Source organism: Rhodococcus sp. 05-339-2, from assembly GCF_002258965.1.
Taxonomy (GTDB): Bacteria; Actinomycetota; Actinomycetes; order Mycobacteriales; family Mycobacteriaceae; genus Rhodococcoides.
In genome coordinates this window covers 115,343-196,545 of the sequence record NZ_NOYW01000019.1, presented here as the reverse complement: position 1 = coordinate 196,545, position 81,203 = coordinate 115,343, and the positions used below count along the sequence as shown (strand labels likewise).

Below are 81,203 nucleotides of genomic sequence, written 5' to 3'. Positions count from 1 at the left end.
GGCTCCGGTGAGCGCTGCGCGCCCACCGCCAGAAGCCGGCCGCCAAGGCGGCCTAGTGCGGACTTTCCTTGCCGGGCGCTGCGCGCCAACGGCCAACGAATCACCTATCTTGATTGTCTGACAATATCTTTCGTATCGGTACAACCTTCGGACCGCTGCGCGCCCCGGCCGATCAACCGCTACCGCAGTGGGGCACGCTGCGCGCACCCCACTGTGGTACGGCTACTACTCCCCCACAGTGAAATTCACATCGAGATACGAGAAATTGTCCCGTAGATGCTGCCGTACATCGTCCAGATCTACGGACTCGTCCGCATCTTCTTGGCTACGCGCCGATCGCGTCATTGTTAATGAAACTGTGACATCCACTTCTACATCGAAATCACGTTCTCGGCCTTCGAACCCCCACTGTTCGCAGAACCTCTCGAACTCGCTGCACAGACTGTTCTCGTCCGCCCATTCGCATGCAGACTCATTCAGCCGCCTGATCCACTCGTGATGGTTCGCACGCTCGGTATTGGCGCTCTCGCGTACGGCCTGCAAGGTCCGTTCGACGGCGGCCCGTTCGTGGATCGGCCGCACGTACTCACCGAACCATGCGGGAGCGACCCCAGGTGACACAGTGACCGGTGAGATGTCACGTGGACGCACCAACCCCGTCCAGCTCTTGTAGGTGTGCTCCACGGCCATCAACGGCTCACGCCACACGACAGCAACGCTTGCATGGGTCTCGGTGGCATTGCGCTCATCGACCGAGAACCATCCTGACGCGGCGATACCGCCGCGTCCATCGCTTATCTGCACATAGGTCCCCTCTGCGGGGTATCCCGCAACCAGGGGCTTTGGCAAGGCCTCGAGCACGACGGCCCGGTTCGACCAGTCGGCACCCCCTAGAGACCCATTGTCGAAGGCCACCTCGAGCACGGACGCAACTGGTAACACTGAATCGACGATCGATGTCATGGCAGATTTCAGCCTCTCAATTCGGGTGACGGATGGTCAGTCCGCCGATCAACAGAACGCCTCTGAATCTACCATCGAAACACTTGCACTGGAAGACGTAAGAGTCATCGAAACATGTTGATAAACAGAGCGTTTGGGATCACAACTATCAGCAGGACGCAACCCGGCAGCAGCCGCAATTGTCCCCGACGCACTCGGTGCCGGGGACCGAGTGCGCAGGCGATTTTACCGAGCCTGACAGAATAGGACTGCTCAACTTTCCCTACAGGAGATCGACTGACATGGCACCGAAAAGGCCCGATGAAACGCTGCACCGACTCCGCGACTGGACGCACGGACAACTGTCGGAGCGCCTCGCTGCCCAGATCCTTCTCGCAGACGACTTCAAAAACCTCGACCCCTCTCAGCCGATGGGCGGTCCCGACAATGCCCACGACGCAATAGCCCACCGCGACGGCAAGAAATGGGTCATGGCGGCCTATTTTCCGAACACCAGAAAAACTTTCAGCGCAGTCAAGAAGAAATTTCTGGGAGACGTTGCCGGCGTGGCCACCAACGGTGCCAACGGCATTGTCTTTGTAACCAACCAAGCTCTGACGGTCGGAGAGCGAACCAAACTTTCCAACCTTGCGTCTTGCGATGTCGAGCTCTACCACCTCGAACGGTGCGTAGCGATCCTTGACATGCCCCGCATGGGCCCTGTACGCCGCCAGTTCTATCTCGAAGACGAGAACTCAGACGATCGAGTTAACGGCAACCAGACCGGCGGCGACACCACCGCCCGTTTCATGCTTTCTACCTATGACATGAAGGCAGGCACCGCTCAACACGCCGCAGTTCTCAAGGACGGTCAGTATCCCCTCTACGACCTATCGCTGAGAATCGTCGACATGAATGTCAGTCCCGGCACCGATCTACACCGCCTCGACTGGGGGAACCTCGTCGCGCCGGCCGAGTACTACAACGTGAATATCAGCCTCCCGGACTCGGCGTACTGGAGGATCTTTTTCACCGCACGCAATGGCCAGTGGCATCAAGATCTGATTCTCAAGCGATCGGACCCGGACAGCTGTTGGCTTGCAGCCACCCGCGTCATCGGCCTCCAACAAGCACCCCATCTGCAGCAGCTGGACCTGGAATTCATTCATCGCTTCGGAGCTCCAGAATGGCTCCCTTAATGGCCAACTCGCGCGGTCTGCACCCGCCCGGCCAGCTGTTGAACCGCCAGGGATCGACATTCTGTCGGTCGGTAAAGGACAGGCCGGGGGCCGCCCGATCGCTTCGCACGCCCGTTTTCGTCGGGCTGCACCAGATTCTGCCTTGGGTGCGCCTCCACTCAAATACACAGGGCCGGACAAGCCATAGAGGGCATGATTGATCCTGTGCCGGACTACGACATCAATCAGCTGGGAAGCCGGCCCTTCGAGCAGCTCGTCGTTGCGCTGTGCGTCCGAGCAATCGGGGCCGGGATAGAAGCCTTCGGCGACGGCCCCGACGGAGGCCGCGAAGCGACCTACGCCGGCACGATTGACTGGTCCGCCGGCACAGACGATCACGTGCACGAACACTGGACCGGGTACACCGTATTCCAAGCAAAGTTCCACTACGACCAGGGTGACCCGGCATCGAACCTCGTCTGGTTCAAGAAGCAAATTGACGCCGAATTGCTCCGGTGGGTCGAAGCCATGGACAAAGGGTCGCGTATGCGTCCACCTGACTACATGGTGTTCGCCTCAAATGTCAGATTGTCGAGCAATGGAGTCTCCGGTGGCATCGATCAACTGAACAACTACCTGCTCGGCAGGCTCCACGATGACAAGGACCCCATTCACGGCCTCGGGATTCGCGCCATCCGCATCTGGCACCATGCGCAGATCACCGCGCTAATCGACGGGCACCCGAGTGTCCGCTATGCATTCCCTGCCCTTCTAACGATCGGGGATGTTCTCGCCTGTATCGGTGCCAACACTGCACCAGGAAGCAGTTCTTCCGATCTCGGACCCGCTATGAGACTTCATGCGGCACAATGCCTCCGAAACGAGCACTGGGTTCGATTCTCGGAATCTGGAGCAACAGCAGGCCAACGAGCAAAGCTAGAAGAAGCGGGACGCGACCTGCCAGGACGCTACGAGAGTCCGGACGGACACCCCCACGATGTGCAGACAATTGCGCACATCATCGAGCACGCCGATCAAGTCCTCCGCAGCGGCCTCCAAGACCGCGTACGACGACCGCACTGGGTCATCATCGGCGGACCCGGACAGGGCAAAACAACACTCAGCGCACTGATCGCACAGATCTACCGCAGCGGCCTTCTGTCCCGCGGTGACATGACACCCGAAGTTGCCACAATCACCTCGGCCACGCAGAGCGCGATGGAACGCTCAGGAATCACAAAGCCACGAAACCTCCGTTGGCCCATCCGCATCGACCTCGCACTGTACGCAGACGAACTGTCGTCGGTCCCGGATTTGAGTGTCCTCGGATACCTCTCAAAAGTCATCGGCAACCGCGCCGGTCGCACTCTCAGTCCCGGCGATCTTGAAGGGTGGTTACGCATATGGCCGTGGATCGTCGTACTCGACGGTCTCGACGAGGTGAGCGCAGCTTCCATGCGTCGACTCCTGATCGAACGGATCACCGATTTCATGGAAGCTGCGGACCAGCTCGACGCAGACCTACTGCTGGTCTCCACAACTCGGCCTTTGGGCTACGACGAACGCTTCGATAGCGACTTGTTCACCGAGCTCACGTTGAGTCGCCTCAATTCCACGCAATCGCAACGATTCGGAACCGACCTCGTTCGGTTGAGGCTGGCTGACGACGCCGAAAGACGCGACACCGTCCTACGCAGGCTACGAACCGCGGCCAAAGACCCGAACACAGCACGGCTGATGGAAACCCCACTGCAAGTGACGATCATGTCGTTCATTGTCGAAAGCTTCGGGACCCTACCGCTCGACCGCTACAGCCTCTTCGAGCTGTATTACCGAACCGTCTATCAACGGGAAATTGACAAGCCTGGGGTCCATGGCCTGTCCGCACTGCTCAACGAACATCGACCCGATGTCTTCCATTTGCACTGCCAAGTCGCGCTCGAACTGCACGTGGCCGCCGAAAGCAGCAGCCGCTCGGAAGCAACAATGCCTGCGTCGAGACTCGACGAGATAGTGCGGACCCGACTCATCACCCAGGAGTTCGGTCCCCGAGACGTGAGCTCTATAGCGAGCAGACTGGTCAGGGCTGCCACGCACCGACTGGTTCTACTCGTCCCTACTGACGACCGAGTAGGATTCGAAGTTCGCAGTATGCAAGAACTGATGGGAGCAAACGCGCTGACGATGGGACAAGACACGAAAGTCCTCGCCCTGCTTCAACTCACCGCCCACCACCCCCATTGGCGAAACACATGGCTTTTGGCCGCCGGCCGAATCTTCAAAGAACGCGAACATCTACAAAATGATCTGGTGCAGCTAGTCACCGCCTGCGATCGCCGAAGTGGCGGCCTCCACGAGACGGTCCCAACAGCCCCTATGCTGGCCTGCAACGTCCTCGATGACGGCTTCGCTTCCAGAGCACCCAGTTCCCGAAGGGCCTACATAAGCGCAGCGATAAGTTGCCTCGACAGCTACCCCGGACAGGACTTCAATGGTCTTGCAATAGCACTGTCACACGCGTGCAACAGCGATGACCTGACTCCTGTGTTCACCGAACTGACTGCCGCACTTCGCGGACGGGGCATCCGACAGATCAATGCCTACTTTCTCCTCAGAGCACTTCGGAATAGCAAACAGACTTTTCACAAAGCTGACTTCATCCTTAGAAACAACGAATTACCACCCCAAACGATGCAAGCGGTCACTAAGTGGGCCACCCCCGTCTCGGATAAACGCGCGGCGCACCGAGCTGATGGACCACCCCTAAACGGAATAGCGATCTATGATATCTTGACCGCGGAGCTGGAGACCCAAGATCGATTCGGGCTCAACGACGCTCAGTACCAAAAATTCGACACATTCCTCGTCTCTTTTTCCACTGTAGAAACGTTCGTGGACCACGAGTTCGGAACACTGACCATTTTGATCGACCGAACTACGCCCATAATCCTCAACGGGCTATCCGCCGTCATGGACGACCCAGACACAGAAACCGCCGTGACCCTACTGCTCGACTCGCTACCAGTCGAGCACTGGCCGATCACGGCCACCATTCAACAATTGCTGCGTCCCCTTGTCGCTCGCAGACCTGTCGGTCCTGCCGTTATCGACGAGTTCGGGGCCGATTTCCCAGCAGCCACACAGATATGAACATCGACAGCACGTGCGACATACACTTCGACTCGTATCCACGAGGTACTCTCTCGATCATGACACTCATCCAGTCACTGGATCAGGCCAACTCCAAAACTGAGGTCGATAGCGGACTCACTGCAGGAGAACGCCGTCGAGCTCATGCATAAGGATCGGTGAAGCGCGTGGGCATAGAGGACAATATCCATGGTCTCGATGACGCCGAGCGGGCCCGCTTGAAGATGGTTCGCGAGCGGGAGTCTCGAGAAGAAGCCGAGGGCTGGCTGGCTGTCACTGAGTTCGTGAGATTGGCACAGGAGTACGGGGTTTCGCCTCGCCCGGTGCCGGCCCTAGGCCCCTATATCGATGCTGATTTCTTGAATCGGACGTGCTGGAACGGTCGCCAGATCTTCGAGTCATCGGTCATCGGTTGGTCGTTCATGCAGATGCGCGATCCGCACGCAGTCGGTGTCGACGGCACCCTCTACCGGGTTCGTCAGGACGTTCGACGCAGGCGGATGGCCCTATTCGGCGTGGGGTCGATTCGACCCGCTGAGATCGCACCGATTGCGGTCGAGTCGTATCCGCTCGGACATCTGTCCAGCAGCAACTCATATGACGAGTCCGGGGGTTGGACGTTGATCGAGTACATGACAGGTTTCCTGCGCACCAGTCGCAACCTCTCGACTTAGTCTTGAAACCCGTACGCGCAGCCACCCGGCTCGCCCAGTTTCCTTCTCTGGGCGGGCCGGGTGGGTGTCCGTGTTCACGATGCGCGTTGCGGCGACCTCCGATGCAGGACAATGCATGTGATAGCAGTGACGGCCATGACCGTGGCTCCGATCCACGCCGCGACGGTATACGCGCCGTCGTTGGGGAACTCACCGGTCGTGCCGGCCGCGAGCATGAGTCCGCCGGTAGCGCTGCCGAGGGAGAATCCGACGCTGCGAACGACTTGGTTGACGCTCATTGCACTCGATGTCTCGTCTTTAGGGGTGACAGCGAGGATGACGCCGGGCATCGCCGAGGAGAAGCTACCCACGCCGAAGCCCAGGATGGCCATTGCAACCAATAGCTCGACGATGTTCGTGCGTGCCGTCGCAAAGATCACGAACGATATGAGAACAATCACCGCGCTGGCCGCGAGAACCAAAGGGGCACCGATGCGTTCACGTGCCCGCGGTGTCACTTTGCCCGCGACGAATCCGAGCGCGGAAAATGGCACGAGGACGAGTCCGGCGACGAAAGTGGTCAGGCCGAATCCGTATCCAGTGCTGCTGGGGGTTTGTGCGTAGCGAGTGATCAGGGTGAGCAAGAGGTACATGCCGATGCCGCCGATGAACATTGCGACGTTCGCTCCCGCGACTGCCGGGTGCCGTAGCAATCGAATGTCGACCAGGGGTTCTCTGGTGCGACGTTCGATCAGTGTCCATCCGGCGAGGAGCACGATTGCCATCACTGCGAGTACCAGGGCACCGGTGAGGTGACTTTCCCACAGGCTGGTCTCGCTGGCGAGAAACAGCACCAGAAACAGCGCTGCGGCCAGCAGTGCTGCGCCGGGCAGGTCCACGTGAGCCGACCGGCCAGCGGGTGAGGCCGGGATGCTGCGATAGGCAGCCAGGAACGCGATCACGGTCACGACCACCCCGAGTCCGTATGCAGCTCGAAGGCCGCCGACCTCGACGAGAAGGCCGGCCAGTGGATAACCGATGCCGATGCCGATGGTCGACGCGACGGAGACCAAGGCGATGGTGGAGGCCGATTTTTCTTTGGGGAGGTGATCGCGGGCGACGCCCATCATGAGGGCGGTCAGGCCGAGACCGACTCCCTGTGCGGTGCGTCCGACGAGCAGCCATGCGAACGGCAGTGGGATCACGGTGAGGACACTGCCGGTCACCACGACGGCGAGGGTCGCGAGGATGGTTGCTCGTCTGTGGGGGCCTGCACCGAGTCGTCCGAGGACAGGGGTCGCGATGGCTCCGGCCAGCAACGTGATGGTCAGAGTCCACTGGGCGCTGGCAAGTGATACGTGCAGTGTGGTGGCGACACTGGTGATCAGTGGTGCCCCGAGGCTTCCTACCGCGGCGACCACGAGCGCTATGAACACCAACGATGGAACCAGCAGCTTCGGCGGTTGGGACTCGTGAGTGACCGCGTCGGCGCTCATCGGTTGGTCTCGCTGGTGATGTGATCGAACAGACCGGACTGAATGCGTGTTCGCACGCCTTCGGACCATGGCTCCTCCAATTCGGATACCTGCAGGGCAGCGGCATTGTTCAGGAGCATCCCGAAGGCCAGGAAGGCCTTGATGGTGACGGCGTCGAGCCCGGTGATGTCGGCGACGGTCTTCCACATGCGCCCGAAACTGTTCCGGACCGCGTCGCGGACTTCGGGGTCGCCGCACGCGGCGAACCCCTGTAGCTGGAGCAGCAGCGCGCTGCGATCGGTCAGCATGTCGTTGTATCGGGCACCCATCAGGGCCAGTGCGTCCTGCCCGGTCGCGTCGCCGGCGGCTTCGCGCATGCCCTCGGTGAGCCGTTCGAACGACGCGGTCATGACCTCGAGGAACAGTGCTTTCTTGGTGCCGAATATTCGGAAGATGTAGGCCTGGGTGATTCCGGCCCGCCGGGCGATCGACTCTGTCGATGCTCCGTGTAGTCCACCGTTTGCGAATTCGTCTGCGGCCATCTGCAGAACCTGCTGTCTCCGGTCCGCGCCGCTCATTTTCCGCTGTTGGTCCATGCCACCGATCCTAACTTTTACAAATTAGTAATGACTAACTACTTACACTTAGCCGGAGTAACTTGTACAGTGCCATTGATCACACAGCCTCGCTTCCCGAATCGCTCGACATCCACGCCCTGGAGCTGGTACTCGGCTTCAGGCCTGATTTGGTCGGAGACACACCTTGAGCAGTAGCGACTCATCGATGCAGCCTGGATCGCAATGCCCGTACACCGGAACTGAGCAAACGCACGACGGCCCGCCCACCCGAGCGGTACCGGTCGCACCCGGTAAGTGGCCCATGCTCGGCCACATATTTCCGCTGATGCGCAACCCCTTCGACTTCTTCGCCGACCTGCGCGCGCAAAGCGACATGGTTCAGATTTTCATCGGCAAGCGTCCGATCTACTTCTTCACCACCGCACGGCTGGCCCACCACGTCCTCGTGAAAGACGCCCGCTCGTTCGGCAAAGGAATGGTGTGGGAAGCCGTACATCCATTGAGCGGCAACGGTTTACTGGCCTCTGACCGCGCGCTACACCGGCGGCAGCGTCGCTTGATCCAGCCCCTGTTCCACAAGCAGATGATTGCCTCGTACGCCAAGATCATGACCGCCGAATCCCATGCCCTCGCCGAATCCTGGGTTCCCGGACAGCGAGTCATCGTGCAAAAAGCAATGGTAGAGCTCACGCTGACCACCATCGCGCGATCGATGTTCACCGGAAGCCTACCCAAAGACGTTGTGCAAGAGATTATTCGATCGTTACCGATCTTCACCTACGGCATGGTCGCCCGCACAGTCCTGCCGTCCTGGTTGTGCAAGGCGTCGGGATTCGACAGGCGATTCATGGGCGCAGCCGACCGCCTGCGCGGAGCAGTCGATCACGTCGTGCGCACCGACCAGAGCGGAGACGGCGCAGATCTGCTCTCCCACCTTCGCGCTGCCCGAGATCCCGACACCGGCGAGGCGATGAGCGAAGACCTCATCCGAGACGAACTGGTGTCGATCATGATGGCGGGCACGGAAACAACCGCAGCGACGCTGACGTGGGCATTCCATGAGATTGCCCAACACCCGGACGTCGAACGCACACTCCGTACCGAGTTGCGCACAGTGCTCGACGGCCGGCCGGCCGAGTTCACCGACATCGACGACCTCACCTACACCCGCGCCGTGGTGAACGAAGTGCTTCGTCGATATTCACTGCTGATGCTCTTCCGCCGCGCCGAGACCGATGTCGTCATCGACGGGGTCGAGCTCCCCGCAGGCGCGGACATCATGTTCAGCCAGATCGACCTGCACCGCGACGGATCCGCCTTCACCGACCCGGATTCCTTTCGTCCGGAGCGGTGGCTCGTCGACCGCGACCAGCTACCCGACCGCACCGCCTTCCTCCCGTTCGGCGAGGGCAATCGCCGGTGCATAGGCGAGTCCTACGCCCAGGCCAAAGCGGTCATTGCACTGGCAACGATCCTCGGACGGTGGCGACTGATTCCGGCTCCCCGCCACACCGTGCGCCGCGTCGCGGCGGCGATGCCACGCCCGAACAGCCTCCCCATGATCGTCACCCCCGTCACCTCGGACAGAAGCGAGCTCAACCATGTCTGATCTCACCGTGCAGCACGCTACCAACAGCCCCGACCGACACGCAGCCACCGTAGACCCCATCGCCATTGTCGGAATCGGCTGCCGGTTCCCCGGCGGTGTCGATTCCCCCGACGCACTGTGGAATCTTCTGGCCAGTGGCGGCGATGCCGTGAGCGAGGTCCCGCCCGAACGCTGGGCCGCCGACGACGTCTACGACGCGCAGCCCGGCGTCCTCGGTCGCACCGTCTCTCGATGGGGCGGCTTTCTCGACAACATCGGTGGCTTCGATACCACGGCCTTCGGCATCACCGAATACGAAGCCGAAGCGATGGACCCGCAGCACCGTCTACTGACCCAAATGTCCTGGGAAGCACTCGAACACGCAGGCATCGCTCCGGGCTCACTCAAAGACTCGCAGACCGGTGTCTTTTTCGGTCTCGCCCACCACGACTATCTATTGCGCACCTTCGACGATTCGTTGGTCGACAACCCGTACGTCATGACCGGCAATGCCCATTCTGTGGGAGCAGGTCGCGTGTCCTACCTCCTCGGGCTTCACGGCCCCTCGGTTGCGGTGGACACCGCATGCTCATCGGGGCTGCTGTCGGTGCACCTGGGATGCCAGAGCCTGCGTTCTGGAGAAACCGATCTCGTCCTGGCCGGCGCGGCCATGCTGCAGCTCGGTCCCGAGGTCGGCGTGCTGTTTTCGCAGTGGTCGATGCTCTCACCCAACGGACGATGCGCGGCATTCGACGCTGCGGCAGACGGATTCGTACGCAGCGAAGGGTGCGCGGTGATCGCCCTCAAACGCCTCGACGACGCCGAGCGCGACGGTGACCGTGTCCTGGCGGTCATACGTGGGTCGGCGGCGAACTCCGATGGCCGATCCGACAACATCGTCGTCCCATCCGCCTCAGCTCAAGAAGCCGTGCAGCGCAGTGCACTCCGTGTGGCGGGCGTAGACCCGTCAGATGTCGAGTTCGTCGAAGCGCACGGCCCGGGAACCCCCACGGGCGATCCGGTCGAATTCCAAGCCTTGTCTGCCGTCTACGGAAACGGCGACACACCATGCGCTCTCGGGTCGGTGAAGACCAATATCGGGCACACCGAGTCGGTATCGGGTCTCGCAGGGCTGATCAAGACCGTGATGTCGTTGCGCAACAAGCAGATTCCAGGAAATCTGCACTTCACGTCATGGAATCCCGACATATCCTCCGAAGACACCCGCTTGTACGTTCCGACCGAGCTGACAGAATGGGACAACCCGGGATCACCTCGGCTGGCCGCAGTCTCGTCATACGGGTTCAGCGGAACCAACGTTCACGTCGTTGTCGGAGAAGCTGCAGCGACGGCACCCAGCGCAGACGAACCCGCAGACAGTACGACAGCCCAGCCGATCTTGCTCTCGGCCAGCACACCCCAGGCCCTGGCACAGACAGCCGGCCGCGTGGCGCAGTGGTTGACGGGCCCCGGCGCTCACGCTTCGCTCACCGACATCGGCACCACGCTCGCACGCCACCGCGAACATCGCACCGAACGTCTTGTCGCACTTGCGGCCTCACATGAGGAACTGACCGACCAACTGCGCAGCATTGCAGCCTTGCAACCCGCGACGGGTGTGGTCAGTGCTGCCATCGGCAGCCACGGCGGCGCACCGGTGTGGGTGTTCTCCGGGCAAGGGTCTCAATGGGCGGGAATGGGGCGCGAACTGCTCTCCACCGAACCGGCGTTCGCAGCCATGATCGATGAACTCGAGCCGCTCATCGCGCGCGAAGCAGGGTTTTCGGTACGTGGTGAACTCGTGGCCGACGAGACCGTGACCGGGATCGAGAAGATCCAGCCGACCATCTTCGCCGTGCAAGTTGCTCTCGCGGCGGCGTGGCGCTCACGTGGCGTGGAGCCAGCCGCGGTCATCGGCCACTCGCTCGGCGAAGCCGCGGCTTCCGTTGTCGCCGGCGCGCTCACCCTCGACGACGGCGTCAAGGTGATCTGCCGGCGTTCCCAATTGGTCACCCGGATCGCCGGCGGCGGCGCGATGGCCACAATCGAGCTACCCCACCTGCAGGTCGCCGCTGAGCTCGAGGCCGCCGGAATCGACGACGTCACCGTCGCGGTCATCGTGTCCCCCACTTCCACCGTGGTTGCGGGAGACCCCGCCCGGGTCAAGCAATTGGTCACCGAGTGGGACGCGCGCGATCTTCATGCGCGAACCATTGCCGTCGACTATGCATCCCACTCACCGCACGTGGACTCGATTCTCGACGATGTCGCGCTACAGCTCGAATGCCTCGCCCCCGACGCCGCGAAGATTCCGGTCTACAGCACTGTGCTCGAAGATCCGAGAAAACCCGCGGCCTTCGATGCCGGGTACTGGGTCGACAACCTCAGGCGGCCGGTGCGTTTCGCAGATGCCGTGACTGCCGCGGTGCTGGACGGGCACCGAATTTTCGTCGAGCTCTCACCACATCCACTCCTGACCTACGCCATCACCGAGACCGCGACATCGATCGGTCGAGATGCCACCGCTATCGGAACGCTGCGCCGCGACGGAGACCAGTCACTGGGCCTGCTCCCCCAGTTGTCGGACCTGCACTGCAGCGGCGTCACCGTCGACTGGGAGCGCGTATACCCCTCTGGTCAGCTGGTCGACGTTCCACTTCCCACCTGGGCAGGAGAAGATCTCGGCGTCCTGGCCCTGCACGTGAAAAAGCCCGGAGCCAGCGTCGACGCTCATCCGCTGCTCGGCGTCCACATGACACCGATAGACGCCGATGACGAGCACCGATGGCAGGCCACCATGAGTGGCCGCGATCTGCAGTACCTCGACGATCATCAGGTCCATGATCAGCCAGCACTGCCCGGTGCGAGCTACTGCGAGATGGGGCTTGTCGCCGCACAGTCGGTCTTCGCAGCCGACCTGGGCAGCGTCGAGATAACCGATCTCGTCATCCACGAGATGCTTCACCTCCACGAGAACACTGTGGTGTCCTCTCGCACCCGGCCCGAGGGACACGAATCGGTTCGGTTCGAGTCACTGACCCGCCACGACGGCGATGCATCGACCCTCCTTGCCAGCGGCACACTCCGAATCAGGCCACCCGTCGAACCCGAGCGTCTCGACGTTGCCGAGTTGTTGGCCTCCCATCCGACGCCTCTGGACACCAAAGACGCCTACGCCAAGTTCCACGGGGCTGGCGTACACCACGGAGCCGCGTTCGCAGCGATGACCGCGCTGCACCTGTCCGACGACACCGGTACAGCGCAGACCGTCTTCGCTGAAGTGTCGCTTCCCGCCACCGCGCGAAGCCAAGTCGACGCGTACTCCCTACACCCCGTTCTGATGGATGGCTGCCTTCAGACCTTGGCGTCTCACCCGGCCCTCATCCGCGACGCCTTCCCCACCGGAGTTGGTTCGCTGCGGGTACACCGCAACCCCCACCACGCTCGCTACTGCCTTGCTCAACTGCACCATCTCGACGAACAGCTCGCGATCGGCGGCATAACACTGCTCGACGAGGACGGCACCGTCGTCGCCGAAGCCACCGGCGTGCGGCTGGCCACCGCAGACCGGCGACTGGCCGAACGACTCCTCACCGTCGAGTGGGAACGCGCCGACCTCCCCGCGCCCCAAACACAGGCCGGGCGATGGCTCGTCCTCACCGAAGCAAGCACCACTGACCCACTGACCGTCGACCTCGCAGCCGCGCTGGGCAACGACATCGATATTCGCGCCTTTCACACCGACTCCGACGCACTCGACGCCGACCTAGCGGCGCATCCTCCGCATCAGGTGGTGGTGCTCTGCGCCCCACCGACCAACACCGCAGACCACGACACTGCGCAGCGCGCCCAAGACCGCATCCGACAGCTCATCGAGCTCGTTCGCGTCCTCGTCGAACGTACCGACACACACCGGCCGCGATTGTGGGTGGTGACCCATGATGCTCAGAGGGTCGGCTCCGGCGACGGCCGCAACCTCGAGCAGACTGCGGTACGCGGCCTGTGCCGAGTGATCGGTCACGAACACCCCGAGCTCGGTATCCGTCACCTCGATGTGTCATCCCCTGCCGAGCCCACACTGGTGGCCCAGATCCTCCTCGCCGACGACGACGCAGACGAGATCGCATTACGCGACGGCGAACTCTTCCTGGCGCGGCTGAAAGTGGCCCCGCTGCGCGATAACGAGCGCCGACACCGCCCCATTCGTTTCGGGCGTGATCGCTACGCGCTCGCTCCCCAACACGCCGGCGACCTCGGCAGCCTCGAACTGGTCGCAACCACCGCCCGTCCGCCCGCGGCCGACGAGATCGAGATCGCAGTCGAGGCACTCGGCGTGAACTACGCCGACGTCCTCAACGCGATGGGTCTGTACAAGACCGTCGACGGCGCACCGATGCCCTTCGGATTCGACTGCGCCGGAACAGTTGTCTCCACCGGATCATCGGTCACCACATTCCGACCCGGCGATCGCGTGGCCGCAATGCATCCAGGCGTCTTCGAGTCTTTCGCAGTGGTCCCCGCATGCAAAGTCAACCGACTTCCCGACGACGTCACGTTCGCTGCTGCAGCTGCGCGGCCCAGCGTGTTCGCCACTGCGTGGTACGGGCTTCATCGGCTGAGCAGGATTCGTCCCGGTGAGCGGGTATTGATCCACTCGGCGACCGGCGGAGTGGGGCTCGCAGCGATCGCGGTTGCTCGACACCTCGGCGCAACCATCTATGCCACCGCAGGTACCGCCGCCAAGCGGCAGTACCTGCGCGACATGGGCATCGAACGTGTCTTCAATTCTCGATCGACCGCGTTCGCCGAGCAGATCCGAGACGTCACCGGCGGCGAGGGCGTCGACGTTGTACTCAACTCGCTCACCGGCGCCGCGCAACGAGCTGGTTTGGACCTGCTGCGCATCGGCGGCCGATTCGTCGAGCTCGGCAAGAAGGACATCTACGCCGACTCCAAGATCGGGCTGTTCCCGTTCCGTCGCAACATCTCTCTGCACAGTGTCGACTTGGGCGTTCTGCCCTACGACGAACTCGGCGATGTCCTCCGCGAAGTACACGAACTGCTCGCCTCGGGCGCTCTCACCCCGACCCCGCACACCACCTATCCGCTCAGCGATGCCAGCACCGCGTTCCGCACCCTGGCTGCGGGAGATCACATCGGCAAGCTCGTTCTGACCGTTCCACAGGACGGTGAGGGGCACGCAGCGATCCGCCCCGACGACGTACCGGTGATCCGCGCCGACGGCTCCTACGTGGTCACCGGCGGTTTGGGCGGTCTCGGCCTCATCCTTGCGCGGTGGTTCGCCGAACACGGTGCCGGACGGGTCGTCTTGAACGGCCGATCCGCGCCCTCGGTCGAGGCGATGGCACTCATCGACGAGTTGCGTTCGGGTGGAACCGATATCGAGATCGTTCGCGGAGACATCGCGATCGGGGACACGGCCACGGACCTGGTCCGTGCTGCCACCGCCACCGGACTGCCGCTGCGAGGGGTCATTCATGCAGCAGCAGTTGTCGACGACGCCGCGATCACCACGGTCGACGATGCGTTGATGGAGCGCGTGTGGGCACCGAAGGTGCACGGCGCGTTGAAGATGCACGAGGCGTGTGCGCACAGTGAACTCGACTGGTGGTTCGGATTCTCCTCGGCCTCGGCACTCGTGGGTTTCGCGGGTCAGGCATGCTATGCCTCGGCGAACGCACTGCTCGACGGCCTCACGATGTGGCGGCGGGACCACGGCTTGCCAGCTCTGAGTGTCAACTGGGGAGCGTGGGCCGAGTACGGGCGCGGCACGATGTTCGCCGACCGCGGGAACGCCATGATCGACCCCGACGAGGGCCTCCACGCGTGCGATGCGCTCCTACGCTACGACCGGCCGCGCGCGGGTTACCTCCCGATCCTCGACCCCGGGTGGCAGTCGATGCTCGCAGACAAACTTCGCACCTCGTCGTTCTTCGCGGCCATCCCTGCCGATCGAGGCGCAGAACGCGGGATCGACCTGACCGCATCTACCTCGTTGGCAGAACTGCAGAATCTCGAACCCCCAGCGCAGCAACGATTTTTGGAGAGCATCCTCACCGCACACGCCGCGGAGATTCTGCGCGTCGACGCTGCTGCACTCGACCCGGACCGATCTCTGGGCGACCACGGCCTCGACTCTCTGATGGCGCTCGAACTCAGCACCCGGATCAACCGGGAATTCGACATTCGGGTCACACCCAAACAGATGCGCCAAGACTCCAGCCCCGCGGCGCTCGCCCTGCACATCGCAGCACAACTCAACCTCGAGGCGGTGCAGTAATGGACACTCCACAATCCCAACGCGACACCGATCGCACCCGCCCCCACATCGTGCACGCCGCAAGTGGGATCATCAGCCTGCTGGTGTTGGCGTCGACGATCTTCGTGTTGGCACCGATCCCGCCTTTCGGCTCACCGGAGGACGAGGTGGTGACTTTCTACGCCACCCACACCACCAGCGGATACATCTACCAGTTCGTCGCAGGCATCGCGTTGATGGCCGCCCTGTGGTTCCTGTGCTATCTGTACGTGCGGTTTCGGCGGGAAGTACCGCACAGTCCGCTGCCGATGCTGATGATGGCGGCCGGCACGGCGTGGGTGGGGTTCGCCACGGTCTATCTCGGTCTGTTCCAAATCTTCTCGGGCTGGGCCGCCGACCCGGACTCCCACGCACTACTGCACGCATTTTCCGATGCCTACGTACTGGGCTTCATGTTCAGTGCCGTCCCGGCCGCTGTCATCGTCGTGTCCGCAGCCCTGTGCACCACCGCCGCCGCAGGATGGCCCGGATTTCTCAAACCACTCTCGGCGATCGTCGTCGTGGTGCAGATTTTGGGCTGCGTTCCGCTCCTGGCACCCGAGAGCCCCATCAAGGCGGGAGGTTTCATCACCTATGCCAGTGTGTTCGCTGTCATTGTCTGGATTGCTGCGGCGAGCGTCGCGGCAGTTCGCAGCGAACGCGCGCCGTCATCGGAGATGCCATATCAGCAGACCGTGAACACGAGCACGGAGCGATGACATGGACGAGCATGTCGATGTTCTGATCGTGGGTGCGGGGCTCGCAGGACTGCAGATGTTGCACGAAGTACGCACGATCGGCCTGACCGTCCGCGTGTACGAGGCAGGAGGTGATGCCGGCGGCACCTGGTATTGGAACCGATATCCCGGTGCGCGCTGCGATGTGGAGAGCCTGGAGTACTCGTATCAATTCTCCGATGAGCTGCAACAAGATTGGGAATGGACACGGCGATACGCCGACCAAGCTGAAATCATGCGCTACATCGAGCACGTGATGGATCGCTTCGACCTCGAACGCGACATCGAGTTCCACACGCGCGTACAACAAATGGTCTACTCCGACGCCACCGCCTCCTGGACCGTCCGGACCGATACCGGACACGAAATCATCGCCCGGTACGTCATCACCGCGACAGGTTGCCTGTCCGAACCCAACGTGCCCGAGATCCCCGGCCTGGACTCATTCGCAGGCGACATCCTGCACACCGGACGGTGGCCCCACCATCACGTGGCACTCGGAGGCAAACGAGTCGGTGTGATCGGGACCGGTTCGTCTGGGGTACAAGCCATCCCCCTGATCGCCCGAGACGCTCGTCAGCTCACCGTCTTTCAACGCACCCCTGCTTACACCTTGCCCGCAGGCGACGAACCGCTCGACCCTCAGCTCCAAGCCGCAATCAAGGCCGACTACGCGGGATTTCGTGCACGCAACAACACAGTTCCCACAGCCGGATTGTCCCGGTTTCCTACCAACCCGAACTCGGTGTTCCATTTCTCGAAGACAGAGCGTGAAGCACAGTTCGAGCACCTGTGGAACAGGGGTGGGCCGCTGCTCCTACGCTCCTTCGGAGATCTCCTCGTCGACCCTGCGGCAAACGAGGTCGTCGCCGACTTCGTCCGCACCAAGATCCGCTCGACCGTGGCCGATCCTGCAGTCTCTGCAACCCTCACCCCTCGCCACGTCATGGGATGCAAACGAATCTGCCTCGGCGACGGCTACTACGAAACGTTCAACCGTCCCAATGTCGACCTCGTCGACATTGCATCCCACCCGATCACCGAGATCACACCGACCGCCTTACGGACGACACACAGTTCGCACGACTTGGACATCCTCGTGTTCGCCACCGGCTACGACGCCATCACCGGCGCTCTCACACGCATAGACATCCGCGGCCGCGGCGGTCGAACGCTGCGCCAGGCGTGGTCGGAGGGCCCCCGCAGCTACCTGGGCCTGGCCACCTCCGGCTTTCCCAACCTGTTCACCATGACCGGCCCCGGTAGCCCGTCCGTCCTGGCCAACGTGCTGGTGGCAATTCATCAACACGCAACCTGGATCAGAACCTGTCTGCAACACCTCACCGACCATCACATCCACAGCATCGAAGCCACACCACAGGCCGAACACGACTGGGGTCGACACGTCACCGACGTCGCCGCCGGAACTCTCCTCTCCTCGTGTGGCTCGTGGTACCTCGGGGCGAACATCCCCGGCAAGAAAAGGGTCTTCATGCCCCTCATCGGGTTCCCCGATTACGCCGCCCGCTGCGAGCAAGTAACCGCAGACGGTTACCCCGGCTTTCAACTTCTCCCACAACCGGTCTCGGCCGCCACACGCCCCTAGGAGCCCCCGTCATGCCGAACAGCACCGTCCCAAACATCGACTTCGACCACCACTCACCCGAATACTCAGCAGACCCGTGGGCAGTCAACACCGCCATGACCCAAAAGTGCCCGGTAGCCCACAGCTCCCACTACGGTGGCTTCTACGTGGTCAGCGGCTACGAGCAGGTCGCCTCAGTCGCACGTCGACCGGAAGTGTTCTCCTCGGCCCACGAGCTACCCAACACGCCAGGGCGACCGCAAGGAACGATCATCCCCGCGTCGACGTTTCGTGCCCTACCACTGGAAATGGACCCACCCGAGTATCTGGACTGGCGAAAAGCACTGAACACCTACTTTTCTCCCACCTCTGCAAAACGGCTCCGCCCACGGATCGAGGCCTACACGACGTGGTGCATCGACCAAGCCATCGAATCAGGCGAGATCGACCTCGTGATGGATCTCGCCAATGCCGTGCCGGCTCTGCTCACCCTCGACATCGTGGGCCTGTCGATGGACAACTGGCGCATCTACGCCGAGGCCGTGCATGCCCTGGCCTACACCCCATCCGACACCCCGGAATACAAGACGGTCGAAACCGGCTTCGCGATGCTCATCGGCGAAGTAATCAAGACCATTCCCCTCCGCCGTGCCCATCCCCGCAACGACCTCATCAGCTTCCTGACCCAGATGGAGATCGGCGGTGAGAACATCAGCGACGCAGACATCATCGCCGTCTGCAACGCCATGATCGCCGGCGGTATGGACACCACCACCGCCCTGCTCTCGTCGACGTTCGAGTACCTGGACCGCAACACCGATGATCGAGCACGACTGATCGATCACCCGGACGACCTACCGAAAGCATGCGGAGAGCTCCTGCGCTATTTCACCCCTGTTGTCTGTGTCGGACGAACAGCCACCGAAGAGGCACAGATCGACGGAGCCACCGTCGAACCCGGCGAACGAGTCCTGATCTCCTGGGCAGCAGCCAACCTCGACGAAAAGGTCTTCCCCGACCCCCTCACCATCGACTTCGACCGTGACACACGCAAACATGCAGCGTTCGGACTCGGACTGCACCGATGCATCGGCCGCCACATCGCGCAAATCGACTTCGAGGTCGTCGTCGGCCAAGTTCTCGACCGACTCCCCGGCTACCGCCTTGTCGACAATGCCGCCGTTCGATACCCCACGGTCGGTCAGATCAACGGTTTCGTGACAATGCCCGCACAGTTTGCCCCAGGGCCGCGAAAAGGCCCGCGATTCGACACCGCGAACGAACTGTTCGACAGCTTCGGAGACCAGTGATGCGCGCCCCGCACCGCCCAGAAGGGGACGCGACCGACAACGCACCGCACGACGCGAAGCGCACAGACACCCTGCCCACCTACCCCGCCCCCCGAAACCCCAAGTGCCCCTTCGACCCGTCACCGGAACTGCGTGCAGTACAGAATGACTCACCGATCACACGCGCGCAGATCTGGGACGGCAGCACCCCCTGGCTGATCAGCGGGTACGACGAAGCACGGACACTGCTGCGCGACCCACGCCTCAGCGCCGTACCCGAGCACCCCAACTATCCCCACTCCACCCCCAGTAAATTCATGCACCGCTTGGGATTTCTGACCATGGACGCCCCCGAGCACACCCGTCAACGCCACTTCGTGGCCAAACCGTTCTCCGCCAAACGCATCGAGGCGATGCGCACTCCGATCGAAGATCTCGTCAACGACCTCATCGACCGAATGCTTGCCGGGCCGCGACCTGTCGACCTCCTCGAAGCTTTCGCGCTACCCGCGCCGTGCACCGTGATCTGCCATCTGCTGGGCGTGCCCTACGCGGACCACCAGTTCTTCACAACGAGCGCCAAATCCCTGATCGATCCCCACGCCACCGCAGAGGACGCCGAAACCGCCCGCCAAGGCCTGATCGACTACATCTACCAGCTACTGACCGTCAAACGCACAGACCCCGGCGATGACATGCTCTCCGAACTCGCCCACGAACACGTCGCCACCGGTGACATCTCCCAACACGACGCAGCCATGACCGGGATGCTGATGCTCCTCGGAGGATTCGACACCACTTCCAACACCATTTCCCTCAGTGCGCTGGCCCTGACAGAAAACCCCGAACAGCGCGACACCCTCCTGTCGATGCGCACACACGACGAAATCGCCGGAGCCATCGAAGAACTCCTCCGCTACACCGCCGTCCCCCAAGGCGGACGACGCCGAGTCGCAACAGAAGACATCGACATCAACGGGATCACCATCCCCGCCGGCGACGGCCTCATCATCGCCGGCGACCTCGCCAACCGCGACGCATCAGCGATCACCGACCCGGATCGCCTCGACCTACGCCGGCCAGTGCACCGACATCTGACCTTCGGATACGGCCCGCACCAATGCCTGGGCATGCCCCTCGCACGACTCGAACTCCAAATCGCCATCCCCACCCTGCTCCGGCGCATCCCAACCCTCCACCGTGCTGTACCCCTGCAAGACATCAAGTTCCGAGAACACGCCATCGGCATCTATGGGGTGGACGAACTCCCCATGACCTGGTCATGACACCAGAACCATCAGGGCAATCAGCCCTGCGCAACACCATCTCCACGATCCTGACCACAGCGGTGCACGACCGAGTGGTCACCGGCCTCTACGTCATGACAGCCGACCGCGATGGCATCACGTACTCCGGCGGAGCGGGAACACGTGATGGCACAAACCCATGGACCGACGACACCATCGCTTGGCTGGCATCGATGACCAAACCGATCGTCGCCGTCGCCGCACTGCAACTCGTCGAGCGCGGTCTCATCGAACTCGACACTCCCACTACCGATCTGTTGCCCGAACTCGCCGCGGCGTACGTCCTCGAGGGATACGACGAGGATCAGCCCCGGCTCGTCCGCGCACGAGGACCCATCACACTACGAATGCTGCTCTCGCACACAGCCGGAACCGGCTACTCGTTCCTACACGCCGATCTCGCGCGCTATCTTCACGACAAGAAGGTGCCATCGAGCCTCGAACTCAAACTCGCCTCGATCGTCGACGCCCCGCTCGTCTACCACCCAGGCACCAACGCCATGTACGGCACCGGCCTGGAATGGGTGGGACTTGCCATCACCCGCCTGACCGGACACGACCTGGCAACCCACCTCCACGAGACGATCTTCTCCCCATTGGGTATGCGCGACACAACGTTCGGAATCACCGATCGCACTCGCTTGGCGGATGTACACACGAAAACACCTCACGGCCTGGTACCCACACCATTCGAGCTGCCCACCGATCCAGAATTCCACTCAGGCGGCGGCGGGCTGTACGGAACACCCCAGGACTACCTGACGTTCCTTCGCATGCTCAGTGCCGGCGGAGCCTGGAACGGTGTGCAGTACCTACAGCCGGATACCCTCGTCGACGCACAACGAAGCCACTCAGCATCTTTCGGGACCATCGAATCCGCTGATTACGCAACGTCGCACGACATCGACCTGATCCCAGGAATCAACACATCGTGGTCGTTGCTCGGCATGCGAAACGAGCAAGTCACACCCGCAGGCCGCCCAGTCGGAACCATGGCATGGGCCGGGGGCGCGAACACCTACTACTGGGCCGACACCGACAACGATAGATCGTCAGCAGGAGTGTTGTTCACCCAGCTCATACCATTCGCCGATCCACAGGTAATACGAGCATTCAATAACGTCGAAGGAGCAGTTCGTACCCGGACCGTACGTCGGCATACGAACTGATCAGCTGTTGCCGAAACCGTTCTCTGTCCGGTTTCGGCAACAGGGGCGGTACGATCCGGTCACAACCGTCCACTTGCTACATTTCAGACGGTACGTGCTGAACTAATCGAACGGCCCGGACGGACGCACGTCCGCCAACGTATATCGCGCAGGCTGTCAAGTGGGTCAACACCAACTAGCTATAACAGTTACTCATTCGGTGCGATGCAGGAATGAATATTGTTACTGGTTTCCTCGTTCGTCCTGGACTAGACCGTGATGTGACCGTTTTCGACATAGCCACAACCGACGGTCATCAGACACCAGAGGAAGTACTCCACGCACTCCGCGCTACCGCTGCCCGCAGCCGGATCGTGCGTACCGACGTCGCCGCCGCCACGGTGTGGACCAGCGACGACTGCCGAGCCGACCACAGCCCCAACCCATGGTCGGCGATGGTACTTGCCCGGGCACTGAACCTGATGCCCGATCTTTCACCCGACGACGTCATAGCTCACCCTGCGTTGACCTTTCGAGGGCTCGTTGTCGTCACCGGCCGCTGCCCTCTGACGGGCGCGCTGAGCGCGCTACGTCCGGCCCCTGACCCACTGGCTGACGCATCGTGAAACCTGGGGGTACCCACTTGAGATGTGACGAATTCCAGACTTCACTTGACCCCGGGCTCTGTCGAGGTTCTAGTCCACGACTTTCGCTCCTTGTCAACCCCATTCAGGGTTGGACTTGACCAACCTTCCGGACTCTGTTCATCCACCTCTGTGCGCCTTAAGTTCTCCCCTAGGAGAGTCCCCACCTGTCACAGCGAATGGAGTACCCGGAGATGACCGATCTGATCCGCGTAGCCTCCGATGAGCTGCGCGCCACGTCCGTCGCAGTCCTGCAATGGATCCGCGCATGGACACCCCACTCTCGAGCGGTAACCACCGTGTTCGGCATAGCGTGGCTGATCTTCGTGATTGTGTGCGGTTTCACCGGCGGAACCGTGTTGTTCGTGATGACCGCCGTCGTCGCTATCGCCGCTGTGCATCTCGTGCGCGGGGAATGGCGACGACCAGGTCGCAGCAATCCAGTTGCATTGTGCGACAACGCCCGCGAACACATTTGCACCCTCGTCTTCCGTCACTCCGACGGGCGCTGGTATCTACCCGACTGCATTACCGTCGGTCTGAATCCCGCCGACTTCACCGACCTCAGCGATCACTTCGATATCAACGACGTCATCACCCATCTCACCGCCGAAGCCGTCGATGTCACGCGCCGCTACTCCGCGGACACTCCGAGCGGAATGCTGCCCCTGGTCGAGATCGTCTCCAACCCGAAGGTCCGCGCTCGCCACTACGCCCTGCGTGGCTCCACGCATCCGATGTCCGACCACCCAGTGGAACCCACACGCGCCTACGGCGACCAAACCGACCTCCACCCCAGCGACAGTCAGGTGGCAACAACTCTCATCCCGGACTCACCCGGGCGTGGACCGACCTTGGTCGGTCCCGATAGTCGAGCGCACCGCGTCGTCGGTACCGAGATAACCGTCGGGCGGGGCACCTACTGCGACATCACCATCAGCGCCGACACCAGCATCTCGCGACATCACCTCACCCTGCGTTCCAACGATGGCGTGTGGTGGTGTGCCGACAACAGCAAGACCGGTACCTGGATCAACGGAGTGCGTGTAACCCCCGGCAGATGGACCGAACTCGCCGACGGCGACCGCATCGCGTTCGGCACCACATCAGGCACGAACACCGCCACGTTCTACCGAACGGGTGCCCATGCTGCCCGCTGACCGGAACCTGCTGTTCTCGCCACGCCGAACCGCCGACCCTGTGCGACACTTCTTAGCCCAATACACTCGGAGGAGAACCGCCTTGAGCAGTGACGTCCCCGCTCACGCGTCGACTCCGCCGACCCCGATGATCCGATGAGCGGCGGCGCGCCTCCACCCGACAATTCGGCCAAGGAAGACGACGGCATGGACCCCCCTGGGCCCGATGGTCGTCAGAAGCCGAAGTTCGACGTCGACAACAACTGCGGTTGGCTCACCAGAATGTTGCTGCGGATCGGCGGCTTCCACCGCCCGTGGATCGACAACAATTCCGACGCCTCCAAACTTGCCGCCCAAGCCGGGATCCTGATTCTGGTGCCTACCATCGCCTTCGGCGGCGTTCTGGCCAGTGCCTGGGCAGTCAACGTCGGGCACCGCTTCAACTACTGGTTCATCTGGGTCCTTGCCGCCGTGTGGGCACTGTTCGTATTCTGCGTCGACCGATGGATCATGACCTCGATCGACTACGGCGACCTATTGGTCGGACCCCAAAACTGGCTTCGGCGAGCATGGCGTTCGGCATGGTTCTACCTCGCACGCATCGGGATGGCGGTCGTCGTCGGTTACGTCATCTCCGAATCGGTCGCTCTCGGCATGTTCAACACCGCAATCGAACGGGAGCTGCCGAGCATCCAGTCCGACAACCTCACCGACTACAAAGCATCCATAGGCGCAGAGTACGACACAGCAATCGCCGATGCGAAAGATGCGCGCACAGCCGCCGAAAACGCTCGAGATATAGCCAATAGCACCCGGGAGACTGCCCAGGCTGATTGGCAGGATGAACGTCGGGGGACTGGAGGCACGCTTGACGCCGGCGACAGTCCCCCCAGCGCGAACTGTCTACTTCCGAGCGACCCGCGGGAGATCTGCGCGGAAAGCAACAGAAGATACGTGTACAACCAAGCCGACACGACTGCAATTACCAGCCAGCAGAAGGCCCTAGAGGCGCAGGACCTCGTTCGTACGCTGGAGAGCACCCGCCAGACTCGAATCGACGAGAAGGCCGCCAAATACGAAGCGGTCAACGCCGCCGACACCAATGCTGTGACTCGCCACAGAGCCCTTGTCCGACTCATCGGCGACGACCTCGGATACAGATGGTTCTACATCGTCATCATCGTCACGCTACTTGTCGTCGACCTCACCCCACTGCTGCTCAAACTATTCGGCCCTCACACTCCCTACCTGGAAAATGCGCGACGGGACGCAGCTCGTCTGCGCGCCCGCACCACTGTCCAAGTAATCGAAGGCGCGAAGGGCGAAGCGGACGCCCAATACGACTTGGACGACCGCAAGCACCGCAACCGGGCGAACACTGTGGCCCATGCCGGTGACCTCGACGAACGCGAGCACCGCAACCGGATGGACTCGCTGACCCGAGAACACGAGCACACCCTGGCCGACGCTGCCGCGAAGCACGCCGTCGCACAGACCCGTGAAGCGCTGCACAAACTGTCGGACGACTCCGCCGCCGCAAAGGATCTGGCCGACCACTATCTCAAGACCGCGTTTGCACACCTGAAAGAGCGCCGCCACCGTCCGCGCGCAACCCCCACCCAGCCATACACACAACAACACCCGCGCAACGCACAGCAAGGTGAACAACAACCCGACGACCTCAGCGGCGAGACCCCAACTCCGACACCGCAACCCCCACAGACACCGCAACCGCAACCCCCACCGGCGCCGGCACCGGCACCGCGCGCAAGCAACCACAGACCTCCTGCTGCTTCGCCGCGCGATGAGTACGGACTCGAGATCGGCAATGTGTTTCCCGACGACACAGTCGACAACCCGCTCGACAGGCACTGGCGAATCACAAAGTTCTGGCGACACGTCAACGGCGGTTCTCTTCTACTCGCCGTCGACGAGGACAGTCCCGACAACGGAATCGAATACGTGATCAAGGTCTACCTCCCCGACCGCTCCTGGAAGCTCCGAAAGCGTGATCGGGCCCAAGGCCTCGCCGAACTCGATGCTGTTCCCGCACTGGGCGTGTCGATAAACGACGCCGTCGCAGACGTCTACTTTTCGGACATCTACCAAGACCAGATGGTGATCGTCACCCGACGATATCCCCACACCCTGAATACATTTCAAGACGCCCGAATCAACGGCAACGAGCCCGGGGGCTTCGACCTTGCCCTGGTACTGCAGATCGCCGAACGACTACTCAGCGCACTGGCCTGGTCGTGGACGAAAAGAGAGAAGGGGGCTCGCGCGTACCTGGATATGAAGCCCCCCAACATCTGCATCGACAACGACGGCACCCCGAAGATCATCGACTGGGCACTTTCTCGCAGTCTCGATGAGGCCGCACACACCAGCTCACGGCTGCGGTTGCAAAGCCTCTTCTACTCGCCACCAGAGCAAGGCTCAGCAGGGCAGCTGTGGCCGACCCACCTCGTTGCCGCCGACATCTACGCCTGGGCCGCAACTCTGTACGAGATGATCACCGGGAAGCCGCCGTATCTGTACGAGGCCGAACAGCAAGGAATCACCCTCAACGACTTCCAAAACGGCAACCCTCGTGCCGAAAGGGCCTTGGACTCATATCGCAGACTGCGCAGTGGGCCTCTCACCCCGGTTTCGAAGTTCGCACCGTTTGTACCCGAAGGTCTCGACAACTTGCTGCGTCGATGCCTCGACCCTGCACCCGAAAGACGCCACGTAGTGCCGACGGACAACAGTTTCGACGCACGTGTGAAAGCAGCTGAACGTAGCGCGGACCAGCTCATTCGATGGCTACGACTCGTCAAACAAGATGCTCTGCACGTAGACGCAGGCGGCGCGATACCGGCAGCCCAACAGGTCGGTAACTTCACGCGTTTCAAGAAACCTCCCAAGCAACAACAGCAACAGGACGTCATCGGCAATGCTGGCCATCTGGTTCAACAGCAGCACCAGCCGCGAACACCGCACCCCGACAGTGTGCCGACCGACGACCCCCCTTACCTGCCACCGGACAACGATCCGGACGCGCCGCGCTCACCCGCCATCAATCGCTAACGGAGTTCCGATGCCCATCAAGTCAACAGGCCGGCGGTTTCCACGGCCACGCGTGTCGAAGCGTTCGCTGCGGCGACGTCTCGACCGACTTCGGCACTGCCCACTGATCGGACGAGTCGGGACCATCGCGGTGGGTGCTCTCATCGCGGCCGGATTGTGGATGATCGATTGGCGGATGGGCATGGCGATCATTACCGCGCTGTTGGCCGGCTGCGGACTGTGGTGGTTGGCGTCTCGACGCGGCACACGAAACGGTGCTGCCCGAACCGTCGAACTGAGACCCGTCTCGCACACGCCCACCACCGACCGCCTCGGCAAGGCGTCGCTCGACAACACGCAGCGCGTCTTTCTACATGATCTGCGCGGCACGAGCGATATTCCACCCATCGAGTTGCGAGGCGAAACAGTGACGTTGGGGCGCGCACGAGGTAAAACAGCGGTCGTCACCGATAGAAAAACAAGACGCCAGCGTGCGCACTTCGTCCGTCACCCACAGACGCGTCGGTGGTGGGTGACAGCGTTGTCCGGCGCGCCCATCACCGTCGATGGGCATCGCCTGTACGCAGGCCAACCGCCGTTCGAGATACACGACGGCGCGGTCCTGATTGTGGGGGCTTCGGTGTATCGCGTCACGTACGTCGGCGAGCAACATTTCCCGCCGACCATCCCCGTCGGACAGGTACACACCGAGCGTGCTGCGCCCGCCGTGCGACAAAGCCTGCCCCACACACTCGGACGACCTATTCCCCAACCAGCCGGTGACGAGTCACCCACGCAGGCAATGGCACCCGCAGCAGCAGCGCCTCTCAAACTCCAAGCAGCCGGGGAGACCTCGGCGGGCGACCGCCGTCACAACAACGACGTTTTCCTGATTCGAGGACACACATCAGCGATTGCCGATGCCGCGGGCGGCGGCGAAGACGGCGTCCTCACAGCCCGAACCGTACGCGCGACACTACGAACCCTTCTGCCCACCTCGCCTATCGACGACGTCTTCGCCGCCACTGATCAAGCACTTCGAGGACTCCGCGGACGCTCGGTTCTCGCCGCGCCTTCCACGCTCGACGTCCTGACACTCGACACCTCCACTTTCACTGTCTCCGGCGGGCACGTGGGAGACAGTCAGGTGTTTCGTGCCCACACCGACACAGCCGACGACACCGTTCACGTCACAGCGATGACACCAGCCCTGCATCAGCACGCTGCCCTGGACAACGCAATCGGGTTCTTCTCCGACGCCCCAGCGGGCTACACCTACAAGTTGTCTCGATGGCACCAGCCAGCAGTAGCCAATGACCGCTACATCATGGTCACAGACGGCTTCCTCAACGCCTGGTCCGGCCCGCACACTCAAATGGACACCACACCTGATCGAGACCCTGAAGACGCCATACGTGAGGTTCTCGGATCCCAGCCACCGGATGCCAGTCCCGCTCGACTAGCAGAAGCACTCGTTCGTGCGGCCCTTTCTGAGCACAAACGCCACGGCACAATCGCCGACAACATCACCGTGGTCGTGGCGCATCTGTCACCCAGTGCTGAACCGGAACAAGGAGGATCCCGTTGAAAGCGCCCTATGTCCTTCCACCTCTCGAGACTGGACAGCACGGATTCCACGTCGAATCGATCTACACGCCATTCACAAGATACATACTCAACAATTTCGAGGGCGACCCAAGACTGAGCAACAACTGGTGCCCCGCAGTTGTCCGGGACACGGAGACGGGCGCATATCACGTGGTCAACCACAGCGAGTACCCCGTATACGTCGCGATGAGCGTACCGCTTAAGTCATCCAGTTTGTCATACAGGCAGGTGAAACTTGATGCAGCAGAACCTGAACACAGACTGGGTAGCCACACCTACGGCGCAGTACTCGAACAATTACCCAGAGAAGCACGCGAATCAGGAGACGCCCGCGATGAGCGCAAAGGCAATCGCTTTGCACTGTCAGAACCTGGTGCCCGTTACCGCATAGCGGTTGGACCACCTCCAGCGTTTGCAGTCCACGCCATCCGCCGCCAGCGCGAGTACGTTGTACTGGTCGACACGCCCGAAGCAGGCCCCGACACATCGAATTCGGATCTTATCCCGACTTTCGTACCGAACGAGCATATCGAACAGCTTTCATCCAACGAACACATTGCTCGGGCGCTGCGCGAATGGCTACACGACGACAAGCACAAAAGCACTCTTTTCTGGTTGACCTTTCGTGAATATGAATTCATTATCGGCGGGTTCTCGAATCCCAAAATCGTCAGAAAAGGCAAGATAGAAGAGTGGCTTGGAAGCTACTCGATCAGCGAGACAGGCGTATTCAAGAATCTCCACAGAGTCATGGATAAGCATTTCGACGATATCAACAAGCTGTCATGGGCAAGCGAAGATGGCCTCAATCCAGGGATGAGTCGTTGGCTGGTTGACCACCACGTACTCACTGTCTCGGACGTCACCGACTTCGACAACGAGATGAAGAAGGTACACGGTTCGGGATGGACGTCGCTGTTCGGTTGACACAAAGAAGCTGCTGAAGCAGAAAGTGAGCGGTGTTCACGAACAGTCGGCCTCTAGACTCCGAATACCAATTCCCACTAGGTCTCGCGAGGTCGGCGGTGTCACAGCGTTACCGCACATCCGGACGTCTCGTTGCTTGGTTCCCCCGCGTAGAACGTACGAGGACGGAAATCCCATTGCGCCTTTGAGTTCCGGTACGTCGAGCATTCTGAAGGACAGGTCTTCGACGGCGATCGGTCGGCGTGTGGACTTTCGATGGTGAGCGGCAGCGGGCACGACCAAGCCATGGTGGTTACCCGATGCCGTCACGGTGCAGAGAGCGTCGCTGACCGATCGCGCAGTCGAACCTCCACCTCGCAGCTCTGCGATGAACGGGGTGATCACCGCATGATGGCGGCCGCCCGCGGATACGGTCGACAGCGCCTCCGAGGTTCGATGATTCTTCGACTGGCCCCGCAGCACCGACACGAACGGCTCGAACACCGGGGCCCGCCCCTCAGACGGCCGTGATCTTGCCTGCCGATACTCGAACAGCGTGCCCGCGGCTTCTCTCGCGTCCTCGGCATGCGGAGCTGCCCAATACCGGTCGATGCCGGCCTGGATTCGTGCGATCGTTTTCGGCTTCAACGGACGAGTGCGGTCCCCTATCCGCTGGCCGGTCTTGGTCCAGTCGATGATGGTCGAGGCAGGGAGCCAGTCGGGCTCGAGCACGGTGTCCGCACACGCACGTGCGGGGCACCGGTAGGAGTACTGGCTACGGTACTTACCCACAGCCACCCCTGGGTTCTTCCAGGCCTGCAACGCACGCACGGGCCCGCAGCGAGAGCAGGTTGCCGGCGGACGGACCACGGTCTCGAAGTCAGGTGCCCGGTTGCCGGCCTTCCAGAAGCACACATAGAGGCGATCGCGGGACTGCGGCGCTGGTGTCCCAAAAGTCCATGAGTGCATCGAATTCAGGCAGATAAGGCGATGTTCGTAAACGAGGGCGTGCATCGCCGCGATCCATGGCCTGTAGAGAGGCCATGAGTAGATCTCGACGACGTTCTCGACGAAAACCAATTCGTATCGGTGATACTCGGTGAACCGAACGACGTCCCACATCGTCGCCCTCGATCGCTCGGCGGCCTCGGACGGTAGGTCGTCGGACAGTAACGAGATCTGCGCGGCGAGGCGCTTGGCCCCGCGAGCATTCGAGTGCCAGGTGCATTCGGGGCTGAACCATCCGATTGTCGTGCGAGGAAACAGCTTCGGAGTGATCTGAGAGAGGTCCGCGAGGATGTGCTCGGTGTGCTGGTGGTTGTACTGGTGCGTCTCGATTGCCTTGTCCCAGTGGTTCGACGCTGCCGATACCCTCACCCCGGGGATGGCGATCATTCCGGTCGTGGATCCGCCGGCACCGCAGAAGAAGTCCGATGCCGTGATGTCGAGCGATCCACTCATCGTCCGGCTCCGTCGGGCACGCTGTCCCACACCCGTCGGTCGAGGATCCGGCCGGCGGCCTTACGGCCGACTCGTCGAACTTCGGTGCCGTCGTCGAAGTGGTGGTAGTCACGGAATCTGGCGATCACCTCCGCTGGTGCCCACTCGCCCCACTGCTTGAACAGAAAGGGCACATCGGCAGCGGTGCACTGGTCCCGGATCTCTCGTACCCATCGCGGATGCATAGGCCGTGCCCCGCGGCCGGACTCACCGCCGACGATCACCCAGTCAAGCGCTGGTTCGCGCTCGCCGCCGCATTTCGAGTCTTCGACCGAACGGAGCCCGTCGCGAGTCAGCGCTCCTCCGATTCTGCTGGGTCGTAGGCGCGTGAAGTCGATCGGTCCGAGGAGCGGTTCGGCAGAGACGAACCGAAGAGCTGCAGGCGTGTCCAGCAGCGCCCATACTCGCAAGGTCTGCAGTCTTCTGGTCTTCGGCCGAGACGCCGATCCACAGGTTCGGCAGCGGCCAGCTCTGGTACCAGACATCGGCGGGGCGGAAGGCTGCGACGACGCCAGCGATGGCGTCGTCGACGGCGCGGCGGAAGGCATCGGACTGGAGCAGTGCCCGCATCCGAGCGGGTCTCTTGGTAAGCAATTGAAAGGTGTGCTGGCGGGCGAGCGCGATCACCGCGAACACCCGGGCGATGTAGTCGTCCGGGATTGCTGGATGGAAGAGGTCGCTCATCGAATTCACGAAAATCCGGCGTGGCCGGCTCCATCGCAGCGGCTGGTCGAGCTTGCCGGGGCGCATCTCGACGTCGAATCCGTGCTCGAAGTAGTGCCCCGGTGTGCCGCGGAACCGCTCAGCGAGGGTTTGGGCGTAGCAATGATCGCAGCCCGACGAGACTGCGGTGCAGCCGGTGACCGGGTTCCAGGTTGCGTCGGTCCATTCGATGGCCGTGGCGTCGCCCATCATCGCTCTTCCGGGTCGTGGAGGGCATCGAGGAGCTGGAATCGTAGATCGGCGTCAATCGCGAACGAGATCCCCCTGCTGGGCAATTCGATCGTGTAGCTGTTTCGATCAGGTGCGGTCGTGATGATCCATGGGTTGGGGTGGAGCGGGACAGCGTTTGTGTCGGTGGTGGGGTCGGTTTCGGTCATGGCGTCCTCCGAACGTTGGGTCATTGGCTGCAGACGCTCGACGCTGTTTGCGCATCGGCGCTGGTGATGTCGAGGTCGTATTTCGCGGCCACGGTGAGATACGAAGTGACGTAACGGCATTGGTATGGCGCGTTGGGTGGCAGCCAGGTGTCGATTCCCTTGTCCGACTTCTGCTGATTCGTACGTCCGTCCACCGCGAGCAAGTTGATGTCGACGGCGTTGGCGAAGGCGGTTCGCTGGTCGATCGACCAGGCCCACGCCCCTGCGTCCCACGCCCTCGCCAACGGGTACACGTGATCGATCTGAATCTTCCCGAGGTCGTCGATCGTCGATCCTGTGTAGGGGTCGTGGAGTATCCCTGCTGCGACTTTGCAGTCGCGGGTTCCGGGCTTGAACTCGACGTCGATCAGTTGGGTTGCCAGGACGTCGTTTCGAGTGTCACAGCCGTTGTGCGATCCAGGGGCGGACGAGTCATCGGTCCACGCCGGGCCGAACACGCACCCTGAGCCCTTCTTGCAGGATCGGTCGTATCCATCGACGTCTGCGAGCGAGTCCACCGTTTCGAGCTGAGCGAGGAGCTGCGCGATGGGTACAGGCGTGCTCGCCGCGGCTGGGTCTGGGGTGTCGACCACCGCTGGTCGTGAGAGCGGATCGGCGTGCGTTCCGAACGTGTACGTCCCGACCGCGAGTACGGCCATCACGATGGGCACCGCGATGCGGAGTCGTCCGCGCGCGCTCATCGAACCGCCTCCGCCGGCAAGTCGGCATGCCCGCAGCTTCCGCGCCGCCTACGGTCCGAACGGTCTGACCAACGATGCAGTAGTGCCAGAGTCAGAGCCGAGAAGGCAGCGAGCAACGTGCCGGCCAAGGAGATGACCAAACTGACGGTGACCAGATCCTTCACGATCGGCAGAGCCCCGTTGAAGATCGCGAGCATGCCGACGACGTAGCCGACACATGCAAGCGCAACAGTGCGAGCCTCGCGGCGGCCATCTTCGGCCGCGAGGTGGCGCTCTACGTCGTGGATGAGGCCGTCTCGGCCGGATTGTGGGTCCATCAGGGAGTCCTTTCGTAGTGAGCGCGATAGCAAACGCAGTCCTGCACGGGGTAGATAGCGTCGCGGTGAGGTCTGTGACAGCCGGCCACTGAATCGCACCCCAGGAGCGTTCTCCTGTGGCCGCACCGGGCGGGCAATATGCGCCCGGGTGTCACAAGCGTTGCGAGTTCGGGGCCGTCGGGTACTGGTCTAGTGGCCGGTCGCCGGGATGGACCGGGCCGACGTTGCGACGCCACGGCCCGGTCAGGTAGTCGTAGTGCTCTTGAGTGAAATCGGAACCGATCAGATCTCGTACGACCAAGCCTCGGCCGACATCGCGGGCAGCGACTCTGGCAGCCCCGCATCCGAGGACGCCGAGCAGGTTCATGGTCGCTGTGAGTTCGTGACGCCGATTGTCGCCGCAGGCCGCCGTGTGGGCAGCGTGTGTCGCTTTCCGCCAGCCGGGTGCGCACCACCACGCGGCGCTGACCGTCTCCGGTGCGGTTTCCAGCAGATCGGACTCGACGTCGAGGGTGCGCGCCAAGTCGAACACCTGCCGCCACCGCAATCCGAAAACCACCTCGAAAACGTGGTCCGTCAGCTCATGGTCAGGAACGGTTGGTCGGAAGCGGTCGGCGGCGTTCGGAGTAGCAGCAAAGTACCTCTCAGACAGGCCGTGTTGCATCCGGCGATGGACTTCGCTGGCGATGGCGCTGTGCGCCTTACTGTTCGAGCTGCAGCCGGTACTGCCGGCAGCTCGTGCGTGCGGTGAGAGGTCGACCGAGGGCGGCCGCGTTGTCGAGATCGAGGATTGCATGGGTACTCCCGTTTCTGTGGGACAGATGGTCGGTCTGTCGATCAATTTCTGACTGGTCTCTGTGCCGCTATGCGACCAACAACGCGGCGCGATATCACTCTGCTGCTTAATTTTCCGATCTTTCAGCGCCGTCCAGCCAGTCACCGATCCTGCCGCGGACGGCGTCACCACCGGGGGGATCGTCGTAGGCGTCTTCGAGCGCTCCCCGCGCTCCGGATGAGATGACCGCGAGATCGCAGTCTCGTGTGTCGGCCCAGTCGCCCCACGTCCATCCCCTTCCTGCGTCGATGTGAAATTGTGTTGCTGCAGCCGGAACACCGTCGACGAAGACTTGGATGTGGGTAGGACCATCTGGATCGCGGACGACGATCACCTCGATCCGAAGTGCGGGGGCGAATTTTCTCGTCACGATGTCGCACCGGCCAGACGCTCCGGTCTGTCGAACTCCCCTGCCGCCCGACTGTTCGAGTTCACAGTCCGGTGGCGCTGCGACGAAGCCTCTCTCGGTGGTCGCACACCCTGGACGGGATCGGTATCCATTGCGCCACTGCGGCGTCGAAGCAGCCACTCGATCCCAGTTGCTACAGCACACGCCGAGCAAGAAGCGGCGAACACCATCGCTACACGGCGCGGATCTCCGTCGATGGCGGCATGGTCGGTCCGGCGTAGCAGTGCAGCCCAGGCCAATCCGGCAAATGCAGCAAAAACCGCCAACACTGCCGCCACACCACGCGCTACGGCCAGCGCGCAGTCTCGCGGCGAACCCGAACTGCTCGCAGGTCCATGATTCCTACCGTCGATCCGGACGAGGACTCTCATATTCGACACACCTCTGCTCTTCTCGGAAGTCGGATGGTCAGTCCGCTCATCTGGTGAAAACGGCGACAACAACGAAATGGTCGACGCCGCGGCTTCGTGGAACCACCCACCAAGCCGATACGCCAGGACACTACCCACCGGACCCGGAGTTCGCTAGGGCTCAGCAGCGAAAACGTCCCCGGCGCACCCAGTGCCGGGGACGGGCCTGGGGCGAGCAGCGACCCGGCGCACCGAACCGCCGCTCACTCCTCTCCCCAAGGCGTCCCCTACTCGGTCCCGTACAGCTCGCAGCGGTAGTGGTCTTGACCGCGTTCGTCCACGGCGTCCCAATCGACGCCGACGGCGTCGGCAAGGTGCCGCAGGTCGCCCAGAAAGTCTCCGAACACCGTTGTCAGCTCCTCGGTTTCGAGGCCGATCGGCCTGGCGTATGCGATCAGCCCTTCGGCAGCGTTGGCCGCTCGAACACCGTTGTCCCGGCTTCGGGTATCGAGGGTGTAGCCGATGCGCGGACGCTCGCGTCCCTCGACCGATGCGCGGAGTTCTTTCGACGTCTCGATGCCAGGTAGTCGCTCGGCCTTGTACTCGATAGATGCGTCGGACATGTTGTGTGCCTTTCTTTTTGTGGGAATCGCTACACGATGGGCGTGCAGTGCAGTGCGGCCATCAGGCCGGTATGGATGGCGTGAGCCGGGGATGGTTCGGCGTGTTGGAGGACGTGGGCGGTGGCGTCATCGATGACCACGGTCATGTGGGCTCGGTGGCGGGTGAGCATCACGCACGCTCTGCCGGAGTCGAGATTGAACGGCTCGGCTGTCCGGTACCCGGCAAGCGGGTGCAACACGACAACGGCGGCGCGTTCGAGGCCTTGCAGAGAGTTTGCGGTGCCGACAAGTACGTCGGGGTGATCCGAGAGCAAGGCCCGGACAGCGGCAGCCTGCGTGACATGAGGGACGACGACAGCCAGGTCCGCCGCTGTCATGGCCCGCTGCCCGTCCGGTGTGGTCACATCGGCGTCCAGCAGTTCTCGCGCGCGCAGGGCGCACTGTGTGGCCAGGACGGGGTCGGTTGGGCCTCCGATGACCCGCACTGGCCGATGCGCGAGTTCAGGCAGGTCGGGGCCGCTGGAATCGGTCAGATGCTCCGGTGGGCGACGGGAAGTAAAAGGCAGGCCGGGGTAGAACAGCGGTTGAATGAGGGCCGTTGTCCTCGCGCCGAGACGCCAGGTGTGTTGCAGACGGACCACGCCGACCGAATCGCCGTGAGCTGCTTGCAGAGCGAGGGGGGCAGGCAGGTTCGGTGCGGTCTCGCTGCCCTCCCACCGCGATACGTCTCCTGTGACCACCGGATCGATCTGTCCGGGGTCTCCGACGCAGACGACCTGTCGAGCCATCGCGCCGAGCGCCCCCAGATCGGCGTAGGTGCATTGCCATGCTTCGTCCACGATCAACACATCGGCACCGATTCGGTCCGGGTCCGAGAAGAGCCACCGCGCCGTGGTACCGATGAGAATTGCGCCAGTCTCATTCGACCACCGCACTTTTCGTCCTGCCACTACGGGAGTGTTTCCACTGTCGGGGAGGGGCGCTTTCGCTTTCCAGATCAACGCTGCTCGATCTGTCAGCGCGCCGAGCCGACGTGCGATTTCCACGGCTTGTTCTCGGGTTTGCGCCGCGATACCCACCCGTAGGTCTGCGCGATGGGCCAAGGCGGCGGCGAGCAACGCGACCAGTCGAGTTTTTCCTGCGCCCGGTGGTGACGGGACGACGACGGCGGGGTCTCCGGACCACACAGAGAACAGCACGCGTGCAGTGATCGGGTCGGCCATGATCTGTGATCCGGGCCAGTGGGCGGGCGATGACGGTTCGGTTCCCGTGAAAGGTGTTGCGGCGGTTTTCGGGGTGTCCGTTCGGGGTGCGACGATACGCATTGTTGTGCCGTTCTTCTTCTAATGTGTTGTCAGTGAACATTTTTGATCCCCTAGTGATCCTGGACATCCTCTGCACCCGCTATCAGGACATCGAGCGGGACTTCGCGGCGCACGGCGCTCGGGGCTTGTCCGGTCGAAAGCCAGGAACGGCGAGCGCGGTACAGATTCCAGTACCTCGCCCGTCCTGCTCGCATCGTCGCCGGTGAAGGCGGTTGGGGCATCAAGGTCACCTGGTCTCCGTCGTTCGGTGCGTGCGCTCCGACCGAGCCGAGACCGAGCGTCAGTTTGCCGTTGACCACCTGTGCGGACGTGACGTCGGCAGAGAAGCGCTCGAAGAATTGATCGAGTGCTGATCCGACCCATCCCGTAACTGCCGAATCAACCCGCATCCTCGAGTCCAGCCGGTCGCAGGTCACCGACACCGAAACGTTGCGGCGGCGTGAACCTGTCGGCGGTGCCGCCACCGATGCGATGCCCTGGGCCACGTGTCCCGTGTGCAGCGCTCGTACTCGCCACAGTGGATCACTCAGCAACGCAGCGGCTTTGAGGTCGGCGGCATCGCATCGGGTCCGTAGTCCCATGGCTGCACTAGCTGAGTTGTCCGGCCGTGACCAGTCGTGGCCCGCAGTCGTGGCCGACAATGTCCGATCCCAGGAGTATCGGTCATCGTCGTGTATCGGATCGAGAAGCGGCAACAGCGGTCCCGTTGCGATGCACGCTGCCCACTCATGCAGGCCTGCGACGCTCTCGTCGGTAATGCCGAGCCAGGAACGCCATGTTCGGGCCGCTCGCTCGGCGTCGGGCGCAGTGCCGAGGACCAGACGCGAGGACGACGCAGCAACCAGATCGATCACCGCCGACGTTCCGGGATGGTCGGCCCGATCGGCCCACCATCCGATCATGGCGGCAGCCCCCGCTATGTCCGGATCAGGGTGGTGGGCGTGCGCACGCGCCAGGGCCAGCAGGCTCGGTATCGTCGCGGCGTCATCAGTGAGCAGCATGGCCGGTTCAGCCGTACCCACCGTCGTTGCCCCGTTGCGAGCGAGCAGGGCCAGAGCCTCGGTGTCGTGCGCGGACTCTTCGGTGCATCCATCTCGAGCGACGGACACGGCCAGCGTTGTTCCTCGCGTGACCGCACGCACGGCCACTGCGGTCGTGGACGGCTTGAAGGTTGCATGTGCCAGCCGAGGGACCGGTTGCATCTTCTCGGCGGCGTAGAGGCGTTGCGCGAGGTCGAACCACTCCACGCTCATCGCTCGTCACCGTCGACGAGGATCAGGGCGTTGCTCGCGCACTCCCACCCTGCGCGCAACGCCATTGTGGCGGCGTCGGCCGCTGCGCTGGCGACGACGATGCGGATATCGGCGGCGGCGATTCCAGTGCCGGTGAGCACCCTGTCTGCGTACTTGAGCAGTTCCACGGGTCCGCTTTCGTTCATCGCGTGGCCCCCGATCCGACTGGCACGTGCACCGTCGATGCCCATGCCGGTGTGACGCCCCTACCCTGGACGCCGCCGATGATTGCGCACACCAGGTGCGACCTCGTGGGCCGGTCGGGCCAGGGTGTATCGCCATCGGTCAGCACCACGACGACGTGGGGTGCAGGGCGCGCAGCGTTGGCTGCGGCGATTCCCACCCTCATATCGGTTCCGCCACCACCAACCAACGTCACATCAGCGACCGATCGTACGTGTTGTGCCGTAGTGGATTTGGCGTCACACGCCAGAATCCGAACCCGGTCGCGTGCGATGCCACCAGCTTTGAGAACTCCCGCCACTTCGCCCATCGCGGCATCGAGGTCTGCGCTCGTCATCGACCCGGACGTGTCGATGACGAGCGAAACCGTGATCGACGGCCCCCGCATAGCCGGGGCGACGATTCCAGGAATGCGACGACGGGAGGGACGGGAGTACGAATAGTTCGTCCTACCCGCCTGCTCTGCCAACGCACGCCGAATTACGGCCCGTAGCAGACGATCCCACGCCACAGTCGGCGGGGCGAGAACATCAGCTGCCCACCGGACCAGTCCCGCCGGGGCACTACCTCGACCGGTACCAGCTGCTTCGCGAACTGCCTGCGCGACAGATCGGCGCACCAGGTCCGCTTCCGCATTGTCCAGTCCCTCCGTGATCACTTCTCCCGAGCCGATGAGTTCGCCGGGGACCGCAGGGCACCCCGATCCTGATCCGCATCCCGGATCGCCTTCAGCGCCAGCGAGTTCGACGGCAATCGGTTGCACAACCGGGTCACGTAGGTAGTCGTAGTACTGCTCGGCTGTGTCTCCGGGAAGGCAGCCGAACGATTGAGGGGTGATCACCCCTTCGGGCAGGCCGACTCCCGCAGCCAACAGGTCGTCGTTGATTTCGGCGTCGGCCGCGAAGTTCCACACCAGGTGATCGATGGGCTTCCCCAGAGCGGCGGCGCGGTCAGCATGTGCCCGCAACAGATGCCCGACCTCGTGCAGTAGCACTGCACCGACCATCGGCACCGGCCATGCGCAAGGCCCGATCAACAGATCCGGGTCCAAGTACAGCCGCCACCGAGCATCCACCGCGAAGGTACCCAGGCCCGGTGCCGCCACGGGTTGGGCTGCGAACAGGGCGCGCATGAAGTAGGGCATGTGTTCGGCCGACACCAGCCGTGCGAGTCGGAACGCTCGCATTTCAGCCGGTTCGAGCGCGCGCACACCGCTCATGCCGCTGCCTCGACCAAGCCCGCTGCCACCAGCATCGGTGCAAATCGGCGCGCGCTGGCCGGAACGGAGGCCTTCGCCGGTCGCGCTTTCGCCAGGGTTCGTGCCGCAGCCCCGGCTACGTCGGGCGCTCCTGCCTCGGCGGCGGCAATCAGCGGACCCCAGGCGTTGCGCCACGCTTCGACAGTGCCGCGCGAGGCCGCCCACGCCGTCACACCGGACAGCACGGCCCACACCAGATCAGGACGCGAGCGCCAATCGAACGCTGTCTCGGGGTTTTCGACAACGGCTACGGGGTCGGGGAGGTCGGCGTTGCGACGCCATTCGAGGAACTCGACACCGGTGCCTTCCCCGATCAGGCCGAACACCACCGCGTTGGTCGCGGCGTTGTCATCGTCGCGAAGATGTGGCAACACCTTCGCGAGCATCGACCAGGTGCGCCGAGACGGCCATGCGCCACCTGTCTGCACTCCGACCTTCGGGAACGCATCGAGCGCCTCGGGTGCACGCTGGATGTACCCGATGATGGAACTGCGCACCAACGCCTCCCGCTGCTCGTCGCTGGTCACCGCACGCGAATAGGCTGTGCTTGCCCAACCCGTGGCCATGCCGTCGAGCCATTCATCGACAGACGGCGTGAACTCGATGTGGCAGAAGCGGTTTGCCAAGGGGGCCTCCAACTCGTACCCCCCTGCTGCGCAATCGGGCGGATTTGCACCTGCGATGACCCGAGTCTCCTTCGGCAGTTGCAGATCACCCACCTTCAAATCCAGTGCGACTGCCAGCATCGCAGCCTGAACGGCCGGTGGACTCGTGGTCAGCTCGTCCAGAAAGAGGTAGCCCCCGCCCTCTGCATGTAGCCGTCGCGCCCAATCCGGGGCCTCCAATCTCACTCCACTCTCACGGACTACCGGCAGGCCTGCGAAGTCGGCAGGCTCCCGCAAGGACCCCAAGACCGTTTCGCACAACACCCCTTCGGATGCAGCAAGTGCTCGAACCAGGCTCGACTTCCCCATACCCGGCCCCGAAATCAACAACGACGGGACACCAGCCCTTCCGCACGCATCCACAACAGTTACCGCAGTCGCCAAATCCGGCATTTGAAACTCCTCGAAAGATGGGCAAGATGGTCAGTCTCGCCAACAACAGAACGCCTCAATCATACCGCGCCAGAACGCTTTTCACCCAGTCACACCAACCGCCACTGTCCCCGGCGCACTCAGTGCCGGGGACAGTGGCGGTCCGGGCTCAAAAAGCACCGGACCGCCACGTGTGCTGGGTGAAGTGTCCGGGTCCCTCGATATCGTCGAACCCACTCGAAAAAGGCCGGGTCGCCCGAAAGAAAGGACCCAACACGTGACACCGCTCGAAACAGCCATCGCCGCGCCACTGCCCCCGCCCGCGGCGGCGGACATTTCGTCATGGCGCTCGGACGCATTGTGCGCACAGACAGACCCCGAGGAGTTCTTCCCGCCCCCGGGTGGAGCAACCAGCAGAGCAAAGCGGGTCTGCGCAGAATGCCCCGCCAGAGCTGCTTGCCTCGCCCATGCACTGACGTACAACGAACAGCACGGCATTTGGGGCGGAAAGACACCACGAGAGCGCCAAGAGCTTCAGCACACCACAGCCACAGAGAGCCGGCCTACCCGGCATCAACAACAGGCGCTCACGATAGCCACGCTTTCGGCCCAGAACGTCCCAGTCGAGTCCATCGCAAGCCAGCTCGGAATCACCACCCGGCAGGTGTACCGAATACGCTCCCGCACAGCGTGAATCAACGCGCGAGTCGCCGGTCAAACCTGCCCGGTGATGCCGACCCCGTTATAGTCGGCGCGGTCAACCGCGGTTGATTGTTGAAGCGTCTCGACTTGCGTCGCTCCTCGCTGAAAGCTTCTCGCCGCAGGAGATGTCTTGGCCGGCGAGAAGGTCCGCAAGAACGACCGCGCGCGCCGCATGGGCCAAGATTTCGGCAGGTAGCGGTGGACCATCGAGGGTTCGGATTCGCATAGTTGTCAGTATGGCGTTCGACTCCGACAAGTTGCTGTCCCGCAACGTTTCCGGTGCCGATTCACGGGTCACTGGGGTGTCCATGGCATGCATACCTCGCGCATTCTCGACCAGTGCATGTGCGGTGGCCGTATCGCGCCTCGGCCCAAACCGCCTGTTTCGACTGTTGGTTTGCCCTGCAGACAGATCCGTGGGCTCAGGCGACCGAGGTGGCCGTTCGGATGGAGGTGGCCGGCCGACCAGGCATCGATGTCGACGGGATGCACTTCCCATCTCAGCACCTGCCCCTCACCCTGGCTGCGCTTCTTCCCGATTGCATCGATCGATGCCAGGGTTGCGCTCACCCGGTCGATGTCGCCGACACCTCGCCAGAGCACAGTCCGCGTGGAGGTCAGTAGGAGCGGCATCTGGCGTGCGCGATATCGGCCCTGCCGGTCGGAGATGACCGATGGTCGGTACCTCGAGAGTTGCTCGAGCGCACGGTGGTCGGGGCGTCCGCTCCAGTGATGGATTTCCGGGGCGTCGACCGGGTCTTCGGGATAGGCGTATGTAGCGCACCAATGCCAGTCGTCGCCTCCCCCCAGAGTGCACCGAGCGAGTGGCAGATCCAGATCGGCGGGCACTTCGTCGGGGCCGGCGGCTTCGAGGTACTGTCCGCGGCCCCGAGCAGCGGCTTTCTCGTCTTCCCACATCTCGGATGCGAGCAAGCCATCGAGGCTCGTCGCCCATGGAGCTGCATGCGCAAGTCCGACCGCCAGGTGTGCTTTCACCTCAAACGGCCTCATCACGTCAGCGCCTCCATGACTTCCAGCGCCTCCTCACGGCGCTCTCGAAGATGGGTTCGCCAGTCGAGCTCCTTCGGGTCGTCGCCGGCGAGAAGGGTCCGCTCGAAGCTGGTGCGGACGAGACCGTGTCCGATAGCTGTACGCCCGCCGATGGTTCCGGACTCGACGAACCTGCCGACGACGTCGGAGAAGAAGGCCACGTCCAGATCGGTTGCGCGATCGAGACGCAAGAAGGACTCGAATCGTGTACCGGCAGGCAGTGTTTCGATCTCGTAACGCATCAGAGAGCTACCGTCGACGGTGGCTGCGTCGGTTCGGGCGACTGTGGGGAAGTCATGATCGGTGGAATCGTCGAACCGGCTGTATCGTTCGAGCGCCATGGTGTCGAATTGGCTCAAGACAGCACGGTCAGGTGCGGGACGGCTCATGAGGTGGTCGGTTTCGAGGACGTGCGGAATCACTTTGCCCACGCGGAGACAGCCGTCGATCATTCGACCGCCGCCGCTGCCGCCAAAGACGCTGACCTGTGGGTTCAATGTACGGAGCCGGTGGAGCCGTTCGCCGGACAGTGGCTCTCCGGTGACCTTGGTCAGGCTGCCCCCGTTCCGAAGTGTGTGAGCTGCAGACAAGCTGAGAAGCCCTTCGTATGCAAGGGCGTCCCGTAATAGCTCCTCTCCGATCCGCCGGAGCGCCCCTCGGAAGGAGTTGCCGGACACAATCGGAACCAAGGCTGCGGAACCGTTGGGCTGCAGTATTTTTTCGCGCCGGAACAAGGTCGTTGTGGTGGCGCTGTGTTCACCGCGGTGCGAGATCGCCGAGACCGCTGTGATGTCGAGCTGCCAGCGCAGGGTCGAGGTCACTTCTGCCTCCTGGGCGATGTAGCAGTCGCTGTGGTGGCCCGGCGCGCTTGAACAGCTTCGGCCACGATCCGTGTTCGGAGTACGAGGGCGGTGGTGTTTTCCCGTAAGAGGGTCAGGACCGGTATCGATTCCTCGCGTAGAAGGACCGATAGTTCGAGGCGTTGTTCTTTCGTCGACGGCGCTGACTCGAGATCGGTTGCCACGGTGCTCCACCATCGATCGAGGTCGGCTCCGCCGGTGTATGTCGCGACCCGGACTCGGTCTGGCAGGTGGTGGTCCCAGTACAGCTCTCTCCGGCGTCCCACCCACCCGGTGTCCCAGTTGATTCCGTAGTGCAGCAGCAGCAACAGTCGTTCGGCTATTGCTGCTGCACCGGTGACGGGCGGCAGGAAGCTGGCTGCGTCCAGCCAGGTTTGGGTCGGTGTCGTAGCTCTGATCGGGGTCATGCCGTGCCTCTGGTTGACGTTGAAGCCGTCGCTGCGAGGTCGAGGTACACAGGCCGCTCTCGCCACGGATCGAGGCTGTCCCAATCCGCGAACACAGACGTCCACGTTCGATGCGGAATGTTCTTGAGCGTGCTGAATGCCGGCGCTGCGCGCGCAAGGGCGGCCAGGGAGAACCCTCGCCGTCGCAATCGCACGACTGCGCTCAGGCGTTCCGCGTCGTGCTCTGTCCATGGAAGCGCGATGTCGTCGACGGCGACCCGACCCCACCGGGCATGAGGAAGAATGTGCTTGCGCCCAGGACGTAACGGAACGACGACGGCGGACGTCGGAGAGATCGCTTGTCCCAGAACGCGACGTAAGCGGGTCTTCGACAATTTCGTGGCACGCCGTGGATCGCTGGTGACCAGCAGGAGGTCCGAGCGAAGTGCCGTTGTCGTGTACACCCAAACGCAGACGCGACACATCGTAGGAGCCGCAACGTCTACCCACCCGTCGAACCCGGTGAACGTTCTCGACACAGTCTCACGCACTCGCCGTCCGGAACCTTCTGTCGCGCCACCGCACCGCGCGCACGCGGAGTCACCTGAAACTCCGGTTGGTGGCCACGAAACCGCAAATCCTGTCGCGGCCTCGTAGGCGGTCGTCACAACGTCGAGCGCTGCTCTGCCCCTTGATAGTTCGGCCATATCTGTACTCTAACGGCGCGCCCGGACACTACGGACAGGCCAACTTTCACCGGCACAGTCCAACTCACCAAGGACTCGGGCCGGGCGCTGGTGCGTGCCGGCCGACGTTGGCAGGAAAGTCGTCGGCGAGCAGAGCAGCCAGCTCAACGAACGCGCGTTGTGCAGGCTTGCCCAGTAACTCGAGATCGATGGTGTCGCCTTCGGCAAGGTGGTCGTCGTACGGGACGACCTGGACGGCGCGAGTGCGTTCTGCGAAGTAGGACTTGAGTTGCTCGACATCGAGGGCGGTCGAGCCCTTCCGTGATTCGTTGATGACGACGACGGTGCGTTTGACCAGGTCGTCGAAGCCGTGTCGCGACAGCCATTCGAGGGTCGCCCCAGCGCTGCGTGCTCCGTCCTTGGCTGCGGAGGAGACCAGGACCAGTGCGTCGGCTTCTTTGAGGACGCCTGCCATGGCCGAGTTCATGAGACCGGTGCCGCAATCGGTCAAGATGATGTTGTAGAACTGTTCGAGGATGCGCAGTGCGGCGGTGTAGTCGTGCTCGTTGAATGCTTCGGAAACGGACGGATCACGCTCGCTTGCAAGAACTTCGAGCCTGCTTCGCGCTTGCGAGGTGTAGCTCCGTACGTCGGAGTAGCTGTGTACTTCTTTGTCCGCGAGCAAGTCTCGCACTGTGCGGTCACTGTCTCGGTGAATGCGGTACGCGAGCGTCCCGAAATCTGGGTTGGCGTCATAGGCAATGACGCGGTCGCCCCGCAGTGCTGCGAAGGTCGATCCAAGCCCTGTTGTCGTGGTTGTTTTTCCGACCCCGCCCTTCATGGAGAGGACTGCGATCTTGTAGTTCCCTCGAACCGGTTGCCGTACGCGGCGCAGGAGCTGCTCGTACTCGAGTTCAGCCGGCGACTGGCCGGGATTGGCTGAACCGAAGGAGAGTCGGTAGAGCCATCGTCGCCAACCTTTGCTAGGTGGCAGTTGCGCACGGCGGATCAGCTCCAGTTCGTCGATCGACCGCGGAGGGGCAACAGCTGCTGTCGGCCTTGCTGTCGGAATTGCTGTGGGCACTGGTTCTACCAACTGAACGGGCTGCGAGGTGAAGGGGCGATGAGCTGTCACTGCCGGAGAGTCGGGGGCGCTTGTTGGCTCCGGGTGAGATGTCGGTGCTGAACTGCCGGCCGACTTGTTGGTGTGCCATTGCTCAACAGCGGGTGCGGAGCCGCCCTGCCCTGGCCAGGCCGAGGGCCGGTCCGGTATTGGTACCTGACCATCGTTGACGCGCGGCGGCCGTGGGGCCGGCTCCGAGGTGGGTCGATGAGCACCAGAATTGGGCTGGCTCGCCGAGGGGGAGCTGCTGGGTGCGGCGCTGGGCCGGTCTCTCGGCACGATTTCGGATGCGACTTTGGACCGGGCTTGGGGTACGTTTTTTGACACGTTTTCATCAGCGTTGTCGGCTGCGATTCTGGGTGCGTCGATTGGCACGAATTCGCTGGCTACAGGCTGTTCACGGGCGGGTTCTGGCTGACCTGCACCTGAGTCCTGGAGGAGGTCACTGTCCTGCCCATCGTGGCGATCTTCCGACCCCCCTTCTGGCTCGGAATCGTTCGACTGATCGGTCGCATTGTTCGCCGCCGACGGATCAACTACCCACCGGGGCAACGCGCTGCCTGGGTCGGACTCTGTGGGACTCATCGGTCGCCACCTCTTCCTCTTGCTCATTCAACGGACGATATCCGGGCGAACATAACACCGGCACCGGACACCTCGAACAACCCGAAAACTGCTGCCGAGCGACCACACGGACGCCCATTGTGTAACCGGTAATTCCGCCTGTTCGGGGTAGCAGCTTCTGCTTCGTCCAGTCTGAAGTGTCCGTGTCCCGACTATCGTTGTGGCGGTGCGTAGCAACGATTTCGACGGCCTCGATCTCACTCGCCTGCGGTCCCTTCGATCCTCGCGACATGACATTTCGACGATCGTCGATCGCGTGGCCGAACACCTCGACGAATTCGATGGGTACGTCGCATTCAGCGGTGGAAAGGATTCCGTCGTTGCTGTTGATCTCGCCCGTCAGGCGGACCCAGATGTCCCGGTAGCTTTTTTCGATTCCGGTCTCGAATACCCCGAGACCTACGCCTACGTCGAGCAGATTGCGACGAAGCTGGGACTGGACCTGCACATCATTCGCGCTGAACCAACGCTGTTGACTGTGATGGCCCGGACCGGGGAATGGGACCACGGCGGTAGCCCGTCGGCTCATGTACCCGCGCGAGGCTTCGAGACCTTGATTGCGCAGCCTGCCCGGGCTGCGCACACCAAATTCGGTGACGGGGAGGTCTGGGGCGTGCGGGCAGACGAATCCAGGAAAGGAACCGGCAGGTGGTCGATGTACTACTCCGCTCTCGCACGTGAGATCAACGAGCGCTGCCAAGGCGCGAGCTGCTGCAGCAACAAAGCGGAGCAGCGTCGACACCACGGGGGGACGGTTCGCCGCAACGATGGAACTGTGGCCTATGGTCCGGTGTGGGACTGGTCCGCGGACGATGTGCTGGCCTATTCCCATCAGCACGAGCTTCCGAGCAACCCTGTCTACGCCAAACTGGCCGCGCTGGGCGCACCTGCAGCGAATCTGCGGGTTTCACACATTCTCGACGGAAATTTTCTCGAATCGGGCAGGGTCACTCGTCTGCGTCGAGGTTGGCCGAGCCTGTTCGAGGAGATCGCCGCAGTGCTCCCTCGAATACGCGAGTTCGTGTAGATCGCCATATCGACTGTGCGCGTGTAGCATTCCTGGTACTGAGATTGCACAGGGTGAGTCGGAGGCACACCACACGGTGGCCTCCGACTACTTTTTCGTGTCGAACCAGGAGATCTCACATCCGGCGACCGCCGCTATCCCTGGCTCATGAAAAATGAGCTTTCAGGGTTGAGCTCCAACAACAGTCGATATCCCGGTCCTGTCCGCTCGGTCTCATCTGTCAGGTTCAGCATCCGACCCACGAGATCGTCTCTGCCGATCTCGCGAGCGAATTCCCTCGCGGTGACGAGACGTTCAGCATGGCGCGCTTCATCGACTGTGGTGAGAGATTTCCGGATCGAGAACCCGCCGTTGTAGGCGGCCTGCTCGGCTGCTCTTGACGGCAGAGGATGGGTCATTTCCTCGAAGGCGTCGTCGGTGAGCGGCGATCTGTTTCCCTCCATATGGTGAAGATTTTCGGCCACCTGTCGAATTGTGGGTGTCGCGCCTCCAGATCCGGAGTGCAGGAGGTATGCCCAGGGGGTCGAGTGCACGAGATAGCGGGGGATGTAGCGCTTGTTTTTGCGGCGTCTCCTGGGGATGAGAGCCGCCGGGAAGTCCGATACCGATGGATCGCCGTGGATCGCTTTGACTTTCTGCGCCGCGGCTATTGCACACCCCCAGTCCAACGAGCCCCACAACGGGTACGGAACGTGCCCACCGTGCACCGCTCTGAGGTTTTGTGCGATCGCATCGTGATAGTGGCCTCCCACGAGAAACCTGTCCTCGGGCCACCCGTTGAAAAAGACGTACAGCGGAATTGCATCTTCGGTCAGGCTCTTGAAGATCAGGTTGTCGTATTGCTTGACTCCCTTCACTGTGTGTCCGAGCTGCTCGTACATGTCGGCATCGTGACTTGCGCGTTTCGCTTGAATTCGGAGCTTGATCCACCGCTCCTCGGCCGAAGAACCGATCCACCACTCCCAATCTGCGCCGTTTCCCGCTTCGACAGCCTTGTCGAACTTCGTCACTCGCAACGACGGAATGTGAGTCTGCAACCGAATCAAATTGAGATCGGTGAGCGTCTCTTCTCCAGGTCCGATGCCGCCTGCAATTCCCGTCTCCATCAGGTCCCACGTGTCGGAAGCAGCGAAATTCATTGCATGGACCATATGGTTGGTCCGAGGGTGTCTACTCATTCCGTAGTCGATTTCAAGCGGTCCTGCGGTCGCGTCGCGATCGCAGTTCGTCGATCCCGGCGACCTTGCCGCTTCCCGCAGCGACTGCAGGGAGCGCACGGATATCGGCAGCCACGTCCGCGACTGTATGCCCGAGCGCGATGCCGAACACGCCCTGCCCACCGCGTAACAAGTCCACAATCTCGTCGTCAGATGTGCACTCGTACACCGAAATACCGTCGCAGAGCAGGGTCACAGATGCCAGACCCTGGGCGTCACGCGCACGCAGGCACTCGATCGCAATGCGTACATTTTGCAAAGACACTCCGGCCTCGAGCAGGCGACGAATCACTTTGACCACCACGATATCGGAGAAGGCATACATCCTTTGCGATCCCGAACCGGATGCAGCGCGGATCGACGGTGACACAAGCCCTGTACGGGCCCAGTAGTCGAGCTGGCGGTACGTTACCCCAGTCACTTGCTGGACCTGGGGCGATTTGTACCCCGGACACCCGTTCACGGCGTCGTCGGCGATGCCGTTCGAGGTCTTGAAAAGCCCCGGCACGATGTCCTCGAACGAACCCTGTTCGCTGCAGCTCACAACTCGCACCCACCCTTTAATCGATCGTTCGATGCACGATACCGCTCGACATCACTCTCCTTTCTCTCCCGGCCAGCGGGCCAGCTCTGCACGTTTGGCCCGCACCGTTACTCGGTGGACAAACCGAGCAGCCATCCGATGAACGGCGTAAGACGAGGAACACCGAACCTGAAGAGCAGAAACACCGCGAGGAAGACGGCTATCGTGACCCGCCTGGATCGGAACTCCGTGAAGGAACGGATCGCTATAACGGCAGTGACTGCCACTACCAGGGAGCAGAAGTTCAGCACGTCGTCGCCGCTCGTCCGAGCAAACCTGCCGATGCAATCGGGCTGAGTGGGGTCATTTCATGGGGCGTGATGCTGTTCATCGCCGCACCGTAACGATTGTGGCACCGATGGCGGAGGTCTTGAACGGAACGTAGAATTCCCCGAATAGGGGAATTCTACGAAGCTTGATCCCACGGGCGTGTCGGACAGTGTTCGGCCACCACCGTCGCCCTGCCGACGTTCAGCATTCGCGATCTCCCGCGCTTCCGGTGGCCGTGAACCCGGATCTAGCGCATACCTGCGCCCTGACAATCACTGCCATACAACCTGTTTCGCAGATGTCATATGCCTGCCCGTTACCTTTTGAGCAGTCCTGAGAACCGAGCGTTACGGGTGCAGGTCGGCCGCGGAATCAGCCTGCGAGAATCACGTTCATCGCATTCAGGAGCGCGCCGACAGCCGGGATTCGGGTCGAGCTCGCCGCACGCAACGAACGCGTCACGGCCGGCTCGGTCGGCAGATACCGCACCCCGGCCGTTCGGACTCGCGCGGTGTCCGGAACCAGCGCGACGGCCAGACCTGCTTCGACGAGGGCCAGTTGGGTCGAATAGTCGGACACCTCGTAGCGGATCGTCGGTTCGACTCCAGCTTCGCGCAATGCGTGCACGAGCGCGGAGTGCGCATCCGACCCTGATGGGCATACCGTCCAGATCGATTCCGTTTCGCCGGAGAGGGTTGCCATCTCACGGCTATCCTCGATCGGTACCGCGAGGTGTACATCCTCGGTGTGGAGGGTGTGGACGTCGATACCTGCGGGGACCGTCGCCGGCCGATGGTCCCAGGACTCGAAGACGACGAGATCGAGGGTGCGGTGCTGGAGGCGGTCGAGCAAATCGATTCCTTCTCCGTCGACGACCTCGGGGCGCAGCAGTGGATACGTGCGAGCGAGGTCTGCCAGAGCTGGGACCACCAGCCGACGTAATGCACTTGCGACCGCGCCTACTCTCAGCGCTCCGGCAACGTCGGTATCGATCGAGGCAAGGTCGTCTTCTGCGGCTTCGGCGAGAGCGGACATGGCGGCCGCACGTGTCGCCAGTGCGCGACCGGCGGGGGTCAGCCGTATCGACCTTCCCTCTCTCTCGACCAGGGTGGTGCCGGCTTCCTTCTCCAACTTGCGGATGTGTTGCGACACTCCAGGTCCGGTGAGGTGTAAAGATTCTGCAGCTCGAGTGACAGAACCTTGTTCGGCTACTGCGGCGAAAACTTTCATCCGATCCCACGACAACATATAAGTGATACTACTGTTTTAGCGGTAGAACTGGCTAGTAGACTTATCGGTTTGTAACTGGTTGCCTTGACCAGGTGACCAGAACCGCGATACCGAGAGCTGACGCCGCCGATCGGGGGGTGGGCGGGAATGCGGCGCTGGTCATCGCCGGTGCCGCGTCGCTGTCGCTGTCCGCCACCTTCGTCAAACTCGCCGATGTCACCTCGGGGACGGCGGCATTTCTACGATGTCTTATCGCGCTGGCGGCTCTCGTTCCGATGGCGCTGTGGGAACTTCACCGACGCGGCGCAATGCCGACGAGGTTGTATCCCATGGCCATTGGTGCCGGAGTCTTCCTCGGAGCGGACTACGTGATGTGGACCGCGAGCATCCTCGACGTCGGTGCCTCGATCGCCACCGTCCTTATCAATGTCCAGGTCGTCGTGCTGCCGCTGATCGCGCTCGTCGTCGATCGAACCGCAATCCCCCGACGATTCCTCATGGCGGTGCCTTGCATGCTGCTCGGCGTTGCACTCGCCGGCGGACTCATCGGCGGAACAGGAGCCGACAACGCGCTCCGCGGGTCCATCCTGGGAATCTCCGCCGGTGCCGCGTACGCGGCCTACCTGTTCCTGAACCGCCGCTCCACCCAGCGAAGCCCCAGCCATCTGGTCACCCCGATCTGTGTGGCCACCGCATCGGCAACGGTCACTGCCGGCATTGTCTCGGCAGGCCTCGGAGACCTCGATCTCGACATCTCCGCGGCCGCGTGGGGATGGATGATCGCGCTCGCTTTGCTCGGACAGGTTGCCGCCTGGCTGTTCATCAGTTCGGGATCCCGATCGCTGGCGGCTAATACCGTCGCGGCCTTACTCCTGCTGCAGCCTGTGCTGGCTATCGCGTTCGGATTCGTTGTCCTCAGCGAGCGACCCACCTGGATTCAACTGGCCGGAGCCGCCGTCGTCGTCGGAGCCGTCTGGACCGCAACCCGACACCCCCACCACCCTGACTCCACTTCAAGCCACGGAAGAGGCCTTCATGACCCCATCTCCGACGAGCATCGATCGAGTCGTCCTACCCACCGATAGCACCATCCCCGTCGCCCGCAGCGCCGAATACGACACCTACTTCAGGATCTCCCGCAGCGCCGACCCGCACGCGTGGGCGGTCAGCGCACTGACCGTCGTCACCGCCATCACCACAGATCTGCCGCAGTCCACTCTGGACAACGACTCACGACTCCGCCTACTCGACGCCCTGGCCGTAGTCGTCGGCGACGCCTCCGCCGCAGCAGCTGTGGCCGCACAGGGACGAGATCCTTCCCCGCTGGCAGCGCCGGCAGACCACAGCACGGACGATCGCACCCCGCAGGCTCCCAACGACGCTGCACGACAAGCGATCACACGCTGGAAGAAGGGCCACCACCTGTTCCACCTGTTCGTCATATCCATGAACAGCCGGCTCGCGGCAGTGCTGGAGTGCCTTGCAAACAAGCAGTGGCCCGCTCTCGCCCACCAACTCACCGAACTAGGGACTCTCTACGCCGGGGCGACCGAGAGCATGCGGTACGCGTCCGATTTCTCACCGGAGATCTACCGTGACTTCGTCCGGCCATCCATGGAACCGCCCTGGCTCGAACCCGGGTTCTCCGCCGTGTTCAACCGGGATCACGACGTGATGCTCACCCGCGCCAAGATCGTCCGTACAACACTCAAGACGGCTGAACTTCCCGGCGTCGCAGCAGATTCCGCACGACGGCTCTGGAAGAGCCAGGCCGAGAACCGGCGCGCCCACCAACTCATCTGCCAACGATTCGTCCCCGGCGGCGATTCACTGCTGCAAGAGCACTTCGACAGCACCGGTCAGAGCAACTGAAACAGAAAGGCTTCGCCCTCTCATGATCACCGTCATCGAAACCTGGCACCTGACCGCCGAAGCGGCCGAGAACGCCCTCTCGGTCCTGCAAGAAATGGACGAACTCCTCGACGACAACGCACACCACCACCCGGGGTGGGCGGGCCACGCGCGCTTCTTCCAGCACGCATCGGACCCCCAACGCGTAACGATGACCTACCCCTGGGAAAGCGCCGAGCACGCCACGCACCTCATCGAATCGGAGACGCCACTACTCGAAGATTTCTACCGCCGGTACTGCGAACGCCCCCGCGAGGTCGTCTTCGCCCACGAGCTGCCGGTCGACGTCGAATGACCCCCGACCCAACAAAGCCGACTGGCGACTGGACTCCCGAGCAGCTCAAAGCCTTCGGCACCGACACCCTCGATCGAATATGTCGACACTTCGCCGCGCTCGACGACGTGCCCGTCACGACGCCGGCCGATGCGGCCGATGTCGCCGACGCGATCGACAGCGAGCTGCCATCCGAGGCAACAGATTTCGCCGACATACTCGACGACACCTGGAACAACGTCGTTCCGCATTTGACGCACTGGAACCATCCACGATTCCACGCCTACTTCAGCAACAGTTCCTCCGGACCGGCCATCCTCGCCGAGATGACCGCTGCGGCATTGAACGTCAACGTCATGTTGTGGAAGAGCGCGCCCTCGGCTGCCGCCGTCGAAGACACCGTCACCAGATGGCTCGCCGAACTGCTCGACTACCCCGCCGCAGACGCACTGCTCGTCGACGGTGCATCACTGGGCACGTTCTACGCGTTGGCCGCCGCCCGCCACCGGGCACAGCCCGAGGTTCGACATCACGGAACATCCGGCCAGAAACCCGGCCGGATCTACACCTCCGACCAGGCCCACTCGTCGGTCGACAAAGCTGCGATCGCTCTCGGCATCGGGCTCGACAATGTCGTACGCCTACCCACCGACGCTAGCGGCCAACTCGATCCTGCTGCTCTGTCGACTCGCATTGGATCGGACGTCGCGGACGGTTACACACCGATCGCTGTTGTCGCCACCGTCGGTACGACCACTTCAGGTGCTCTCGACCCGGTCGAGGCGATTGCGGCCGTGTGCCGCGACCACCGAGTGTGGCTGCACGTCGACGCCGCGTACGGAGGCTTCTGGCGCATAGCCCCGGCCATCGCGCAGGTCCTTCCGTCACTCGCGGCCGCCGATTCTCTCGTCGCCAACCCACACAAAGTGCTCTTCACCCCTATGGAGTGCGGGGCACTGTTCTGCCGTCACCCCGGAGCACTCGAAGCCGCCTTCACACTGGTTCCCGAATACCTGCGTACCGACACCACCGGCGGTATCGACTACATGAATTACACCCTCAACCTTGGGCGACAATTCCGAGCTCTGAAACTGTGGTGGACCCTGCGCGCCTTCGGAATACGAGGCATCCGAACTCGACTCGAACACAGTCTCACCCTGGCGACGAGGCTGCGAGACGCCCTTGCCGCAGACCCGCGGTGGCATCTCGCGAACGATTCGCCGCTCCCCTTGCTCTGCCTCCGGATCTCCTCTGCCGACGGACAGGCGACGCGGAAGATCCTCGAGACCGTCAACAGCACCCACCGGACGCTGCTCTCCCACTCCGAGCTCAACGGCCACTACGTCATCCGAGTGTCCATCGGCAACATCCACACCACTGCCGACCACATCGACCAACTGGTTGCCGAGCTCACCGAGGCAGCCGACGCCGTCGTCGGCACACCCCGTCCACTCGCTTCAGTGACCGTCACCCAACAGGAGGTATCCGCGTCGTGACCACCACCATTTCCACCGAGGCCATGCTGCACGAGAAGGCGGCAGCAATATCCGCCATCGGGCGGTGGTCCGCGGCCAACGAGAACTTGCCGTGGGCCCCGGCCCCCGACTCCCATGCCGTGCACTGGAGTTATGCCGAGCTTCGACCGCTCGCGATCGCGGCAGCCGACATGGTCAAGGGCGACCGAGCAGCTCTACGGGTACTGACCCTCGCCAATCCGGGCCATGCCCGCGAGGCCGCCGTCGGATATCTCTATTCGGGGCTGCAGATCATCAACCGCGGTGAAGGTATGACCCCGCATCGGCACGCGCCGACGGCCCTGCGCTACATGCACGAGGGTGACGGGGCATGGACGGCCGTCGGTGGAACCAAGATGTATCTCGAGCCTCGCGACGTGGTGATCACCCCCGCCGGCGAATGGCATGAGCACGGCAACGACAGCCCCACCGACTCCCCCGCCATCTGGCAGGACTGCACCAACGACCCCCTCGTCGCCGCCCTCGCCGCGACACAGTTCGAGCTCCACACCGACAACACCCACCTCGAGCCCCACATTTTCGCGCAGGACAGACACCACCGAAACCTGAGCGAGCCGCTGCTCTACAAGTGGGACAACGTACTTCGCGCCCTCGGTGAGCAACAGCGGACCCACGAGGCCGACCCGCACCACGCATACCGACACACCCTGCACGCAGAAGGAACCCACGACCCTGTCACACCGGTCATCGATGCTGCATTCACACTCCTACCTGCAGGGATCCGAACACAACCGATGCGGCGCACCGCTTCCGCCGTCTTGATCGGGGCACAAGGGTTGTCCACCATCCACGTCGACGGAAAGCCGTTCCGGTGCAGCGAAGGAGACAGCATCGCCGTTCCATCGTGGTCGACTGTCAGCTACGTCAACGACACCGACATTCCAGCCGTGCTGTTCGAGTTCAACGACGCGCCCGCGATGACCGCCCTCGGTCTCTACCGCGAAGAGAAAGACGCACAACGGTGACACCAACGTCGACCATCACGATCCTGCTGTCCGAAGCCCACATCCTGACGCTCAATGACGGCTCCACTCGACCATGCGGCTTCTGGGCCGAAGAGTTCATCACAGCCCATCGAATCTTCACGGCCGCAAACATACGGACGATCATCGCGACACCCGGCGGCGGCGCTGCGCACGTCGAACCCGACAGCATGCACGCCCCTCACAGCCCAGACCCTGACGGGTACAGAACGTACCTATCCGGTCTGAGCGAGAATTTGCGCGCGCCGGCCGCGCTCGAAACGGTTGACCCCTCTACCGTCGACGGGATCTTTGTGCCCGGCGGCTACGGGCCAGTGGTGGACCTGCACAAGAACTCTCACGTTGGAGAGTTTCTCCGCGCGCTCCGACGGGAGGGGACCCCGATCGCGACGGTCTGCCATGGAACTGCGGCGTTGCTTGCCGACACCGCATCCGGAGCAACGTGGCCGTATGCAGCCCTGACGATGACGAGTTTCTCGGACCAAGAGGAAGCCGATGTAGGACTGCTCGGCACGCTCCCCTTCACCGTCGAGCAGGAAATCCGGCGCCGGGGCGGCACGTACACCGCAGGACACCCGTGGCAGCAGCACATCGAAATCACCGACACCCTCATCACCGGACAGAACCCCGCCTCCACCGAGGCGGTCGCAGAACAGCTGACCCAACGGATCGCAAACTACTCCAGTTCGACTACCCGTTCAGGAACTCGCTAGTTCACCGGCCGGTTGACCTCTCGGCTTTGTCCCTGGATGGAACTGCTCGGAACGCTGTAACGTGCGTGGGATTTAGAATTTTATAGGCCTATTCTGTCTGTCAGCACCTGATTGACGTCTTGGCCGAAGTCGCCACGACCAGCATTCTTAACCACTGACCGACCGAAACGAAAACACGACCATGACAACTGACATTACAGATACAGAAAACCCGCCACCCTAGGTCGAGTGACGGGTCTTTCCATCGATTAAAGCGCCGAAATAATGCAAATCAACATTAATATCGAAGGGATCAATGTAGACGCTGCTACAACCAATCCCGTTGTTGCCTTAATTACTTCTGTCACGGCAACAATGATCGCCGCTAAGGTGTATAATTTATCTATCACGATTCAAATAGGTCCTCCATTCAATAGATTTACCGATGCTTTTCCGGCATCCACCAATTATAGCAGGTAATTCACCTTTTCGCTTGAGCAACCCATTCCTCCAAACGATGATAACGAACTCTGCGAAGAGTAGAAGGCAGATACTTTAAGTAGTCCTATTGTCGCATCAATTCTGCCGCGCCGCTGCCCGGCAGACCTTACGGAATTGACCGCTTCGATACCTGCGATAGCACTTCCCGGATCACCGGCCAAAACGATTCAAGACCTCGCCTCAATCACCCCGGAGGCGTCGTGCATGCTGGGACCACTCTACAGCTGGCTGACTGCATTCGGCGACCTAGCATTGCTCGACCTCGTAGGCTGCACGAATGGACAGAGCAAGCATTCCGTCGCCTGGCGATATGGACCATCTGAGCAGCGCAGAACGCAAAGCGAAGCGCAAAGATGACCGTGGACGGCGAGTCGGCACCAACGTGCGCGATTACGAGCGCATGTGCGGATCTGGACCCGATCGATTGGCCGAGACTCTGATTGCGCGCCACAACGTCAGGATGAAGAACACGGAGAAGCTGCCGGATGGATTCCGATTCGAAGCAATCCTTTTTCTGGCACCGATAGCAATACTGGATATCGCGCATCGCAAGCTGAACCTTACTTTGGATCGCGCACCGTCAGCCTATTATGGCAAATGGCCTCACGACCTCGGCTGGGGAGTGGACAGCTGCGTCGCGGCCACCCGACTGCTTCTCGCAGGACAAGTGGTGGCCGCTGCCACGATCGCCCGACAACAACTCGAACGATGGACTGCGGTCATGGCACCTGTCGTCGGAGTCGAGCAACATCCGTCTGAAAAAGTGGAGGACTTCATTGCGCGTGCGTGGACCGCATACGCCGAGCGCATGCCAAATCCTGGCGCACCGCCGGAATCATCCAACATCGAGGGCGACGCAGACCCGACTACTGCGCAAGATATCGAGGGCGACGACAGCTCCGCAAGCACAGAGGAGCCAACCGCGCCTCATAAGCACGTCGTCCTGGCGAACGGACGTGAAGTATGCCCAGCCGTCGTCTACGGCGTTCTCAGCGAAATAATGCATGCGCGACTCTTCGAGGAAGCCATGTGGTGGGAGTCGGCCGCGCTCCTGAGCAGATTCGATGTACCAAGTGTCGTATACGGCGCGGTGGACTGCATAGCGGATGCGTTGAGCTTGAGCCTTACCCAGATTCAATACATGACGGCTGCTGGCCTGTATCGGCAGGGCGATCCCGAGGACGCCGTGACGTTGATAGCAAGTATCAACCTTGCCGTACGGCCTTCGGCTGACGTCGCGGGTGAAGAACCACCAGACGATGCCCTCCCGTATTCGTCATCGTTCGTACTGCCGAGATTGCCTACCGTCATGCCATTGTCGCCCGATGAAGGCCTCTTGCCGGTGTTTGTTCGCTACCTAGACGATCAACGATCCACGTACGAGTCGCTGGCCTGGAATCATCGGCCCGCAGGTCGCTTGTATCGGGACGACGAGCTTGCGACGTTAGCCTTCGGCGCTCATCGCCAGGCGAGTGCATCGTTTGCGCTACGAGCCCTCGCCGCCGAGCGAGACGAACTAGGCGACGATTTCAACATTGACTCGGTGGCCTCGCGCGGGACGAACTACATCGTGGTTGCCGAGTTGGCGGCTCTTGCTGCTCTGTGGACACGCAACGGTCCTCTGATACCAGCAGCATCGACTCCCCTGGCTCTGGTGTCGTCGACGTTGCGGTCCGCATACTGGTTGTGGTTGGAAGACGACGACCGGGCGATGGCTTCGCTTCGATGCACGCTAGAGCAAATCGCTCGATCCAGGGTCCACCGGACGAAACCGGCGAAAGCGGAGCGCCTTGAAGAATCCGTGCACAACAAGCCTCAGCGGTGGATAGAGGCCGCCGGGTGGGGTCGACTGTCGGCTTGGAATCGAGTGTTGGGCGCGTACGCGCACGCCCACAAAAAGCCTAATTGGGAAGGCGCTAGAGAGCTCCTGAAGGACTTGCAGCTCGACGCGGACGAGCCGTACGCCTTGCAGCGAGCGCGTGGTGACGCACTGAATGTGGTGACGACTCTGGTGGCGCACGAGTCAATCAGCATTCTGGCTCTCTTCTCACAGAAGGTGGCGGCTACCGCAGCTGAACTGCTGGAAAACCACTCAGGCTTGGACATGACACGGGAATGGATGGATGCGTTGATGAGTAACGCACTTGCCCATCGGAAAACACCGATTACAGAACAAGACTGATCGGCCAGCCCGAACACCCCGCTCCGGTAGCTACTCGACGGGCTGGGCGGCGTCGGCGGGGCACCATTGGTGATCGAGCTGAAGGTACCCCTTGCCGTTGCCGATCGGAATTTTGAAACTTAGGCAGCAAATCCACTGTCCCCGTCCAGTTTTCGCCCATGCGTGAAGAAGCCCAGGGGCCTTGACGTCCATCGCGAGACCTTCCGATCTCTCGCCTGTCCGTCGCTGTTGCTGAAGCGGGTCGAATAGAGCTAAGTGGCTCGAAGGTCACGGGCCAGTTCTCTCACAGTTCGCTGGTCAAATGCACGACCGCTCGCCTGTGCGGCCGGTGGGCGACAGACATGTCCGCGCCGGCGGGCCTGCAGCGCAGTAATCTGCTCGCCGAAACGTGGGTGCGCTGTGTGATGCCGCGTCCGTGAACGGTGGTTTCGATGGTAATCGACCAGATACGGCCCCTCCCTGCTCGATACCGCCGTGGCCGACGGCCTGAGAGAACCTCATCGACGTCGTTCAAGGTCACGGCGAACAGTATGCCGCGGTCGGAAAGGTGTTGTCGTATAACACGACATCTGCGGAGCTACCGGCTCCGACCTCACCCACTCTGCGTACGGTGACCAATGCTGCGCGCGCTTTCGCACCCAGAGGCAATGGGGCAGCTCTGATTTCGTACTTCTCGTAGTGGCCGGTTTCGTGGAGCAACCGAATTGTCTCTGGCGTTCGAGCAGTGGCCGCAGGTTGTTGTACGGCTGTCGCCAGAAGTCGTGCGCACGGCAGGTCTTCGGGGTGTATGACGGGCCGCGCTTTAGTGGCGATGCTTCTCCACGCCAGTCCGGGCGGCGGTGCGGTGTGCCAAACCAGCAACATCAGCGTGGCGGGATCGACGATCGCAAGGTGTTCTTGGGGACGTAAGAGCGAGTGAACGATGAGGTCCGACAAGTGAGTAGCGGCGCTCTGGGGTGGCAGCGGGGAGGGTCCGAGGTCGTGCGAGAGGCCGTGGAACACACGGTCTCCTGTCGCGCGGTCGAGGCGAATGCGACCGGTCACGTTCACTCGGCGCTGCGCATGGTCTGCAGTGGCCTTCACTGTGGTCAGTTGCACTGCTGTGTCGGCGTGTGCGGCCACGAGGTGTCCCAGAGCTGGGGCGGCGTCGACGCCGAGATCATGTGGCTCGATGGCGTCGGCAACAGTACGCTGTCGGCCGTGGTGGGGCGCTGCCATCGTGATTGCGGTTCCTCGCGTGAGATTCCATTCGAAGGCGTGAGCGGACGGCGGAGCTGCAGATGCCTCCTCGACAGGTGAAATGAGCAGCCACACAGCTCGTGTACGACCGCGGTGATCGAGGATCGGCTCGGCGGTCACCCTCTTGCGGCCGGCCGTGACGTCGTGACGTCGTCCCGTATCGGATGCCGAGCGGACCGCATCGAGTGCCGCGGTGCGGTGGGAACCGCGGAGAAACTTCTGTAGTGGAGTTGCCCGGCGTGAGGTGTCGCCCACTCCCACCACGGTGTGTTCGTGCGGTCCGAGGGTGTCGATCAACAGCCACTGATGGCGCGTGTCGCGGCTGGCGTGGTGAGTGGATTGGGTCGTCATCGCTCGTCCGACCCGATGGCTTCGGGAGGGCCCGCTGTAGCGGTGATGGGGTCTGTGACATCGGGGCGGCGGCTTCGGTCGCGATCGAGCTCGCTCACGTCGAGGGTTGATCGTGTGCCGTCCGTCGAGAATGTGGTGCGCCGGCGGGTGGGCATCGCGGCGATGATCGCGGATCCGATCATGATCGTGGAGAAGCTCCACAGTCCCATGGTCGCGATGATCCCGACGTGTAGCACGATGTCGAGTGTCAGGCCCACTTTGCGCCATCGTCTCGTGCCTAGAAACAGGATTCCGATCAGCAGTTCGATGACCAGTGCTCCCCAGGTCATCGAGATCACCAATGCCGGTATGTTCGAGGTCCAGATCAGCATCGGTTCGAGTGGGTAGCTTGCTCCGAATGCGTTGTCGCGCAGGAAATAGTACTCGGCGGTCCCGTTGACCCAGTCCGAGACACCGAACTTGCTGATCGCACTGTCGAAGTAGATGAAGGCCAGCTGCAGTCGCAGCGCGAGCAGGCATGCGTACGAGAGGGGTTGAATCCACCGGTTGGGTTCGGTGGTGGGGTGTTGCCAATGCCAGCCTCTGTCGTCGAGGAGGGCAAGGGGGACGATCAGGATGCAGACGATGCGCACGACCGATTCGCCACCGTCGGGCAGTGCGATGCTGCCGGCGATCGAGTAGGCGACCCAGGCATGTGGGAGTGCGGTCACTCGGGGACGCCACCCTGTGGCCACCAGCAGCAGGATTGCGGCCATGCCCCAGTGTCGCCACTCCAGTGGGATGGCGTCGTGTCCGAGGCAGTACAGAGATGCGCTCTGCACTCCGGCGCAATGCGGAGCATCGTTCTGTCCGATCACCGGCACCATCAACGCAGCTGGGGTGGTGAAGAGCAGGATCGACAGCTGAGCTAGCGCCAGGACGGTGCGGCCGGTCCCGAACCACCTGTTGCGAGGATCGTGCTCGGAGACTTTTCGGTAGACGTACTCCACTGTGTCGTTGATGGTGCCTGCGGTCTCGAGCCGAGCGGTGGTCATCATGAGCACTGCACATTCAGGTGCGCGGTTGCGGTGACTTTCCGATATTCGTCCGTGAGACGTCGGAAGCTCCAGGGTGTGGTGTGCTCTTCGGTCAGGACGACGTCTCCACAGACGGTCGGTATCGGTGAGTTGCTCGTCACCTCGTCCGGAACAGACTCGGCAGCGGTGACAATGCATGTGGCCGTTGGGTCGTCGCAGGGCAACCAGGTTCGGACGGCGGCGTTGAGGAACCCGAGTTCGGGGCCTTGCGCCCGTTGGGTGCGCGATAGCCCGTAGAGGTTGGTCACCGCTCCCTGTGGGGTCTTCATCAGGCTGTAGACAGCATCGGCACTGTCGACGGTGTAGGCACCGACCTGGGTTCCTTCCGGATCGCGGGTGAAGAATGCCCAGTCCTGTGGATCCAATGCGTTGAACGCCGTCCGGACGGGGTGATCGCCGTCGCGTGTGAACAAGACGTTGCTGGGCAGTGTGAAGACTATGGCGAAGGCGAAACCGCCGACTACTACTGCCGCGGCGACCACGAAGAGCAGAACAATCAGCACCTTCGGTGGCCGACGTTGCGCCCCAATAGAAGTCGAGTACTCGCCGCGACCGGCCTCGATTGTGCTCGCTGTTGCCTCGTCGATCTGGTGCAGCTCGGGTCGAACGTCTGTCATGGCGGGCTCTCATGCTCGGACGTGGCTGATCGGATGGGTCGACCACCCCTGGGTGCGGTGCACGGATCGAAGCGGGATCGAGGCAACGCACCCAGGGGCGAAAGCGTTGACGGGTCTCAGAGCGCTGAGGTCACCAACGCAGCAGTCTCGGTTCGCTCGAAGTCGCCCTTTCGATTCAGGTCGAAGCCGTAGGAGATCGCATCGGGGACGACGTAGAGCACGACCCCTACTTCGGTCGCAGCTGCGACGTTGGCGTACCCGACTGCGTTGAGGACGCCGGCCACATTGATCTCTACAGCGATGTTGGAGTCGTGGTAGAAAAATCCGTCGGTATGGACATCTCCGCCGGACTCACTCGCGCCACTTTGCGCGGCCAACGTCTTCAGATCAGCCGAGATGGTGTCGATACCCTTCTGAGCCTGGTAGGGATCGTTCGCCTGAACGGCGTGGGTCACCGAGGAGTGGAAGTTCGGATCGACAGAGACCAGGGCATCGGTGAGTTGGCCGATCTGTTCGTCAGTGGCGGTAGGTGCTCCTTCGACCTTGAATTTGGCGGCGACGTCCGGATGGTCCTGCGCCGCACGGCCGCTGGCGAGCGCGAGTAGCCCCACCACGTCCTGGTCGGTGTATTTATCCTGCTTCGGACCGGTCGCCGATGCGGCCTGCACCGGCGCGTCGTGAACGGTCAAGGCCTGAGCAGTCCCTACTGCCCCGAGACTCAGGACCACCAGCGGGGCGGCAATAGCGGCGGCGACTTTAACTTTACGTGGGAACACAATTCATCCTCGAAGGGTGTGTTTCGACGAGACCCCTATACCGGCGGGCGACGCCGAGGCGGCTTCGATCGACGGGTTCGCCGACTCGAGCGCTCGATTTGCCACGCCGATGACCGCGTGGACCACCCCAGACCGTGCCGACTACGCAGCTCCACGCAACTGCTATCGCGCACCGATTTCCCCACCATGCCTACGCAGCAACGGCACATGCGGGTCGCCTGGCCGGTTCGCCGATGGACAGTCCGTCGGCGAACAAAACAAACCGAACAAGCTGATACTAACGACGAGACAGGCGGGTGTAAACCTTTACGAAGGACTAATTAACGAGACAAACGATCCGAATGGGACGACTGACGTGAAACCTCGCTATTGGGATTTCTACGGCTCGATGATGTTGAACTGTGCAGAGTTTCGCACTCCCAGGCGTGCAGTGATGCGACTACCGATTCGATGGTCGAGTAGCTTTTCGCTCAATGCGAGGCGCTGCGCGGGCCGACCTCGGTAGTGAAAGTAGACGCCGATTCGGTTGGCGGTAGACGGGATCTCGACGTCGTTGGTGCCCCAGTTCAATTCGTGGCCGCGCCCATCGACTTCGAGGCCAGGTTTGGTGAACAACGCGTGAAACCACGTATTCACCCACGCTGGCTTCACAGAGACAGTTGCAGTAATGGTGTCGACGGGAGAAGTCATGTGGGTTGCTCACCTTCCGGTACGAACTTGATGATGTCCTGCAGGGCTTGCATGTGTTCACCGAGCGCGGTACGTCCGCGGTCGGTGGCCCGTATCCATGTGCGCGAGTACCGAGCGGTTCGACCCTTCTCTACCGCAACGTACCCGGCCGCTTCGAGAGCTGACACATGTTGAGAAAGTAGAGAATCACTGATCTGAAGTGCCGATGCGAGGATCTTGAACTCCACCGCAGCCACACCTTCCCTCGACGCAGCCGCCAGAATCGACAGTCGAATCGGCTGGGTCAGTGCTCGATCGAGTTGGTGCCGTGGATGATCGACCGTCACGACGTTCGCACTCCGCGCACCGACACCAACACCGGGACGACGGCGACGATACCTGCGCCGGCCAGTACCAACGCACCGGATGCGACCGCCAGTATCAAGCCATGGGGCGCTATACAAAGAGCGATCGTGGCGACGCCGATCAACACCGTTCCGACGGTGGTCGACCCGGAGGAGTCCCGTCCCGGTGGCAATGGGACACCAATCGACTTGCCTATCAACAGAATCGCGCATATCGCCAGAATCGCTACAGCGGCGGGCAACCAGACCCAGCCAGGCTCGACGAACCCCATTACTGCATAACCAGCCGCCGCGACCACCACTGCCACCGACGAGAGCGTAAGTGAACGCCCACGGGATGAGGCACTGCGGTGATGGCTGCCGATTCGGCGTGAAGCCTGCTCGGACTCGAACAGCGCTCGCGCTGAGTCGAATTGCTCGGACATTTTTGCCTCCCTAGCTGATCTCCCACGAGCCTAACCGCTACTTTAAGATTCGTAAAGTAGTAATCCTCAGGGGACAGCGGCGACCAGAAATCAATCAACTGATTGCAACAACACTTCACTGGCTAGAGAACTTCGGACCGGACTTTGAGCGGCACCCCGTCACGGAAGGATCCTCCAGACGAGCCAGCCACGGTGAGCGCGACGCTGACCAAGACTCTCTGAGGGGGATCGACAACGAGGCGTGTGGGCGGATCGAAAGTGACGGGCCAGTTCTCGTACATCTCGGGGCTCACTGCGCGACCGCCAGACCGTGTGGCCGGTGCAGGACGGCCGCGTCGACGCTGGTCGGGGTCCACCGCAGGCCCTGTTCGCCGAACGTGGGCGCGGTGAGGGTGTAGCGGCCGGTGCGCTCGGCGATACCGCGCCCGTGCACGGTGGTCTCGAGGGTGATCGACCGGATACGGCCCCTGCCCTGCTCGATTCCGCCGTACGCGACAGGCCGCGAGGAGATTGCCAGGTCGAGACCGGGCATGCGTCCGTTCGTGATCGCGAGAATTCCTGCGTGCGTACGGTTTCGGGCCAACAGGGCACGCGCCCGGGTTGGCGGAACATCGCGTCCGTGCACGGTCGTCACGACCAGATCGAGGCCCTCGATACAGATGCTCGCAGCGTCGAGGGGGTCTGCTTGGCCTGGGTCGATCAGGTGGATTTTCGACAGGTCGCCGCCCTGCTCGTGGACGGCGAGGAGTCCGAACTTCGACTGCCCGATCAATGCGACGTGGTGGCCGGCCGCGCTGGCTGTAGCGACGAGACCGACGAGGATCGATCCGGCACCGGTAATCGAGATGGCCGTTCCGCGGGCCAGCGCACCGCGTGGGAGGAGTTCCGACAGTGGCGTGGGCACGGGGATGGTGCGCAGGGTCTGTGAACGCACAGGGCCGCTGAGGGTCTGTTCGTCGGCGGGCGGGGCCGTTGGCTGAGATGGGGCGAACAGGGATGCGTCGACGGGCTCGATGGGTGCGTGGACACGTCGTCCGGGGATCGCGGCCATGCTGCGTCGGAGCGCGGCGAGCTGTTCGGCCTTGCCCAAGCCGGTGAGGTCCCCGATTGCGTCGACGGTGGCCATGTGGATCGACCTTTCGCGCGCCGGTAGGAACCACCACACCGTATCGAACGCATGTTCGATTGTCGAACGTGCAGGTGGGCGCGTTCAGCGGTGGAGGGTGTGAGTGTCGAGGTCGTCTGCCGTGAAGGTCCAGGCGAGATGCCGGTATAGGTGAAGCGTTCGTTTCACCTGGTCGAGGGCGCTTACGACGGCCGGGTCGCTGGGGTCGCGCCCCTCGTCACGGATGGCTGCGCACTCGTCGTCGTCCATGCTGTGTTGGACGCACAGCGCTGCTTTGTGGTTCCCAGGCAACAGTCATTCATGTGAATGACTGGACGAGCTGCGTCGTTCTTTCCGGCATGACGGTGCATCGGTCTTCTCGAGCCTGCGCCGCGGGGTTCCGATCTACGTCTAGTTCGACGCGTCGGCCTCGGGGGCGGTTGCTGCGTCGTAGATCAGGTCGTCCGAGCCGTGGTAGCGGTAAGCACGCTGTCCACTGGGCAGAGTCACCCAGCCCGCCTGGCCGTGATCGGCGTCCGGATCGAAACTACGGTCGTTGGTCATTCAACACTCTCATTCTCCGCAGGCGGGCGCACCACAGTCACCTTGCTCTTGACGACAATCGGGGCATCCGCGGGCCCCTGCAAATGCTCATCGATCCACATGGGTAGATGACGCTTCTGCGATGGATACCAATGCCGACGCCAATGCCCCCGAACGACGTGGCGGTGCGAGAGCTTGCCAGATCCTTCCGACGATGAAGCACTGGATGCAGGCCGCGGCTGCCGGTACGACAAATACGTCACCTCACGCATCCGCTTGACTACGCCGTCGTTGTCTCGCATGCGCGCCGACTGCTGGCGGGTGGACTCCACGAACTTGTTGCCTCGCAGCATGTTCACCATCGAGAAGAACGTTCGCGCAACGTAATCCAGGTCATTCATGGCGGTCACGGAATGCGCAGGTTCGTCGGGACCGACGTCCGTGAAACCCGCGCCTCCTGATCGGTTCGGTGCACTGGGCGCAGCATCGGATTCGGCTGGGCTGAGCTGGACCTCGGCGAAAGGAAACACCGGTAGGTAGTCGTTGACGACGCGGTACAACCGGTTTCCGTCAGTAGGAATTGCCCCGTCGGCCCGCGCCAACCACCACCGCAAAGCAGGAACGGTAAGCATGGCCATCAGGAGAACATCGGTTCCACTTCCACTGTCGCGACCTGTCTCGTTCCACACCAGGACCCGCCCGTGGTCGGGCACTCCATCCGCTGGAGCGAGATAGAGAACTCCTCTGCTCGAGGGAAGATCTGCCACGGTCACAGCAACATCATGGTCTCGATCGGCACTCTGGCCGGCCTCGATCAACGCAGTCATCTCCGGCGTCGCATAGTAGGCATACCGGTCCGCCGTCGACGCGCGCAGAAGGAAGTGGCTGTAGTAGAGCATCTGGAACCAACGGAAGGGCTGCAGGCCGACATCGTGCGATTCCGGTTCGTCATCGAGCCAGAAGGGCAAGTGCTTGTGGGGCTCCCGCGCGACAACTTCGACCGGCAGCTTCGTCATCCGGGACAACCTGTGGAGCATCTCGCCCACGTCGGTCGGGTCGGACCGAAACCGGATGACGTCGTAGCCGCCCTTAAGGAATTTTCCCAGGTAGGTCTCCACCGGCCAGGCTGCGGCCTCGATGGCCTCGAGCACAAGGGGCCACCGCGCCGCGGTGACCTTTGCTTCCAGGACCTCGGCGGCCTGCCGGCGGATACGCATGTCGACCGAAAATTGTTGCCCTGGAACGAACTCACCGTCGAATCCATCACGGCGAACCCGAGTGCCCTTCGCATTCCGAGGCTTCTGCCCTCTTCTATCCGAACGCCGCGCCAATTTTCCCATCCCGCCCCCTCGTCTACCACTCCATGGCACAAATCCGCATCAACACTCTGACGATATGGACCATCGCAACATTAACTGGCAGTTGTCATTCGGAGTCTGGTGTTGCGGCGGTGACGAGTTCAGTCAAGACCCCGTGGCAATCCTTTGGGTGCAGGAAGTTGATTCGGGACCCCATTGAACCTTGTCTCGGCTCGTCGTAGAGTGCCCGGACGCCCTTACTCCGTATGGCTTCTGTTTCGCCACTCACGTCGTTCGTGCCGAATGCGATGTGGTGGACGCCTTCTCCGTTCTTGGCCAGCCACTTGCCTACTACTGAGTCGTCCCGGGTCGAGCCCAGCAGCTGGAGGTACGAGGCGTAACCGTCCGGGGTCTCGTTGATCTTCAACATCGCTTCACGGATACCCTCCTCCTCGTTCGATTCCAGGTGAGTAACCTCGAATCCATAGGTGGCACTGTAGAATTCGACGGTTTTGTCGAGGTCGAAACAAACAATCCCGATATGGTCAATTCGAGTCAGCATGCCTACAGTCCACCGCATAACTGCTCGCTATGCAACATGCTGACATGACCGAATCCGCTTGTCTGACTGATATTTACAAGATCAGTCAATCTGAACTCTGCCAACAGTCCCTACTTTGCTTGGTTGCCTAGGTCGTCAAATTCAGCCCAACCCTTGACTCGGGCCCAGTTCAAGCCGCTGCGCAGGTGATTTCGTGCCATGCAGGTGTCCCCGTCGATGTCGCAGACTTCGATCACCTAACGGTGGCCCAAAGCTTCGCTGCTTTGCAAAGCGCGGCAGAGGTAATGACTGGAGGAACGATCTGCTCCAGCTCTACGTCATAGGAGATTTTCGCTTGGCCTCAAGGGCTCTAACTACCTCGGCGGCCCCTTCTTGACGGCTGGCGGTAGTCGTCACAATGGGGACGTCGCGTTGACCAAGCTCGATCACGGCCTGGAGTTCGCGAAGTACTGCGTGGACTCCGTTCTGATCTGCCTTGTTTACGACGTAGAGGTCGGCGATTTCCAGAACACCAGCCTTGGCCATTTGGATGCCGTCACCTGCTCCAGGCGCTAGAACAACGATGGTGTCGTCCGCGATTGATGCGATTTCCACCTCTGACTGCCCGGTTCCGACCGTCTCGATCAAGATCCTGTCAAATTCGATCTCAGACAGGATCGCGATCATTGTCCTGGCCGTGGCCGAAAGTCCTCCGAGATGGCCACGACTGGACACTGACCGAATGAAAACTCCGGGATCATCTGAGTGCTCCTGCATACGGATGCGGTCACCGAGGAGCGCACCGCCGGTTATCGGCGATGACGGATCAAAGCAGAGCACTGCCACGCGCTGACCCCGCTTGCGGTACTCGGCGATAAGACATGAAATCAACGTCGACTTTCCGACACCAGGAGGACCTGTCAAGCCAATCACCGTACAGGCGGTTCGGGGGTGGTCCGGTGCAGCCGGAGAGATGACGTCAACCTCAGTGATGGCGTAGTTCTCCGCGCGAGTCATTAGTTGCGCCAGCGCCCTGATATTGCCTTGCCGTGCAGACTCCAAGGTCTGACAGTTCTGGTGCCTCGTCACTCCGTCTCCTTGAGCGGATGTAGGTTCGTTTGTGCCCAACGGGTGATCTCCTGAAGGGAATCCCGAGAGGTAAAGACCCGGAGCACTCCCATTTCAGCGAGCTTGCGTGCGTCTCCAGGTGGAATGACGCCGCCACAGAAGATGGGTATCTCCATCGCGTTATTCTCGGCCAACAGCTCGATTACGCGGGGTACCAGTTCCATGTGAGCGCCCGATAGCAGTGACAGACCGACAGCGTCGGCACCCTCTTCCAAAGTGGTGCGGACGATTTGCTCGGGTGTCTGACGCAATCCGGTGTAGATAACTTCCATGCCGGCATCACGAAGTGCGCGCGCCACCACTTTGGCACCGCGATCGTGGCCATCCAGCCCAGGTTTGGCAACCACCACTCGGACACGATGCACGCGGCCTTCGGCCTTTCCTGCGTCGAAGCTCGGGTTCGGAGCTGTCATGCCGTCACCAGCGGTGTGATCCGCGCCTCGCCGATCCGGGAACGCAGGTCGACGTCGGTGACACCGAGCCCACTCGAGGGTGCTAGGCAAAGTATGCCAACTTTGCCGAGGTGCTCGTTTAGTTGAATCCTGCGTGCGGCTTCTGGTGTCTCTTGAAACGGGTGCACTTCAGACAACATAGGTTGCACTTGGCCGCGCTGGATGAGGCGGTTCGTCTGCCACTGCTCGTACAAATTCGCCCCGTGGCTGCCTACTATTCTTTTCAGGCGCATCCACAAGTAGCGGTTGTCGAACGTGTGTTGGTAACCCGTGCTCGATCCACAGGTGACGATTGTGCCGCCGCGGCGGGCCACGAATACCGAGAGGCCGAAGGTCTCGCGGCCAACGTGCTCGAAGACGATGTTCGGATCCTCTCCGATCTCTCGCCTGATGATCTTGCCCAGCAGTTTTCCTGCCGCGACGGTGGCGTCCGGGTCAGCGGAAATCTCACCGATCTCGCGCCGATCGATGACCAGCTCACAGCCAAGCTTGCGGGCGACCTCGGCTTTTGCGTCCGAGCTGACTATGCCGATTGGTATGCCGCCGCCGTTGCGGACGAATTGCACGGCGTAGCCACCGAGGCCACCCGCCGCGCCCCAAATGAGGACTACATCGCCTTGACGCATGTTGGCACCGCGCTCGCTGACGAGCATCCGGTAGGCCGTTCCCGCGCACAATGGGTTGCTGGCAGCCTCTTCCCAGGTGAGGTGCGCTGCCTTGGGTAGTAATTGACTCGCGCGGACGACCGCATAGTCAGCGAGGCCTCCGAAGTTTGTCTCAAACCCCCATGCTCGCTGCTCGTGGCCGAGCATGCCGTCGTGATGGGTGAGCGGTTCCTGGTCATCGACATGAGCCGTCCCTACGGCGACATGGTCCCCGACCTTCCACTTGCGCACACCGGCCCCGACGCGCACGATCACCCCGGCTGCGTCCGACCCCAGTACGTGGTACGGCTGGTCGTGACGAGAGGCCCAGCCGCCCTGTTTTGCGTAGTGCCGCAGGAAGTTGAAAGTGGGGATCGGCTCGAAGGTAGCGGACCAGATTGTGTTGTAGTTCATCGCCGCTGCCATAACAGCGACCAACACCTCATCAGGAGCAAGTTCCGGCATGGGCACACTGCCGAGGTGAATCGACTTTCGAACGTCTTTGTCCTCGACGCCGGCGAAAATCTGGATGTCTTCTACATCTAGGTAGGCGGCGTTGTATTCAGGTGGGACGGGAAGGCTCTCAAGTACGTCCGGAGAGGCACCCGCGATTACAGCTTCAGAGAGTTCGTTCATTGTCATCCTTGTTCGTCGGTAGGGTGTCGGTACAGGTGATTTTGATACGTCCAGGCAGATCACTGGCGTGCAGAAAAGTCCGCAGATGTGCTCGGATTTCTCGTGCGCTCGGGACATTGCGAGTTGGTCCAGACACACTGAGCACCGCGGTGTCGGTACGGCCCCTCACCAGCTGCACTTCCGCCTCTCGTACCCAAGTGTGGGTTCGGGCGACGCGGGCGACTGCGGAGGCATCAATGAGGCTTCGGGTGCGGATCCACCGACCCTCCCGAGGTCCTAGGTGTCGCATCTCGCCGTCTGCCGCGACGTACCCACAGTCGTCGGTGCAAACCTCGCGGCCGTCGGCGAGATGAACCCAGATCGTGCCCGCTATACAACAGGGCAGTAACTGTTCCGACCGGCCACGCACGGTGAATCTCACACCGTCCGATGGCATCAAGCGCGGAGGGTGGGGAGCGTCGTCGTTACATAGTGTCCCCGCGCGGACGCCAGCACAGATGTACGGGGTCCCCGCGCCGGCTGCTCGGGGCCGGACTTTGCTCGTAGAGCTGACCAAGGATGTTTCTCGGTCTGAAGCGAGATCTGTGACAGCAGTGCGAAAATCGGCAAGAAATATTTCTGCTTCCGCTGCACCCATCAGATCCTGGCGATAGTCGAGCCGCACCCGGCACTGCGGCCAGTGCGCACGGATCTGCAGCGTTCTGGCCAAAGCAGCGTTTGTGTTTGGCGTGAAAAACTCCCACTCCGAACGTAGGCCGGGGATTTCCAGGTCAAGTTGGGCTGGCGGACGGGGAAATGACAGGCCGAGCTCAGTACTGAGCCGAGCGAGGGGTCTGCCGGGCACACCGGACACCAGGTCCACGAACGGGACGCGGCGATAGCGAGCCAAGTGTGTGAGCGCCCGGCGGGCCGAGGCAACGGATTTTTCCGTCGCCATCTGGCGGGAGGTTTCGATGGATACGGGGACCACGTTGGTTTGCAAGCCGGCGACATGTCCGGTGTGTTCGTCACTGACGTCCGAAGCCACAGACAACACCGGATCAATGTTGTCGTAAGCCGTCATTTGTCGAGTGAGCGCTGCGAAAAGCATCGTGAATGTGCTCACCTGCAGGTTTTGAGCGATCGCGCGAAGGGCGGCAACCGCTGAGGGCTCCAGTTCGATTGTCGGCGAGGCAGCAATGGACCGCTGCCCCAGACGGCCGCCCTCGGGAAGTGTCAAGGGCATCCGTTTGTCGATAGCAGTACGCCAAAATTCGATGGCCTCCGCGGTGACTGCCTCCGTGGCAACGGGCGTACTGGGCGCGGCCAGCGGCGTCGGATTCACTTGATGGCCGATTCTCAGTTTCCCCAGATAGTTCGAGAAATCGCGGGCGACAATAAACTTGCTGCGCCCGTCAAAGCCGGCGTGATGAGCCTCGAAGACCATCGAGCAGCGGTTGGGAGCATGGGTTAGAAGTTGGAAACGAATTGGTGCCTCGGTGGCTAGGTCCCAGCGCTTGTCCTGTTCGCGCTGCTTGCACCATTCTCGGACCGCCGCCGACTCGGAGCCGTCTTCGCATGGGATAGTGGCGCGCTCGAAAGAACATGCCTCAAGTGCCGGCAGGACGCACTGGCGCAACTGTCCCCGCACAAGCCGCAGCACCGACCGCAGCGGCTCGTGTCGTTCAAGCACGGCGCGCGCAGCGGCCTCGAGGTGATGCTCGTCAAGTACACCGCGAAAGGTCGCCACGAAATATCCGCCGCCACTAATCGAGGGATCAATCGTGGCTTCGGCCCAGAGTGCGTATTGGCCCGCATCGGCGGGCCTATCGTGCAGGATTGTGGTCATTCGTCACCGCCCTGACTGTGTCGGCGACGCCGCCGGCAGTCATCTGCGATGAGCTCAGCGACTCTCTCACGATTAACCTTCCCGCTGGGGGTCCTGGGCAGTTCGGGCAGTTCCGTCACCGAAACAGGGACCGAAACCTCGGGCAGTACCTTGCGTAGTCGCTTAAGAGCGTTGGCCTCGACTGGGCCGGTGCAGCCCTCACGAAGGACTACTGCGGCGCGCAGGCTGGCATGGCCGGACTTAGTCACCACCATGACCGTCGCCGCTGCAGCGAAGTCGGGAGCTGTTAGCAACTGCGCATCGATTTCTAGGAGATCAACGCGGATTCCCCGCACTTTGATCTGGCTGTCCATTCGGGATAGGAAGCGCAAGCCGCTGTCTGTCAGCTCCACCAGGTCACCGGTACGGAAGGCTCGGGTGTTACCGGCTGGTGAGGGAAGGATGCTGACGTAGCGCTCCACTGTCAGCTCGGGACGCCCCAGATATCCATCCGACAATGGATTTCCGGATACGAGAAGCTCTCCGATGTTCGGAGTTTCTGGAACTTCCGGCGCGATGAGTAGTTCGCATCCCGGCAGGGGTTCGCCGATTGGTGGCAGATTGGGCCAGGCATACGGATCGGGCCCCAGGATGTGCGAGGTCACCATGGCGGATTCGCTTTGTCCGTAGTGGTTGACCAGCCGGCAGCCGGGCATACATGCGAACATTGCGCGAATATCTTCCGAGCACACTACTTGCTCACCGGCGGTATTTACCTCGACCAAGCACAGTTGCGCCAGCATGTCCCGCTGGGCCGTCACTGCCAGCATCTGCAACGCAACGAATGGGACGAACAGCCGCTCGATTCGTTGATCGGAGAGCCATCGAAGCAATTGGGCTGGTTCACGGCGTAGCTTCTCCGGCATGATCGCAAGCGTGCCGCCGCCGCACAGCGTGCCCAATATCTCCTGGAACGAGACGTCGAAATTTAGCGGGGCGAACTGTGCGGTGCGTAGTTCGGGGTGGGGTGAGTGGGATGTTTGCCAATCGACCATTGTGTCGATGCAGAGATGGTTCAGCGCTACGCCCTTCGGCCAGCCGGTCGATCCGGATGTGTAGATGATGTAGACCGGAAGTGCGGCATCGCACGCGACGGCGCGCAGGTCGATCGGTTGGGTTACTCCGGGGGGCAGCCCGATGTCGACCAGCGGGGCGTGGTGGTTCACACGTGATCGCGTGGTGGCGATTAGGGCGCGAGGTGCGCAGTCATCCACCATGAACTGAATCCGTTCCACGGGGTACTCGGGGTCCAACGGGACGTACGTCGCTCCATGCAGCAGCACCCCGAGTAATGCAGCGACTGCACCCGCGCCTCGCGGAAGCGATACCGCAACCCGGTCTCCTACGTTCACGCCGGCCAGCGTCAAGTTGGACGACACCGTTTGCGCCCAAGCTGCCAGTTCTCCGTAGGTGTACGAACGATCGGCGTCGACTACAGCCGTACGCCCCGGATCGTGGGTGACACGGCGAACAAATCCAGTTAAGTGACAATCGGGTGTCGCCGGACCTCCCCACAGTGACTTGAATTTTGGGGCGGTCATGCATCTTCTCCCCGCGGCGCTACCCCTGCTAGTTCTTCATCAACGGCCTCCACGAATTCTTCGATGGTGGGGTTGTTAAAAATTAGATGCAATTCCGCTTGCAGCCCATACTCCCGCTGGATAAGGGCAAGGATTTTCGCGGCCGTGAGCGAATCACCGCCCAAATCGAAGAAATTGTCATCGAGCGTGAGATTTTCTTCGCCGAGAGCCCGTTCCCAGAAACTCGTAATAGTGGTAGCCATCCGTTGTTTGCTCATATTTCTCTGCTCCCCATCCGAGTGGTCAGTTGGCTGCACCCTTGAGTGTGTTTGGGTACGGGATTGACCCGGACTGCTGCTGCTCCGGTTAGATGCGGTCATTTCGATTCGAGCCCTTCTGCCACCGCCCGTTGCATTTGGCCGATGCTGGCCCGAGCCCGTGCTGCTGCGATCATCGAATTCATGACATTGCGGCCCGCGGCCACGTCATCGGTCACAGCACGTAGTTCTGCGCTACAAACCCCGCGCTCGAAGGGACGGCGGCGGCCCGGTACGACACCCGAACGCAGTTGCCTTTCAGTGAGCCACTCCTCTTCTTCGGAACTCTCGGCTTCGACGACGCCGACGACGGGGCCGCGGGTGGCGTAGGCCATGTCGTCAATGCGCGATTCCAGCCAGCCACTGCGCAGACAGTCCAACAAGCCACCATGGGCAGCGATGTCATCTAGCCACCCCGTAGCCTCTGCTTCGATTTCATCGGCGATGCGAGCTATTGCCTCGGACCCGCCGAGGGGGTCGACGTATCTGGCTAGATCGGTTTCCTTCAAGATGATCTGCTGAATCCTCAGCGCAATGCGTGCCGATAGCTGCCCAGGCGTTTGTTCGGCCTCGTCGAAGCCGCACACATGCAGAGACTGCACCCCGCCGAGGACGGCCGCTACGGCCTGAATGGTCGTACGCGCGATGTTGTTGAGCGGTTCGGAGGCGGCGAGAGCGGAGCCGAAAGTATTGACCTGAACACGCATGCGGCTCGACTTCGCGTCAGCAGCGCCGAAGAGGTCCACCATGCGGCGGGCATACATCCTGCGTAGGACACGGAACTTGGCCGCCTCGGCAAGAACCTCCATATGGGTCCCAAAGATGAAGCTGAGCCGGGGTGCGACCTCGTCGACGGTAAACCCCCGCTCCAGCATCCCTTGCAAGTACGTCTCCGCATCAGCGATGCCGAGCGCCACTTCCATTGCTCGGCTCGCACCGGCTTCACGGGCGTGTCCACCCGAGATCGATACCGGATTGACCTTGGGCAAGTTGCGTATGCAGTACTCGATAACGTCTAACGAGAAGCGGAAGCTGTCGTCCAAGTCGAACACGAACGCCTTGCGAGCCGCGTGCTCTTTCAGCATTTCGTTCTGCAAAGTGCCACGTAATAGCGCAGGGTTGACGCCTGATTCTTCGGCAACCACGATCCATAGGGCCAAGATCATCGGTGCGGTCGCATTGATGGTGAAAGAGACTGACACCTGATCCAGCGGTATTCCGTCGAACACTGCGGCCAAGTCGTCGACGGTGGACACCGAGACCCCGGCGCGACCGACCTCACCGGCAGCCGTTGGATCGTCCGGGTCGAGTCCGAGCTGGGTGGGCAGGTCGAAAGCCAACGAAAGACCTGTCTCGCCTTGGTCGAGGAGATAATGGAACCGCCTATTGGTGTCTACGCCGTCGCCAAGCCCAGCCAATTGCCTGATCGTCCATGGCCTAGACACATAGCCCTTGGGATGAATACCTGCCTCATAAGGAAACTCGCCTGGTTTACTCATAATCGTCGCCTTCCAGTTCTGCACGCAGCCGGTCGCCGTAGGCGTCCAACGCATCGGGACTCAACATGTCGTTGTGTTCGCACTCCACTGCGATCTCCGTGACTGGACGAGCGATAAAACGTGTCCAGTCTCTTGAATAACCTGGATCGCGTTCGTGATCGCTTCCCTGGAACACCACAGCGCCGCCCCCGAATAGGTCCGGTGTGTGGCCGTGCCAGAGGTCAGAATTGAATCGGAGATTGCGAACGACGTGGCTGATCATCCAAGCTGGCGGAATAGCTGCGCCGAGTGACGAATGAGTTTCCAGCCATTCCGTGGCCTGCTCGTAAGAGGTCAATTCTTTCAGATCGGGCAGGTCGACGTTCTTGGACACGAAATGCCGCAGGACGTCGGTCTCATTGAAATCCGCGTCTGGCGAGCGTGTCGTACCGGGTTCTACTAGAGCTGCGTCCAACAGTATTAGCCGACGTACGTGCGCCCCTCTCCGTTCCAGCACGGTAGCCATCTGGTGGGCGACGACACCACCGAAGGACCATCCCAGCAGGTCGTAGGGCCCATCGGGCTGGACTGACTGGACGAGGTCGGCATACTCGCCGGCCATTTCGCGGACCGTACGCGGACGTTCGCCGTCGACGGTTTGCTGAATAGCGAATATTGGGCGCTGCACGATGCTTCCCAAGGCGCGGTACGCCCAGCTGACGCCCCCACCAGGGTGTATGCAGAAAAGTGGACGCCCTGGCCCTCGGCACAACTTCACGACCTGAGGTATCTCGTCGGAACTGGACCAGTTGAAGAGTTGTTTGCTCAGGCCCGCTACGGTGGGGGCTTCCATGAGTGCACGGACGCTGATTTCACAGTCGAAGGTTTCCTGCACGGCGGCTACGACACGCATCGCAGAGAGCGAGTTGCCGCCCAGGTCGAAGAAGGAGTCGTCCACGCTGACTCGCGGCAGGTCGAGAACCTTCGTGAAAATGCCGGAGATAATTTCTTCAACCGGAGATGACGGCGCTCTGTGAACGCCGCTGGCGAATTGCGGCTCGGGCAACGCCCATTTGTCCAGCTTGCCGTTGACAGTTAACGGCAACTCGTCGATGACCATCACCACGGCCGGAACCATGTACGCAGGCAATCGCGCGGCAACTCGTTCGCGCAGCGCCCCACCATCGATTCCCGCAGACACCTCGGTAGGTACGACGTAGCCAATCAACTGCTTGCCGGTATCGGTATCACGGGCCACCACTGCCGCACGCTCCACTCCGGTCAAGGCAGCGAGTGTTGCTTCCACTTCACCGATTTCGATGCGGTAACCACGAATCTTCACCTGATCGTCAGAGCGACCCACATACTCCAGCTCGCCGTCGTGATTCCAACGAACCAGATCGCCGGTGCGATACATCCGCGAACCCAAAGGGCCGAGCGGACACGCGACGAATCGCGATGCCGTCAAGCCCGGCCGTCGCACATAACCGCGTGCCACACCCCGCCCCGCGACATACAACTCACCAACCACACCGATCGGAACCCGCCGCAAACCGGAATCCAACACAAACAACGCATCACCCGGCACCGGCGTACCGATAGGAGCTCCATGACCAGGCTTCATGGGCGCACTCATAGAGGCGTAAACGGTGCTTTCGGTAGGACCGTAGGAGTTGATCATTTCTCGGCCTGAAGCCCACCGATCGACAAGTTCGGGCGAGCACGCCTCACCCCCCACAAAAATGGTCCTCAATGCGCTCAGCCGCTGCGGTGACAGCCGGCCGAGGGCGGACGGGGTCTGGGTCAGAACCGAAACACTTTCGTTCACAAGTAGGTCATGAAAGTCGGTGGCAGAGTTGGCCGTGTCCTCAGAGGCTATGACTAAGCGGCCACCGTGCAGCAGAGCGCCCCACATCTCCCACACCGACACATCGAACGAGTACGAATGGAACATCGACCACACCTGTCCTGGCGACAATTCGGACGTCCGTGCGGGTCTGGTGAACAGTTGCGTCACGTTCTGGTGGGTGACCGAGACGCCTTTGGGTGTGCCTGTCGTTCCTGAGGTGTAGATGACATAGGCCGTCAGTTCTGGATGGGGGAATGGAAAGGTGACAGTGGGAGGTTCGACGGTGACCCTGCCCCCGAGGGTCACGACTGCCACTTTGCTCTCATCGACCCGGTGCAATTGCGCTACCGTTGTCACTATTGCTGCTGGTTTGGCGTCTTGTAGAACGAATGCCAGGCGCTCGTCAGGGGTGTTGATGTCGATCGGCAAGTAAGCAGAACCCAGCTTCAGCACCGAAAGTATGGCTATCACAGTGTGTTCCGAACGTGGCAGCAACAGTGCAACAACGTCCTCTACTCCCACCCCACGCCCAGCCAACAAATGAGCCAACTGCGTCGATGTGTCGTCCAACTCCTGATACGTCCACGACCGACCCTCGAACACCACCGCTATGACGTCCGGCCGCACCCTCACCTGCTCGGCGAACAACTCCGGAATCGACACGCCAGCAACGGACTCCGTCACAGCCGACCTGTTACCCAGTACGTCCAGCTGCGTCAGCTCATCCTCACCCAGGATGTCGAACGAAGCCAAAGGACGATCCGGGCCCGCCGCCATCGCAATCAATAGTGTCTGGAGCCATACCAGGATTTGCTTGGCCAACCGCTCGTCGAGGACCGCCATGCGGTATTCCAGCCGCACCCTCAGCTGTGGACCGGGCCAGATCTGTAAGGCGATTGGATAGTGAGTGAACTCGCGACTTGAGGCTATGCGTACGCTCAGTCCGTTTGTCTCGAGCTGCCCGCCGGACATCCTCAGTGGGTAGTTCTCGTAGACGAAGAGGGTGTCGAACAGTTGTTGATGTCCCGCGGCGCGCTGGATATCGGCCAGGGCCACGAACTGGTGGTCTAGCCCATCGTGGTAGTCGTCCCGCAGCATGCCGATCAGTTCAGCCGTGGTCGTCGTCGCGGTCAGGGATGCTCTTACCGGGACGGTGTTGATGAACATGCCCACCGCCGACTCGCTGCCGAACAGTTCTGCTGGCCGCCCCGATACGGTAGTGCCGAAGACGACGTCTCCGCTGCCAGTCAATGCGCCCAGCAGACGGCCCCAGGCGGCCTGTAGCACGATGTTCATGGTCGTGTTTTGCGAGCGAGCCAACTGCTCAACAGAACGCGTGACGTCGATAGGGAGGTCGACTCGCAACAGCGATCGCGCATCAGTGAAGCGATCTCCTGGATCTAACAAGGTCGGCGTTTGAAGTCCCGCCAGCAGCTTCTGCCAATGCCGCCGCGCCGCGCTCCAGTCCTGGGCGGATAGCCACTCGACGTAATTTCGGAAGGTGGGCGCGGGTGCCAGAGTCTCCCGTTCGTAGACGGCGAACATCTCTTTGAGCAGAATCTGGATTGACCAACCGTCCACCACGATGTGATGGACGGATAGCACCAGCGTGTGCTTATTCGTCCCAGTCTGATGAAGGAGAATCCGTAGCGGTGCCTCATCTACGAGGTTGCCGCAGGCGGCGAGCTCTGCATCCAGCAGCCTCTGATCGCACTCGTAGCCGTTAACTACCGTCCACGGTATGTCTGGGCGTGTCGGAATGATCTGCACCGGCTCGGGGAAACCCTCGGAGACGAACCGAGCCATTAGGTTGGGGTGGCGTCCGACGACTGTATGAGCGGCCTCGCGCAAGCGCGGCACGTCGAGTACGCCAGCAATCTCGATACCCAGTTGCACGGTGTACAGCTCTACGGGTTCATTACTGCCGGAACGGCGATGGAAAAGCAGCCCGGTTTGAAGCGGAGTCAGCGGGAGAAGGTCTGCTGGTTCCACGATTTGTGCGAGTTGATCGATCTGCCGCTGATTGACCACCGCCGGCAGGACGTCGGAGGGAGTCAGTCCTCCGCCGCCGTTCTGCACGTACGCCGCAATTCCAGCTAGAACGTCATACCAGCGCGCGTACAGCTCGGTGATATAGGAGCGATCCACCTGTGTGCTCGTCCAACTCCAGGACACGTGTAGTTCTGACTGCGAACCTTCGGCTAGCACGGCTGCATTGATGCCGACTGTGTGCGGCAACAGCATCGAGCGGGAACCAAAGCGTCGAGCATCAGGCGATTCAGTCGGTCCGAGGATCCGCCAATCTTCGAGGGGTGCGTCGAGCTGGCTCACGCTGCGCCGGCCGAGGTAGTTGAAGCCGATGGCGGGATCTACGCCAGACAGATTGTTGGTGCCTAGATACTTGAGAAGACCGTAGGTGATTCCGTCGGGGTGGGCACGCAGCTGTTCCTTGGCGTCCTTTATCCAGATACCCATGTCCGAGCCCCCGGTCAGAACAGTGTCACGGTCCATGGGTACGACGTTCAAAGCGACCGGGTGCTTTGCGGTGAACCATCCGACGGTGTTGGTCAAATCGATCCCACTGCCGATTTCATCGCGACGTCCGTGGCTCTCCACGTCGATGCGGAAAGGGACGTCGAAGTGCTGGTGCTGTTCAGCGAGGGCAGAACCGAGTGCGATGAGCAGCAGATCCTGAACGTTGATGTGCAGAGCCGCAGTCACGTCGGTTACCAGCACTTCGGTTAGCTCCGTGTCGATGCTGACCGACAGATGCTCCACATCGCGCCAGATACCAGGAGTCGGGTGCGGGCTGGGCAGCAGGGTGGCAACGGCTTCAATGCGCTGCCAATGCGGAAGCTGGTCAGTGACTTTCCGCTCGGCAGCGTACTGCGCCAACATCGTTGACCACTCACGGAACGAGGTGCCGCTGGCATCCAGGGTAATTTCTCGCCGCTCGGTGAGGCAGCGCCAACCCGTTGCGAGATCCCTTTGGATGATTCCCCAGGAGACCGCGTCGACCGCGAGGTGGTGGACGATGAGCAACAGCTGGCGGGTGCGCTCAGCCCACAGCCCATGCACCATGGCTCCTCGACGCGGGTCAAGACGGCTCAAGGCATTGGCAAACGTGGTATCGGAGAAGTCCACGACGGGGGTTACACAGTCGGCTGCGCTGATCGAGCCTGTTGGTAGGACGATGCAGTTGTCCGCGTCCTCAGTCGGGGCGTTGTCCACCTGCAACCGGAGCATGGCGTGCCGATCGACCAATGCCTGTAGTAACAACACCACGTCGCTGTACTTCGCCTGCTGCGGCCCCTGGAACAACATGGTTTGGTTGAACTCGTCTGTCGGTGCCGTGAGAGATGCCAGCCACCGCATGATCGGCGTTGCCGTGACGGGCCCAGCCTCAGCCGGCCGAAGGAGAGACTGCTCCGGGACCGAGAGCTGGAGAGCGTGGGCAAGTCGTGCCACGGTTCGCTCCACCAGGATGTCGCGGGGCTTGCAGTACAAACCGACTTGCCGGGCCCGGGACACCACCTGAATGGACGAGATGCTGTCGCCGCCTAGATCGAAGAACGAATCGTCGACTCCAACTTTCTCCACATTCAGTACGCGCGCGTAGATGTCAACCAGGCTCTCCTCGAGTGGAGTAGTCGGTGCTCGGTATTGGTTCGATTGTCCTAGTTGAGGTACCGGAAGCCTCTTTTTGTCAAGCTTGCCGTTACTCGTCATGGGCAATGCATCGAGGACCACGACCGCCGCAAGCGACATATATTCGGGCAGCCACGCGTCGGTCAAGCGGCGCAATTGGTTGCCATCCAACTCGCCCGCCCAGTCTGTGTGGGGAACGACGTAGCCGATCAGCCGTTTGTACCCTGGGTGGTCCTCATGGACGACGACCGCAGCCTGTCCTACTCCGGGGGCCGTCCGGAGCACCGATTCGATCTCACCGATTTCGATGCGGTAACCACGAATCTTCACCTGATCGTCAGAGCGACCCACATACTCCAGCTCGCCGTCGTGATTCCAACGAACCAGATCGCCGGTGCGATACATCCGCGAACCCAAAGGGCCGAGCGGACACGCGACGAATCGCGATGCCGTCAAGCCCGGCCGTCGCACATAACCGCGTGCCACACCCCGCCCCGCGACATACAACTCACCAACCACACCGATCGGAACCCGCCGCAAACCGGAATCCAACACAA

At 62.0% G+C, this 81,203-nt stretch carries 64 protein-coding genes and 4 pseudogenes (1 of these 68 cut by a window edge); 24 read left to right on the top strand and 44 right to left on the bottom strand.

Annotation, left to right across the window (positions count from 1 at the left end):
• Window positions 1-225: 225 nt before the first annotated feature.
• On the bottom strand, window positions 226-963 hold the full coding sequence (locus CH273_RS22820; protein ID WP_141214626.1) for a hypothetical protein: 738 nt from the start codon (window positions 961-963) through the stop codon (window positions 226-228).
• Window positions 964-1,244: 281 nt separating this feature from the next.
• On the opposite strand from CH273_RS22820, the gene CH273_RS22815 reads away from it, so the two are divergent.
• The 3 genes from CH273_RS22815 to CH273_RS22805 all read left to right on the top strand — a co-directional run bounded on the left by CH273_RS22815 (window position 1,245) and on the right by CH273_RS22805 (window position 5,944).
• Window positions 1,245-2,141 (top strand): hypothetical protein, encoded by an 897-nt coding sequence (locus tag CH273_RS22815; RefSeq protein ID WP_032364853.1) that lies wholly within the window; start codon window positions 1,245-1,247, stop codon window positions 2,139-2,141.
• A 204-nt stretch (window positions 2,142-2,345) separates the two neighbouring features.
• Complete coding sequence (locus CH273_RS22810) at window positions 2,346-5,270, top strand: NACHT domain-containing protein (RefSeq protein WP_032364852.1); 2,925 nt, start codon at window positions 2,346-2,348, stop codon at window positions 5,268-5,270.
• A gap of 359 nt (window positions 5,271-5,629) precedes the next feature.
• Complete coding sequence (locus CH273_RS22805; RefSeq protein WP_033188529.1) at window positions 5,630-5,944, top strand: hypothetical protein; 315 nt, start codon at window positions 5,630-5,632, stop codon at window positions 5,942-5,944.
• A 74-nt stretch (window positions 5,945-6,018) separates the two neighbouring features.
• Here CH273_RS22805 and CH273_RS22800 read toward each other — a convergent pair whose 3' ends face one another.
• Entirely contained in the window at window positions 6,019-7,419 is a 1,401-nt protein-coding gene (locus CH273_RS22800; protein WP_032364850.1) for an MFS transporter, read from the bottom strand.
• A complete protein-coding gene (locus CH273_RS22795) occupies window positions 7,416-7,994 on the bottom strand; it encodes a TetR/AcrR family transcriptional regulator (protein WP_230591897.1) in 579 nt (192 codons plus the stop codon). The genes CH273_RS22800 and CH273_RS22795 overlap by 4 nt, the downstream gene beginning before the upstream one ends.
• Window positions 7,995-8,181: 187 nt before the next feature.
• Here CH273_RS22795 and CH273_RS22790 point away from each other — a divergent pair, with 187 nt between their 5' ends.
• From CH273_RS22790 to CH273_RS27455, 12 genes are all read left to right on the top strand, one after another.
• Window positions 8,182-9,585 carry a cytochrome P450 gene (locus tag CH273_RS22790; protein WP_230596631.1) on the top strand — a complete coding sequence of 468 codons (1,404 nt, stop codon included), beginning with the start codon at window positions 8,182-8,184 and terminating at the stop codon, window positions 9,583-9,585.
• Entirely contained in the window at window positions 9,578-15,865 is a 6,288-nt protein-coding gene (locus CH273_RS22785) for a type I polyketide synthase (RefSeq protein WP_052049305.1), read from the top strand. Before CH273_RS22790 ends, CH273_RS22785 begins: the two co-directional genes overlap by 8 nt.
• Window positions 15,865-16,602, top strand: coding sequence for a hypothetical protein (locus tag CH273_RS22780; RefSeq protein WP_052049304.1), 738 nt, complete (start codon window positions 15,865-15,867; stop codon window positions 16,600-16,602). Before CH273_RS22785 ends, CH273_RS22780 begins: the two co-directional genes overlap by 1 nt.
• Window position 16,603: 1 nt before the next feature.
• Entirely contained in the window at window positions 16,604-18,226 is a 1,623-nt protein-coding gene (locus tag CH273_RS22775) for a flavin-containing monooxygenase (RefSeq protein ID WP_032364848.1), read from the top strand.
• Window positions 18,227-18,237: 11 nt separating this feature from the next.
• The gene (locus tag CH273_RS22770; protein WP_032364847.1) at window positions 18,238-19,515 is read left to right on the top strand and encodes a cytochrome P450; all 1,278 of its coding nucleotides are present in this window, start codon (window positions 18,238-18,240) and stop codon (window positions 19,513-19,515) included.
• Window positions 19,515-20,780: a cytochrome P450 gene (locus tag CH273_RS22765; RefSeq protein ID WP_080733000.1), complete on the top strand. Its 1,266-nt coding sequence runs from the start codon at window positions 19,515-19,517 to the stop codon at window positions 20,778-20,780. Before CH273_RS22770 ends, CH273_RS22765 begins: the two co-directional genes overlap by 1 nt.
• Complete coding sequence (locus tag CH273_RS22760) at window positions 20,777-21,970, top strand: serine hydrolase domain-containing protein (protein ID WP_052049303.1); 1,194 nt, start codon at window positions 20,777-20,779, stop codon at window positions 21,968-21,970. The genes CH273_RS22765 and CH273_RS22760 overlap by 4 nt, the downstream gene beginning before the upstream one ends.
• A gap of 260 nt (window positions 21,971-22,230) precedes the next feature.
• A complete protein-coding gene (locus CH273_RS27460) occupies window positions 22,231-22,575 on the top strand; it encodes a hypothetical protein (RefSeq protein ID WP_032364846.1) in 345 nt (114 codons plus the stop codon).
• Window positions 22,576-22,787: 212 nt separating this feature from the next.
• Complete coding sequence (locus tag CH273_RS22755) at window positions 22,788-23,753, top strand: FHA domain-containing protein (protein ID WP_032364845.1); 966 nt, start codon at window positions 22,788-22,790, stop codon at window positions 23,751-23,753.
• A 135-nt stretch (window positions 23,754-23,888) separates the two neighbouring features.
• Window positions 23,889-26,804 (top strand): DUF4407 domain-containing protein, encoded by a 2,916-nt coding sequence (locus CH273_RS22750; protein ID WP_032364844.1) that lies wholly within the window; start codon window positions 23,889-23,891, stop codon window positions 26,802-26,804.
• Between the two features lie 52 nt (window positions 26,805-26,856).
• Window positions 26,857-28,371, top strand: coding sequence for a SpoIIE family protein phosphatase (locus CH273_RS22745; protein ID WP_032394242.1), 1,515 nt, complete (start codon window positions 26,857-26,859; stop codon window positions 28,369-28,371).
• 248 nt (window positions 28,372-28,619) lie between these two features.
• Window positions 28,620-29,318, top strand: a complete 699-nt coding sequence (locus CH273_RS27455; RefSeq protein ID WP_141214628.1) for a hypothetical protein — start codon at window positions 28,620-28,622, stop codon at window positions 29,316-29,318.
• Between the two features lie 36 nt (window positions 29,319-29,354).
• On the opposite strand, the gene CH273_RS22740 is transcribed toward CH273_RS27455, so the two are convergent.
• The 13 genes and pseudogenes from CH273_RS22740 to CH273_RS22680 all read right to left on the bottom strand — a co-directional run bounded on the left by CH273_RS22740 (window position 29,355) and on the right by CH273_RS22680 (window position 40,287).
• Entirely contained in the window at window positions 29,355-30,758 is a 1,404-nt protein-coding gene (locus CH273_RS22740; RefSeq protein ID WP_032364842.1) for a DNA cytosine methyltransferase, read from the bottom strand.
• A pseudogene (locus tag CH273_RS22735) lies at window positions 30,755-31,709 on the bottom strand (DUF5131 family protein). The gene CH273_RS22740 and the pseudogene CH273_RS22735 overlap by 4 nt, the downstream one beginning before the upstream one ends.
• Window positions 31,709-31,897, bottom strand: a complete 189-nt coding sequence (locus tag CH273_RS22730) for a hypothetical protein (protein ID WP_139278549.1) — start codon at window positions 31,895-31,897, stop codon at window positions 31,709-31,711. The pseudogene CH273_RS22735 and the gene CH273_RS22730 overlap by 1 nt, the downstream one beginning before the upstream one ends.
• 20 nt (window positions 31,898-31,917) lie before the next feature.
• On the bottom strand, window positions 31,918-32,637 hold the full coding sequence (locus CH273_RS22725; RefSeq protein ID WP_032364841.1) for an HNH endonuclease family protein: 720 nt from the start codon (window positions 32,635-32,637) through the stop codon (window positions 31,918-31,920).
• The gene (locus CH273_RS22720) at window positions 32,634-32,954 is read right to left on the bottom strand and encodes a hypothetical protein (protein ID WP_015586223.1); all 321 of its coding nucleotides are present in this window, start codon (window positions 32,952-32,954) and stop codon (window positions 32,634-32,636) included. The genes CH273_RS22725 and CH273_RS22720 overlap by 4 nt, the downstream gene beginning before the upstream one ends.
• A 151-nt stretch (window positions 32,955-33,105) precedes the next feature.
• The gene (locus CH273_RS22715) at window positions 33,106-33,513 is read right to left on the bottom strand and encodes a hypothetical protein (RefSeq protein WP_032364840.1); all 408 of its coding nucleotides are present in this window, start codon (window positions 33,511-33,513) and stop codon (window positions 33,106-33,108) included.
• Window positions 33,514-33,856: 343 nt separating this feature from the next.
• Window positions 33,857-34,159: a hypothetical protein gene (locus CH273_RS22710; protein ID WP_032364839.1), complete on the bottom strand. Its 303-nt coding sequence runs from the start codon at window positions 34,157-34,159 to the stop codon at window positions 33,857-33,859.
• A 676-nt stretch (window positions 34,160-34,835) separates the two neighbouring features.
• Window positions 34,836-35,171: a hypothetical protein gene (locus tag CH273_RS22705; protein WP_032364838.1), complete on the bottom strand. Its 336-nt coding sequence runs from the start codon at window positions 35,169-35,171 to the stop codon at window positions 34,836-34,838.
• Between the two features lie 29 nt (window positions 35,172-35,200).
• On the bottom strand, window positions 35,201-36,496 hold the full coding sequence (locus CH273_RS22700) for an AAA family ATPase (RefSeq protein WP_032364837.1): 1,296 nt from the start codon (window positions 36,494-36,496) through the stop codon (window positions 35,201-35,203).
• A 50-nt stretch (window positions 36,497-36,546) separates the two neighbouring features.
• Window positions 36,547-37,749: a hypothetical protein gene (locus CH273_RS22695; protein ID WP_032364836.1), complete on the bottom strand. Its 1,203-nt coding sequence runs from the start codon at window positions 37,747-37,749 to the stop codon at window positions 36,547-36,549.
• On the bottom strand, window positions 37,746-37,934 hold the full coding sequence (locus tag CH273_RS22690) for a hypothetical protein (protein WP_032364835.1): 189 nt from the start codon (window positions 37,932-37,934) through the stop codon (window positions 37,746-37,748). The genes CH273_RS22695 and CH273_RS22690 overlap by 4 nt, the downstream gene beginning before the upstream one ends.
• Window positions 37,931-39,190, bottom strand: a complete 1,260-nt coding sequence (locus tag CH273_RS22685; protein WP_032364834.1) for a vWA domain-containing protein — start codon at window positions 39,188-39,190, stop codon at window positions 37,931-37,933. The genes CH273_RS22690 and CH273_RS22685 overlap by 4 nt, the downstream gene beginning before the upstream one ends.
• Entirely contained in the window at window positions 39,187-40,287 is a 1,101-nt protein-coding gene (locus CH273_RS22680; RefSeq protein ID WP_032364833.1) for an ATP-binding protein, read from the bottom strand. Before CH273_RS22680 ends, CH273_RS22685 begins: the two co-directional genes overlap by 4 nt.
• Before the next feature lie 172 nt (window positions 40,288-40,459).
• On the opposite strand from CH273_RS22680, the gene CH273_RS28525 reads away from it, so the two are divergent.
• On the top strand, window positions 40,460-40,960 hold the full coding sequence (locus tag CH273_RS28525) for a WhiB family transcriptional regulator (RefSeq protein ID WP_368665488.1): 501 nt from the start codon (window positions 40,460-40,462) through the stop codon (window positions 40,958-40,960).
• Window positions 40,961-41,262: 302 nt separating this feature from the next.
• Here CH273_RS28525 and CH273_RS22670 read toward each other — a convergent pair whose 3' ends face one another.
• The 4 genes from CH273_RS22670 to CH273_RS22650 all read right to left on the bottom strand — a co-directional run bounded on the left by CH273_RS22670 (window position 41,263) and on the right by CH273_RS22650 (window position 44,791).
• Window positions 41,263-41,979 (bottom strand): hypothetical protein, encoded by a 717-nt coding sequence (locus tag CH273_RS22670; protein WP_032364832.1) that lies wholly within the window; start codon window positions 41,977-41,979, stop codon window positions 41,263-41,265.
• On the bottom strand, window positions 41,979-42,377 hold the full coding sequence (locus CH273_RS28400; protein ID WP_306436638.1) for an RAMP superfamily CRISPR-associated protein: 399 nt from the start codon (window positions 42,375-42,377) through the stop codon (window positions 41,979-41,981). The genes CH273_RS22670 and CH273_RS28400 overlap by 1 nt, the downstream gene beginning before the upstream one ends.
• Before the next feature lie 458 nt (window positions 42,378-42,835).
• On the bottom strand, window positions 42,836-43,285 hold the full coding sequence (locus CH273_RS22660; RefSeq protein WP_032364830.1) for a hypothetical protein: 450 nt from the start codon (window positions 43,283-43,285) through the stop codon (window positions 42,836-42,838).
• Between the two features lie 750 nt (window positions 43,286-44,035).
• Window positions 44,036-44,791 carry a MinD/ParA family ATP-binding protein gene (locus CH273_RS22650; RefSeq protein ID WP_441344163.1) on the bottom strand — a complete coding sequence of 252 codons (756 nt, stop codon included), beginning with the start codon at window positions 44,789-44,791 and terminating at the stop codon, window positions 44,036-44,038.
• 1,066 nt (window positions 44,792-45,857) lie between these two features.
• Between CH273_RS22650 and CH273_RS22645 the strand changes: the two genes are divergently transcribed.
• Window positions 45,858-46,724: a phosphoadenosine phosphosulfate reductase domain-containing protein gene (locus CH273_RS22645; RefSeq protein ID WP_052049301.1), complete on the top strand. Its 867-nt coding sequence runs from the start codon at window positions 45,858-45,860 to the stop codon at window positions 46,722-46,724.
• 134 nt (window positions 46,725-46,858) lie between these two features.
• Here the strand turns inward: CH273_RS22645 and CH273_RS22640 are convergent, their stop codons facing one another.
• The 3 genes from CH273_RS22640 to CH273_RS22625 form a co-directional block, all read right to left on the bottom strand.
• Window positions 46,859-47,830, bottom strand: a complete 972-nt coding sequence (locus CH273_RS22640; protein ID WP_306436898.1) for a DUF6615 family protein — start codon at window positions 47,828-47,830, stop codon at window positions 46,859-46,861.
• Window positions 47,831-47,915: 85 nt separating this feature from the next.
• Entirely contained in the window at window positions 47,916-48,485 is a 570-nt protein-coding gene (locus CH273_RS22635; protein ID WP_303396048.1) for a MerR family transcriptional regulator, read from the bottom strand.
• Between the two features lie 681 nt (window positions 48,486-49,166).
• Entirely contained in the window at window positions 49,167-50,024 is an 858-nt protein-coding gene (locus CH273_RS22625; RefSeq protein WP_176460259.1) for a LysR family transcriptional regulator, read from the bottom strand.
• A gap of 92 nt (window positions 50,025-50,116) precedes the next feature.
• Between CH273_RS22625 and CH273_RS22620 the strand changes: the two genes are divergently transcribed.
• From CH273_RS22620 to CH273_RS22590, 7 genes are all read left to right on the top strand, one after another.
• Window positions 50,117-51,109 (top strand): DMT family transporter, encoded by a 993-nt coding sequence (locus CH273_RS22620; RefSeq protein ID WP_230591638.1) that lies wholly within the window; start codon window positions 50,117-50,119, stop codon window positions 51,107-51,109.
• A complete protein-coding gene (locus tag CH273_RS22615; protein WP_052049299.1) occupies window positions 51,060-51,896 on the top strand; it encodes a hypothetical protein in 837 nt (278 codons plus the stop codon). Before CH273_RS22620 ends, CH273_RS22615 begins: the two co-directional genes overlap by 50 nt.
• A 22-nt stretch (window positions 51,897-51,918) precedes the next feature.
• Window positions 51,919-52,230 carry a hypothetical protein gene (locus CH273_RS22610; RefSeq protein ID WP_032364824.1) on the top strand — a complete coding sequence of 104 codons (312 nt, stop codon included), beginning with the start codon at window positions 51,919-51,921 and terminating at the stop codon, window positions 52,228-52,230.
• Entirely contained in the window at window positions 52,227-53,705 is a 1,479-nt protein-coding gene (locus tag CH273_RS22605; RefSeq protein ID WP_052049298.1) for a pyridoxal phosphate-dependent decarboxylase family protein, read from the top strand. The genes CH273_RS22610 and CH273_RS22605 overlap by 4 nt, the downstream gene beginning before the upstream one ends.
• Entirely contained in the window at window positions 53,702-54,709 is a 1,008-nt protein-coding gene (locus CH273_RS22600; protein ID WP_052049297.1) for a cupin domain-containing protein, read from the top strand. The genes CH273_RS22605 and CH273_RS22600 overlap by 4 nt, the downstream gene beginning before the upstream one ends.
• Window positions 54,706-55,440 (top strand): type 1 glutamine amidotransferase domain-containing protein, encoded by a 735-nt coding sequence (locus CH273_RS22595; RefSeq protein WP_052049296.1) that lies wholly within the window; start codon window positions 54,706-54,708, stop codon window positions 55,438-55,440. Before CH273_RS22600 ends, CH273_RS22595 begins: the two co-directional genes overlap by 4 nt.
• A 757-nt stretch (window positions 55,441-56,197) precedes the next feature.
• Window positions 56,198-58,102 (top strand): hypothetical protein, encoded by a 1,905-nt coding sequence (locus CH273_RS22590; RefSeq protein ID WP_032364823.1) that lies wholly within the window; start codon window positions 56,198-56,200, stop codon window positions 58,100-58,102.
• A 516-nt stretch (window positions 58,103-58,618) separates the two neighbouring features.
• On the opposite strand, the gene CH273_RS22585 is transcribed toward CH273_RS22590, so the two are convergent.
• The 21 genes and pseudogenes from CH273_RS22585 to CH273_RS22500 all read right to left on the bottom strand — a co-directional run.
• On the bottom strand, window positions 58,619-59,692 hold the full coding sequence (locus CH273_RS22585) for a GAF domain-containing protein (RefSeq protein WP_032364822.1): 1,074 nt from the start codon (window positions 59,690-59,692) through the stop codon (window positions 58,619-58,621).
• Window positions 59,689-60,726, bottom strand: coding sequence for a sporulation-delaying protein SdpB family protein (locus CH273_RS22580; protein WP_176459059.1), 1,038 nt, complete (start codon window positions 60,724-60,726; stop codon window positions 59,689-59,691). The genes CH273_RS22585 and CH273_RS22580 overlap by 4 nt, the downstream gene beginning before the upstream one ends.
• Entirely contained in the window at window positions 60,726-61,385 is a 660-nt protein-coding gene (locus CH273_RS22575) for an SdpA family antimicrobial peptide system protein (RefSeq protein WP_052049294.1), read from the bottom strand. The genes CH273_RS22580 and CH273_RS22575 overlap by 1 nt, the downstream gene beginning before the upstream one ends.
• A 116-nt stretch (window positions 61,386-61,501) precedes the next feature.
• Window positions 61,502-62,161 (bottom strand): hypothetical protein, encoded by a 660-nt coding sequence (locus tag CH273_RS22570; protein ID WP_141215920.1) that lies wholly within the window; start codon window positions 62,159-62,161, stop codon window positions 61,502-61,504.
• Between the two features lie 378 nt (window positions 62,162-62,539).
• The gene (locus tag CH273_RS22565; RefSeq protein WP_143544376.1) at window positions 62,540-62,797 is read right to left on the bottom strand and encodes a hypothetical protein; all 258 of its coding nucleotides are present in this window, start codon (window positions 62,795-62,797) and stop codon (window positions 62,540-62,542) included.
• A gap of 50 nt (window positions 62,798-62,847) precedes the next feature.
• On the bottom strand, window positions 62,848-63,177 hold the full coding sequence (locus CH273_RS27975; RefSeq protein ID WP_032364819.1) for a transcriptional regulator: 330 nt from the start codon (window positions 63,175-63,177) through the stop codon (window positions 62,848-62,850).
• A complete protein-coding gene (locus tag CH273_RS27970) occupies window positions 63,174-63,620 on the bottom strand; it encodes a hypothetical protein (RefSeq protein ID WP_206539365.1) in 447 nt (148 codons plus the stop codon). Before CH273_RS27970 ends, CH273_RS27975 begins: the two co-directional genes overlap by 4 nt.
• 289 nt (window positions 63,621-63,909) lie before the next feature.
• Window positions 63,910-64,746 carry a hypothetical protein gene (locus CH273_RS22555; RefSeq protein WP_052049293.1) on the bottom strand — a complete coding sequence of 279 codons (837 nt, stop codon included), beginning with the start codon at window positions 64,744-64,746 and terminating at the stop codon, window positions 63,910-63,912.
• 390 nt (window positions 64,747-65,136) lie between these two features.
• On the bottom strand, window positions 65,137-65,289 hold the full coding sequence (locus tag CH273_RS27830; protein ID WP_155290193.1) for a hypothetical protein: 153 nt from the start codon (window positions 65,287-65,289) through the stop codon (window positions 65,137-65,139).
• The gene (locus CH273_RS22545; protein WP_032364816.1) at window positions 65,286-66,485 is read right to left on the bottom strand and encodes a hypothetical protein; all 1,200 of its coding nucleotides are present in this window, start codon (window positions 66,483-66,485) and stop codon (window positions 65,286-65,288) included. Before CH273_RS22545 ends, CH273_RS27830 begins: the two co-directional genes overlap by 4 nt.
• Before the next feature lie 208 nt (window positions 66,486-66,693).
• The gene (mce, locus tag CH273_RS22540) at window positions 66,694-67,128 is read right to left on the bottom strand and encodes a methylmalonyl-CoA epimerase (RefSeq protein ID WP_015586177.1); all 435 of its coding nucleotides are present in this window, start codon (window positions 67,126-67,128) and stop codon (window positions 66,694-66,696) included.
• A 312-nt stretch (window positions 67,129-67,440) separates the two neighbouring features.
• Window positions 67,441-68,196: a methylmalonyl Co-A mutase-associated GTPase MeaB gene (gene meaB / locus CH273_RS22535; RefSeq protein ID WP_015586176.1), complete on the bottom strand. Its 756-nt coding sequence runs from the start codon at window positions 68,194-68,196 to the stop codon at window positions 67,441-67,443.
• On the bottom strand, window positions 68,193-68,648 hold the full coding sequence (locus CH273_RS22530; protein WP_015586175.1) for a cobalamin B12-binding domain-containing protein: 456 nt from the start codon (window positions 68,646-68,648) through the stop codon (window positions 68,193-68,195). Before CH273_RS22530 ends, meaB begins: the two co-directional genes overlap by 4 nt.
• Entirely contained in the window at window positions 68,645-69,967 is a 1,323-nt protein-coding gene (gene ccrA, locus CH273_RS22525; protein ID WP_015586174.1) for a crotonyl-CoA carboxylase/reductase, read from the bottom strand. The genes CH273_RS22530 and ccrA overlap by 4 nt, the downstream gene beginning before the upstream one ends.
• Window positions 69,951-71,795 carry a condensation domain-containing protein gene (locus CH273_RS22520; protein WP_015586173.1) on the bottom strand — a complete coding sequence of 615 codons (1,845 nt, stop codon included), beginning with the start codon at window positions 71,793-71,795 and terminating at the stop codon, window positions 69,951-69,953. Before CH273_RS22520 ends, ccrA begins: the two co-directional genes overlap by 17 nt.
• The gene (locus tag CH273_RS22515; RefSeq protein ID WP_015586172.1) at window positions 71,792-73,375 is read right to left on the bottom strand and encodes an AMP-binding protein; all 1,584 of its coding nucleotides are present in this window, start codon (window positions 73,373-73,375) and stop codon (window positions 71,792-71,794) included. Before CH273_RS22515 ends, CH273_RS22520 begins: the two co-directional genes overlap by 4 nt.
• Window positions 73,372-73,632, bottom strand: coding sequence for a phosphopantetheine-binding protein (locus tag CH273_RS22510; protein WP_032382025.1), 261 nt, complete (start codon window positions 73,630-73,632; stop codon window positions 73,372-73,374). Before CH273_RS22510 ends, CH273_RS22515 begins: the two co-directional genes overlap by 4 nt.
• A gap of 98 nt (window positions 73,633-73,730) precedes the next feature.
• Window positions 73,731-75,194: a methylmalonyl-CoA mutase family protein gene (locus tag CH273_RS22505; RefSeq protein ID WP_032364855.1), complete on the bottom strand. Its 1,464-nt coding sequence runs from the start codon at window positions 75,192-75,194 to the stop codon at window positions 73,731-73,733.
• Window positions 75,163-75,891, bottom strand: a pseudogene (locus CH273_RS28520) (thioesterase domain-containing protein); the annotation flags it as partial. The gene CH273_RS22505 and the pseudogene CH273_RS28520, both read right to left, overlap by 32 nt.
• A 72-nt stretch (window positions 75,892-75,963) precedes the next feature.
• Window positions 75,964-77,631 (bottom strand): annotated as a pseudogene (locus CH273_RS28515) (non-ribosomal peptide synthetase); the annotation flags it as partial.
• A gap of 87 nt (window positions 77,632-77,718) precedes the next feature.
• A pseudogene (locus CH273_RS22500) lies at window positions 77,719-81,203 on the bottom strand (amino acid adenylation domain-containing protein); its annotated part runs 5,572 nt beyond the window's last position; the annotation flags it as partial.

Excerpts from the sequence above, each read along its gene's own strand:
- CH273_RS22780 (WP_052049304.1), top strand. The coding sequence starts at position 15,865 with ATGGACACTCCACAATCCCAACGCGACACCGATCGCACCCGCCCCCAC.
- CH273_RS22625 (WP_176460259.1), bottom strand. The coding sequence starts at position 50,024 with ATGAAAGTTTTCGCCGCAGTAGCCGAACAAGGTTCTGTCACTCGAGCT.
- CH273_RS27970 (WP_206539365.1), bottom strand. The coding sequence starts at position 63,620 with ATGTCCGAGCAATTCGACTCAGCGCGAGCGCTGTTCGAGTCCGAGCAG.
- CH273_RS22580 (WP_176459059.1), bottom strand. The coding sequence starts at position 60,726 with ATGACCACCGCTCGGCTCGAGACCGCAGGCACCATCAACGACACAGTG.
- CH273_RS22585 (WP_032364822.1), bottom strand. The coding sequence starts at position 59,692 with ATGACGACCCAATCCACTCACCACGCCAGCCGCGACACGCGCCATCAG.
- CH273_RS22815 (WP_032364853.1), top strand. The coding sequence starts at position 1,245 with ATGGCACCGAAAAGGCCCGATGAAACGCTGCACCGACTCCGCGACTGG.
- CH273_RS22640 (WP_306436898.1), bottom strand. The coding sequence starts at position 47,830 with ATGGAGACGGGAATTGCAGGCGGCATCGGACCTGGAGAAGAGACGCTC.
- CH273_RS22590 (WP_032364823.1), top strand. The coding sequence starts at position 56,198 with ATGGACAGAGCAAGCATTCCGTCGCCTGGCGATATGGACCATCTGAGC.
- CH273_RS22650 (WP_441344163.1), bottom strand. The coding sequence starts at position 44,791 with ATGAAGGGCGGGGTCGGAAAAACAACCACGACAACAGGGCTTGGATCG.
- CH273_RS22800 (WP_032364850.1), bottom strand. The coding sequence starts at position 7,419 with ATGAGCGCCGACGCGGTCACTCACGAGTCCCAACCGCCGAAGCTGCTG.
- ccrA (WP_015586174.1), bottom strand. The coding sequence starts at position 69,967 with ATGAACGAACTCTCTGAAGCTGTAATCGCGGGTGCCTCTCCGGACGTA.
- CH273_RS27830 (WP_155290193.1), bottom strand. The coding sequence starts at position 65,289 with ATGACCAACGACCGTAGTTTCGATCCGGACGCCGATCACGGCCAGGCG.
- CH273_RS22695 (WP_032364836.1), bottom strand. The coding sequence starts at position 37,749 with ATGAGCGTGGAGTGGTTCGACCTCGCGCAACGCCTCTACGCCGCCGAG.
- CH273_RS22515 (WP_015586172.1), bottom strand. The coding sequence starts at position 73,375 with ATGACCGCCCCAAAATTCAAGTCACTGTGGGGAGGTCCGGCGACACCC.
- CH273_RS22700 (WP_032364837.1), bottom strand. The coding sequence starts at position 36,496 with ATGCGTATCGTCGCACCCCGAACGGACACCCCGAAAACCGCCGCAACA.
- CH273_RS22725 (WP_032364841.1), bottom strand. The coding sequence starts at position 32,637 with ATGAGCGCGCGCGGACGACTCCGCATCGCGGTGCCCATCGTGATGGCC.
- CH273_RS22555 (WP_052049293.1), bottom strand. The coding sequence starts at position 64,746 with ATGGCCACCGTCGACGCAATCGGGGACCTCACCGGCTTGGGCAAGGCC.
- CH273_RS22740 (WP_032364842.1), bottom strand. The coding sequence starts at position 30,758 with ATGAGTGGATCGCTCGACATCACGGCATCGGACTTCTTCTGCGGTGCC.
- CH273_RS22520 (WP_015586173.1), bottom strand. The coding sequence starts at position 71,795 with ATGACCACAATCCTGCACGATAGGCCCGCCGATGCGGGCCAATACGCA.
- CH273_RS22770 (WP_032364847.1), top strand. The coding sequence starts at position 18,238 with ATGCCGAACAGCACCGTCCCAAACATCGACTTCGACCACCACTCACCC.
- CH273_RS22790 (WP_230596631.1), top strand. The coding sequence starts at position 8,182 with ATGCAGCCTGGATCGCAATGCCCGTACACCGGAACTGAGCAAACGCAC.
- CH273_RS22705 (WP_032364838.1), bottom strand. The coding sequence starts at position 35,171 with ATGTCCGACGCATCTATCGAGTACAAGGCCGAGCGACTACCTGGCATC.
- CH273_RS22575 (WP_052049294.1), bottom strand. The coding sequence starts at position 61,385 with ATGACAGACGTTCGACCCGAGCTGCACCAGATCGACGAGGCAACAGCG.
- CH273_RS22775 (WP_032364848.1), top strand. The coding sequence starts at position 16,604 with ATGGACGAGCATGTCGATGTTCTGATCGTGGGTGCGGGGCTCGCAGGA.
- CH273_RS22750 (WP_032364844.1), top strand. The coding sequence starts at position 23,889 with ATGAGCGGCGGCGCGCCTCCACCCGACAATTCGGCCAAGGAAGACGAC.
- mce (WP_015586177.1), bottom strand. The coding sequence starts at position 67,128 with ATGCTGACTCGAATTGACCATATCGGGATTGTTTGTTTCGACCTCGAC.
- CH273_RS22510 (WP_032382025.1), bottom strand. The coding sequence starts at position 73,632 with ATGAGCAAACAACGGATGGCTACCACTATTACGAGTTTCTGGGAACGG.
- CH273_RS22610 (WP_032364824.1), top strand. The coding sequence starts at position 51,919 with ATGATCACCGTCATCGAAACCTGGCACCTGACCGCCGAAGCGGCCGAG.
- CH273_RS22730 (WP_139278549.1), bottom strand. The coding sequence starts at position 31,897 with ATGACCGAAACCGACCCCACCACCGACACAAACGCTGTCCCGCTCCAC.
- CH273_RS22605 (WP_052049298.1), top strand. The coding sequence starts at position 52,227 with ATGACCCCCGACCCAACAAAGCCGACTGGCGACTGGACTCCCGAGCAG.
- CH273_RS22530 (WP_015586175.1), bottom strand. The coding sequence starts at position 68,648 with ATGACAGCTCCGAACCCGAGCTTCGACGCAGGAAAGGCCGAAGGCCGC.
- CH273_RS22820 (WP_141214626.1), bottom strand. The coding sequence starts at position 963 with ATGACATCGATCGTCGATTCAGTGTTACCAGTTGCGTCCGTGCTCGAG.
- CH273_RS22795 (WP_230591897.1), bottom strand. The coding sequence starts at position 7,994 with ATGGACCAACAGCGGAAAATGAGCGGCGCGGACCGGAGACAGCAGGTT.
- CH273_RS22670 (WP_032364832.1), bottom strand. The coding sequence starts at position 41,979 with ATGAGGCCGTTTGAGGTGAAAGCACACCTGGCGGTCGGACTTGCGCAT.
- CH273_RS22660 (WP_032364830.1), bottom strand. The coding sequence starts at position 43,285 with ATGACCCCGATCAGAGCTACGACACCGACCCAAACCTGGCTGGACGCA.
- CH273_RS22720 (WP_015586223.1), bottom strand. The coding sequence starts at position 32,954 with ATGGACCCACAATCCGGCCGAGACGGCCTCATCCACGACGTAGAGCGC.
- CH273_RS22755 (WP_032364845.1), top strand. The coding sequence starts at position 22,788 with ATGACCGATCTGATCCGCGTAGCCTCCGATGAGCTGCGCGCCACGTCC.
- CH273_RS22690 (WP_032364835.1), bottom strand. The coding sequence starts at position 37,934 with ATGAACGAAAGCGGACCCGTGGAACTGCTCAAGTACGCAGACAGGGTG.
- CH273_RS22680 (WP_032364833.1), bottom strand. The coding sequence starts at position 40,287 with ATGCCGGATTTGGCGACTGCGGTAACTGTTGTGGATGCGTGCGGAAGG.
- CH273_RS22765 (WP_080733000.1), top strand. The coding sequence starts at position 19,515 with ATGCGCGCCCCGCACCGCCCAGAAGGGGACGCGACCGACAACGCACCG.
- CH273_RS22545 (WP_032364816.1), bottom strand. The coding sequence starts at position 66,485 with ATGCGTATCCGCCGGCAGGCCGCCGAGGTCCTGGAAGCAAAGGTCACC.
- CH273_RS22760 (WP_052049303.1), top strand. The coding sequence starts at position 20,777 with ATGACACCAGAACCATCAGGGCAATCAGCCCTGCGCAACACCATCTCC.
- CH273_RS22685 (WP_032364834.1), bottom strand. The coding sequence starts at position 39,190 with ATGAGCGGTGTGCGCGCGCTCGAACCGGCTGAAATGCGAGCGTTCCGA.
- CH273_RS22615 (WP_052049299.1), top strand. The coding sequence starts at position 51,060 with ATGACCCCATCTCCGACGAGCATCGATCGAGTCGTCCTACCCACCGAT.
- CH273_RS22785 (WP_052049305.1), top strand. The coding sequence starts at position 9,578 with ATGTCTGATCTCACCGTGCAGCACGCTACCAACAGCCCCGACCGACAC.